Source organism: Pantoea sp. NSTU24, assembly GCF_050157905.1.
Classification (GTDB): Bacteria; Pseudomonadota; Gammaproteobacteria; order Enterobacterales; family Enterobacteriaceae; genus Pantoea.
This window is the reverse complement of sequence record NZ_JBKIWZ010000001.1, coordinates 1,023,342-1,137,296: the sequence shown is the minus strand read 5'-3', so window position 1 is coordinate 1,137,296 and position 113,955 is coordinate 1,023,342. Positions and strand designations below refer to the sequence as shown.

At 56.5% G+C, this 113,955-nt stretch carries 112 protein-coding genes, 3 tRNA genes and 1 other annotated feature (2 of these 116 running past the window's edge); of the genes, 55 read left to right on the top strand and 60 right to left on the bottom strand.

What is annotated here, in order from left to right; translation table 11 throughout:
• The 3 genes from treY to ACLHDD_RS05600 all read left to right on the top strand — a co-directional run.
• On the top strand, positions 1-2,293 hold the 3' portion of the coding sequence (gene treY / locus ACLHDD_RS05610; protein ID WP_427103289.1) for a malto-oligosyltrehalose synthase. The gene continues 236 nt to the left of window position 1, outside the view; only the last 2,293 of its 2,529 coding nucleotides appear in the window; the start codon falls outside the window, past its left edge; its stop codon occupies positions 2,291-2,293.
• Positions 2,294-2,349: 56 nt separating this feature from the next.
• Entirely contained in the window at positions 2,350-4,425 is a 2,076-nt protein-coding gene (gene glgX / locus ACLHDD_RS05605) for a glycogen debranching protein GlgX (RefSeq protein ID WP_427103288.1), read from the top strand.
• A gap of 127 nt (positions 4,426-4,552) precedes the next feature.
• A complete protein-coding gene (locus ACLHDD_RS05600; RefSeq protein ID WP_427103287.1) occupies positions 4,553-5,317 on the top strand; it encodes an SDR family NAD(P)-dependent oxidoreductase in 765 nt (254 codons plus the stop codon).
• A gap of 109 nt (positions 5,318-5,426) precedes the next feature.
• Here ACLHDD_RS05600 and ACLHDD_RS05595 read toward each other — a convergent pair whose 3' ends face one another.
• Positions 5,427-5,702, bottom strand: coding sequence for a hypothetical protein (locus tag ACLHDD_RS05595; protein WP_427103286.1), 276 nt, complete (start codon positions 5,700-5,702; stop codon positions 5,427-5,429).
• A 541-nt stretch (positions 5,703-6,243) separates the two neighbouring features.
• On the opposite strand from ACLHDD_RS05595, the gene ACLHDD_RS05590 reads away from it, so the two are divergent.
• The 5 genes from ACLHDD_RS05590 (at position 6,244) to ACLHDD_RS05570 (ending at position 10,895) form a co-directional block, all read left to right on the top strand.
• Positions 6,244-6,783 (top strand): TetR/AcrR family transcriptional regulator, encoded by a 540-nt coding sequence (locus tag ACLHDD_RS05590; protein ID WP_427103285.1) that lies wholly within the window; start codon positions 6,244-6,246, stop codon positions 6,781-6,783.
• Complete coding sequence (locus ACLHDD_RS05585) at positions 6,780-7,931, top strand: MFS transporter (RefSeq protein WP_427103284.1); 1,152 nt, start codon at positions 6,780-6,782, stop codon at positions 7,929-7,931. The genes ACLHDD_RS05590 and ACLHDD_RS05585 overlap by 4 nt, the downstream gene beginning before the upstream one ends.
• 667 nt (positions 7,932-8,598) lie before the next feature.
• Positions 8,599-9,135: an N-acetyltransferase family protein gene (locus ACLHDD_RS05580; protein ID WP_427103283.1), complete on the top strand. Its 537-nt coding sequence runs from the start codon at positions 8,599-8,601 to the stop codon at positions 9,133-9,135.
• An 87-nt stretch (positions 9,136-9,222) separates the two neighbouring features.
• The gene (locus ACLHDD_RS05575; RefSeq protein ID WP_427103282.1) at positions 9,223-10,434 is read left to right on the top strand and encodes a diguanylate phosphodiesterase; all 1,212 of its coding nucleotides are present in this window, start codon (positions 9,223-9,225) and stop codon (positions 10,432-10,434) included.
• Positions 10,435-10,661: 227 nt separating this feature from the next.
• Positions 10,662-10,895, top strand: a complete 234-nt coding sequence (locus tag ACLHDD_RS05570) for a DUF4060 family protein (protein WP_313651911.1) — start codon at positions 10,662-10,664, stop codon at positions 10,893-10,895.
• Positions 10,896-10,937: 42 nt separating this feature from the next.
• Here ACLHDD_RS05570 and anmK read toward each other — a convergent pair whose 3' ends face one another.
• Complete coding sequence (gene anmK, locus ACLHDD_RS05565; protein ID WP_427103281.1) at positions 10,938-12,059, bottom strand: anhydro-N-acetylmuramic acid kinase; 1,122 nt, start codon at positions 12,057-12,059, stop codon at positions 10,938-10,940.
• 282 nt (positions 12,060-12,341) lie between these two features.
• Between anmK and slyB the strand changes: the two genes are divergently transcribed.
• Entirely contained in the window at positions 12,342-12,809 is a 468-nt protein-coding gene (slyB, locus tag ACLHDD_RS05560) for an outer membrane lipoprotein SlyB (RefSeq protein ID WP_427103280.1), read from the top strand.
• A 40-nt stretch (positions 12,810-12,849) separates the two neighbouring features.
• On the opposite strand, the gene slyA is transcribed toward slyB, so the two are convergent.
• Entirely contained in the window at positions 12,850-13,287 is a 438-nt protein-coding gene (slyA, locus tag ACLHDD_RS05555; protein WP_128086633.1) for a transcriptional regulator SlyA, read from the bottom strand.
• A gap of 149 nt (positions 13,288-13,436) precedes the next feature.
• Between slyA and ACLHDD_RS05550 the strand changes: the two genes are divergently transcribed.
• From ACLHDD_RS05550 to ACLHDD_RS05540, 3 genes are read left to right on the top strand one after another with little or no spacing between them, the layout of a single operon-like run.
• A complete protein-coding gene (locus ACLHDD_RS05550; protein WP_427103279.1) occupies positions 13,437-13,673 on the top strand; it encodes a DUF1656 domain-containing protein in 237 nt (78 codons plus the stop codon).
• A gap of 5 nt (positions 13,674-13,678) precedes the next feature.
• Complete coding sequence (locus ACLHDD_RS05545) at positions 13,679-14,536, top strand: efflux RND transporter periplasmic adaptor subunit (protein ID WP_427103278.1); 858 nt, start codon at positions 13,679-13,681, stop codon at positions 14,534-14,536.
• A complete protein-coding gene (locus ACLHDD_RS05540; protein WP_427103277.1) occupies positions 14,533-16,533 on the top strand; it encodes an FUSC family protein in 2,001 nt (666 codons plus the stop codon). Before ACLHDD_RS05545 ends, ACLHDD_RS05540 begins: the two co-directional genes overlap by 4 nt.
• On the opposite strand, the gene ACLHDD_RS05535 is transcribed toward ACLHDD_RS05540, so the two are convergent.
• The 4 genes from ACLHDD_RS05535 to ACLHDD_RS05520 all read right to left on the bottom strand — a co-directional run bounded on the left by ACLHDD_RS05535 (position 16,534) and on the right by ACLHDD_RS05520 (position 18,947).
• The gene (locus ACLHDD_RS05535; RefSeq protein WP_427103276.1) at positions 16,534-17,001 is read right to left on the bottom strand and encodes a hypothetical protein; all 468 of its coding nucleotides are present in this window, start codon (positions 16,999-17,001) and stop codon (positions 16,534-16,536) included.
• A 131-nt stretch (positions 17,002-17,132) separates the two neighbouring features.
• Positions 17,133-17,651 carry a superoxide dismutase [Cu-Zn] SodC gene (gene sodC / locus ACLHDD_RS05530; protein WP_427103275.1) on the bottom strand — a complete coding sequence of 173 codons (519 nt, stop codon included), beginning with the start codon at positions 17,649-17,651 and terminating at the stop codon, positions 17,133-17,135.
• A gap of 84 nt (positions 17,652-17,735) precedes the next feature.
• The gene (locus tag ACLHDD_RS05525) at positions 17,736-18,632 is read right to left on the bottom strand and encodes an aldo/keto reductase (RefSeq protein ID WP_427103274.1); all 897 of its coding nucleotides are present in this window, start codon (positions 18,630-18,632) and stop codon (positions 17,736-17,738) included.
• 75 nt (positions 18,633-18,707) lie between these two features.
• A complete protein-coding gene (locus tag ACLHDD_RS05520) occupies positions 18,708-18,947 on the bottom strand; it encodes a DUF1289 domain-containing protein (protein ID WP_128086194.1) in 240 nt (79 codons plus the stop codon).
• A 173-nt stretch (positions 18,948-19,120) separates the two neighbouring features.
• Here ACLHDD_RS05520 and ACLHDD_RS05515 point away from each other — a divergent pair, with 173 nt between their 5' ends.
• The 4 genes from ACLHDD_RS05515 to rnt all read left to right on the top strand — a co-directional run bounded on the left by ACLHDD_RS05515 (position 19,121) and on the right by rnt (position 22,183).
• A complete protein-coding gene (locus tag ACLHDD_RS05515; protein WP_427103273.1) occupies positions 19,121-19,717 on the top strand; it encodes a TetR/AcrR family transcriptional regulator in 597 nt (198 codons plus the stop codon).
• Between the two features lie 50 nt (positions 19,718-19,767).
• Entirely contained in the window at positions 19,768-20,865 is a 1,098-nt protein-coding gene (locus tag ACLHDD_RS05510) for an alkene reductase (protein ID WP_427103272.1), read from the top strand.
• A 116-nt stretch (positions 20,866-20,981) separates the two neighbouring features.
• Complete coding sequence (gene gloA, locus ACLHDD_RS05505) at positions 20,982-21,389, top strand: lactoylglutathione lyase (protein WP_427103271.1); 408 nt, start codon at positions 20,982-20,984, stop codon at positions 21,387-21,389.
• Positions 21,390-21,508: 119 nt separating this feature from the next.
• On the top strand, positions 21,509-22,183 hold the full coding sequence (gene rnt / locus ACLHDD_RS05500; RefSeq protein ID WP_427103270.1) for a ribonuclease T: 675 nt from the start codon (positions 21,509-21,511) through the stop codon (positions 22,181-22,183).
• Between the two features lie 42 nt (positions 22,184-22,225).
• On the opposite strand, the gene ACLHDD_RS05495 is transcribed toward rnt, so the two are convergent.
• Positions 22,226-22,561 carry a Grx4 family monothiol glutaredoxin gene (locus ACLHDD_RS05495; RefSeq protein WP_179291196.1) on the bottom strand — a complete coding sequence of 112 codons (336 nt, stop codon included), beginning with the start codon at positions 22,559-22,561 and terminating at the stop codon, positions 22,226-22,228.
• 365 nt (positions 22,562-22,926) lie between these two features.
• Here ACLHDD_RS05495 and ACLHDD_RS05490 point away from each other — a divergent pair, with 365 nt between their 5' ends.
• On the top strand, positions 22,927-23,724 hold the full coding sequence (locus ACLHDD_RS05490; RefSeq protein WP_427103269.1) for a C40 family peptidase: 798 nt from the start codon (positions 22,927-22,929) through the stop codon (positions 23,722-23,724).
• 44 nt (positions 23,725-23,768) lie between these two features.
• Here the strand turns inward: ACLHDD_RS05490 and ACLHDD_RS05485 are convergent, their stop codons facing one another.
• On the bottom strand, positions 23,769-23,858 hold the full coding sequence (locus ACLHDD_RS05485; protein ID WP_427103268.1) for a YnhF family membrane protein: 90 nt from the start codon (positions 23,856-23,858) through the stop codon (positions 23,769-23,771).
• A 281-nt stretch (positions 23,859-24,139) separates the two neighbouring features.
• Here ACLHDD_RS05485 and purR point away from each other — a divergent pair, with 281 nt between their 5' ends.
• Entirely contained in the window at positions 24,140-25,165 is a 1,026-nt protein-coding gene (gene purR / locus ACLHDD_RS05480) for an HTH-type transcriptional repressor PurR (RefSeq protein WP_427103267.1), read from the top strand.
• Here purR and punR read toward each other — a convergent pair.
• Entirely contained in the window at positions 25,162-26,067 is a 906-nt protein-coding gene (punR, locus tag ACLHDD_RS05475) for a DNA-binding transcriptional activator PunR (RefSeq protein WP_427103266.1), read from the bottom strand. The two genes, purR and punR, sit on opposite strands and share 4 nt — an antisense overlap.
• A 107-nt stretch (positions 26,068-26,174) precedes the next feature.
• Between punR and punC the strand changes: the two genes are divergently transcribed.
• Together punC and cfa are read left to right on the top strand one after the other, a co-directional pair.
• Entirely contained in the window at positions 26,175-27,377 is a 1,203-nt protein-coding gene (gene punC, locus ACLHDD_RS05470) for a purine nucleoside transporter PunC (RefSeq protein ID WP_427103265.1), read from the top strand.
• Between the two features lie 306 nt (positions 27,378-27,683).
• Entirely contained in the window at positions 27,684-28,832 is a 1,149-nt protein-coding gene (gene cfa / locus ACLHDD_RS05465; RefSeq protein WP_427103264.1) for a cyclopropane fatty acyl phospholipid synthase, read from the top strand.
• A 308-nt stretch (positions 28,833-29,140) separates the two neighbouring features.
• Here cfa and ACLHDD_RS05460 read toward each other — a convergent pair whose 3' ends face one another.
• Entirely contained in the window at positions 29,141-29,803 is a 663-nt protein-coding gene (locus ACLHDD_RS05460; protein WP_427103263.1) for a riboflavin synthase subunit alpha, read from the bottom strand.
• Between the two features lie 203 nt (positions 29,804-30,006).
• On the opposite strand from ACLHDD_RS05460, the gene ACLHDD_RS05455 reads away from it, so the two are divergent.
• The 6 genes from ACLHDD_RS05455 (at position 30,007) to ACLHDD_RS05430 (ending at position 34,076) form a co-directional block, all read left to right on the top strand.
• Complete coding sequence (locus tag ACLHDD_RS05455) at positions 30,007-31,380, top strand: MATE family efflux transporter (RefSeq protein ID WP_427103262.1); 1,374 nt, start codon at positions 30,007-30,009, stop codon at positions 31,378-31,380.
• A 154-nt stretch (positions 31,381-31,534) separates the two neighbouring features.
• A tRNA-Val gene (locus tag ACLHDD_RS05450) sits at positions 31,535-31,611 on the top strand.
• 3 nt (positions 31,612-31,614) lie between these two features.
• Positions 31,615-31,691, top strand: a tRNA-Val gene (locus ACLHDD_RS05445).
• An 11-nt stretch (positions 31,692-31,702) separates the two neighbouring features.
• Positions 31,703-31,779: transfer RNA gene (locus tag ACLHDD_RS05440), tRNA-Val, on the top strand.
• A gap of 344 nt (positions 31,780-32,123) precedes the next feature.
• On the top strand, positions 32,124-33,536 hold the full coding sequence (gene pykF, locus ACLHDD_RS05435) for a pyruvate kinase PykF (RefSeq protein WP_427103261.1): 1,413 nt from the start codon (positions 32,124-32,126) through the stop codon (positions 33,534-33,536).
• A 303-nt stretch (positions 33,537-33,839) separates the two neighbouring features.
• Positions 33,840-34,076: a major outer membrane lipoprotein gene (locus ACLHDD_RS05430; protein WP_003853216.1), complete on the top strand. Its 237-nt coding sequence runs from the start codon at positions 33,840-33,842 to the stop codon at positions 34,074-34,076.
• An 83-nt stretch (positions 34,077-34,159) separates the two neighbouring features.
• Here ACLHDD_RS05430 and ACLHDD_RS05425 read toward each other — a convergent pair whose 3' ends face one another.
• From ACLHDD_RS05425 to sufA, 7 genes are read right to left on the bottom strand one after another with little or no spacing between them, the layout of a single operon-like run.
• Positions 34,160-35,185, bottom strand: a complete 1,026-nt coding sequence (locus tag ACLHDD_RS05425) for a L,D-transpeptidase family protein (protein ID WP_427103260.1) — start codon at positions 35,183-35,185, stop codon at positions 34,160-34,162.
• Between the two features lie 56 nt (positions 35,186-35,241).
• Positions 35,242-35,658: a cysteine desulfuration protein SufE gene (gene sufE, locus ACLHDD_RS05420; RefSeq protein WP_427103259.1), complete on the bottom strand. Its 417-nt coding sequence runs from the start codon at positions 35,656-35,658 to the stop codon at positions 35,242-35,244.
• Between the two features lie 21 nt (positions 35,659-35,679).
• On the bottom strand, positions 35,680-36,903 hold the full coding sequence (sufS, locus tag ACLHDD_RS05415; RefSeq protein ID WP_427105174.1) for a cysteine desulfurase SufS: 1,224 nt from the start codon (positions 36,901-36,903) through the stop codon (positions 35,680-35,682).
• The gene (gene sufD, locus ACLHDD_RS05410; protein ID WP_427103258.1) at positions 36,903-38,183 is read right to left on the bottom strand and encodes a Fe-S cluster assembly protein SufD; all 1,281 of its coding nucleotides are present in this window, start codon (positions 38,181-38,183) and stop codon (positions 36,903-36,905) included. The genes sufS and sufD overlap by 1 nt, the downstream gene beginning before the upstream one ends.
• On the bottom strand, positions 38,158-38,904 hold the full coding sequence (gene sufC / locus ACLHDD_RS05405; RefSeq protein WP_427103257.1) for a Fe-S cluster assembly ATPase SufC: 747 nt from the start codon (positions 38,902-38,904) through the stop codon (positions 38,158-38,160). The genes sufD and sufC overlap by 26 nt, the downstream gene beginning before the upstream one ends.
• Positions 38,905-38,946: 42 nt before the next feature.
• Positions 38,947-40,440: a Fe-S cluster assembly protein SufB gene (gene sufB, locus ACLHDD_RS05400; RefSeq protein ID WP_427103256.1), complete on the bottom strand. Its 1,494-nt coding sequence runs from the start codon at positions 40,438-40,440 to the stop codon at positions 38,947-38,949.
• Positions 40,441-40,447: 7 nt separating this feature from the next.
• Positions 40,448-40,822: a Fe-S cluster assembly scaffold SufA gene (sufA, locus tag ACLHDD_RS05395; protein WP_111139079.1), complete on the bottom strand. Its 375-nt coding sequence runs from the start codon at positions 40,820-40,822 to the stop codon at positions 40,448-40,450.
• 388 nt (positions 40,823-41,210) lie between these two features.
• Here sufA and ACLHDD_RS05390 point away from each other — a divergent pair, with 388 nt between their 5' ends.
• Positions 41,211-41,615 (top strand): hypothetical protein, encoded by a 405-nt coding sequence (locus tag ACLHDD_RS05390; RefSeq protein WP_427105173.1) that lies wholly within the window; start codon positions 41,211-41,213, stop codon positions 41,613-41,615.
• Positions 41,616-41,647: 32 nt separating this feature from the next.
• Here the strand turns inward: ACLHDD_RS05390 and ydiJ are convergent, their stop codons facing one another.
• Complete coding sequence (gene ydiJ, locus ACLHDD_RS05385; RefSeq protein WP_427103255.1) at positions 41,648-44,701, bottom strand: D-2-hydroxyglutarate dehydrogenase YdiJ; 3,054 nt, start codon at positions 44,699-44,701, stop codon at positions 41,648-41,650.
• Between the two features lie 204 nt (positions 44,702-44,905).
• On the opposite strand from ydiJ, the gene ydiK reads away from it, so the two are divergent.
• Positions 44,906-46,024 carry an AI-2E family transporter YdiK gene (gene ydiK / locus ACLHDD_RS05380; RefSeq protein ID WP_427105172.1) on the top strand — a complete coding sequence of 373 codons (1,119 nt, stop codon included), beginning with the start codon at positions 44,906-44,908 and terminating at the stop codon, positions 46,022-46,024.
• A gap of 468 nt (positions 46,025-46,492) precedes the next feature.
• Here the strand turns inward: ydiK and ppsA are convergent, their stop codons facing one another.
• Both ppsA and ACLHDD_RS05370 read right to left on the bottom strand, forming a co-directional pair.
• Positions 46,493-48,874, bottom strand: a complete 2,382-nt coding sequence (gene ppsA, locus ACLHDD_RS05375; protein WP_427103254.1) for a phosphoenolpyruvate synthase — start codon at positions 48,872-48,874, stop codon at positions 46,493-46,495.
• 53 nt (positions 48,875-48,927) lie between these two features.
• Positions 48,928-49,257, bottom strand: a complete 330-nt coding sequence (locus ACLHDD_RS05370) for a hypothetical protein (RefSeq protein ID WP_427103253.1) — start codon at positions 49,255-49,257, stop codon at positions 48,928-48,930.
• A gap of 35 nt (positions 49,258-49,292) precedes the next feature.
• Here ACLHDD_RS05370 and ppsR point away from each other — a divergent pair, with 35 nt between their 5' ends.
• Positions 49,293-50,126 (top strand): posphoenolpyruvate synthetase regulatory kinase/phosphorylase PpsR, encoded by an 834-nt coding sequence (ppsR, locus tag ACLHDD_RS05365; protein WP_427103252.1) that lies wholly within the window; start codon positions 49,293-49,295, stop codon positions 50,124-50,126.
• Positions 50,127-50,278: 152 nt separating this feature from the next.
• Complete coding sequence (locus tag ACLHDD_RS05360; protein WP_427103251.1) at positions 50,279-51,325, top strand: 3-deoxy-7-phosphoheptulonate synthase; 1,047 nt, start codon at positions 50,279-50,281, stop codon at positions 51,323-51,325.
• A 7-nt stretch (positions 51,326-51,332) separates the two neighbouring features.
• Here the strand turns inward: ACLHDD_RS05360 and ACLHDD_RS05355 are convergent, their stop codons facing one another.
• The 15 genes from ACLHDD_RS05355 to ACLHDD_RS05285 form a co-directional block, all read right to left on the bottom strand.
• Positions 51,333-52,784 carry a protein adenylyltransferase SelO gene (locus ACLHDD_RS05355; RefSeq protein ID WP_427103250.1) on the bottom strand — a complete coding sequence of 484 codons (1,452 nt, stop codon included), beginning with the start codon at positions 52,782-52,784 and terminating at the stop codon, positions 51,333-51,335.
• Positions 52,785-52,863: 79 nt separating this feature from the next.
• Complete coding sequence (locus ACLHDD_RS05350) at positions 52,864-53,610, bottom strand: EAL domain-containing protein (protein WP_427103249.1); 747 nt, start codon at positions 53,608-53,610, stop codon at positions 52,864-52,866.
• Positions 53,611-53,904: 294 nt separating this feature from the next.
• Positions 53,905-54,363 (bottom strand): NlpC/P60 family protein, encoded by a 459-nt coding sequence (locus tag ACLHDD_RS05345; RefSeq protein WP_427103248.1) that lies wholly within the window; start codon positions 54,361-54,363, stop codon positions 53,905-53,907.
• A 68-nt stretch (positions 54,364-54,431) separates the two neighbouring features.
• Positions 54,432-55,181, bottom strand: coding sequence for a vitamin B12 ABC transporter ATP-binding protein BtuD (gene btuD / locus ACLHDD_RS05340; protein WP_427103247.1), 750 nt, complete (start codon positions 55,179-55,181; stop codon positions 54,432-54,434).
• Positions 55,182-55,727: a glutathione peroxidase gene (locus tag ACLHDD_RS05335; protein WP_427103246.1), complete on the bottom strand. Its 546-nt coding sequence runs from the start codon at positions 55,725-55,727 to the stop codon at positions 55,182-55,184. It lies immediately after the preceding gene.
• Between the two features lie 50 nt (positions 55,728-55,777).
• Complete coding sequence (gene btuC, locus ACLHDD_RS05330; protein WP_427103245.1) at positions 55,778-56,761, bottom strand: vitamin B12 ABC transporter permease BtuC; 984 nt, start codon at positions 56,759-56,761, stop codon at positions 55,778-55,780.
• 168 nt (positions 56,762-56,929) lie between these two features.
• A complete protein-coding gene (gene ihfA / locus ACLHDD_RS05325) occupies positions 56,930-57,232 on the bottom strand; it encodes an integration host factor subunit alpha (protein ID WP_003853259.1) in 303 nt (100 codons plus the stop codon).
• Between the two features lie 4 nt (positions 57,233-57,236).
• A complete protein-coding gene (gene pheT, locus ACLHDD_RS05320; RefSeq protein WP_427103244.1) occupies positions 57,237-59,624 on the bottom strand; it encodes a phenylalanine--tRNA ligase subunit beta in 2,388 nt (795 codons plus the stop codon).
• Between the two features lie 14 nt (positions 59,625-59,638).
• A complete protein-coding gene (pheS, locus tag ACLHDD_RS05315; protein WP_427103243.1) occupies positions 59,639-60,622 on the bottom strand; it encodes a phenylalanine--tRNA ligase subunit alpha in 984 nt (327 codons plus the stop codon).
• Between the two features lie 71 nt (positions 60,623-60,693).
• Positions 60,694-60,819 (bottom strand) — a sequence feature (Phe leader region).
• On the bottom strand, positions 60,770-60,814 hold the full coding sequence (gene pheM, locus ACLHDD_RS05310) for a pheST operon leader peptide PheM (protein ID WP_106120997.1): 45 nt from the start codon (positions 60,812-60,814) through the stop codon (positions 60,770-60,772). (Overlaps the previous feature by 45 nt.)
• Before the next feature lie 118 nt (positions 60,820-60,937).
• Positions 60,938-61,294 (bottom strand): 50S ribosomal protein L20, encoded by a 357-nt coding sequence (gene rplT, locus ACLHDD_RS05305; protein ID WP_006118956.1) that lies wholly within the window; start codon positions 61,292-61,294, stop codon positions 60,938-60,940.
• A gap of 44 nt (positions 61,295-61,338) precedes the next feature.
• The gene (gene rpmI, locus ACLHDD_RS05300) at positions 61,339-61,536 is read right to left on the bottom strand and encodes a 50S ribosomal protein L35 (protein WP_006118955.1); all 198 of its coding nucleotides are present in this window, start codon (positions 61,534-61,536) and stop codon (positions 61,339-61,341) included.
• 99 nt (positions 61,537-61,635) lie between these two features.
• The gene (gene infC, locus ACLHDD_RS05295) at positions 61,636-62,187 is read right to left on the bottom strand and encodes a translation initiation factor IF-3 (RefSeq protein ID WP_111139091.1); all 552 of its coding nucleotides are present in this window, start codon (positions 62,185-62,187) and stop codon (positions 61,636-61,638) included.
• Positions 62,188-62,190: 3 nt separating this feature from the next.
• The gene (gene thrS / locus ACLHDD_RS05290; protein ID WP_427103242.1) at positions 62,191-64,119 is read right to left on the bottom strand and encodes a threonine--tRNA ligase; all 1,929 of its coding nucleotides are present in this window, start codon (positions 64,117-64,119) and stop codon (positions 62,191-62,193) included.
• Positions 64,120-64,361: 242 nt separating this feature from the next.
• Positions 64,362-65,123 carry a DUF481 domain-containing protein gene (locus ACLHDD_RS05285; RefSeq protein WP_313652002.1) on the bottom strand — a complete coding sequence of 254 codons (762 nt, stop codon included), beginning with the start codon at positions 65,121-65,123 and terminating at the stop codon, positions 64,362-64,364.
• A gap of 351 nt (positions 65,124-65,474) precedes the next feature.
• On the opposite strand from ACLHDD_RS05285, the gene ghoS reads away from it, so the two are divergent.
• Positions 65,475-65,768, top strand: a complete 294-nt coding sequence (gene ghoS / locus ACLHDD_RS05280; protein WP_427103241.1) for a type V toxin-antitoxin system endoribonuclease antitoxin GhoS — start codon at positions 65,475-65,477, stop codon at positions 65,766-65,768.
• A gap of 104 nt (positions 65,769-65,872) precedes the next feature.
• Positions 65,873-66,766: a fructosamine kinase family protein gene (locus tag ACLHDD_RS05275; protein WP_427103240.1), complete on the top strand. Its 894-nt coding sequence runs from the start codon at positions 65,873-65,875 to the stop codon at positions 66,764-66,766.
• Positions 66,767-66,778: 12 nt separating this feature from the next.
• On the opposite strand, the gene ACLHDD_RS05270 is transcribed toward ACLHDD_RS05275, so the two are convergent.
• Positions 66,779-67,315, bottom strand: coding sequence for a YniB family protein (locus ACLHDD_RS05270; protein ID WP_427103239.1), 537 nt, complete (start codon positions 67,313-67,315; stop codon positions 66,779-66,781).
• Between the two features lie 145 nt (positions 67,316-67,460).
• On the opposite strand from ACLHDD_RS05270, the gene hxpB reads away from it, so the two are divergent.
• The 6 genes from hxpB (at position 67,461) to ACLHDD_RS05240 (ending at position 72,780) form a co-directional block, all read left to right on the top strand.
• Entirely contained in the window at positions 67,461-68,129 is a 669-nt protein-coding gene (gene hxpB, locus ACLHDD_RS05265; protein ID WP_427103238.1) for a hexitol phosphatase HxpB, read from the top strand.
• A 171-nt stretch (positions 68,130-68,300) separates the two neighbouring features.
• Positions 68,301-69,137, top strand: a complete 837-nt coding sequence (kduI, locus tag ACLHDD_RS05260) for a 5-dehydro-4-deoxy-D-glucuronate isomerase (RefSeq protein ID WP_427103237.1) — start codon at positions 68,301-68,303, stop codon at positions 69,135-69,137.
• A gap of 17 nt (positions 69,138-69,154) precedes the next feature.
• A complete protein-coding gene (gene kduD / locus ACLHDD_RS05255; protein WP_427103236.1) occupies positions 69,155-69,916 on the top strand; it encodes a 2-dehydro-3-deoxy-D-gluconate 5-dehydrogenase KduD in 762 nt (253 codons plus the stop codon).
• Positions 69,917-70,056: 140 nt separating this feature from the next.
• Positions 70,057-70,647: a metal-dependent hydrolase gene (locus ACLHDD_RS05250; RefSeq protein WP_427103235.1), complete on the top strand. Its 591-nt coding sequence runs from the start codon at positions 70,057-70,059 to the stop codon at positions 70,645-70,647.
• Between the two features lie 151 nt (positions 70,648-70,798).
• Complete coding sequence (locus ACLHDD_RS05245) at positions 70,799-72,190, top strand: L-cystine transporter (RefSeq protein ID WP_427103234.1); 1,392 nt, start codon at positions 70,799-70,801, stop codon at positions 72,188-72,190.
• A gap of 182 nt (positions 72,191-72,372) precedes the next feature.
• Positions 72,373-72,780: a DUF6515 family protein gene (locus tag ACLHDD_RS05240; RefSeq protein WP_427103233.1), complete on the top strand. Its 408-nt coding sequence runs from the start codon at positions 72,373-72,375 to the stop codon at positions 72,778-72,780.
• 61 nt (positions 72,781-72,841) lie between these two features.
• Here ACLHDD_RS05240 and osmE read toward each other — a convergent pair whose 3' ends face one another.
• Positions 72,842-73,177 (bottom strand): osmotically-inducible lipoprotein OsmE, encoded by a 336-nt coding sequence (gene osmE / locus ACLHDD_RS05235; protein WP_427103232.1) that lies wholly within the window; start codon positions 73,175-73,177, stop codon positions 72,842-72,844.
• 283 nt (positions 73,178-73,460) lie between these two features.
• On the opposite strand from osmE, the gene ACLHDD_RS05230 reads away from it, so the two are divergent.
• From ACLHDD_RS05230 to cho, 4 genes are all read left to right on the top strand, one after another.
• Positions 73,461-74,663 (top strand): multidrug effflux MFS transporter, encoded by a 1,203-nt coding sequence (locus tag ACLHDD_RS05230; RefSeq protein ID WP_427103231.1) that lies wholly within the window; start codon positions 73,461-73,463, stop codon positions 74,661-74,663.
• Between the two features lie 117 nt (positions 74,664-74,780).
• Positions 74,781-75,605 (top strand): ammonia-dependent NAD(+) synthetase, encoded by an 825-nt coding sequence (gene nadE / locus ACLHDD_RS05225; protein WP_427103230.1) that lies wholly within the window; start codon positions 74,781-74,783, stop codon positions 75,603-75,605.
• 60 nt (positions 75,606-75,665) lie between these two features.
• Positions 75,666-76,556: an aromatic amino acid DMT transporter YddG gene (gene yddG, locus ACLHDD_RS05220; RefSeq protein WP_427103229.1), complete on the top strand. Its 891-nt coding sequence runs from the start codon at positions 75,666-75,668 to the stop codon at positions 76,554-76,556.
• 67 nt (positions 76,557-76,623) lie between these two features.
• Positions 76,624-77,484 (top strand): excinuclease Cho, encoded by an 861-nt coding sequence (gene cho / locus ACLHDD_RS05215; RefSeq protein WP_427103228.1) that lies wholly within the window; start codon positions 76,624-76,626, stop codon positions 77,482-77,484.
• Between the two features lie 70 nt (positions 77,485-77,554).
• On the opposite strand, the gene spy is transcribed toward cho, so the two are convergent.
• The 6 genes from spy to ACLHDD_RS05185 form a co-directional block, all read right to left on the bottom strand.
• Positions 77,555-78,049 carry an ATP-independent periplasmic protein-refolding chaperone Spy gene (gene spy / locus ACLHDD_RS05210; RefSeq protein WP_427103227.1) on the bottom strand — a complete coding sequence of 165 codons (495 nt, stop codon included), beginning with the start codon at positions 78,047-78,049 and terminating at the stop codon, positions 77,555-77,557.
• Positions 78,050-78,357: 308 nt separating this feature from the next.
• A complete protein-coding gene (gene astE / locus ACLHDD_RS05205; protein WP_427103226.1) occupies positions 78,358-79,353 on the bottom strand; it encodes a succinylglutamate desuccinylase in 996 nt (331 codons plus the stop codon).
• Between the two features lie 50 nt (positions 79,354-79,403).
• Complete coding sequence (gene astB / locus ACLHDD_RS05200; protein ID WP_427103225.1) at positions 79,404-80,732, bottom strand: N-succinylarginine dihydrolase; 1,329 nt, start codon at positions 80,730-80,732, stop codon at positions 79,404-79,406.
• On the bottom strand, positions 80,729-82,195 hold the full coding sequence (astD, locus tag ACLHDD_RS05195; RefSeq protein ID WP_427103224.1) for a succinylglutamate-semialdehyde dehydrogenase: 1,467 nt from the start codon (positions 82,193-82,195) through the stop codon (positions 80,729-80,731). The genes astB and astD overlap by 4 nt, the downstream gene beginning before the upstream one ends.
• Positions 82,192-83,223, bottom strand: a complete 1,032-nt coding sequence (gene astA, locus ACLHDD_RS05190) for an arginine N-succinyltransferase (RefSeq protein WP_427103223.1) — start codon at positions 83,221-83,223, stop codon at positions 82,192-82,194. The genes astD and astA overlap by 4 nt, the downstream gene beginning before the upstream one ends.
• Entirely contained in the window at positions 83,220-84,440 is a 1,221-nt protein-coding gene (locus ACLHDD_RS05185; protein WP_427103222.1) for an aspartate aminotransferase family protein, read from the bottom strand. Before ACLHDD_RS05185 ends, astA begins: the two co-directional genes overlap by 4 nt.
• 922 nt (positions 84,441-85,362) lie before the next feature.
• Here ACLHDD_RS05185 and ACLHDD_RS05180 point away from each other — a divergent pair.
• On the top strand, positions 85,363-86,436 hold the full coding sequence (locus ACLHDD_RS05180; protein ID WP_427103221.1) for a porin: 1,074 nt from the start codon (positions 85,363-85,365) through the stop codon (positions 86,434-86,436).
• Between the two features lie 49 nt (positions 86,437-86,485).
• On the opposite strand, the gene ACLHDD_RS05175 is transcribed toward ACLHDD_RS05180, so the two are convergent.
• Together ACLHDD_RS05175 and ACLHDD_RS05170 are read right to left on the bottom strand one after the other, a co-directional pair.
• Positions 86,486-88,057: a putative bifunctional diguanylate cyclase/phosphodiesterase gene (locus ACLHDD_RS05175; RefSeq protein ID WP_427103220.1), complete on the bottom strand. Its 1,572-nt coding sequence runs from the start codon at positions 88,055-88,057 to the stop codon at positions 86,486-86,488.
• Positions 88,058-88,402: 345 nt separating this feature from the next.
• Positions 88,403-88,564: a hypothetical protein gene (locus ACLHDD_RS05170; protein ID WP_427103219.1), complete on the bottom strand. Its 162-nt coding sequence runs from the start codon at positions 88,562-88,564 to the stop codon at positions 88,403-88,405.
• Positions 88,565-88,723: 159 nt separating this feature from the next.
• Between ACLHDD_RS05170 and ACLHDD_RS05165 the strand changes: the two genes are divergently transcribed.
• A complete protein-coding gene (locus tag ACLHDD_RS05165) occupies positions 88,724-89,206 on the top strand; it encodes a MarR family winged helix-turn-helix transcriptional regulator (RefSeq protein ID WP_427103218.1) in 483 nt (160 codons plus the stop codon).
• A gap of 87 nt (positions 89,207-89,293) precedes the next feature.
• Positions 89,294-89,494 (top strand): hypothetical protein, encoded by a 201-nt coding sequence (locus ACLHDD_RS05160; protein ID WP_427103217.1) that lies wholly within the window; start codon positions 89,294-89,296, stop codon positions 89,492-89,494.
• 140 nt (positions 89,495-89,634) lie between these two features.
• On the opposite strand, the gene ACLHDD_RS05155 is transcribed toward ACLHDD_RS05160, so the two are convergent.
• The 7 genes from ACLHDD_RS05155 to ACLHDD_RS05125 form a co-directional block, all read right to left on the bottom strand.
• Positions 89,635-91,068, bottom strand: coding sequence for a YchO/YchP family invasin (locus ACLHDD_RS05155; protein ID WP_427103216.1), 1,434 nt, complete (start codon positions 91,066-91,068; stop codon positions 89,635-89,637).
• A gap of 173 nt (positions 91,069-91,241) precedes the next feature.
• Positions 91,242-92,039 (bottom strand): SDR family oxidoreductase, encoded by a 798-nt coding sequence (locus ACLHDD_RS05150; protein WP_427103215.1) that lies wholly within the window; start codon positions 92,037-92,039, stop codon positions 91,242-91,244.
• An 11-nt stretch (positions 92,040-92,050) separates the two neighbouring features.
• Positions 92,051-93,118 carry an ABC transporter permease gene (locus ACLHDD_RS05145; protein WP_427103214.1) on the bottom strand — a complete coding sequence of 356 codons (1,068 nt, stop codon included), beginning with the start codon at positions 93,116-93,118 and terminating at the stop codon, positions 92,051-92,053.
• Positions 93,119-93,270: 152 nt separating this feature from the next.
• Positions 93,271-94,803, bottom strand: a complete 1,533-nt coding sequence (locus tag ACLHDD_RS05140; RefSeq protein WP_427103213.1) for a sugar ABC transporter ATP-binding protein — start codon at positions 94,801-94,803, stop codon at positions 93,271-93,273.
• Between the two features lie 10 nt (positions 94,804-94,813).
• Positions 94,814-95,425 carry a DUF2291 family protein gene (locus tag ACLHDD_RS05135; RefSeq protein ID WP_427103212.1) on the bottom strand — a complete coding sequence of 204 codons (612 nt, stop codon included), beginning with the start codon at positions 95,423-95,425 and terminating at the stop codon, positions 94,814-94,816.
• Positions 95,426-95,470: 45 nt separating this feature from the next.
• The gene (locus tag ACLHDD_RS05130; protein ID WP_427103211.1) at positions 95,471-96,406 is read right to left on the bottom strand and encodes a D-ribose ABC transporter substrate-binding protein; all 936 of its coding nucleotides are present in this window, start codon (positions 96,404-96,406) and stop codon (positions 95,471-95,473) included.
• Between the two features lie 55 nt (positions 96,407-96,461).
• Positions 96,462-97,259: a GolD/DthD family dehydrogenase gene (locus ACLHDD_RS05125; RefSeq protein WP_427103210.1), complete on the bottom strand. Its 798-nt coding sequence runs from the start codon at positions 97,257-97,259 to the stop codon at positions 96,462-96,464.
• A 351-nt stretch (positions 97,260-97,610) separates the two neighbouring features.
• Between ACLHDD_RS05125 and ACLHDD_RS05120 the strand changes: the two genes are divergently transcribed.
• The 9 genes from ACLHDD_RS05120 to ACLHDD_RS05080 all read left to right on the top strand — a co-directional run bounded on the left by ACLHDD_RS05120 (position 97,611) and on the right by ACLHDD_RS05080 (position 108,103).
• A complete protein-coding gene (locus ACLHDD_RS05120) occupies positions 97,611-98,423 on the top strand; it encodes a DeoR/GlpR family DNA-binding transcription regulator (protein WP_427103209.1) in 813 nt (270 codons plus the stop codon).
• A 675-nt stretch (positions 98,424-99,098) separates the two neighbouring features.
• Positions 99,099-99,590 carry an SH3 domain-containing protein gene (locus tag ACLHDD_RS05115; RefSeq protein WP_427103208.1) on the top strand — a complete coding sequence of 164 codons (492 nt, stop codon included), beginning with the start codon at positions 99,099-99,101 and terminating at the stop codon, positions 99,588-99,590.
• Between the two features lie 85 nt (positions 99,591-99,675).
• Positions 99,676-100,893 (top strand): type IVB secretion system protein IcmH/DotU, encoded by a 1,218-nt coding sequence (icmH, locus tag ACLHDD_RS05110; RefSeq protein WP_427103207.1) that lies wholly within the window; start codon positions 99,676-99,678, stop codon positions 100,891-100,893.
• Positions 100,894-103,014 carry a type VI secretion system membrane subunit TssM gene (gene tssM, locus ACLHDD_RS05105; RefSeq protein WP_427103206.1) on the top strand — a complete coding sequence of 707 codons (2,121 nt, stop codon included), beginning with the start codon at positions 100,894-100,896 and terminating at the stop codon, positions 103,012-103,014.
• A 7-nt stretch (positions 103,015-103,021) separates the two neighbouring features.
• Positions 103,022-103,720 (top strand): type VI secretion system-associated protein TagF, encoded by a 699-nt coding sequence (tagF, locus tag ACLHDD_RS05100; protein WP_427103205.1) that lies wholly within the window; start codon positions 103,022-103,024, stop codon positions 103,718-103,720.
• Between the two features lie 36 nt (positions 103,721-103,756).
• Positions 103,757-104,893, top strand: a complete 1,137-nt coding sequence (gene tagH / locus ACLHDD_RS05095) for a type VI secretion system-associated FHA domain protein TagH (protein ID WP_427103204.1) — start codon at positions 103,757-103,759, stop codon at positions 104,891-104,893.
• A complete protein-coding gene (locus ACLHDD_RS05090) occupies positions 104,890-105,666 on the top strand; it encodes a PP2C family protein-serine/threonine phosphatase (protein ID WP_427103203.1) in 777 nt (258 codons plus the stop codon). The genes tagH and ACLHDD_RS05090 overlap by 4 nt, the downstream gene beginning before the upstream one ends.
• A gap of 14 nt (positions 105,667-105,680) precedes the next feature.
• On the top strand, positions 105,681-106,634 hold the full coding sequence (locus ACLHDD_RS05085; RefSeq protein ID WP_427103202.1) for a hypothetical protein: 954 nt from the start codon (positions 105,681-105,683) through the stop codon (positions 106,632-106,634).
• Positions 106,635-106,678: 44 nt separating this feature from the next.
• Positions 106,679-108,103, top strand: a complete 1,425-nt coding sequence (locus ACLHDD_RS05080; RefSeq protein WP_427103201.1) for a serine/threonine protein kinase — start codon at positions 106,679-106,681, stop codon at positions 108,101-108,103.
• Positions 108,104-108,157: 54 nt separating this feature from the next.
• Here the strand turns inward: ACLHDD_RS05080 and ACLHDD_RS05075 are convergent, their stop codons facing one another.
• Both ACLHDD_RS05075 and chaB read right to left on the bottom strand, forming a co-directional pair.
• A complete protein-coding gene (locus ACLHDD_RS05075) occupies positions 108,158-108,832 on the bottom strand; it encodes a gamma-glutamylcyclotransferase (RefSeq protein WP_427103200.1) in 675 nt (224 codons plus the stop codon).
• Between the two features lie 223 nt (positions 108,833-109,055).
• Positions 109,056-109,286, bottom strand: coding sequence for a putative cation transport regulator ChaB (chaB, locus tag ACLHDD_RS05070; protein WP_427103199.1), 231 nt, complete (start codon positions 109,284-109,286; stop codon positions 109,056-109,058).
• Positions 109,287-109,659: 373 nt separating this feature from the next.
• Here chaB and chaA point away from each other — a divergent pair, with 373 nt between their 5' ends.
• Complete coding sequence (chaA, locus tag ACLHDD_RS05065) at positions 109,660-110,751, top strand: sodium-potassium/proton antiporter ChaA (protein WP_427103198.1); 1,092 nt, start codon at positions 109,660-109,662, stop codon at positions 110,749-110,751.
• Positions 110,752-110,809: 58 nt separating this feature from the next.
• Here chaA and kdsA read toward each other — a convergent pair whose 3' ends face one another.
• The 5 genes in view from kdsA to prfA are tightly spaced (at most 25 nt apart) and all read right to left on the bottom strand, a layout consistent with a single transcriptional unit that may run on beyond the window.
• Positions 110,810-111,664, bottom strand: a complete 855-nt coding sequence (gene kdsA, locus ACLHDD_RS05060; RefSeq protein ID WP_427103197.1) for a 3-deoxy-8-phosphooctulonate synthase — start codon at positions 111,662-111,664, stop codon at positions 110,810-110,812.
• Positions 111,665-111,689: 25 nt separating this feature from the next.
• On the bottom strand, positions 111,690-112,499 hold the full coding sequence (sirB1, locus tag ACLHDD_RS05055; RefSeq protein ID WP_427103196.1) for an invasion regulator SirB1: 810 nt from the start codon (positions 112,497-112,499) through the stop codon (positions 111,690-111,692).
• Between the two features lies 1 nt (position 112,500).
• Positions 112,501-112,893, bottom strand: coding sequence for a SirB2 family protein (locus ACLHDD_RS05050; RefSeq protein ID WP_427103195.1), 393 nt, complete (start codon positions 112,891-112,893; stop codon positions 112,501-112,503).
• A gap of 23 nt (positions 112,894-112,916) precedes the next feature.
• Positions 112,917-113,750: a peptide chain release factor N(5)-glutamine methyltransferase gene (gene prmC / locus ACLHDD_RS05045; RefSeq protein WP_427103194.1), complete on the bottom strand. Its 834-nt coding sequence runs from the start codon at positions 113,748-113,750 to the stop codon at positions 112,917-112,919.
• Positions 113,750-113,955 carry the final stretch of a peptide chain release factor 1 gene (prfA, locus tag ACLHDD_RS05040; protein ID WP_427103193.1) on the bottom strand. It continues 877 nt past the right edge of the window, so 206 of the gene's 1,083 nt are visible here — the last part of the coding sequence; its start codon lies off the right edge, out of view; it ends in the stop codon at positions 113,750-113,752. Before prfA ends, prmC begins: the two co-directional genes overlap by 1 nt.

The window sequence follows — 113,955 nt, the reverse complement described above, 5'->3', positions numbered from 1 at the left end:
CGCCGGGCTGGGACTGATCCTGGATATTGTGCCTAACCACATGGCCGCCTCGCTGGAAAACCCCTGGTGGCGCGATGTGATCGAGCATGGCGAACAGAGTCGCTACGCGCACTACTTCGATATCGACTGGTCACGCCGCCTGACGCTGCCATTCCTTGGCGACACCTTCGAGGCGGAGCTGGAAAAGGGTAACATCCGCGTGCAGCGCGATCCACAGACAGGAAAACCGGCGCTGGCCTACTTCGACAACTTCTATCCGCTGGCACCGCACACCTGGCAGGATCGTGAGGAAACGGTGCTGGCCCTGCGCGACGCCGCCGATATCGCGGCACTGCATGACCAGCAGCCGTGGCGCCTGATGTCATGGCGGGATGCGCCCAGTGACCTCTCCTACCGCCGCTTTTTTGAAGTGACCGGACTAGTGGGCGTGCGCGTGGAGGATCCCGCGGTTTTCGATGCCGCCCACCAGCTGATCCTCGAACTGGTCCACAGCGGCGCGGTGCAGGGATTGCGTGTGGACCATGTGGATGGCCTGGCCGATCCGCACGGTTATCTGGTGCAGTTACGCCAGGCGGCAGGTCCCGATTGCTATCTTACTGTTGAGAAGATCCTGGGCGACGATGAGCAGTTACCAGACGCATGGCCGGTGTCCGGCACCACGGGCTATGAGTTTATGGCCGCCCTCGCCAACCTGCTGGTCGACAGCGAGCGGCTGAGCGGCCTGCGCAAGGCGTATCAGGCGGTGATCGGTAAAACCGTTGATATGAAAGCGGAGCTGCGCGCGGCCAAGCTGCTGATGGCGAACCGCAATTTTGCCGGTGAGTTTAACCGCCTGCTTCAGCTGGCCCTGAAGATTGCCGACACTGGCGGCACGCCACAGCCGGAAGCGGAACTGAAAAATGCGCTGCGCGAACTGCTGGTGGCGTTCCCGGTCTATCGCACCTACGGCACGCCGGAGGGGCTGACGCCAGCCGACACCGCGCTGCTGGAGCAGGTGGTCAGTCAGGTCAAAGCCAGCGCGCAGGCACCCGACAGTCAGGCGCTCGACTTCCTCACCGCAATTCTGCGGGCGGAAACGGCCGACTCAACCCGCGACAATGCCAGCCAGTTCCGTACCCGCTTCCAGCAGCTGACCGGGCCGCTGATGGCGAAATCAGTGGAAGATACCCTCTTCTTCCGTCAGCACATGGCGCTGGCGCTGAATGAGGTCGGCGCTGAGCCGCTGGCACGCCACTTCTCGCTGGATCAGTTCCATGCCGACATGCAGGCACGACGCGACCATCAGCCCGACGCACTGTCCGGCACTTCCACGCATGACACCAAACGCGGCGAGGATGCCCGTGCGCGCCTCTATACCCTGACGGAAGCGCCGCAGCGCTGGGCCGACTGCGTGAGCCGCTGGCGCGCGATGAACGAGGACAAGGTGGTCCGCCTGAAAGATGGCCCGGCGCCTGAGCCCGCCGTGGAGTGGATGCTGTATGAGGCACTGGCGGGTGTCTGGCCGACCGACCTGCAGCCGCAGGATGCAGAAGGTCTGGCGGCGCTGGAAGCGCGCTTTGTCGTCTATGTGGAGAAAGCGCTGCGTGAAGCCAAACTGCGCACCGACTGGGCAGACAACAACGACGCCTATGAAGAGGCGGTGCTGGGCTATGCACGTCACCTGCTCGCGCCGGCCAACCGCGCCTTCCTGGAGGAGTTCTGTACCTCGCTGCAACCCTTTATGCGTGCCGGGCTGGTTAACAGCCTGACGCAGACGGTGGTGAAACTCACCGCGCCGGGCGTGCCCGATATCTATCAGGGCAGTGAGGCGCTGGACTTCAGCCTCGTCGATCCCGACAACCGTCGCGAGCCCGATTTCGATGCACTGGCGGCGATGCTTGAGACGCCCCGGCACGACGACGGCGAAGCGCACTGGCTGCGCGGTCAGGTTAATCAGCAGGCGATTGCCAGACTGCTGACGCTGCGCCAGGAGCAGCCTGAGCTGTTCCGCCGCGGCGACTATCTGCCGCTCTCCGCAGAGGGCGCGCAGCAGGATAAGGTTCTGGCTTTTGCCCGCACCGGCCAGCAACAGGCGGTGATTGTCGTCGTGTCGCGCCGGGTCTTTGACCTGCTGCCGGACAATCTCGATCAGCCGCCGGCAGAACGCTGGGCAGAAACGCATCTCGCCCTGCCGGCTGCCCTGAGCCAGCGCACCTATCGCGATCGGCTGACCGGCAAAACGCTTGCGGTGACGGCGCAATTACCGCTTTCGGCGCTGGCATCGCAGTGGTGCGCCGTACTGGTGGCGGAGTAAGCCAGCCTGCATTCCTGTATTACGCGTCACTCTGTTAACTGAATAATGAGGCATCAATGTCAAACAGTCAGCGTTTTGAAATTACGGCGGGTTACAGCCATTTGCTGGGGGCCAACTTTGACGGTCAGGGCGTGAACTTCGCCCTGTTCAGTGCCCACGCCGAGCGGGTTGAACTTTGTCTGTACGATCCCAGCGGCAGGACGGAAATTGCCCGTCTGGAACTGCCGGAATATACCCATGAAGTCTGGCACGGCTATGTTCCAGGCCTGAAGCCGGGTGCGCTCTATGGCTACCGTGTTTATGGCCCCTACGATCCGGAAAACGGGCATCGCTTTAACCCTAATAAGCTTCTGCTCGATCCCTACGCCCGCGAACTGGCAGGCGACATTGCGTGGAACGAAGCGCACTTCGCCTACGATCTCTATCATGAGGATAAAGATCTGACATTCGACAGTCGCGACAGCGCACCGTATACACCTAAGTGCCGGGTCATCGATCCGAATGCGTTCGACTGGCAGGACAATAACCGTCCGAGCGTGCCGTGGCCAAAAACGGTGATTTATGAAACCCACGTCAAGGGCTTCACTCAGCTCAACCCTGCGCTGCCCCCTGAACTGCGCGGCACTTTTGACGGCATGGGCCACAAAGCCAGCGTCGACTACATTAAAAGTTTAGGGATCACCTCGGTCGAACTGCTGCCGGTGCACTGGTTCCCGGACGATCAGCATCTGCTGGATAAGGGGCTGAAAAACTTCTGGGGCTATAACACACTGGGTTTCTTTGCGCCTGCGACCCGCTACTTCGGACCGCGTGGCATTCAGGGCTTCCGCGATATGGTACGCGCGTTCCACGATGCCGGGATCGAGGTGATCCTGGATGTGGTCTATAACCACACCGCTGAGGGGAATGAGCTGGGGCCGACGCTGTCATTCAAAGGCATCGATAACTTCTCCTATTACCGCACGATGCCCGATCAGCATCGCTACTACATCAACGACACCGGCACCGGCAACACCGTTAACACGTCGCATCCGCGCGTGCTGCAGATGGTGCTCGATTCGCTGCGCTACTGGTCTGAGTCGATGCATATCGACGGGTTCCGTTTCGACCTCGGCACCATTCTTGGCCGCGAACCGGATGGCTTCGACCCGCGCGGCGGCTTCTTCGATGCCGTGATGCAGGACCCGATCCTGTCACAGAAGAAACTGATTGGCGAACCCTGGGATATCGGGCCGGGTGGCTATCAGGTGGGCAGCTTCCCGCCCGGCTGGGCAGAATGGAATGACCAGTATCGCGATACCGTACGCGACTACTGGAAAGGCAATAACGTCTCAACGGACTTTGCGGCCCGCCTGCTCGGTTCCGGCGATCTCTATGACCAGCATGGCCGCCGCCCCTGGGCCAGCGTTAACTTCATTACCGCGCACGACGGCTTCACCCTTAACGATCTGGTGTCCTACAACGACAAGCACAATGCAGATAACGGTGAAGACAACAACGACGGGCACAACGACAACCGCTCGTATAACTACGGCGCCGAAGGCCCCACCGACGATGAGGCCATCAACGCGGTGCGCGAGCGTCAGAAGCGTAACTTCCTGGCCACGCTGATCTTCTCTCACGGCACACCGATGCTGCTGGCGGGCGATGAGTTTGGCCGCAGCCAGATGGGTAACAACAACGGCTACTGTCAGGACAGCGAAATTTCCTGGGTACACTGGGAGAACCTGCCGGAGTCTGCAGAGGCGCTGCGCGCGTTTACCCGCCAGATTCTGCAGTTACGGGCGGAGCAGCCGTTGCTGCGCCGTGAAAACTGGCGCGACGGCATGGACATTAAATGGTTCAACGCCGGGGGTGGTTTTCAGCAGAGCGAACAGTGGGATGAGGGCTCCACGCTGGGCGTCTATATCGGACGGCCGGATCTGCAGACTGAAGAGGGCATCTGGCATGACGTTCTGATGCTGCTCAATCCGTTTGAAGGCAATGTGCCCTTCCGCATTCCGCAGTTTGGCGAAGGCGGCTGGGTGCTGGAGCTGACCACCAGCGATGTGACAAAACAGGGTCTGGTGATCACTAAAGAGAAGGACTTTGAGCTGGAAGGCCGCAGTTTTGCCCTGTTCAGACGCCCGTAAAGGCTGAACCGGGTTAAAAACCGCGCATCAGGCGCAGCGGATTCTGCGCTGCGCTTGAATTTCTGGCGATCGTTGCCAGGCTTAACCGGTTGTTAATCGTGAAAATTGATGCTGATAAGGAGGCATAATGTCCAGATTTACGCAGAAAGTTGTGGTTGTGACAGGTGCCGGATCCGGCATTGGTGAGGCCAGCGCAAAGCGCTTCGCTGAGGAAGGTGCATCCGTGGTGCTGGTGGGCCGCACCGTACAGAAACTGGAAGCAACGCTGGCTGAGATGACGTCAGGCGACCATCTGGTGGCGGCCTGCGATGTCTCAGACGCTGAGCAGGTTAAGCAACTGTCAGAAAAGGTGCTGGCGAAGTATGGCCGGGTCGATGTGCTGGTCAACAACGCCGGGGTTATTGTTCAGGGCCGCGTGCATGAGGTCGGACTCGACGCCTGGAAAACCCTGATGAAGACTGACCTTGATGGCGTGTTCTACGGCGTGCACTACTTCATGCCAGCCCTGCTGAAAAGCAAAGGTAATGTGGTCAACATCTCCTCAGTATCTGGCCTGGGCGGCGACTGGGGCATGAGCATCTACAATGCGGCGAAAGGTGCGATTACCAATTTCACCCGCGCACTGGCGATGGACTACGGCGCAGATGGCGTACGTGTCAACGCGATCTGCCCAGGCTTTACCTTTACGGATCTGACCGAAGAGGCCAAAAACGACCAGGCACTGCTGGAGCGCTTTTACGATCGCATCCCGCTGCGTCGCGCAGGTGAAGCGGATGATATCGCCCGTGCCATTGTGTTTATTGCCAGTGATGACGCAGGTTATATAACCGGCGTCAATCTTCCGGTCGATGGCGGCCTGACCGCGTCAAATGGCCAGCCTAAACAGGCCTGATTTTCCGGGCAGCGTTCTGACGCTGCCTTTTTTATTCTGAACCGCTCGCCCGCTTATTTCTTTTATTCCCGCTGATTCCGCCGTGTCGCCAGAACTTTATTTCACCCGATTAATGACGGGGTGTATGACGGGTAGGCGTTGCCGCACGCGCGGGTTTAATTGCCGTGCTGGTGCTGGTCGGGCAAATAAAGGTGCTCAGGCAGGCATTGCATAAGATGGCATTCGCGTGATGTATTTTTGCTACCGTCAGCGCCTGCTGTCGGGTGTAAAGCGAACCAATAAACACGCGCTTATCGTTTTTTGACAGATTAACGCAACCTTCTTTGTGTAAAATCCATCCACCCATGGGACGCGGGCACAGATAATAATAGCTGGCTTTGAGCATGGCAGTTCATCCTGATAGTTGCTGTATGTGTCGTAAAAAACGAACCAGAATTGGTAAGAGCTTTTTTTGTAATCTGAAGCATTATTAAACTAACTGAGAATTATCCCTAAAACCACTTTATTAGATACACAGAACCGACTTTGAGAATATGCCCTTTTCAGCCTGCAATATCGCTTCAGACATTCAACGCTCCAGAATTCACCGATTCACTTAACTGCCCCGCTTTCATTTGATCTGCTAATCGATCAATAATCAGACTGATACAATTTTTTTGCAATATAAACAATAACTTAATATAAAAAAGAAGGGGTGGATTTTGAGACACAGCTCACATCTTATTAGCGGGCGTGGCGATAAAAAGCCGCTCCACAGGGGTATTTATGAGTATTGATAAACTGAGGCTAAAAATGGCAACGCGGACTTGTCTGGTACTGCTGAACGCAGCACGAATGGCGGCTTCGTCGGCAGCTTATTAAAACAGACGGGCGTATTTAACCGTGACTGGCTTGAAAAAGTAAAACGATCGGTTTACTTTTAAGGGATGAAAAAGAGAGATGACATCCTGCAGGCCGCCGAGCGGCTCTTCTATAACCATGGCTTCCATGCCACCAGTACCGATCAGCTCTGTCGCGAAGCGGGCGTCTCAACGCGCACGCTTTATCACCACTTCGCCTCCCGCGAATCCCTTACCGCCGCGGTGCTTGACGCCCGCGAGCAGCGATTTATGGCCGACCTGCTGCCTGCGCAACAGCCTGAGGCCATCAACCATCTGTTTGCGGTGCTGGAAACATGGACGGCGACTCATGGCGCGCGAGGCTGCTTCTTTCTCAAGGCCTGGGGCGAATATGCTGAGCGGGACCAGGAACTGGCGTCGCAGACGCTGGCCTTTCGCACGACCATGCGCGCTTACATTACCCAATGCGTGACGCATCGGCGCGGCCAGGCCAGTCAGGCGCTGAGCGATGCTATCTGGATGTTGTTTGAGGGTGCAATTACCACGGCGCTGATTATCGGCCCTGACGCTGCCCGGCAGGCGGCGCAGGTCGCCGGTCAGTTGCTGCAGAGCGGTGCGGCCAGATGAGATCGGCCACCTGCGCCCTGGCCGTCACCGGCTTCAGCCTGATTGCCGTGACGTATGGCATGGCCCGCTTTTCGTGGGGACTGATGCTGCCCGCTGTCGCAGCGGATGTTCCGTTCAGCCCGCAGCAGGCAGGAGTACTGTCCGCCTGCAGTTTTGTGGCGTACTGCCTCACGATCCTTACCGCCGCCGCGCTGGCTGAGCGCTGTGGTACCCGGCTGACGGCACTGCTGGCCGCCCTCTGTGCCGCGTCAGGTTTGCTGCTGCTCGCCTGTGCCTCGTCGCCGCTGCTGCTGGCGACCGGGCTCTTTATTGCGGGGTTAAGTTCCGGCCTGGCTTCGCCCGCGCTGGCCGCGGCGGTGAGTGAGCGGATCCCGGCTGCCGCCCAGCCGCGCATCAACACCCTGATCAATGCCGGAACCAGTGCAGGCATTATCCTGACCGTGGTGATTCTGAGTGTGCTGCCTGGCGGCTGGCGAGGTGCCTGCCTGCTATTCGCCCTGCTGTCGCTGGCCTGTCTGCTGCCGGTGATGCGCGTGCTACCCGTTCATACGTCGGGTCGCGCCGCCAGCGTGCGTCGTGGATACCGGCATCTGTTCCGTCGCGCCATGCTTCGGCTGATGGGGATTGCGCTGGTATCCGGTCTGACCAGCGCGGCCTGGTGGAGCTTTGGCTCTGCGCTGCTGCGCCAGCATGTTGGCGTCGATGCCGAGACCGCCCGGTTACTCTGGCTGGTCGCCGGCGGCGCGGGCATTCTGGGTGCCGCGACCGGTCCGGTCTCGGCCTGTATCGGGCTGAACGGCGTTTACCGGCTGTCACTGTGCGGAATGGCACTGCCGCTGCTGGTGCTGGCCTTCAGCCGGGGGGAATCCACTGGACTACTGATTGCGGTGGCCTGCTGCGGCGCGGGATATGTCACGCTGTCGGGTGTGCTGCTGGTGTGGGGTGCTCGCGCCGTTGCTGACGATCCGGCGACAGGCGTCGGCCTGCTGTTTTTTATGCTGGCAGTGGGTCAGGTGGTGGGATCGCTGCTGTTTGGTCAGCTCTATGCCTCACTGGGTGCCGCCACGGCACTCACGCTGTTTGCGGTCAGCGCCCTGCTGCTGCTGTTTGTTGTCCCTGGCCGGACGCGCGGAGCGTCAGACAACTGATCGGGCGTAAATAAACGCGTTAAGGCTGCATGACGAATCGTTAAAAAATCAGCCCGGCTGGCCACAGCCGATATATCAGTGCGATAATGAAAGCGAAATTATTCTGGCGCGCTATCTGTTCCGATAGAGAAATGAATGGCGTGAATCAGATCGCCCGAATATTTTTAACCCGCGGATTCACCTTCTGCTGGAGGAGATCTTCATCGGGCCCCAGATAATAAGGCACCGCACACTGCCGGCCATCTTTAGTAAATATAATCTGATTATCATGCAGGAATAACGCCGTGAAATGACCCAGCACGACGCCATTTAATTCAAAGCAATGATTTCTGGCCGCACGCAGCCCCTGCTGGCTATTCAGAAAATCAACGAATCGCAACACGCTGCGCCTCCTTATAATATAGTTGCCTTACCCGAACCGCAGAGATAATAGCCGCAACCCTGACCGGGATCATCCGGCGGCCGTTGTTTTCAGAATAGGCTTATTACTGATTGATTCATGCTGTTAATTCCGTCCAGCCGTTTCCCGGCGACCGTCAGCCTTCATCCCGGCTGGCGCGACTGTCATAAAAAGGTCGCGGACTGTCATATTTGTATTGCGTCCTCCGCCCGCCCGCTATAACGTTGCTTTTCAACCCTGTGCAGAGTGTCGGGACCCTATCCAAAAGTGGAAATTTTTGATGCAGAGAGTCGTCACATCACGGCGATTCAGCAGATTTATGCCTGGCATGTTCTGAACGGTACCGGCTCTTTTGAGATCGTTCCGCCAGACGTCACCGAGATCGGTGAACGGATGCGCAGGATAAAGCAGGCGGGCCTGCCCTGGTTCATCGCCGTCAGCAACGACGTGGTGCGCGGCTTCTGTTATCTGGCGCCCTACCGTCCCCGCCACGCCTACCGGCATACACTGGAAGACTCGATCTATATCGACCCCGGCTTTCAGCAACGCGGCGTCGGTTCGTGCCTGCTGAAGCACGCTATCCGCTGGGCTGAGCAGGCTGGATATCGCCAGCTGATCGCTAATGTCGGTGACAGCGAGAATCACGGTTCGATTGCCCTGCACCGGGCTGCGGGTTTTGAGACTACCGGCATCCTGCACGCGGTAGGGTTCAAACAGGAACGCTGGCTGGATACTGTTTTTATGCAGCGGGCGCTGGGATTGGGCAATTCCACGCTGCCGGCTGGACGCGAAATGCCACTTTAACTGGAAAGACGCACCGGACCTCGTTCTCCGCAGGAGAACCTTCTGGTAAGGTGTGTTAACAAAAAATAAAAAATCCCGGAAACCGTTATGTTGTCGACAATCATCTATCGCAGCCACATTACTGAACATGTGAAGCTTGATACTCTGGCTGATCTGGCGCGTAAAGCGAACTATATCAACCGCTCATCAAGCGTCACCGGCATTTTACTGTTCAATGGCACGCATTTCTTCCAGTTGCTGGAAGGCCCGGAGGCAGCGGTCAAAGCGGTTTACAGCCGGATTTGCAAGGATCCGCGCCACCATAATCTGGTCGAATTGCTGCGCGATTACGCACCGTCGCGACGGTTCGGTCACGTCGGCATGGAGTTGTTCGATCTGCGGCAGCATGACAAAGAGCGGGTGCTGGAAGCGGTTCTGGAAAAATGTACCAGTAAGTTTCAGATGACCTATGCCGACCGGGCGCTGCAGTTCCTGCGTACCTTTGTCGAGGCACGGGAAAAAGAGAACTATTTCGAGATCCCCGCCGCCAGCAACTGGAAGTTTATTCGTGATGTGTCAGAACAGCGTGCTGGCGACGCAGCGATGGTGGAGGCTGATGAGATCGCTTTCGCCTTCCAGCCCATCGTGGACCCTTTTGCCTGTGAAATTGTCTCGCTGGAGGCCCTGCTGCGTGGCCCACAGGGACAATCGCCGCTCGACTATTTTGCCGGGCTGTCACGCGATCAGCTCTATCAGATCGATTTGAGGTCGAAAAAGAACGCTTTCGCCCAGGCAAAACAGCTGGGGATTGAAGGAATGACGCTGTCGATCAATCTGCTGCCAATGACCCTGGTCACCGTACCCGATGCCGTAACCTTTTTGCTGAGCGAGATCGCGGCACACGGTCTGGTGCCGGAACAGGTTATGGTGGAGTTCACCGAGAATGAAATCATCTCCCAGCCTGATGCCTTTGAAGCCGCTATCAGGCAGCTGAAGGCCGCCGGTATCAGTCTGGCGCTGGATGATTTCGGTGCCGGTTTTGCCGGGCTGTCGCTGCTGACCCGCATCCAGCCCGATAAGATCAAGATTGACCGCGCCATCATCTCGGATGTGCATAAAAGCGGCCCCAAGCAGGCGATCATTCATGCCATTCTGAAATGCTGCGCCTCACTGGAGATTGGCGTGATCGCCGAAGGCATCGAACAGCCGGAAGAGTGGATGTGGCTGGAAGCAGCCGGTGTGACGCAGTTCCAGGGGTTTCTGTTCTCAAAACCTGAACTCAACGGTATCGGTGCGGTGGCCTGGCCGGAGCTGAACTGACCCCCTGCGATTTGGATGAATTTGTTATTACCCGCCTTGCTGGATCTTCCGGCCGCTGCTAAATAATTAACAGCGCCGGAAGATCATCTTTCTGTCATCTTCCCGCGGCAGAGTCAGTTATTACCCCACCAGTGATTAAATGTTTAGCAGTCAGACGTTCAGTGTTTAGACCAGCGCAACGCGCCATGCGTGCGACGTGACTCCAGGGACAGCATTTGAGGAACTGAATGAAGCAGATTATCCGTGGTGATAAAGAACCCGCCCATATCCTGGCAGCGACCCGTGCGCTCGAAGCGCATTACGCCCGCTACGGGGAAGGAAATAAGTACCATCCCATTATCTACTCCATTGCCTACCGCAGCCGCTTCTATCAGGTTGAGGTGATTACGCGTCGGGAAACCATGGTGGCCACGGTCATCACCGGCGTGCGCAAACTGTCGCATCTCTCCGGTGCCGCCTGACGGATTTTCACCTGCCGGGGGCGGATAGCCCCCTTTCCCCGCCTATCGCCGGTAGAGTGAATTAGCCGGGTAGACTGCCCCAATCACGCTTTTCTCCCGTGCGCCGGTCACGGCGGGCAGATTGCCCGGTAGCCCGGAGAGCGTACGGAACGCCAGCCAGGCGAACGCCAGCGCCTCCATGTCATCACCGCTCACACCGGCGCTGTCGGTAGTGGTTACTTCAGTTCCCGGAAGATGCGCCGCCAGTCGCGCCATAAGGAGCGGATTGCGGCTGCCGCCGCCACACACCAGCAGCCGATCGCAGCCATCATTGAGCAAGACCTGTCGGGTAATGGTGATCGCCGTCAGTTCGACCAGCGTGGCCTGCACATCCTGCGGGGCCAGCCCCGGGAAGTAGCGCAGATGCTGCTCCAGCCAGCCCAGATTGAAGTGTTCACGGCCGGTGCTCTTCGGCGGCGGCAGCGCAAACCAGGGCTCACGCAACAGCGCCTCCAGCAGTGACGGGATCACCGTCCCGCTGCGGGCCCACTGCGCATCCCGGTCGTAGGGCTGCCCTTGATTTCGCCAGATCCAGGCGTCCAGTAACATGTTGCCTGGGCCGGTATCGAAACCGCGCACCGGCTGGCCCGGGATCAGCAGCGAGAGATTAGCGATACCGCCAATATTCAGTACCATCCGGCGTTCCGTGGCATCCATCAACAGTGCCTGATGAAAAGCGGGAACCAGCGGCGCGCCCTGCCCGCCCAGTGCCATGTCGCGACGGCGGAAGTCGCCGACTACCGTGACGCCCGTCGCCGCGACGATCTGATTTGCATCGCCAATCTGCAGCGTGTTGGGGGCCTCGCTCTGAGGTTCATGCCAGACGGTCTGACCGTGGCAGCCAATCGCCGTAATATCGCTGGCCTCCAGCGACTCGCGCTTCATCAGTGTTACCACCGCCTCAGCAAACAGCTGACCGAGGCGGGTATCGAGCTGACCGAGCTGTGACAGCGTCAGCGACTGCCCCTGGCAAATCGCCAGAATGGACTGGCGCAACGCGGGTGGCATCGGATGGCAATAGCTCGCCTGCTGCGCCACCATATTTTCATCGATAGCAGCCAGCACCACATCCACTCCATCCAGGCTGGTACCTGACATTACCCCGATATAGCGTCCTGATTTCATAGCTTTTCCTTTCTTCCGGCGGAAGGTGCAATTCGTCTGCGGTTAGCCTGACAAATAATGACGGCTAATTCTACGACTACTTTATTTTAATCCGACCGTGCTGACCGATAACATGACGCGACATTTTTTCACGTCTGATTGAATTATTGTTGTTCCTGCATAGTCTATGCTTCGTCCAACCGTGTTTTGTTCGGACAGGGATTAATTTGCCAGGTTTGTGTCTTATACTGAAAGCAGGATACAGCGATAAACGTGGCGCCTTCTCGACTAAAGGAGTTTCAAATGATTAAGCGTGTAATTGTGGTCGCTCTGACCGGTATGATGCTGGCAGGTTGTAGCAATACCAGTACGCTGTCGGGTGACACCTACAGTGCCAGTGAAGCCAAGCAGGTGCAGAGCGTTTCATACGGTACGTTAGTTTCTGTTCGTCCGGTGAAGATTCAGGGCGGCAGTGAGAGCAACGTCATTGGTGCCATTGGCGGTGCCGTACTCGGTGGCTTCCTGGGTAACACCATTGGTGGCGGTACCGGTCGCAGCCTGGCGACTGCCGGTGGTGCGGTACTGGGTGGCGTAGCCGGTCAGGGCGTTCAGGGCGCACTCAACAAAACGGATGGCGTCGAGCTGGAAATCCGCAAGGATGATGGCAACACCATTATGGTCGTGCAGAAACAGGATGCATCCCGTTACTCCGTCGGTCAGCGTGTTGTGATGGCGTCTAACGGCAGCCAGGTAACCGTTTCACCTCGCTGAGGTGACTAAATAAAAAACCGACGCCCGGGCGTCGGTTTTTTTATTTCTCTTTATGCTGAAGTTCGAGGATGTTTTTCTCCAGCCGGGCGATCAGCGTCACCATCTGACCGATCTCCTCCTGACTGATTCCGGAGAGGATATCATCGCGCGTTTCATCAATAACGCTTTCAACCTGTTCGATAATCGGTTCCGCCTGCTGCGTCAGCTTAATACGCTTGGCGCGTCGATCGTTGGCGCAGGTTGAACGGGTAATCAACCCTTTCTCCTCAAGCTGATCCAGTGTTCGCACCAGCGACGGCTGTTCAATTCCAATCGCCTTAGCCAGCTGAATCTGAGACTGTTCAGGCGGCAGTTGATGAATATTGTGCAACGTCACCCAGTGAGTCTGAGTCAGCTCAAGCGGCTTCAGCCGCTGATCAATCAACGCGCGCCAGATGCGCACCAGGCGAGATAAATCCGTTCCGAGTGGCGTATCCATTTCATCTCCTTATAATTAGCTTGCTAGCTATCAAGCCAGATTTTACACTATTCTGCGAGTTTACAGGACAAATTACAAATCCCGGACCAGCCCCACTAACGCGACCGCGCGCGGAATCTGCCGTCTGGGTTAACGAAGGATGTTATCACGTGCTCACTCCTGCGCTTTCAGGGGCGAAACCGCTGACCGACCTGGTCGTGGGAGCCTCTCTCTTTTTCCCGCCGATGTTTAAAGCGGTAATGCTCGGCTTCTTTTTCTGGCTGCTGATCCACCCGCTGGTACGCGGCTGGATCTACTCAGGTGATGTCTGGCATCCCACCCTGTTCGACCTCTCTCTGTTTGTGCTGTGCGTTACCGCCGCACTCTGGCTCATCAGTCATGGATAATCGGGATGAAATTTAACGCGTTAAAATATTTCTCTACGCTGATTGTCTTTGGACTGGCGCTGCTGGCGGGTGGCTGGCTGTGGAATTACTACATGCAGTCGCCGTGGACACGCGATGGTAAAGTCCGGGCGGAACTGGTCGATATCACGCCTGAGATTTCAGGCCGGATCACCCGGCTTCAGGTGCGGGACAATCAGTTCGTGCATCGGGGCGATCCTCTGCTGACGCTGGATCCCGTGCCGTGGCAGATCGCCCTCGACAATGCCGCCGCTCAGCGCAGCAAAGCGCAGGCCGACCTGGCAAAGGCGCAGCATGAATTTAACCGCCGTAACGGCCTGCCGCGCAATGTTATTTCCGCTGAGGATCTTGATGCGGCACGACTGAGTGCCGGGGCTGCGGCCGCCAGTGCCAAAGCCGCACAGGCAGAGTGGGAACGGGCGCGCTGGAATCTTCAGCAGACGACACTGACCGCGCCGGTAGATGGCTGGGTCACCAACCTGACGCTGCGACCGGGTAACTATGCCTCAGCGGGAACGCCACTGTTCGCCCTGGTCGACGGTCACTCCTGGTATGTGATGGGCTATTTTGAAGAGACCAAACTGCGTCATATTCAGGCCGGTGCGACCGCGCAGGTCGTGCTCTACAGCAACGGCATGCAGTTACAGGGTCAGGTCGACAGCATTGGCCGGGCCATCTATGACCAGAGTATTGAAACCGATAGCGGGCTGGTTCCCGATATCAAACCCAACGTGCCCTGGGTGAGGCTGGCACAGCGTGTGCCCGTTCGCATTCGCCTCAACCCGTTACCCGCCAGCGCCGACCTGGTCGCGGGTACCAGCTGCACAATTACGATTCAGCCATGAATATGCAGTGGCTGGCGTGGGATCAGCTGCCCTGGATTAAGGCCAGCGGCGGACAGTGGCGCTATGCGTTGCGCAATGCTATCGCCATGTGTCTGGCACTCAGCATCGCCTATGGACTCGATCTCGATGAGCCCTACTGGGCGATGACCTCTGCTGCCGTGATCAGTTTTCCTACGGTCGGCGGTGCGATCAGCAAAAGCCTCGGGCGCATCGTCGGCAGCCTGCTGGGGGCCAGTGCCGCGCTGCTCATCGCCGGGCACACGCTGAATGAGCCCTGGCTGTTTACTTTTGCTATTGCCGGCTGGCTGGCGCTCTGCACCGGCATCGCCAGTCACTTCCAGAATAACGTCGCCTATGCCTTTTCACTGGCGGGCTATACCGCGGCGATTATTGCGTTCAGCAGCGTCAATATCACAGATATCACCTCGCTCTGGACGATCGCCCAGGCTCGCGTCTGTGAGGTCATCTCGGGCATTTTATGCGCCGGACTGATGATGATGGTACTGCCAAGTACCTCAGATGGAGAGACGCTGATTACGTCACTGAAGCAGATGCACGACCGCCTGCTGGAACATGCTGTGCTGCTGCTGCTGCCCTCGGCCAGCGACACTATTCGCGTTGCGCATGAGAATGTGATTAGCCAGATTCTGACCATGAACCTGCTGCGGATCCAGGCGTTCTGGAGTCACTATCGCTTTCGCCGCCAGAATAACGTGCTGAACTATGTGCTGCATCAGCAGCTGCGGCTCACCAGCGTGCTGTCGAGTCTGCGCCGCATGTTGCTGAACTGGCCGGATGCGCCAGAGACACTTTTCGCGGCACTGCAGCAGCTGCTGGCGGAGCTGGCGAAACCCGCGTGTGACAAGTACCGGCTGGCGCAGATCCTGCGCAGCGTGACGCCTGCGGCGGATGGCGACTACCGGCAGCGTGCCTTTTGCCAGCGACTGCGCTATTTCTGCTGGATGTATCTTAACGTGCAGCGCTGGATTCGCCTGCTGGATCGGGCTGATGCAGATACCCGCTTTCAGCCGCCGCCCGTTCCGGCGCTGGCCCGGGACAGTGACAGCGCCGAAGCGGGCTGGAGCGCCCTGCGCACCTTCTGCGTCATCGTCCTCGGCTGTGCTTTCTGGATCAACACCCAATGGTCGTCCGGTGCCGCCGCGCTCACCCTGACCGCCATCGCCTGCGTGCTCTACGCCTCCTCGCCCTCACCTGGGGGTAGCGTCACCCTGCTGCTGAAAACGCTGCTCTGGTTGTTTATCTTCAGTTTTGTGATGAAGTTTGGCCTGATGGTACAAATCAGTCAGCTGTGGCCTTTTCTGCTGCTGCTCTTTCCGCTGCTGGTGACGCTGCAGCTTTTCAAACTGCAGCAGAAACAGCGGGCCGGGATGTGGGGACAGTTTATCGTCTTTATGGGCTCGTTTATCGCGGTGACCAATCCCCCGGACTGGGATTATCAGGCGTTTTTTAACGACAACATCGCTAAAATTTGTGGTGTGCTGCTGGCCTGGCTGGCATTTCAGATTTTACGGCCCAGCTCCGACGCACGGCGCAGCCGTCGCCATATCCGCGCGCTGCGGCTGGCGTTTCTCGATCAGCTGCGTCAGCGTCCCCGGCTCAGCGAGAGCCGCTTCGAATCGCAGATTTATCATCGAATCAGTCAGCTCAGCCACAGCCGGGATGAGCAGGCGCGTGTCTGGCTGCTGCGCTGGGGCGTGGTACTGCTTAACTGTTCGCACATTGTCTGGCAGCTGCGGAAGTGGCGTGCCGAATCGGCGACGCTGCTGGCGTTTCGCGAGGAGAGTCTGCGCCATCTGCAGCAGATTATGAGCAGCCGGGGGGTGCAGCACAGCTCGCTGGATCGGACGCTGGCAGAACTGGAGGCAACCCTGGCCGCGTTGCTGGCGCTGGAAAGCCATGAGGCCAGCGAACTGGCGGGTATCATCTGGCGTTTACGCTGTTCGCTGGCCCAGCTGAAGCAGGCGGTGCCTGCCTGATCACTGACAATATTGCTGCTGCTGGCGGTTGAAGTCCTCCTGCAGCTGTTGCAATGTTTTGTGGCCTTCAAAGCGGGTTTTGTCCATGCCCGTCATCGGCTCGATCACCAGCGCTTTCTCATCCGGTGAAAAGATAAACCGGCGCGTCAGTTCGCTGCCGGTGAAACTCTGGCCCTGGATTCCGCCACAGACCATCGTCATGGTGTGACGATAGATGGTGGTGTCGGTAAAATTGGTTTCAGTGGCGCTGCGAAAGACCTGATCGCACCCCTGCTTCTCCAGCTTTCGCACCATGTTGCGGCTCAGCCATTCGCGCCCTTTGGCAATCTTTTCGCAGGTAATACGCATCGGACTGGTGTCGATAGTGCGCTGAAGCTCACGACCGGTTTCGGTCACCAGTTGCGTATCATTGGGTTTATCGCATCCGACCAGCAGCAGACACAGCAGTAATGCGCCCTTCACTTTCATTTTTCCTGCTCCTTCCCCGTCACGCTTTCGTACCTGAATCAATATCATAGGGGGGAAATGCCGGGGATGGTACAACAATTACTAAACAGGCGGATGAAATGCGGGCGGCGGGTGTCGGCCGCCCGATAACGTCAGATAACGCCGCAGGCATAGCGCGCCCCGCCGCCGCCCTGCGGTTTGGGATGGTCGGCGTGATTATCCCCACCGGCATGCACCATCAACGCCTTGTCCTTAATCTCCTGCAAAGATTTCAGCCGCGGTGCCAGCACCGGATAAGTGGCCTTGCCCGCGTCATCCACATAGATTGCAGGTAAATCGCCCAGGTGACCTTCGCCATAAGGCCCCAGATGTTTACCGCTGTTAGCCGGATCAAGATGACCGCCCGCCGCACCAGCGGCAACGACCTTGCCCTCAGCATCGCCCGGCTCACAGCTCCCTTTTGCGTGAACATGGAAGCCATGAATGCCTGGCTTAAGCCCCTGCAGTTCGGGCGTGAACTGCAGGCCATACTGCGTCTCGTCGATCCTGACGGTGCCCAGCGACTGACCGACGCCTTCGGCGGTAACCTGATGGATGGTAACCTCCTTGCTGGCAGCCTGAGCTGAGCCGCAGGCGATCAATGCATATAGCGCAACTGCTTTCAGTTTCATGGTGACTCCATTTGCAGACCAGGGTGTGCGATAAGTCTGGTTGCTGTTACGCTGGTTTGCCGGAAATTGACGCAGTTTTACGCTTCAGGGCACATCAAACCCCAGGGCGGCTTTACGAATGCGGAACCATTGCTGACGCGTCAGCGTCAGGTCAAGCGCTCCGGCGACCTCACTTACCCGTGCCGCTTTGCCTGAACCGATAATCGGCAGCGGTCGCGAAGGCAGCATCAGTATCCAGGCGTAGACCACCTGATCCAGGCTGGTTGCACCGGTTTCCTGTCGGATCGCGTCCAGTTCATCACGCAGAGGCTGGAAATGAGGATCGGTAAACAGGCGGCCTCCGCCCAGGCAGGACCAGGCCATCGGCCGGATACGCAGTTGCTGACATTGATCCAGCGATCCGTCCAGCAGGACGCTTTGCTGCACGGGAGAGATCTCCAGTTGATTAGTGACCAGCGAGAACGGCAGGCGGGATTGCAGCAGTGAGAACTGGGCAGGCGTAAAGTTAGAAACGCCAAAGTGCAGCACCTTGCCGCTCTGATGCAGCGCCATGAAAGCATCTGCAACCTCGTCCGCTGCCATCAGTGGATCGGGTCGATGGATCAATAACAGGTCGAGACGATCGGTGTGGAAATGGCGCAGCGAATTTTCCGCGCTCTGCAGGATGTGCGCTTTATCGGTGATGTAGTGGCCAATCTGATTTTCGGGCCGGGCGCGAGTGGCAATACCACATTTGGTCACAATCTGCAGCCGATCGCGCAGGCCGGGGGCCAGCTTGAGCGCCTCACCAAATGCGGCTTCGCACTGGTAATCCCCATAGATGTCCGCATGATCGACGGTGGTGATCCCCAGGTTCAGATGATGCTCAATAAACGCGACCCGCTCCTGAGGCGACATGCCCCACTCCATCAGGCGCCAGTACCCCATAACCAGCGGTGAAAAGACGGGACCCTGTAAGGCGATGGCCTGCGGTTCTGACATGACGTTCTTCCTGTTGCGCATTAGCTGAAATTAGCGTGTCAGAGAGTATAACGGAAAGCAGAATGCAGACAGCTATCAGAACAACTCTGGCTGCTGGGGTTCGTGCGGCTCCTCACCTTTCTGCGGCCGTTGCATGCGCAGACGGCGCTGCTGGCACAGGCGAATGACTTCACGCTTTTGCGCATCGCTGAAGCGCAGCCAGTTAAACCGCTCGTCGCGGCTGCGTAAACATCCCAGACAGTAGCCGCGTGCATCCGTCTGGCAGATACCGCGACAGGGGCTGGGAACCGGGAAAAACTCAAGCTGTTCGGCCACCACGCCTCCCGTTTCAAAGAATACAGCGTTAATTAAAAGCGTAGCCTGGTTGATCAGGAAGTCCGCCCCGCACGGCCAGAATTATCCCGTTCCTGGCCAGTTATGTGAACACTCTGTGCGAAATGGACCCTGTCGCGTTGCATCAGACCGACCGGTCTACTAATCTCTTTGCCATGAATAAAAGTCTACAGCGTAATGAAACCCGCGAACACCTGCTGCAGACAGGTGAGCAGCTCTGTCTGCAGCGCGGCTTTACCGGCATGGGGCTGAGTGAGCTGCTGACCCAGGCGGCGGTGCCGAAAGGCTCCTTCTACTACTATTTCCGCTCTAAAGAGGCGTTTGGCGTGGCGCTACTGGAACGCTACTTTGCGCGTTACCTGCAGGATGTGGAGCTTCAGCTTAATCAGACTCATGGCACGCCAGCGGAGCGTCTGCTTAATCATTTCCGTGCCGCTGTTGAGCTGTTTGTTCAGCAGGGGCATATCGTGGGCTGCCTGGGCGTCAAAGTTTCAGCTGAAGTATGCGACCTCTCTGAGCCGATGCGCGTGGCCCTGCAGCAGGGAGCAGCCAAAATCACGGCCCTCTACGCGCGGACGCTGCTCGCCGCAGTGGAGCAGGAGTCACTTGAGCTTCCACAGCCTCCGGCGCAGATGGCAGAGCTGTTGTCGCTGCTGTGGCTTGGCGCCAGCCTGCAGAGCAAAATTTCCCGCGAGGCGCAGCCACTGCGCCTCGCATTGAGTACCATCGAACAGTGGCTCAAACGCCACTGATTTTTAAAAAACGTGTTTGTAGACGACTGGTCTACTAATCAGGAGCTATTATGGCGAGTACCCAGCTGTTTCGTCCGCTGAAAGTTGGCGCAATTACCGTCCCGAACCGCGTCTTTATGGCACCGCTGACCCGTCTGCGCAGCATTGAGCCAGGCGATATCCCGACGCCGATGATGGCGGAATATTACCACCAGCGTGCCAGCGCCGGCCTGATCATCACCGAAGCGACCCAGATCTCCTTCCAGGCGAAAGGCTATGCCGGTGCGCCAGGCCTGCACACCCAGCAGCAGATTGCAGCGTGGAAAGACATCAACAACGGCGTGCATCAGGCGGGCGGCCACACTGCCGTACAGTTATGGCATACCGGTCGGATTTCGCATAACAGCGTGCAGCCGGAAGGCAAAGCGCCTGTTGCGCCTTCAGCCCTGCCTGCAGGAACCCGCACCTCTCTGCGTGCGGAAGATGGCAGCGTTTATCGCGAAGAAACCTCTGTACCACGCGAACTGACCGTGCCCGAGATTCAGCAGATCGTGGCTGATTTTGGTCAGGCTGCGGCTAACGCGCGTGAAGCGGATTTTGACCTGCTTGAGCTGCACTCGGCGCACGGTTATCTGATCCATCAGTTCCTGGCTCCTGACTCCAATCGGCGTACCGATGAGTATGGCGGCAGTATCGAAAAACGTGGCCGCTTTGCGCTGGAAGTCGTTGACGCGGTCATCGCCAACTGGTCAGCCGATCGCATCGGTATTCGCGTATCACCTATTGGCAGTTTCCAGAATCTGGACAACGGCCCGGACGAAGAAGAGGCGGCGCTGTGGTACATCGGCGAGCTGGCGAAACGCAACATCGCCTATCTGCACCTCTCAGAGCCAGACTGGGCGGGCGGCAAACCTTACACCGACGCTTTCCGTCAGAAAGTGCGCGATCTTTTCCCGGGAGCTATCATCGGGGCCGGTGCCTATACCGTAGAGAAAGCGGATGATTTGATTGGTCGCGGTCTGATTGATGCGGTCGCCTTTGGTCGTGACTACATCGCAAACCCGGATCTGGTTGAACGTCTTCAACAGGATGCGCCACTCAACCCGCAGCGCCCGGAGAGCTTCTACGGCGGCGGCGCGGAAGGGTATATCGATTACCCGACGCTGTAATCGGGTCCGGCTGTCGTCCGGGACGATGACGGCAGCCATTATTCACAGGCGATTTTGATCGCTATACTTAGCGCTGGGTCATCCGGCGATGGCGTTTTTATTTCAAAGAGGATGTTATGCGTTTACTTCATACCATGCTGCGCGTTGGCGATCTGCAACGTTCAATCGATTTCTACACCCGTGTGCTGGGCATGCGCGTGCTGCGTCAGAGCGAAAACACCGAATATAAATACACCCTGGCCTTTGTGGGCTACACCGATGAAAGTGAAGGGGCGGTCATTGAGCTGACCTACAACTGGGGCGTCGACAGCTATGACCTGGGCAACGCCTATGGCCATATCGCGCTGGGCGTGGATGACGCAGCAGCGGCCTGCGAACGCATCCGTAATGACGGTGGTAAAGTCACGCGTGAAGCCGGCCCGGTTAAAGGTGGCTCGACCATTATTGCCTTTGTTGAAGATCCCGATGGATACAAAATCGAGCTGATCGAAAACAAAGATGCCGGTAAAGGCCTTGGCAACTAAATGGCTTCTCAGCCTGCCCGCCCGGGCGGGCTGAATCCCCTTCTCTGCGCTCTATCTGCTGCACCCGGCCCTGTTTTTTGCCATAATGCGCGCTGCCCTTTTTCTGCAGCGAGATCCTGATGTCTGAATCGAATTCCCCTAATGCACTCAATCAACGTTTCCGTGGCTTCTACCCGGTGGTGATCGACGTTGAGACCGCAGGTTTCAATGCGCAGACCGATGCGTTACTGGAAATTGCCGCTATTACGCTGAAAATGGATGAAGAGGGCTGGATTGGGATTGATCAGACGCTGCATTTCAACGTCGAACCCTTTGCCGGATCGCTGCTGCATCCGGAAGCACTCGCCTTTACCGGCATCGACCCCAGCAATCCCCTGCGGGGCGCGGTCAGCGAGTATGAAGCGCTGCACGCTATCTTCAAAATGGTACGTAAAGGGATTAAGGACAGCGGCTGTAACCGCGCTATCATGGTGGCGCACAACGCCACGTTCGACCTTAACTTTATGTCCGCCGCAGCGGAACGTGCCAGCCTGAAACGTAATCCGTTCCATCCGTTTGCCACCTTTGACACCGCCGCCCTGAGCGGACTGGTGCTGGGACAGACCGTACTGGCGAAAGCCTGTATAGCCGCGGGAATGGAGTTTGACAGTTCACAGGCGCATTCCGCGCTTTATGATACTCAGCAGACGGCAACCCTGTTCTGTGAGCTGGTTAACCGCTGGAAACGTCTGGGCGGCTGGCCGCTCCCCTTTGCCGGAGACGCTGCCGACGCAGACGCCGGGGAAACGGCGTAATCGTGCACAATGAAAAAGGCCGACGTGATGTCGGCCTTTTTTTTATTCTGCTTCTTTAAATTTTTCTGCGGTCTCTTTGATCAGTGACTGCAGTTCACCACGCTGCAACATCTCAACGATGATGTCGCATCCGCCGACCAGCTCGCCATCAACCCACAGCTGCGGGAACGTAGGCCAGTTGGCGTATTTCGGCAGCTCGGCACGAATGTCCGGGTTCTGCAGAATATCCACGTAAGCAAAACGCTCACCACAGGCTGACAGCGCCTGCACCGCCTGTGCAGAGAAACCGCAGCTTGGCAGTTTCGGGGAACCTTTCATGTACAGCAGGATCGGGTTTTCTGCGATCTGGCGCTGAATTTTTTCTACAGTACTCATAATTGCCTTCCTTAATTCGCGACTTCGTGTTTGTTTATTGTAGCGACTTCGCAGCTGGACTGAAAACGAGATTTTGCCTGCTGCCCGCCTGAATAGCCATCATGGTTAAGTTATGTCGCAATGCGTCACATTTCCTGATGATTAACAGTGGATAACAGATTAATAATTCGTAATAGTTTTGCTGATATAAGACGCTGAAAATGTTCATTTTCGACGCAATTTCGATGGTTACAAAGATTAATAATAAAAGGCCTTACAGTTTTTAAAAGAACTGGACTAGAATGGCCTGGGCGCTGATCTTTGATCAGATTAATCTCAACTTTGTCACGGTGCGTAGTGGCCATGACAACTTAACTGACTAACGGACTATGCGTTTAATCATTACGCTTTTCATGCTGGCCTTTGCGCAACTGTTTTTCAACACTGCCGCTGCGTCGCCTCACGCACCGGTGAACGTCAGTACGCATAAAGCAGAGAAAAAGAGTGCGCGCGACGATGAACGTCGCAAGCGTCGCACGGTCAAAACGGTCACAAAAAAACCGCGCGTGACGCCGGTTCAGAAACTCAAAACAAAGAAACAGAAAAAAGCTGAACTCACCGCGACACAGACACCTGCTAAAAAGACCTCGCTTAAAACTGCCCGTATCAGCAAGAATCATGAAAAGAAACGTTATGGTCATCAGCGTACGCTGAAAACTGCCGACGCGGACGCCCGCGAAACCGGCACGATTAAAATGAGTAAGTCTCACCGTCAGCGTTACCAGAAAGCGCGTGAAACGGCGATGACAAAGCTGATGGGCCAGCTGGGTAAACCCTATCAGTGGGGCGGAACATCACCGCACACGGGTTTCGACTGCAGTGGCCTGGTCTGGTACGCCTACAAAGATCTGGTGAAGTTTAAGATCCCACGCACCGCGAACGAGATGTACCACCTGCGTGATGCCGCGCCGATCAAGCGTGAATCACTGGAGAAAGGGGACCTGGTCTTCTTCCGCATTAATGGCCGCGGCACCGCCGATCATGTCGGTGTTTACCTGGGCGACGGCAAGTTTATTCAGTCGCCACGTACCGGCAAAGATATTCAGATTAGCGCCTTAGGGGAAGATTACTGGCAGCGTCACTACATCGGTGCCCGCCGGGTTATGACGCCGAAAACTATCCGCTGAACCGCAACACAGCCAAAAAAAGCCGGGAAAGTCCCGGCTTTTTTTTAGTGCAGAATGGCGGTAAAACTAAAGGCCACAATCATCAGCAGACAGCCAACGGTGGTCATTAACGCCAGTTTGAGATCGGAACTCATTGCTCACCTCTTAACCTTACTGTTTTCAGGGTTACTCCATTTTCCCACAGGATACGGTAAAAATCTCGTTTTATCCGCCCAGCCTTGTTAGAATCCCGCTTTCGTTGCGCAACGCGCGCAACGCTGATTCCGTTTGCGCATCTTTTCAGGCGTGTTTACCTCCGCCAGCGGCTGTTCAGCCGCCATAAACGCGGCATTTTTGCGAAAAATTCCCTGAGCATACGCAAACGTTTAACATTAAGCTTATCATAGCGTTAGATAAGCACTGGAGTCCGATTCTCATGGCAACAATAAAAGATGTGGCAAAACGCGCTGGCGTCTCCACAACCACCGTTTCGCACGTCATTAACAAAACCCGCTTTGTCGCTGAAGAGACGCGTGATGCGGTCTGGCAGGCGATTAAAGAACTGCACTACTCGCCGAGCGCCGTGGCACGCAGCCTGAAAGTGAACCACACCCGCACGCTGGGGCTTCTGGCTACCTCCAGCGAAGCGCCCTACTTCGCTGAAATTATCGAAGCCGTTGAGAATCACTGCTTTGATAAAGGCTACACGCTGATCCTGGGTAATGCGCATAACGATCTGCAAAAGCAGCGCGCCTATCTCAGTATGATGGCGCAGAAGCGCGTAGACGGCCTGTTGGTGATGTGCTCCGAATACCCGGACGACCTGCTGCAGATGCTGGAAGAGAACCGTAATATCCCGATGGTGGTGATGGACTGGGGCGAATCCCGCGCTGATTTCACCGACACAGTGCTGGACAATGCCTTCCAGGGCGGTTATCTGGCTGGCCGCTATCTGATTGAACGCGGACACCGTGATATCGGGGCTATCCCCGGCCAGATGGAGCGTAATACCGGTGGCGGCCGCCATGCCGGTTTCCTGAAAGCGCTGGAAGAAGCAGGTATTCAGCCACGGGACGAATGGATTGTTCAGGGTGACTTTGAGCCGGAATCAGGCTATCAGGCAATGCAGCAGATCCTGTCGCAGAAACAGCGTCCTACAGCGGTGTTCTGTGGCGGCGACATCATGGCGATGGGCGCGATTTGTGCTGCCGATGAGATGGGGCTGCGCGTTCCTCAGGATATTTCGGTGATCGGATATGACAATGTGCGCAACGCGCGCTATTTCGCACCAGCCCTGACCACCGTTCATCAGCCAAAAGCCCAGTTGGGTGAAAAAGCGCTGGATATGCTGCTGGACCGTATCACCAGCAAACGCGAAGTGTCGCAAACCATTGAGGTTCACCCGACGCTGATCGAACGTCGTTCCGTCGCCGACGGCCCGTTCCGCGACTACCGACGTTAATCTTCGCTTAACCACTCCTGATTAAGCGTCTGTGCATCACCCAGATAGCTGAGCAACCAGCCTGTCGCGGGTGATGCACGATCTTCTGCCCAGCTGACGCAGCAGGGACTGTCCGGAAAGGGAACCGGCAGCGTCAGCTCGGCCAGATCGCCGCTGTCGAGCAGTGGCCTGGCCAGATGACCGGGCACCATCGCCACACACAATCCAGCCTGCACACACTCCAGCCCGGTCTGCCACTCCGGCACGACCAGCCTGCGCTGATTATCCAGCGTCCACGTCATGCGGCGCGGCAACGCCCGCGAGGTGTCTTCCAGTACCAGTGACGGCCAGCTGCGCAGTGTGTCATCATCGATCTGGCTTGCCTGCGTCAGAGGATGATCGGGCGCGACTACGCAGCGCCAGTTCAGTGTGCCCATATCGCGGAAGGCAAAACGTCCGCCTACCGGTATGGCCTGAGTGGCGCCAATCGCGATCTCCACCCGCCCATCAGCCAGTGCATCCCAGACACCATTAAACACTTCATAGCTGATGCTCAGCTCCATGTCCGGAAAGTGGCGATAGAAATCTTTGACCAGCTGACGGGTACGCTGAGGCTTGGCGATACGGTCAACGGCAATACTCAGCTGGCCGCGCCAGCCATTCGCCAGCTGCTGACACTGTCTGCGGGTAGCGAGCATTTTTTTGATGACGCTGCGCCCTTCGCGCACAAAATGTTCCCCAGCCGGAGTCAGTACCACTTCCCGATGCTGACGTTCAAACAGCGGGACTGCCAGCCACTGCTCGAGCTGGCGCACGGTGTAGCTGATGGCAGAGGGCACCCGATGCAACTCCTGGGCTGCCGCGCTGAAACTGCCTCCGCGGGCTACCGCGTCAACCACCTCTAATGCATATTCGGACCACATAATCAGCCTTCAAAAATTTTAACAGCAATCGGCAAATATTAGCGTTTCACAGCAGCGAGCGCACCTTTTACACTCTGCCGCGTTTATCCTGCAACCCTGAGAATCAGATGTTATCGAACAAAGGATTTATGCCCTATCTTGCCCTGCTGAGTATGCTGGGCTTTCTGGCTACGGATATGTACCTGCCCGCATTCGGTGCGATGCAGCAGACTTTTAACACCTCACCCGGACTGATCAGCGCCAGTATGAGTCTCTTTCTGGCGGGCTTCGCCTGTGGTCAGCTTTTCTGGGGTCCGCTCTCGGACAGGATTGGCCGCAAGCCAGTTCTGCTGGCCGGCCTCGCGCTGTTTGCCGTTGGCTGCGCCGGCATGCTGTGGGTCAGCGATATCTCTCTGATGCTGGTACTGCGTTTCGTTCAGGCGATTGGTGTCTGTGCCGCTGCCGTGAGCTGGCAGGCGCTGGTGATAGATCGCTATCCTGCCGCCCGCGCCAGCAAAGTGTTTGCCACCATCATGCCGCTGGTCGCCCTTTCCCCGGCCCTGGCGCCGTTGCTGGGTGCCTGGCTGATCGGTCACTTCCACTGGCGGTCCATTTTTCTGGTACTGACGCTGATTGCGGTCGCGCTGATCCTGGTGACCTTACGTCTGCCCACCGCACGTAAGGCTGCGGAAGAGAAAAAATCCCAGCCCGGCTTCTTTACGCTGCTTAAATCAGGCCTCTACCGCGGCAATGTGCTGATCTACTCCGCCTGCTCTGCCAGCTTTTTCGCGTGGCTGACCGGTTCCCCCTTTATCCTGGCGGATCTGGGCCTTTCGCCCGCCGATATCGGCCTGAGCTATGTGCCGCAAACGCTCGCTTTTCTGATGGGTGGTTTTGGCTGTCGTGCCTTGCTCAACCGCTTTAATGGCGCACAGCTCCTGCCTGTGCTGCTGGGAATTTACAGCCTGAGCATTCTGGCCCTGTTCGCCGTAGCGCTTGCAGGCAACAGCACCCTGGCTGGGCTGATGGTGCCCTTCTGCGGCATGGCGCTGGCAAACGGCGCAATCTACCCGATTGTAGTCGCCAGTGCGCTGATGCCGTTCCCGCACGCCACCGGTAAAGCGGCCGCGCTGCAGAATACGCTGCAGCTGGGACTCTGCTTCATCGCCAGCCTGGCCGTGTCGGCGGGCTTAACCCAGCCCCTGTTTACCACTACACTGATCATGACGATAACGATCCTGCTCGCGCTGATCGGTTACGTTATGCAGCGCGCCGCAAGCGCACAAACGGTTGTTGCCTCCTCGCAGTCTGCCTGCCAGGATAATCCGTAACACACTGACTTTTAGTTAGCACCCTAACAATAAGTCATTGAACATTGACCCGCGTGAGAATACACTCATGCGGGTCAACTAATCTTTAGCAATTCAAAAACATAATAACGTAGTAACTTGATTGGCAGCCTGTTGCCGGGACGGTATCTGCACGCGTTATTCTTACCTTCCGCCCTGACACAGGCCATTCCAGTCCTCTGTACCACACAGTTAACCGGTGTGCGGAGTCATCCGTTACGTTTTTCAACGCCTGACAAATTGGCTACTCTTTGTTCAGGCTCAGACTGGACAGGTGGTGGAAAAGCTATGAGTTCATCTTATGCAGAAGCAGTAAGCCCTGAAGAGAATCCCTGGTTTCACATCGTTCATGAACTGCTGGAAAAAGCGGATATCGAAATTAACGGTTCACGTCCCTGGGATATTCAGGTCACTCATCCTGGCTTCTTTAAACGAGTCCTGCAGGAGGGATCGCTCGGGCTCGGTGAGAGCTACATGGATGGCTGGTGGACATGTGATCGGCTGGATATGTTCTTCCATCGCGTGCTTAAGCACAGACTTGATCAGCAGCTTCCGCATCACTTCAAAGACACGCTGCGTATCGCCGCCGCGCGATTAACGAATCTGCAATCGAGAAAACGGGCCTGGATTGTCGGCAAAGAGCATTACGACCTGGGTAACGACCTTTTTTCACGGATGCTCGATCCCGCCATGCAATACTCCTGCGGCTACTGGAAAGAGGCCACGACGCTGGCGGCCGCTCAGGAAGCCAAACTGGATATGATCTGCCGTAAGCTGGCGCTGAAGCCGGGGATGTCGCTGCTGGATATCGGCTGTGGCTGGGGCGGGCTGGCGGAATTTGCCGCGCGTCATTATGGTGTCAGCGTGCATGGCGTGACGATCTCTGCCGAACAACAGAAGCTGGCGCAGCAGCGCTGCAGCGGCTTAGATGTCACTATTCTGTTGCAGGATTATCGCGATCTCAACGAGCAGTTTGATCGCATCGTATCGGTGGGGATGTTCGAGCATGTCGGCCCGAAAAACTACGCCACTTACTTTGATGTCGTCGATCGCAATCTGAAGCCAGACGGGCTTTTTCTTTTACACACGATTGGCGCGATCAGGACGGATATGCGTGTTGATCCCTGGATCGATAAATATATTTTCCCCAATGGCTGCCTGCCTTCGGTGCGTCACATCGCAGATGCCAGCGAACCCCATTTTATTCTGGAGGACTGGCACAACTTCGGGGCCGATTACGACAGAACCCTGATGGCGTGGCATGAGCGTTTTTTACAGGCCTGGCCGGAACTGGCTGACAGCTACGGCGAACGCTTTAAACGGATGTTCACCTACTATCTTAACGCCTGCGCCGGGGCCTTCCGCGCGCGCGATATCCAGCTGTGGCAAATCGTTTTCAGTCGGGGCGTTGAGGGCGGATTGCGGGTAGCACGATAGCGTCCGGCTGGCATGGCGCGGCTGCCGGGTCTTGCCACAGCGCACAGGCGTAACGCGCAGGAAACAGGTTCAGAAAAGAAGGTGCCCCACCGTCCGGAAAACAGACCTGCCGGGCCAGGCTAACGCCATGCGTCAGCCTGGAAAAGGGGCACCTCCGGGAGGGATGCACCAGGATGCGGACCAGGCTGAGCCTGTCATCGCGTGGCTTAAGTCTCTTCCGGACCTGCCCCCTGCTCTCTGCAACGTTACGGCGTCACGGCAAACAGGACCCGATTTTGTTATCACAACTTCAGGCGCGTTCGCGCCTTTTACTCATTTTCTGCGGCAGGCTGGCCGGTCAGCACTTTCATCGCCGCTTCAGCATCGCGCTGGGCGAGGACACGCTCAACGGTATCGACTATCGCCTGAGTGTGCGGATCGATCTCAATGTTAACCCGCTGACCAAAGGTTTTCGTGCCCAGCGTGGTGCGTTCAAGCGTTTCCGGAATCAGATAAACACAGAATTTCGTTTTCGTGACGTCGCCGACTGTCAGGCTGATGCCATCAATACCGACAAAGCCCTTATGCAGGATATATTTCATCTGCAGCGGGTCCTGGATTTTAAACCAGACTTCACGGTTATGTTCCGACTGGATAATCTTGCAGATTTCCGCAGTGGTCATGATATGACCTGACATCAGGTGGCCACCAATCTCATCGCCGAACTTCGCGGCACGCTCAATGTTGACCACGTCGCCCTGACGCAGATCGCCAAGATTAGTGACGCGCAAGGTCTCTTTAATCAGATCGAAACTGACAAGGTCACCCTTGATGGCCGTTACGGTCAGGCAGCAGCCGTTATGCGCAACAGATGCCCCCAGCGCCAGCCCTGGCAGAAGTTCTCCCGGCAGGCGGACAGTATGGGTTCGAAACAGCTCTTTTTCTTCAATGGACACGATTTCAGCAGTGCCCTGCACAATACCGGTAAACATAGTCTTTGCCTCTGCGAAGTTTGGGCTATTCTATCACAGCTCAGGTTCGCTGTTGGATTTCAGCCCGCACGCCCCCGCCCTTGAAGCGATAAAACGCATCGTGTGACAAAGATTGGCGAATGCGGTTGCGCCAGTTACACTTACTCGCGCAATTTTCCGGGCGTCTCTGCCCTTTTAATTTCATTAACTCGTCAGGTGTTAACGTGCAGAAGTATTTAACAGAAGCGCGTCAATTGCTGGCCCTTGCGATTCCTGTCATCCTGGCTCAGGTGGCTCAGACCGCAATGGGATTTGTGGATACCATTATGGCCGGCGCAGTCAGCGCCACGGATATGGCCGCCGTCGCTGTCGGCACCTCTGTCTGGCTCCCGGCCATCCTGTTTGGTCATGGTCTTCTGCTTGCATTGACGCCCACCGTTGCGCAACTCAACGGCTCAGGCCGCCGCGAACGCATCGCTGAACAGATCCGCCAGGGATACTGGCTCGCCTTTTTTGTCTCCGTACTGATTATGGTACTGCTGTGGCATGCCGGTTATCTGATCCGCGCAATGCATGACATCGATCCGCAACTGGCGCTGAAGGCCGAAGGCTACCTGCATGCCCTGCTGTTTGGCGCACCGGGTTACCTTTTCTTTCAGGTTTTGCGTAACCAGTGTGAAGGGCTGTCGAAGACCAAACCCGGCATGGTGCTGGGCTTCCTGGGACTGATGTTTAATATCCCGCTGAACTATATCTTTATCTATGGCCATTTCGGCATGCCCGCGCTGGGCGGCGTCGGCTGCGGTGTCGCGACGGCGTCGGTCTACTGGGTGATGTTTATCTGCATGCGCTTCTGGATGCGGCGGATGGGCAGCATGCGCGACATCCAAATGGCGAGCCGCTGGTCGCCGCCGTCGCGGGTGATCCTGGGTCGCCTGTTCGCGCTGGGCTTGCCGGTGGCCCTGGCGCTGTTTTTCGAAGTCACGCTGTTTGCAGTTGTTGCCCTGCTGGTTTCGCCGCTGGGTATTGTTAACGTGGCGGGCCACCAGATTGCGCTGAACTTCAGTTCGCTGATGTTTGTCATGCCGCTCTCGCTGGGTGTCGCAACCACCATCCGCGTCGGCTATCGTCTGGGCCAGGGCTCCACCGAGCAGGCACGGGTGGCCGCCTGGACTGCGCAGGGCGTGGGAATCAGCATGGCGGCGCTGACGGCGCTCTTTACCGTGACGTTCCGTCACCAGATTGCCCTGCTCTACAATGATAATCCGGAAGTGGTGACGCTGGCCGCGCAGCTGATGCTGCTGGCCGCAATCTATCAGTTCTCCGATTCAATACAGGTTATCGGCAGCGGCATCCTGCGTGGTTATAAAGATACGCGGTCTATCTTCTTTATCACCTTTATCGCCTACTGGCTGCTGGGACTGCCCGCAGGCTATCTGCTGGCGCTGACTGACTGGCTGGTGCCGCGAATGGGACCGGCAGGTTTCTGGTGCGGCTTTATTATTGGTCTGACTTCTGCGGCAATAATGATGCTCTGGCGCATCAGGCGGTTACAGCAATCCCCTGCCGACGTTATTCTGGCGCGCGCCGCACGCTAATCGTCTTTATGCGGGCCATTTATGGTCCGCAATGACCAAAAAAACGACGGTTAGCACAGTTGCTGCGCAGTCGTGGCGAAAATACGATTTTCCCCTTGCCAGCCTTACACGCTGCCGTTAATATTCGTCCCCGCTGTCGCCCTGACAGCATGTTGCGCTCTTAGCTCAGTTGGTTAGAGCACCACCTTGACATGGTGGGGGTCGATGGTTCGAGTCCATTAGAGCGCACCAAGTGCGTCCGTAGCTCAGTTGGTTAGAGCACCACCTTGACATGGTGGGGGTCGGTGGTTCGAGTCCACTCGGACGCACCAATATTCAGTATGCGCTCTTAGCTCAGTTGGTTAGAGCACCACCTTGACATGGTGGGGGTCGATGGTTCGAGTCCATTAGAGCGCACCACTTTCAGATATTCCTCAGTTTGCGCAACTTGCCTGTTTTTGATCTGCATCGTTTCCCTTTACTGCTTTTTGATTGGTTTTCGTATACTTAGCGACTATACTGTGCCGCGTTGCTTACTTGAAAGGTTTCAGCGATCACGTGCTTACTGCGATAACTCAAATGATTTGCGCAACAACAGCGTGGTGGTTACCAACCGTAACCGCACAACTTCCCTGCACGCCTGGCCTTCGTCACCTATTCTTACTCAGTACTACCCATTTCAGTCTCAATCAGAATTTTCACTTCGATGCACTGCCATCGGATTCCGCCCTTATTCATCCATCACAACTTACAGATAATCCGTCATGAAAAAGACTAAAATCGTTTGTACAATCGGCCCGAAAACCGAATCCGAAGAGATGCTGACTCAACTGCTTGACGCTGGCATGAACGTTATGCGTCTCAACTTCTCTCACGGTGACTATGCTGAGCATGGTCAGCGCATTGCAAATATGCGTGCTGTAATGCAAAAGACCGGTCATCAGGCCGCGATTCTGCTGGATACTAAAGGTCCTGAAATCCGCACCATGAAGCTGGAAGGCGGCAACGATGCGTCGCTGAAAGCGGGTCAGACATTTACCTTTACCACCGACCAGAGCGTCATTGGTAACAGCGAGCGCGTCGCCGTCACCTACCCGGGCTTCACAGCTGACCTGAAAATCGGTAACACCGTACTGGTCGACGATGGCCTGATCGGGATGGAAGTGACAGAAGTCACCGAAAACACCGTGGTCTGCAAAGTCCTGAACAATGGCGACCTGGGCGAAAACAAAGGTGTCAACCTGCCAGGCGTTTCTATCCAGCTGCCTGCGCTGGCGGAAAAAGATAAGCGTGACCTGATTTTTGGCTGCGAACAGGGTGTGGATTTTGTTGCCGCCTCCTTCATCCGTAAACGTTCAGACGTACTGGAAATCCGCGAACATCTGAAACAGCATGGCGGCGAGCATATCCAGATCATCTCTAAAATTGAAAACCAGGAAGGCCTGAACAACTTCGACGAAATTCTCGAAGCTTCGGACGGCATCATGGTTGCGCGTGGCGACCTGGGTGTGGAAATCCCGGTAGAAGAAGTGATTTTCGCGCAGAAGATGATGATCAAAAAGTGTAATAAAGCCCGCAAAGTGGTCATCACCGCGACCCAGATGCTGGACTCAATGATTAAAAACCCGCGCCCTACCCGTGCAGAAGCCGGTGACGTGGCCAACGCCATCCTCGACGGCACCGATGCCGTTATGCTGTCAGGTGAGAGCGCCAAGGGCCGTTATCCGCTGGAGGCGGTTACCATCATGGCGACCATCTGTGAGCGTACCGATCGTGTGATGAAGTCCCGCATCGACAGCGAGAACGATACCCGCAAGCTGCGTATTACCGAAGCCGTCTGCCGTGGTGCAGTAGAAACGGCGGAAAAACTGGAAGCGCCACTGATTGTAGTGGCAACGGAAGGCGGTAAGTCTGCAAAAGCCGTACGTAAATATTTCCCGAACGCCACCATCCTGGCACTGACCACTAACCAGACCACGGCACGTCAGCTGATCCTGAGCAAAGGCATTGAGACGCGTCTGGTGACTGAAATCGCCTCTACTGATGATTTCTATCGTCTGGGCAAAGAAGCGGCTCTGGAAAGCGGTTACGGTCAGAAAGGCGATGTCGTGGTACTGGTCTCAGGTGCATTAGTACCAAGCGGAACTACCAACACCGCCTCTGTTCACGTCCTGTAAATCCGGCATTAGCTTTTATTTAGAGGCGCCTTTAACGGGCGCTTTTTTTATTTTCTCTTAAACCAGATACCGGAAAATTCCAATAGAAAATAACTATTCAAATACTCTTAATATTAAGGTTAATCCGATTAAATCTCTCTGTTTTCGCTAAATTTTTTTATCATATTCTGGGATCCGCTGCTTCTTTGAGCGAACGATCAAATTTAAGCATGTTCTCATCAAAAATTTATTCTCAACTTAAAAAGCTTTGTGTAATACTTGTAACGCTACATGGAGATTAACTCAATCTAGAGGGTATAAATAATGAATCGTACTAAACTGGTACTGGGCGCGGTAGTTCTGGCTTCAACTATGCTGGCTGGTTGCTCAAGCAACGCTAAAATCGATCAGCTGTCTTCAGACGTTCAGACTCTGAACGCAAAAGTTGACCAGCTGAGCAACGACGTGAACGCAGTGCGTTCAGACGTTCAGGCTGCTAAAGACGACGCAGCTCGCGCTAACCAGCGTCTGGACAACCAGGCTCACTCTTACCGTAAGTAAGAGTTCTGGTTTAAAAATGGCGCCTTTATGGCGCCATTTTTTTTGCCCTGCATTATGCGCCCTTTCGGGTACGCTCAGGGTCATCAGGGCTGAACGGTTTTCCCTTCTGTCTGTGCACCCGGCGTCTCCGCCTCTTCAGCGCTTCTCTGCAGGCCCACAGGCGGCACAGTATCACTCTCTATCGGCTCACCGCTGCTGACCAGCACCGGCATTCCTGAGCGGCGTGCCAGACTGGCTTTAATCAGCGCACTGTCACTCTTCCCGCTTTTCAGGAACTGCTTCATATCACTGCTGAGAGCAAGTGGCATCGTCTGTGGATCATCGTTGTCACTGCGTGAGAGGGGCTGATGCACCTCCACATAGCGTTTGCCATCCGGCTCAATCGCATACTTCACTGGCTGATTGATGATCTGCACCCGTGTTCCTTTCGGCACGGCATTAAACAGCGCCTCAATATCCTCTGAACGCAGGCGAATACAGCCTGAGCTGACGCGCATCCCGATACCAAACTTCGCATTAGTACCGTGAATCAGATACTGTCCGGTGCCCCGGGCCAGACGCATGGCAAACTGCCCCATCGGATTATCCGGACCGGCCGGGACGACGCCAGGCAGCGTAATGCCCTCTTTCGCGTAGCGCTTACGGATATTAGGGGTGGGTGTCCAGGTGGGGTTGGGGATTTTCTGGCTGATGTGGGTCACCATCACAGGTGTGGCCGCGCCCAGCTGACCAATCCCGATAGGATAGACGATGACCTTGTCTTCACCTTTGGGATAATAGTAGAGCCGCAGTTCGGCCAGATTGACCACAATGCCTTCACGCGGCGTATCCGGCAGAATCATCTGCAGCGGCACCGTCAGTTGCGAGCCCGCTTTGGGCAGCCAGGGATCGGTGCCCGGATTGGCTTCCAGCATTCCCAGCAGGCCGACCTGGTAACGTGCGGCAATCGCTTCAAGGGGCTGTTTGTCATCAGGAACCTGAGTCAGGACGTTTTCGCCAATCAGGCGACTGTCAGGCGGCGGCAGCGGATATTCCGTGGCGAAGACGGGTGCAGAGAGCCCAGAAAAGGTCAGCAGCAATGCACCGGCTAAACGTAAAGCAGGTTTCATGCAATTTTCTCGTCAGATAAAAAAACAGACGCCGGATGGCGTCTGTGAAGTGTAACTTAGCTGAGGTTCTGAGCGGTATGGCGAATAGACCGAATCATCGCCTCCAGCCCCTGCGACCGGGTGGGCGTCAGGTGCTGCATCAGCGCCAGCTCGCCAAACCAGTGACGGACATCCAGCGCCAGAATGTCGGCAGGTGGCAGGTTTTGATAGAGGCTGAAAACGATAGCAATCAGTCCCTTAACGATAGCGGCGTCGCTGTCACCTTCGAAAGCAATGGAACCATCCGCCTGCGGCGTCATACGGATCCACACCTGACTCTGACAGCCCGAAATCGCGTTCTCCGGCTGGTGTAAGGTTTCAGACGATTCCGGAAGCTTAGCGCCCAGTTCAATGATGTAGAGATACTTCTCTTCCCAGTTGGCGCAGCGATTGAAGTTGCGAACCAGTTTCTCTTTGTCAGGCAAATTCGCCATCAGTTACTCCGTTAAAACTGTTCAGCCGCCCAGCAGACGATGAATGCGCGTCAGACCGGCAGCCAGACGATCCACTTCTTCTTCACTGTTATAGAAAGTGAAGGAAGCCCGGCACATGGCTGGCACGTTGTAATGCTGCATCAGCGGCATCGCACAGTGATGTCCGGTGCGGATGGCAATGCCGTACTGATCCAGGAAACTGCCAACGTCATAGGCGTGATGTTTGCCAAGGTTAAAAGCGATTACGCCTGCGCGTGACTGCGGACCGTAGATCTGAATATCCGGAACCGTGCCCAGCTTATCCAGCGCGTAGTTCATCAGCGCCGTTTCGCGCTGATGGATCGTATCCAGCCCCAGCGCCTGCACATAGGCCATTGCCGCGCCAAAGCCAATGATGCCACCCGTGTTGGGCGTGCCCGCTTCAAAACGCCATGGTGCACTGTTCCAGCTGGTGCCTGTGGGCAGTACGACGCGATCGATCATCGATCCGCCCCCTTCCCACGGTGGCATTTCATCCAGCAACGCTTTGCGGCCGTAGAGAATCCCCACCCCGTTGGGACCATAGAGCTTGTGGCTGGAGAAGACGTAAAAGTCGCAGCCAATATCCTGCACATCCACCCGGTCATGCATGACCGCCTGAGCGCCGTCCACCAGCGTGATCACGCCAGCGGCTTTTGCCTGCGCGACGATCGCTTTTACCGGGTTAACGGTGCCAAGCACGTTAGAGACATGCGTTACGGCCAGTAACCGCGTGCGACTGTCAATCAGCCCCGCCAGCTGCTCCAGCGCCAGCTCACCGTTATCGTTCAGCGGCAGAACACGCACCTCGACGCCATTGCGCGCCGCCAGCATCTGCCACGGCACGATATTAGCGTGGTGCTCCATCTCAGTGATGATCAGGTTATCGCCCGCCTGGAGGTTGCTGCTGCCCCAGGTGTTCGCCACCAGATTGATGCCTTCGGTGGTTCCTTTAACGAAAACGATCTCTTCCTGCGACGCAGCATTAATAAAACGGGCAGCCTGATCGCGCACGTTTTCCATGTCGCTGGTCGCCTGCTGGCTCAGCGTATGGATACCACGATGCACGGCCGCGTAGCCGTGCTGATAGAAATGACTCTCGGCGTTTATCACGGCGAGTGGACGCTGTGCGCTGGCCGCACTGTCAAGATAGGCCAGCGGATGACCGTTGACCTCACGCTGCAGGACAGGAAAGTCCGCCCTGATGCGTTCGAGATCGAAGTTCATCATACGTCGCCTCCAGGAAAACGTTGCGCGATACGCTGCAGCACGGCCTGACGGATCACCTCATCTTCCAGGGTTTCGGTCAGCTCCGCGGCAAACGCGTGGATAATCATGGTCTGTGCCGCATCCTGCTCAATCCCGCGTGAACGCAGGTAGAACATCTGCTCGTCGTCAATACGACCGATGGTGGCACCATGGCTGCACTTCACATCATCCGCATAGATTTCCAGCTGCGGTTTGGTGTCGACTTCAGAGAGTTTGCCCAGCAACAGGTTATTGTTGGTCATCTGCCCGTCGGTTTTCAGCGCATGCTGGGCCACTTTAATATGGCCGTTAAACACCGCACGCCCTTTGTCACGCACGATAGTTTTATGCATCTGACGGCTGACACAGTGGCCCTTGTTGTGCTCCAGGTAAGTACGGGTATCCGCCACTTCCTGTTTCACCGGCAGCACCAGGCTGTTAATGGCCAGCGTGCTGTTTTCGCCGTTCAGCTGCGTGCTGCTGTTGTGACGCGACAGACCGGCACCCAGCAGGAAGCTGGTGCTGCTAACCTGACCATCATTGCCAATCACCAGATCGTTGTGCGCAAAGTGATAGCTGGTGCTGCTTTCGAAAGCCAGTTTGGTGTGCGTCAGCTTCGCGTTGTCGCCAACCGCAAAGGTGAAGCGTGCGCCAGTAAAGTGGGCATGCTCACCCAGCGAAACATAATGCTCAATCACTTCAGCTTCTGCGCTCTCTTCGAGCTGCAGATGATGACGATAATGCACCGTGTTCATGCTGTCCGGCTTGCCGCTGGTGATATGCAGCAGGTAGACCGGACGCGCCGCGGATTTACCGCGCGCCAGGCGCAGGGTCGTGACCGCTTCCGCCAGACTTTCTGTCAGATGCAGGAATACCTCAGGCTGAACCGCAGCAGGCAGCGGATGGCGAGCAGCGGCCGCACTGTGCTGAATCTCAAACAGTTCGCTGTCGCGGCTGCTGAAATCAGGCTGGAACTGGCCGTCCACGAACACCAGCCGGATCGCGTCCAGCGGCAGCGCCAGCGCGTCAACCTGCTCTGCGCTCAGCGTCTGAGGCGCATCAGGCAGTACGAACTGCTGAGACAGCAGCGTGTCCAGCGGCGTGTATTTCCAGTTTTCATGCTTGCGGGTCGGCAGACCCACGCGCATCAATTGCTGCCAGTGCTGCTGAGCCTGCAGAGAGCGTTTGTCGCCACGCGACTCAAACAGGTGATGCCACTGCTGCAGCGCAGAATCACTCTTCGTCGGTAAGCCAGCCATAACCTTGCTCCTCCAGCTGTTTCACCAGCGAGAAGTCGCCAGATTTCACGATTTTGCCCTGATACAGAACATGAACGAAGTCTGGCTTGATGTAGTCCAGAATACGCTGGTAGTGGGTCACGATGATAAAGGCACGCTTCTCGTCACGCAGGCTGTTAACGCCGTTAGCAACGATTTTCAGCGCATCGATATCCAGACCGGAATCGGTTTCATCCAGAATGCAGAGATCCGGCTCCAGCGCCGCCATCTGCAGGATGTCGTTACGCTTCTTCTCACCGCCGGAGAAGCCGACGTTAACGGAGCGGGTCAGCAGATCTTCCGGCATCTTCAGCAGCTGAATTTTTTCTTCGATGAAGTCCTGGAAGTCGAAGCGATCCAGCTCATCCTGCTGACGATATTTACGCACCGCGTTGACGGAGGTCTGCAGGAAGAACTGGTTGCTGACGCCCGGGATTTCGACCGGATACTGGAAGGCCATAAAGACCCCCTCACCGGCACGCTCTTCAGGTGCCAGCTCCAGCAGATCTTTGCCTTTGAACATGACGGATCCGCCGGTGATTTCATAATCTTCACGGCCAGCCAGCGTCGCGGACAACGTACTCTTACCCGAACCGTTCGGGCCCATGATGGCATGAACTTCGCCCGGTTTAATTTCGAGATTCAGGCCACGCAGAATGGCTTTATCTTCAACACTGACCTGTAAATCTTTAATGCTTAACATACTTATTCCTTCACATTGCTTCCGGCAAGGCGTGTGACGGCATCAGCCCACACTGTGCTCAAGGCTGATAGCTAACAATTTCTGGGCTTCCACGGCAAATTCCAGTGGCAGTTCCGAGAAGACGTCTTTACAGAAGCCGTTCACGATCATTGAGATCGCATCTTCTTCACTGATACCGCGCTGCAGACAGTAGAACATCTGATCTTCGCCGATACGGGATGTCGTGGCTTCGTGCTCAAGCTGGGCGGTATTGTTGCGGGTCTCCACATACGGGAAAGTATGTGCGCCACAGTCAGGACCGATCAGCATTGAGTCACACTGCGTAAAGTTACGGGCGTTGGTGGCGCTCGGCATGATTTTTACCAGACCACGGTAGGTGTTCTGGCTTTTACCGGCAGAAATTCCTTTGGAGATGATGGTCGAACGGGTGTTTTTCCCGATGTGGATCATCTTGGTGCCGGTATCGGCCTGCTGACGACCGCTGGTCAGCGCCACGGAGTAGAATTCGCCAACCGAATGGTCACCGCGCAGAATACAGCTCGGGTATTTCCAGGTGATGGCGGAGCCGGTTTCAGACTGCGTCCAGGACATCTTGCTGTGGTCACCTTCACACAGCGCACGCTTGGTCACGAAGTTAAGGATACCGCCCTCGCCTTCGCCGCCCGGGAACCAGTTCTGAACGGTAGAATATTTTACTTCCGCATTTTTGTGGATGATCACTTCCACCACGGCAGCATGCAGCTGATAGGAGTCACGCACCGGGGCTGAACAGCCCTCAATGTAGCTGACATAGCTGTCTTCGTCGGCGATCAGGATGGTACGCTCGAACTGACCGGTTTTCGCCGCGTTGATGCGGAAATAGGTCGACAGCTCCATCGGACAACGTACCCCTTTCGGGATGTAGACGAAGGTGCCGTCAGACGCGACCGCCGAGTTCAGCGCCGCGAAGAAGTTATCGTTGGCCGGAACCACAGTGCCAAGATACTGCTTCACCAGCTCCGGGTGCTCCTGAATCGCTTCGCCGAACGAACAGAAGATAATCCCCTGTTCTGCCAGCTTGCCACGGTAAGTAGTGGCCACCGAAACGGAGTCAAAAATCGCGTCGACCGCCACTTCACGCCCTTCACGAACGGGCACGCCCAGCTGGTTAAAGGCGTTTTCCACTTCCTGCGTCAGGTAGTCGCTGGCTGGCGCGCTGCCGGAAGCCTGGGTGACACCTGGCTCGGAGGCGCAGCTGTCATCACAGTTACCGCAGGAGGGCGCGGAATAGTAACTGTAATCCTGGTAATCGAGTTTTTCGTAGTGCGCTTTCAGCCAGTGTGGCTCTTCCATTTCCAGCCAGGCATGAAAGGCCTTAAGACGAAAATCCAGCATCCACTCTGGCTCGTTACGCTTGGCCGAGATCGCCCGCACCACATCTTCGTTGATGCCATTGGCAAATTCTTCGGTTTGCAGTTGGGTAAAGAAGCCCTCTTTGTAGTTGAGCTTACCTTCCCAGATTTGTACATCGTCAGATGCTTCGCTGTGTCGTGACATATTTCACTTACTCGACGCCAAAGCTCTCACCGCACCCGCAGGCGTGCTGAGCTTTAGGGTTATTGAATTTAAAAATCTGATTCAGGCCTTCGCGAACGTAGTCCAGCTCGGTGCCATCAACAAACGGCATCGCCTGAAGCGGCACAAACAGTGTTGCGCCGTGGAATGAGAACTGCAGATCGTCTTCGACGGGTTCTTTCACTAAATCCATCACGTAGCCGAAACCGGCACAGCCGGATTGTTTTACGCTCAGCCGCAGACCCTTGACATCAGGGTCCTGAGCGGCCAGATTAAGAATTTGTTGCGCTGCGGTTTCAGTCAGCGTCAGCCCTTTCCAGACGAAGTCGTCAGGGGAGAAAGAGTCTGTGTTAACAGATGCCATGTTGATACCTCTTGAGTCAGGACCTTTTCAGGCTATCCCACTATGGTAGTGATCTGACCAATCACTTCAACCTCTTGTTTTGCAGGGATAATCATCTTGTGCTGTTTTATTTGCCTGAATATTAAGCATAGCTGCTTCAGCCCACCCTGTGGCAGGAGAATCAGCCTCAATAAGTCAGTGCTAACCTATTAATAAACCACTCTTTTTAAAATAAGCACTTTTACTAAAAATCCTTATTGATAGGTTACGCCTTTCTGCGATGTAAATAGATTGTTATTCCCGATTATACCGACAGGCAGGGTAAATCGATAAATTTTTCTGACCACCCGTTGCAATCCGCCCCTGAATTAATATGATAATTATTATCATTCACATTCAGGGTGAAGCCATGATGCGTTCCGTCTCTGCCTGGCTGCAACATCAAATCGATGAATATCACTTCTCACTGCGGGATATCTCCGTCGACTTTTATATGGCGCAGGCAAAGCTTGAACGGGCCGACTGCACGATCCATCAGCTACGTCAGTTTAACGATGCCTGTCAGGATATGGCAGAAATCTGCCAGTTGAACGGTGACGATCAGAGCTACCTGCACACGCTCGGTAAATTGCACTATCGTCTGGTTCAGGAGATAGGGAATCCGGATCGCGATCGCCTGTTTCGCCTTCAGGCCTGGCAACTGGCGCGCCTCTCCCTGACCCGCCTCTGCCATCAGCTGGCTCTCGTCGGAGAGTGGAACAAAGCCACCGAACTGCAAAGTGATTTTGTCCGTCACGCAGGTGGAATATTCTAATCCAGCGACTACGTGACGTCGCGCACAATTTTTTACATCAGTGCTAACAGGGCCTGAAGTGGATGGCGCATGCCGTTGCCTTCCACGCGGCTGACCTGGCTGCGGCAGGAGTAGCCGGTGGCCAGACAGCGCTGGCGCGGCAGCCGCTGAAGCTGTGGATGCCAGGAGAGCGCATAGATGCCCAGCGAGTTTTCAAGGTTTTTCGTCTCGTGACCATACGTGCCTGCCATGCCGCAGCAGCCCACATTGATGTTCTCCAGCTTCGCGCCAAAACGGGCAAAGATCCCCTGCCACTGTGCGGGCGTCGATGGCAGCGCAGTGACTTCGGTGCAGTGGGCAAACAGATACCAGGGCTCGCCGCTGGTGGTCTGTATCTCTCGATCGCCCAGTGCGTGCTGCAGCCATTCATGCACCAGCAGCACCGTAAAATCACCGCGCGCGTCGCCCAGCGTCTGGCGATACTCGTCGCGATAGCAGAGCACCGTGGCCGGATCCACGCCGACCATCGGCAGCGCCAGTTTAGCTACCCGATTGAGGAAATCAGCCGTGCGGGTCGCCGTACGGGCAAACCGTTGCAGGAAGCCTTTCACATGCTGCGCTTTACCATTCGGTGAGAACGGCAGCAGAACCGGACGGAAGCCGAGCTTTTCGATCAGGCGGATAAAATCGTTCACCAGCTGCGCCTCATAAAAACTGGTGAAGGGATCCTGCACGACCAGCACATAACCAGCGCGTTCACTGGCTGGCATCGCCTCCAGCTGTTCCAGCGTCATGTTCATAGCGGGATGACCGCTCAGCTGCTGCTTCAGATCAGGCACGGAGAGCAGCGGCAGATCGACCATGCCAATATGCGTTTTACTCAACTCTTTGACCCACGGCTGGCGCAGGAAGAAGTTAAATACTTTCGGTGCCTTCGCCATTAACGGCGCGTAGCTTTCCACGGCTGCAACCAGGTGGTCGCTGGCGGGTCGCAGATAGCGGGTGTGATAGAGCTGTAAGAAGCGCGAGCGGAAAGCCGGCACATCTATCTTAATCGGGCACTGGGTTGAACAGGCTTTACAGGCCAGACAGCCCGACATTGCCTCTTTCACCTCATGGGAGAAATCATACTCCCCTTTGCTGGCGTGCCAGCTGTTGCGGGTCCGGGCGATGAGCGCGCGCAGGGAGAGACGGCTTTCCGGTAACTGCTTCTCCAGCAGGAGCGGATCGACGCCCTGCCCGGCCAGCAGCCTCAGCCACTCCCGCGTCAGCGTTGCCCGGCCTTTAGGCGAATGAATGCGGTTGCGGGTAATTTTCATGGAGGGGCACATCGGACTGCGGGCATCGAAATTAAAGCATAAGCCATTGCCGTTACACTCCATCGCGCGACGCCACGCATCCCGCACCGTTAACGGAATCTGCCGGTCATAGGTTCCGCGCGTCACGGCATCGACCTGCATCATCTCGTCGTGGCTCTCAATTGGCGTACAGATTTTACCGGGATTGAGGCGATTAAACGGATCGAAGGCGGCTTTAATACGTCGCAGTTCGTTGAACAGGGTTTCACCAAAGAAGGCCGGGCTGTACTGGGCGCGAAACCCTTTGCCATGCTCGCCCCAGAGCAGACCGCCGTAACGGGCCGTCAGCGCCACCACTTCGTCGGAGATCTGCTTCATCATCATCTCCTGCTGCGGATCGCACATATCCAGCGCCGGGCGCACATGCAGCACCCCGGCATCGACATGGCCGAACATACCGTAGCTCAGGCCGTGGCTGTCGAGCAGTGCGCGAAACTCTACGATGTAGTCCGCCAGTTTCTCCGGCGGCACGGCGGTATCCTCGACAAACGGAATCGGCTTTGCCCGGCCCCTGGCATTGCCGAGCAGCCCTACCGCTTTTTTCCGCATGTTATAGATACGCTCAATGCCCGCCAGGTCATTACAGAGCTGATAGCCAATTACGCCACCCTCCTGCTGCGCCATCAGCGTTTCAAGACGGGTACACAACGCGTCGATTTGTTGTTCGATCAGCGCAGCGTTATCACCGGCAAACTCCACGATGTTAAGTCCCAGCATCTCTTTGTCGGGCACGTCTGCGATCAGTTCGCGTACCGAATGCCAGACAATATCTTCACGCGCCAGGTTTAAAACTTTTGAGTCGACCGTTTCGACCGACAGCGCCTGTGCTTCCACCATAAAAGGTGCATTGCGTAGCGCGGAGTCAAAGGAGTCATACTTGATATTGACCAGCCGTCGCACCTTCGGCAAGGGGGTGATATCCAGTCGCGCTTCCGTCACAAACGCCAGCGTACCCTCGGCGCCACATAACAGGCGGGTCAGGTCAAAGGTCTGCATATCGTCACTGAAGACGTGGCGAAGGTCATAGCCAGTCAGGAACCGGTTAAGCTTTGGAAACTTCTCCAGAATCAGCGCACGCTGTTCGCGGCAGCGCGTCAGAACCTGCTGGTAGATCCGCCCTTCCGGTGTGGCCGTCTGCGCCAGGGTTTCCGCCAGCGCCGTCGCCATCGGTCGGGTATCGAGAATGTCGCCGCCCAGCAGCACGGCGCGCAGGCCCAGCACATGATCTGAGGTTTTGCCGTAGACCAGCGACCCCTGACCCGACGCGTCGGTATTGATCATGCCGCCCAGCGTTGCACGGTTACTGGTCGATAACTCCGGCGAAAAGAAAAAACCGAATGGCTTAAGCCAGGCATTCAGCTGGTCCTTGATCACCCCCGCCTCAACCCGCACCCATCCTTCATCTGTATTGATTTCCAGGATGCGGTTCATGTAACGGGACATATCCACCACAATGCCCTGGTTCAGCGACTGACCGTTGGTGCCTGTGCCGCCGCCGCGCGGGGTAAACACCAGGCTGGCAAAACGGGCTTCACCAGCCACACGGGCCAGCAGCGCCACATCCGCTGTAGAGCGCGGGAACAGGGCCGCATCGGGCAGCAGCTGATAAATACTGTTATCGGTGGAGAGTGAGAGACGATCGGCATAGCTGGTTGCCATGTCGCCGGTGAAACCCTGCTCTTTTAGCGACTCAAGGAACGTCAGCACCAGTTGAACGAGGCCCGGTGCCTGCGAAATCTGTGGGATCATGATTGTCTGACCGAAGGTGTTGTAAACGTTTGCGTTTATGCGTTAGCGATTTCCCGTTTTATCATATTTTTTCTGCGCCTGCCGTTTTTTCAGAAAAGCCAAAAAGCTTTTCCGCGACGCTGTTTAATCCCCGGCAAATAGCTCATGATGAAAACAGGCATCTGAATGTCTGAAAATGAAGGATTAAAACGAGGTTATGAGTCAATGATGAAAAGCCAGTACCGGGATATGGATCTACCGCAAATACTCTTCACCCTGATGTTCATTCTGCTGTTAATCGTCGCCTGCTTATGGGTCGTTCAGCCCTTTATTCTGGGCTTCGCCTGGGCCAGCATGGTGGTTATTGCTACCTGGCCGCTGATGCTGAAATTTCAGCGACTGCTGTGGGGCCGCCGCTCTCTGGCGGTCATTGTGATGACGCTGCTGTTACTGCTGCTGTTTATCATTCCTATCGCCTTGCTGGTCAGCAGCCTGATTGATAACAGCGCGCCGGTCATCGCCTGGGTGACGCAGGGACATACGATGCCTCAGCTACTGTGGCTCAACGATGTGCCGATGGTCGGTGAAAAAATCTACGCCAGTTATGACAGGCTGGTGGCGAGCGGTGGCGCTGGCGTCATGGCCAAGATTCAGCCCTATATCGGGCGCACAACCGGCTTTTTTGTCGCGCAGGCCGGTCATTTCGGACGCTTTATGATTCATCTGGGCGTGATGCTGCTGTTTAGCGTGTTGCTCTACTGGCGTGGCGAACAGGCGGCTCAGGGCATCCGCCACTTTGCTTTCCGCATGGCGGGACGACGCGGTGATGCCGCCGTGTTGCTGGCGGCACAGTCCATTCGCGCCGTGGCGCTGGGCGTGGTGGTAACGGCGCTGGTGCAGGGCGTGCTGGGCGGTATCGGTCTGGCACTTTCCGGCATTCCTTACGCCACGCTGCTGACCGTACTGATGATTCTGTGCTGCCTGGTGCAGATTGGACCGCTGCTGGTGCTGGTTCCGGCCATCATCTATCTCTACTGGAGCGGGGACACCACCTGGGGAACCGTACTGCTGGTCTGGAGTTGCGTGGTCGGTACGCTGGATAACGTCCTGCGCCCGATGCTGATCCGCATGGGTGCCGACCTGCCGATGATCCTCATCCTCTCTGGTGTAATTGGGGGACTCTTTGCTTTCGGCATGATTGGTCTGTTTATCGGGCCCGTGGTACTGGCCGTTTCCTATCGTCTGGTGTCCGTCTGGGTACATGAGGCACCTGCGCCAGAGGACGACCCGCAGGTGGTGGCGGAAGCACTGGCCGATCATGAGGGAAGCCCGCCCACCGTGTGATCCACAGTGTTCATCCGCAATAATGTCCCCACCCGTTATATTGATTAGTGCGGTTAATGATGATTGACCGCACTGCATCCCGCCTGCCAGATAAAAGATGACTTTCATTAGCTTTTTTTAAGAAAAAAGCCATTTCTGAGCTAAAAACCCCCTTTTCGGGTCAAAAAAGATTATTTTCTGAACTGTTTCTTACGCCAAATGGCGCAGTAAAGGTGAGAAAATATTATGGGCTTTAAACTAATAAGAGGATTCTTAAAGACTCAGGCCAGCAGTGTGAATAACATGCTTACTATGTTCTGAATCAAACGATTGATTTGCAGACCACCTTATTCCCCCTGAGTAGAGTAAAGAATTGCTGTGTGTAGTCTTTGCCCATCCCCTGTGATGGGCTTTTTTTGTCTGAACCTGACCGGACAGACATAAAAAAGGCCCGCAGTGCGGGCCTCTCTGACGACGATGTTACCGGCGTCAGGTTCGATTCATCTGCGCCAGGCTCACCCAGGTTTCCACCACGGTGTCCGGGTTCAGTGACAGGCTGTCAATTCCCTCCTGCATCAGCCACGCGGCAAAGTCCTGATGGTCCGACGGGCCCTGGCCACAGATACCCACATATTTTCCCTGCTGCTTCGCCGCCCGAATCGCCATGGACAGCAGCGCTTTCACCGCCTCGTTGCGCTCGTCAAACAGTGCGGAGACCACGCCAGAGTCACGGTCCAGCCCCAGCGTCAGCTGCGTCATGTCGTTCGAGCCGATAGAGAAGCCATCAAAATGCTGCAGGAACTGTTCAGCCAGCAGCGCATTTGAGGGGATTTCGCACATCATGATGATTTTTAATCCGTTCTCACCGCGCTTCAGCCCCTGACGCGCCAGCTCTTCCACCACGGCCTGCGCCTGGTCGACGGTACGGACAAACGGCACCATGATCTCAACGTTAGTCAGGCCCATCTCGTTACGAACGCGTTTTACCGCCTCACACTCCAGCGCAAAGCAGTCGCGGAAGCTATCCGCCACATAACGTCCCGCGCCGCGGAATCCCAGCATCGGGTTCTCTTCTTCCGGCTCGTAACGTTCGCCACCGACCAGGTTGGCATATTCATTCGTTTTAAAGTCGGAAAGTCGGACAATTACGCGTTTCGGCGCAAATGCCGCGCCAAGCGTGGCAATTCCCTCAGTCAGCCGCGCGATGTAAAACTCCACCGGATCATCAAATCCTTTCATCATTTTGCGGATTTGCTGCTGCAGTTCCGGTGTCTGCTGATTGAACTCCAGCAGGGCTTTCGGGTGAACGCCAATCATACGATTGATGATAAATTCCAGCCGCGCCAGTCCCACGCCTTCATTAGGCAGACAGGCAAAATCAAAGGCGCGGTCGGGGTTGCCGACATTCATCATGATCTTCAGCGGCAGCTCAGGCAGCGAATCGACCTGCGAACTGGTGACGTCGAAGTCGAGCAGCTGATCGTAGACATAGCCGGTATCCCCCTCGGCGCAGGAGACGGTAACCTGATGGCCCTCTTTTAGCCGGTCGGTGGCGTCGCCGCAGCCTACCACCGCCGGAATGCCCAGCTCACGCGCGATGATCGCTGCATGGCAGGTGCGTCCGCCACGGTTGGTCACGATCGCTGAGGCCTTTTTCATGATGGGCTCCCAGTCCGGGTCGGTCATGTCGGTAACCAGCACATCCCCTTTCTCAATCCGGTTCATTTCGCTGATGTCATGGATCACCTTCACCACACCAGCCCCGATACGGTGACCAATGGCCCGGCCTTCTGCAACCACGCTGCCCTGTCCCTGCAGCGTATAACGCTCCATGACCTGCCCATTGGAGCGAACGGTTTCAGGTCGTGCCTGAACAATAAACAGCTTGCCCGTGTGGCCATCCTTGGCCCACTCGATATCCATTGGCCGCTGATAGTGCTGCTCAATCAGGACCGCCTGCTTTGCCAGCGCCTGGACTTCTTCATCACTCAGGCAGAAGCGGTCGCGTTCGGCCTCCGGTACATCTTCAATCTGCACCTGCTCACCGTGCGCCCGGGAGTCGGCATAGACCATGCGGACCTTTTTCGAACCCATATTACGCCGCACAATCGATGGCCGGCTGGCAGCCAGCGTCGGCTTATGTACGTAGAATTCGTCCGGATTCACTGCGCCCTGCACCACCATTTCGCCCAGCCCCAGCGCCGCAGTAATAAAGACCACCTGATCGAAGCCGGACTCCGTATCAATCGTGAACATGACGCCAGACGCAGCCAGATCCGATCGCACCATGCGCTGAATACCGGCCGAGAGCGCCACGCCACGATGGTCATAACCCTGATGCACCCGATAAGAGATGGCACGATCGTTAAACAGTGAGGCGAAAACATGCTTAACCGCGACCATCACGGCGTCGATGCCCTGCACATTCAGAAAGGTCTCCTGCTGTCCGGCAAAGGAGGCATCGGGCATATCTTCTGCGGTTGCCGAGGAGCGGACAGCAAAAGAGGCGTCAGCGTCGTCTGCCGAAAGCTGCTGATAGGCGTCCAGAATGGCGGACTCCAGCGCCGGAAGAAAGGGCGTTTCAACGACCCACTGACGAATCTGCCGGCCCGCTTTAGCCAGCGCATCCACATCATCAATATCCGTCTCATCCAGCAGCGCATAGATGCGCTGGTTCAGCCCACTCTGATCGAGGAACAGGTTAAACGCGTACGATGTGGTCGCAAAACCATTGGGCACGGAAACCCCCAGCGACGACAGGTTAGTAATCATTTCACCCAGAGAAGCGTTTTTGCCTCCCACCCGGTCAACATCATGCATGCCAAGCTGGTTATACCAGAGCACAAGTGGCTGTTCGCCTGTAGTGGACATTGATCTTATCCTTTATCAGTTATTGATGAAGTGAGACAGGGAGTAATCGGTTTTCAGCCTGGCATATTGCCCCCGCGATAACGATCTGTTGAATCGTTAAAGCAGAATTTCAGCTGCAGTTTCAGAATTCTAAGCGTTTTAATTTGCCGTTGCGCAACATCGCCGGTTTTTTCTAATGCACTGAAAATTAAGGATATCGTGTTTTCATGGTTCCCTTCACCCTCTGTTTTGTTGCGCAACAAAGGCGTGGGTCTTTCCAGCTGATAAAAGACAAAACCGGCGGCGGGCGGGTGAGACCTCCTCGGCGGCAAAGAGATCATTAGTCCGGAAATTCCGATTAGCCTTACAGAAATAAACATCCGGGATGATTTATTTCCTGGCATGGCTCATGCTGATGGCTCATTCGTATTCAGAGCAGATGATTATGACAACTGACAGAAGCGTTTTTTATATCTCTGATGGCACCGCCATAACGGCGGAAGTATTGGGCCACGCCGTGCTGTCGCAGTTTCCGGTTAACATCACCAGCCTGACGCTGCCGTTTGTTGAGAATGTCCAGCGGGCGCTGGCGGTAAAAGCGCAGATTAATGCGCTTTATCAGCAGAGCGGTGTCCGCCCGCTGGTGTTTTTCTCCATCGTGACACCGGAAGTGCGCGACATCATTGTTCAGAGTGAAGGCTTTTGTCAGGACATTGTGCAGGCGCTGGTCGCCCCGCTGCAGCAGGAGCTGGGCTTATCCCCCGCGCCGGTGGCACACCGTACCCACGGGCTGGATGCCAGTAATCTGGGGAAATATGATGCCCGTATTGCGGCAATTGACTATGCCCTGGCCCACGATGATGGCATCTCGCTGCGCGGCCTGGAGGATGCACAGGTAATTTTGCTGGGCGTTTCACGCTGCGGCAAAACCCCCACCAGCCTCTATCTGGCGATGCAGTTCGGTATCCGCGCCGCCAACTACCCTTTTATTGCCGACGATATGGATAACCTGAAGCTGCCGCCTGCGCTGCGCGCCCATCAGAACAAACTTTTCGGACTGACTATCGATCCGGAACGGCTGGCGGCGATACGTCAGGAGCGAGCGGAAAATACCCGTTACGCCTCAATGCGCCAGTGCCGGCTGGAAGTGGGTGAAGTCGAAGCGCTGTTCCGCACCCATCAGATCCGCTACCTCAACAGCACCAACTACTCGGTGGAGGAGATTGCCACCAAAATTCTCGATATCATGGGTCTGACCCGCCGCATGTATTAACGGTCTAAAGAAGCAGGCCCGGTAATGTGGCGTGGCCGCAGGTTTTGATTTGATTATGCATTCCCGGGTTGAATTCGCAGGCTGATGGTTTATTGTGACTCTCATCACTTCCCGGTATTTCACCGCTGCGAAGAACTGTTTCTGAGACACTCATGAATAAAACCGATGAATTGCGTACCGCACGCATTGATAGCCTGATTACGCCTGCCAGCCTGGCAGACGCGCACCCCGTCTCCGCCGCCATTGCTGACAATGTTACGGCGGCCCGCGGCCGTATTGCACGCATTCTGACCGGTGAAGATCCCCGCTTGCTGGTGGTCATTGGCCCCTGCTCGCTGCACGATCCGAAAGCGGCACTGGAATACGCTGAGCGCCTGAACGTCCTGCGTGACCGCTATGCGGATCGGCTGGAGATTGTGATGCGCGCTTACTTTGAGAAGCCACGCACCGTGGTCGGCTGGAAAGGTCTGATTTCCGATCCGGACCTGGATGGCAGTTATGATGTGAACCGGGGCATCGGCATTGCCCGCAAGCTATTGATAGACATCAACGCGCTGGGCCTGCCCACCGCCACCGAATTCCTGGATATGGTGATCGGCCAGTTTATTGCGGATCTGATTAGCTGGGGCGCCATTGGCGCACGCACCACGGAAAGCCAGATCCACCGTGAAATGGCATCGGCGCTCTCCTGCCCGGTCGGTTTTAAAAATGGCACCGATGGCAATGTTCGCATTGCCGTGGATGCCATTCGCGCCGCGCGCGCCAGCCACATGTTTCTTTCGCCCGATAAGCGGGGTCAGATGACGATCTATCAGACCAGCGGTAATCCCCATGGTCACGTTATCCTGCGCGGCGGCAAACAGCCCAACTATCACGCCAGCGACGTGGCGGCGGCGGTGGAGAGCCTGTCGGCCTTTAACCTGCCACCACAGCTGGTGATCGACTTCAGCCACGGCAACTGCCTGAAACAGCATCGTCGCCAGATGGATGTCGCGGCCGATGTCGCAGAGCAGATCAGATCAGGCTCGCGCGCCGTAGCGGGCGTAATGATTGAAAGCTTCCTGCAGGAGGGTAATCAGCAAGTGGTCAGCGGCCAGCCGCTGGTGTATGGCCAGTCGATCACCGATCCCTGCCTCGGCTGGCAGGAGAGCGAAAGCGTGCTCGCGCTGCTGGCCGGGGCGGTTTCTCATCGTCTCTGACGCATTATCAGCTGGAGCAGCTCACCTCTAAGGTTTTGCCCCATTCGGGCGGCCGCTGACGATACTCAGTGGCCGCCAGATCGCTGAAGGGGTCCTGCAGCGCCTGGTGCAGCCGTGCCAGTGCCCCCTGCTCACCCCGCTCGGCCTCTTCAATCGCCTGCTGTGCCAGATAATTGCGCAGAATCACCGCCGGGTTCGCGGCTTTCATCACGGCCTGCCGTTCCGCATCGCTGATCTGCTCGTCCAGCAGACGGCGGCGATATCCCTCATACCAGCGGTCAAACGCCTCACGATCGATAAACTCATCCCGCAGCGGTGAGCGGCTTTCTGCCTGCTGCGTCTCGCTCAGTAGCCTGAACGTCAGCGTGTAATCGCTGTGCTCCCGGGTCATCAACGCCAGCAGATCGGTCAGAATCTGATTGTCATTGCTCTGTGGCGTCAGTAAGCCGAGCTTCGCCCGCATCCGTTCGCCCCAGACCCGCATCAGCTCCGGTTCATAGGCGCTCAGTGCCGCCCGCAGCTGCTCGGTAGTCAGCAGACCCGACAACGCATGCGCGAGACGGTTGAGATTCCACAGGCCGATCATCGGCTGATTTTCAAAACTGTAGCGGCCCTGATAGTCGCTGTGGTTGCAGATAAAGTCGGGCTGATAGTCATCCAGAAAACCAAAGGGACCATAGTCGATGGTCAGGCCGAGGATAGACATATTATCGGTGTTCATCACCCCATGCGCGAAACCGACGCTCTGCCATAGCGCAATCAGCCGCGCCGTGCGCAGCACAATGTCGGTAAACCACTGCTGATAGCGATCGGCTTCCTCTGTCAGATGCGGCCAGTGGTGGCGAATAGCATAGTCAGCCAGCTGCTGCACTTTCTCCTGCTGCTGACCGTAAAAGACGTGTTCGAAATGGCCGAACCGCAGATGGCTCGGCGAGATGCGCATCAGCATCGCCCCGCGTTCGGGGGCTTCGCGGTAGACCGGCTCGTCACCAATGGACAGCGTGAGCGCGCGGGTGGTCGGAATGCCCAGGTGATGCAGCGCTTCCGACGCCAGAAACTCGCGTACGCTGGAGCGGATGACCGCCCGGCCGTCGCCCATGCGGGAGTAAGGCGTCAGGCCCGCGCCTTTGAGATGCCAGTCCAGTTTGCTGCCATCTTCGAGACGCTGCTCGCCCAGCAGGATGCCGCGCCCGTCGCCCAGCTGCCCTGCCCAGACGCCAAACTGATGGCCGCTGTAAACCTGCGCCAGCGGCTGCATGCCCGGCAGCAGAGCCGCGCCATGCCAGACGTCGTGGCCCTGGCCGCCGAACAGTGTGCTGTCCAGGCCCATCTCAGCCGCAAGCGGCGCATTGTGATAAAGCAGGCGTCCACCTGCCAGCGGCGTGGGGTTAAGTGCGGTGTAATTCCCGGCAAGCTCACGGAACCAGGTGTTATCAAAGGTGACCTTGCGTGAGGACATTGTTTCTCCCATGCGATGCTCAGCGTTACTCAGGTTAGTCCCTTAGTGTAACGCCGATAGCCGGGATTAACAGGATCTGTCAGCCAGGATGTCGGGAAGAAGGCTGCTGATTGCTGGCGCAGAGCAGCGAACGCAGCGCATCCGATTTGACGACCGGAAAGAGTGCGCCCTGGAAAACGGCGCCATTCAGCTGGCTGACTTTATCCAGCAGTACCTCGTCGTCAACGCCACAAATAATCAGCTGATCGCAGTGCGCACGGAAATTATCGATAATGCTCTGAATAAACGGCACAAAGGAGGCACGTTTGGCCAGCGAATGAATAAAGTCCTTATCCAGGCTGATGCAGCTGAATAAATTATCATAGACCGCATTTGACGGACTTTTGCCAGCACCGAAATGAGAAAGTGCTAAATTAAACTCAGTCTGCAGGCTCGCCAGCAATGCATTATTTTTTCCGAATCTGAGTTGCGGAAACGCTTCAGTAATATTCAGCAGAATGAATGGCAGCTGTTTTAATTTGCGCATCACCAGCTCGCTGGCCAGCAGCGTCCGGGCCAGGTTTTCATCAATGCGTATTAATGCGGAAACCGAATGTGCTTCGAATAATCCACGATACTGTTCCAGCATGCCGATCTGACTTTGTAGCAGGCGCAGCTGTTGCGACTCATCGAGCTGCGGCAGCAGCAGCTCCTGCGGAAGAGTAATAGGTGCACTCTCATGCACAAACTGCGTAACCAGCTCGACAGCGGTTAACCGTCCGTCAACATCACAGACAGGATAGAACCAGATTTCCGACTGATAGTCGGCCGAGAGATGAATTTTCATTTTAATGCCAGAATATGCGGCGATGGAGATATCGTATAGTAATGGTCAGTTGCAGGCAATAGTGCCAAATCCTTGAAGAGACGAACTTCTTTAGCCTTCCATTGCCGTTTGACGGCCTGCTGTAACGCTTAAGCCAAATATTGATGATAAAAGTCTACTTATTAATGGAATTAACGCCGCGTCTGTTATGCCTAATAAAACCCAGACGCAATAACTGTCATTTAAAATAAAACTTTTAACGCCTGTTTTAACTCTATTTAAAATTGGACTTAAGTCTGATTCAGCAGTGCGGGTTTATATGCGTCGCGCCTGCCAGAACACTTTTCGCCAGTAAACATTGTCCAGCGAGGATCGAATCACACCCTGACTGGTTGACGCGTGGATAAACGCATTATCGCTGTCATAGATACCGACATGCAGGCCATTCTCACCGCGACCGGTTTTAAAGAATACCAGATCGCCAGGCAGCAGCTCATCTTTACTGATGCGGGTACCAATATCACTTTGCGCAGATGTCGTGCGCGGCAGTTGCAGCGCAAACTTATCGCGGAATGTCAGATAGACAAATCCGGAGCAGTCGATTCCCCTGCGGCTCATGCCGCCATAACGGTATGGAGTACCGTGCCAGTTACCGAGCTGATCGTTCAGTTCTGCAATCACGGTGATGGAATCGGAAAGACGGCCATTCACTGGCGGAGCGTGATGACTGCATCCCGTCAGCAGCAATACTATAATCAGCAAACCCAGGCGCATCGCCAAATGTCCTTATCAGTAATTGCAACCGGCTTAATGTAGCGGTAAAGGCGGCGGTGTAGCAAGTGTCAGGGCAGGACGGTCAGCAACGTTCGCCCTTCCAGTTTAAGTTGACGAAAGGCGATCTGATAGAGCGGTGTCAGGCGCTGGGGCGTCAGAACGGCTGCCGGTTCGCCCTGTGCAATCAGCCGCCCGCGATCCATCAGCCAGACCCGGTTGGCCCGCTGCAGGCTGTGGTTGAGATCGTGGCTGCTGGCTACCACGCTGATGCCCGCCGCGCACAGTTCCGCGATCAGATCGTCGACCGTTTTCTGCTGGCCGATATCCAGCGCGGTCATCGGCTCATCAAGTATCAACAACCGGCCCTGCGGATTGATGCGGGGATCTATCTGCAGGCAGACTGCCGCCAGCCTGACGCGCTGCCATTCACCGCCGGAGAGCCGCGTCAGGGAACGGGAAAGTTTATCCTCAAGCTGAAGCCGTTGCAGGAGCGTGCCGAGCCGGGCGTCGGCCTGCGGGCCGGTCTGCTTGAGATGCAGACGCAGATAGTGCCAGACCGGCATCGGACTCAGTGGAACCTGCTGCTGGGGCAGCCAGCCACGAACCCTGGCCAGCGCCGCGCCCAGCCACTCCGCCAGCGGCCGATCCTCCAGCATGACCGACCCGGCGGCGGGTTGCAGGCCCGCGATTACGCTCAGCAGTGTGCTCTTGCCTGCACCGTTCGGGCCTGCGACGTGCAGCAGCTGGCCCGCGGCGATTTCACCGCTCAGTGACTCCAGCCGTCCGGGCACGGCGGCCTGGTGCAGGCGCAGCAGCATTTACTTCGCCAGAGCCTGCTTAATGGTTTCCAGAATGATCGGATCTTCCGGCGTCATGTCCGGTGCAAAGCGCTGAATGACGCTGCCGTCCCGGCCAATCAGGAACTTCTCGAAGTTCCACAGAATGTCGCCCGGCGCTTTTGGCGCGCGCCCTTTGCTCTCCATCCGCTCGTAAAAGCCGCTGCCTTCCGGACGCACCGCCTCTGGTCGTGCGGCAATCAGCTGAGCAAAGAGCGGATGACGCGCCGGACCGTTGACCTCGGTTTTGGCAAACAGCGGGAAGGTCACCCCATAAGTGGTGCTGCAGAACGTTTTGATCTCCTCACTGCTGCCAGGCTCCTGCCCGAGAAACTGATTGCAGGGAAAGCCGAGCACGCTGAAGCCCTGATCCTGCCAGGCCTTCTGCAGGTTCTCCAGCTCGTCATACTGCGGCGTCAGGCCACATTTCGACGCCACGTTGACGACCAGCAGCACCTTGCCCTGCCACTGTGCCAGCGTGGTTTTTTCCCCATCAATCGTAACCAGTTCAGTCTGATAAATGTTCATAGGTTTTCCTGTTAAGAATGCAGTTGCAGATATCGGGTCGCCAGCCGGAGCTAGCGTGAAGATTTCACCAGTAAAAAAATAAACAGCGGCGCACCCAGCGTGGCGGTTACCACGCCTATCGGCAGCTCCGCCGAGGTCAGCGCCAGCCGTGCCACAATATCGGCGGCCAGCAGCACACCCGCACCCGCCAGTGCGGACGCGGGTAGCAGGTAGCGGTGATCGCTGAGGCCACAAAGACGCAGCAGATGTGGGATTACCAGCCCGACAAAGCCAATGGCCCCCGCTGTCGCTACGCTGATCCCGGTCAGCCAACCCATCGCCAGCACCAGCAGGTTACGCCAGCCGAAAAGAGAGAGCCCAAGCTGGCGAGCAGAAATCTCCCCCAGCGCCAGCAGGTTAAGGATCTGCCCGGTTGCACTCAATGCCAGCATCACCGGCAGCAGCGCCAGCATCATCCAGCCGTAGCGCCAGTCGACCCCGCTGAAGCCCCCCATCATCCAGTACATCAGCTGACGCAGATCGAGACTGGTGCTGAAGTAAACCGCCCAGGTCATGATGGCGCTGCAGATAATCCCGAGCGCCACGCCGGTCAGTAACAGCCGCGTCGTCGAGAGCTGACGATGCGCGAAATGCAGCAGGATCAGCGTAATAACCAGCGCCCCGGCAATTGCGGCGAGCGCAAGGCTCCACAGTGACCCACTGCCCAGCAGCACGCCAAGCACCAGACCGATGCCGGCACCGTTCGAGACGCCAAGCAGGCCGGGCTCTGCCAGCGGATTAGTAAACAGTGCCTGCATCACGACGCCACACACGGCCAGCGAGGCTCCGACCAGTATGACCGCCAGGCTGCGGGGCAGCCGCAGCTGCCAGACAAAAAGTCGGCTGCTTTCCGTGAGCCAGTGCGAGGGCGCAATCCAGCTGTCTCCGGCGCAGAGGCTGAGGCAGAGAAGTACAGAGAGCGTCAGAGCTAACGCCATCAGCCATTTCTGGCCGCGTCGATCGGCCTGACGCGCAAGCTGGTCGAGCAGTGACATAGGCGGTATACGCTGAGAAAACAGAGATTTGATTGTAGAGGGATTGCAGAAAAAAGAAAGGTCGGTGCATCGGGATGTGTTGGGACAGAGGGGATAATGGCCCCGCACGACAATGACGTATAGTGATGAAAAAAGGCCGCTTGCGCGGCCTTTTTGAAACGCTGAAATTCAGTCAGTCTCTTTGGGTGTAGCGTTTTCTACGCGGCTTTTCAGCTTCTGCCCTGGGCGGAACGTTACTACGCGACGCGCAGTAATCGGAATATCTTCACCCGTTTTTGGGTTTCTGCCAGGACGCTGGTTCTTGTCACGCAGGTCAAAATTACCAAACCCAGACAGTTTAACCTGTTCTCCGTTTTCCAAAGCGCGACGTACCTCTTCGAAAAACAGCTCTACCAACTCTTTAGCGTCGCGTTTGCTCAGCCCGAGTTTCTCAAACAGGTACTCTGACATCTCAGCTTTTGTAAGCGCCATAGGTTCAATCCCTCAAGGTTGCCTGGAATCGCTCTTTTAATGCCGCAACGCATTTGCCAACGGTCGCGGCAATCTCCTCTTCTTCGAGTGTCCGGCTGGTATCCTGCAAAATCAGGCTGATTGCGAGGCTCTTGTAGCCCTCAGAAACGCCCTTACCGCGGTACACGTCAAACAAGTTTACGCCAACTACCTGATTTACGCCAACTTTCTTACACTCCGCAATGATATCTGCTGCAGGCACGTTTTCGGCCACAACAACCGCGATATCACGACGGTTCGCCGGGAAGCGAGAGATCTCGCGCGCGTCAGGCAGGACGCGGTCTGCGACCTTATTCCAAAGCAGTTCAAAGACTAAGGTGCGTCCGTTAAGATCAAGCTTACGTTCCAGCTCAGGATGGACTACGCCGATAAATCCGATTTTTTCATCCTGCAGATAAATTGCCGCGCTCTGTCCCGGATGCAGAGCCGGATTTACTTCAGCACGGAAGCTGATTTCATCCAGTTTGCCGGTTAAATCGAGCAGTGACTCTAAATCACCTTTCAAATCATAGAAGTCAACGGTCTGACGCGCCAGATCCCAGTGCTCTTCAACCCGGTTGCCGCTAATGACGCCAGCCAGCATAAGATCCTGACGAATGCCTAAATCAGCCTGTGTATCCGGCACAAAGCGCAGGCCGCTTTCAAAGAGACGCACGCGACTTTGCTGGCGGTTCTGGTTATAGACCACCGCGCTGAGCAGACCGGTCCAGAGCGAGAGGCGCATCGTCGACATGTCGCTGGAGATGGGGCTTGGCAGCAGCAGCGCCTCTTCACCCGGATGCAGCAGCTGCTGAATTTTGGGATCCACGAAGCTGTAGGTAATCGCTTCCTGGTAGCCTTTATCCACCAGCAGGTTTTTAGCGCGTTTTAGCGACAGGTTCGCTTCGCGATGACGAGTCATCACCAGCCCTGCCTGAACCGGGACATCCGGAATGTTGTTGTAGCCGTAAATGCGGGCCACTTCTTCGACCAGATCTTCCTCAATTGCCATGTCGAAACGCCAGCTCGGTGCCACGGCCTGCCACTTGCCGTCGCCCACGGTGACGTCGCAGCCGAGTCGCGTCAGAATATCGGTAACCTGATCGTCCGCGATGACATGGCCAATCAGACGATCCAGCTTTTCGCGGCGCAGCGTGATGGTCGCCGGCACCGGCAGCGCGTCCTGATGCGTCTGATCGATGATCGGCCCCGCTTCCCCTCCACAGATCGACAGCAGCAGTGCGGTAGCACGCTCAATCGCAGTGTGCTGCAGCGCCGGATCAACGCCACGCTCATAGCGGTGTGACGCATCGGTATGCAGACCGTGACGGCGGGCGCGGCCGGTGATGGAGAGCGGATCGAAGTAAGCGCACTCAAACAGGATGTTGCGGGTTTCACCATTCACACCGGAATGTTCGCCGCCGAAGATACCGGCCATCGCCAGCGCCTGCTGATGATCGGCAATCACCAGCGTATCTGCCTGCAGGCTGGCTTCAGTGCCATCCAGCAGCGTCAGCTTCTCGCCTTCTTTCGCCATACGCACCACGATGCCGCCGTTGATGCGGTCGAGGTCGAAAGCGTGCATCGGCTGGCCCAGTTCAAGCAGAACATAGTTGGTGATATCGACGACTGGATCGATAGAGCGAATGCCACAGCGACGCAGCTTCTCTTTCATCCAGAGTGGCGTCGCCGCCGCAACGTTGATGCCTTTGACGACCCGGCCCAGATAGCGCGGACAGGCGTCTTTCGCCTCAACCTCAATCGGGAAGGTGTCGTTCAGGGTAGCTGCAACCGGCTGCATTTCCGGCACATTCAGCGGTAAACCGTTGAGAACTGCCACATCACGGGCAATCCCGATCAGACCCAGGCAGTCAGCGCGGTTAGGCGTGACGCTGATTTCGATGGTATTGTCATCCAGCTGCAGGTACTCACGGATGTCGGTGCCAATCGGCGCATCGGCCGGCAGTTCGATGATGCCGTTGTGGTCGTCGGAAATTCCCAGCTCGGAGAACGAGCAGAGCATTCCTTCTGAAGGTTCGCCACGTAGCTTTGCTGCTTTGATTTTGAAATCGCCTGGCAGCACTGCACCCACGGTGGCAACGGCCACTTTCAGTCCCTGGCGGCAGTTAGGCGCGCCACAGACGATGTCCAGCAGGCGGTCGCCACCGGTGTTGATTTTGGTAACACGCAGCTTATCGGCGTTAGGGTGCTGACCGCACTCTACAACTTCACCGACCACGACGCCATGAAACGCACCGGCCACGGCATCCACACCGTCAACTTCCAGACCGGCCATGGTGATTTGTTCAGACAGCGCGGCGCTGTCCAGGGCTGGATTTACCCATTCGCGTAACCAGAGTTCACTGAATTTCATTGGATAACCTGCCCTTACTTAAATTGTTTGAGGAAACGTAAATCATTTTCGAAGAAAGCGCGCAGATCGGTCACGCCATAGCGCAACATGGTCAGACGCTCCATCCCCATCCCGAAGGCAAAGCCAGAGTAAACTTCCGGGTCAATACCCACATTGCGCAGCACATTAGGATGGACCATGCCGCAACCCAGCACTTCCAGCCACTTGCCGTTTTTACCCATCACGTCCACCTCAGCAGAGGGTTCAGTGAACGGAAAATAAGAAGGACGGAAACGAATCTGCAGGTCCTCTTCAAAGAAGTTGTTAAGGAAATCGTGCAGCGTGCCTTTGAGGTTGGTAAAGCTGATATTTTTATCAACAATCAGCCCTTCCATCTGGTGGAACATTGGCGTGTGGGTCTGATCGTAATCGTTACGGTAAACACGGCCCGGCGCAATAATGCGAATCGGCGGCTGTTGAGCCTGCATGGTACGAATCTGGACACCTGAAGTCTGGGTACGCAGCAGACGGGTAGCATCGAACCAGAAGGTGTCATGATCGGCTCGCGCCGGATGGTGAGCAGGAATGTTCAGCGCATCAAAGTTATGGTAATCATCTTCGATCTCTGGCCCGGTCATAACGGCAAAACCTAACTCGCCAAAGAAAGTCTCAATGCGGTCCATAGTACGGGTTACCGGATGCAGGCCACCATTTTCAATACGACGCCCTGGCAGGGAAACATCGAACGTTTCCTGCGCCAGACGAGCATTGAGCACAGCGGATTCAAGCGCCTCTTTGCGTGCATTCAGGCGGTCGGTCACCTGCTGTTTGGCTTCATTGATGACCGCACCCGCTGCAGGGCGCTCTTCTGCTGGCAGCTCGCGTAATGTGGTCATCTGCAGTGTCAGATGGCCTTTCTTACCCAGATATTCGACGCGCACCGCGTCAAGGGCGGCGATATCTGTCGCCCCGTCGATGGCCGCCGTGGCGCTGGCCACCAGTTCTGCGAGTTGAGACATAATTTCCTCTTTTTCCAGTCAGGCTGGTCAGTTCTCGTTGGGACCTGCCGGTCCAATATGCTAGCGCCAGAAACAAAAAAGCCTCCACGAGGGAGGCTTTCAGCGCGATTTTTCGTTTCTTCTCTTATGCGCAAAAGCCCCCGGATGTCAGGCGCTAAAGTAAAAAAAGAAACGGAAAATAGCAGCATTCATGCTTGCGGTTACCTTGTCATGCTTATACCGGGCTACTATTGAAATGCGCAGCGCCGAAAATGTCAATCTTTTGCGTAGGTTACAGGCAATAAAAAAGGGAGCAAGCTCCCTTTTCTATCTGACTTACGCCAGAGCTGATTTCGCTTTTTCGACCAGTGCAGTAAATGCCACTTTGTCGAATACAGCGATGTCGGCCAGGATCTTACGGTCGATCTCAATGGCTGCTTTTTTCAGGCCATTGATGAAACGGCTGTAAGACATGCCGTTCTGACGTGCCGCTGCGTTGATACGCGCGATCCACAGCTGACGGAACTGACGCTTACGCTGACGACGGTCACGGTAAGCATACTGACCAGCTTTGATAACAGCCTGGAAAGCAACACGGTAAACACGTGAACGTGCACCGTAGTAGCCTTTAGCTTGTTTTAAGATTTTTTTGTGACGTGCGCGAGCAACTACACCACGTTTTACACGAGCCATTTAGCTCTCCTGTTTAATATTCTGAATTAATGAAAAAAATTTACTTATGCGTACGGCAGGCAGGCAACAACCAGACCCAGATCGCCTTTTGACACCATGCCTTTCGGGCGCAGGTGACGTTTACGCTTAGTAGATTTCTTCGTCAGAATATGACGCAGGTTCGCGTGTTTACGCTTGAAGCCGCCAGAAGCGGTCTTCTTGAAGCGCTTAGCCGCGCCACGTACAGTTTTAATCTTTGGCATTTTAAAAATATCCACTTCGCATTGTTGATAACATGACCCAGACAGGCGAACGCATCACCGCACAGCGCGGACGCTGCACGGTAAACGTCACTTGAAAGCCTACTGTTTCTTCTTAGGAGCGAGCACCATGATCATCTGGCGGCCTTCGATCTTCGAAGGGAAGGATTCGACAATGGCCAAATCCAGATCTTCACACAGGTCTTTACGGACGCGGTTAAGCACTTCCATACCGATCTGCTGGTGCGCCATCTCACGACCGCGGAAGCGGAGCGTGATCTTGGCTTTATCGCCATCTTCCAGAAAGCGAATCAGGTTGCGTAGTTTGACCTGATAGTCGCCATCATCGGTTCCAGGACGGAATTTAATTTCCTTAACCTGAATAACTTTTTGCTTTTTCTTCTGTTCCTTAGAAGATTTGCTTTTTTCATAGAGGAACTTGCCGTAATCCATGATGCGGCAAACCGGCGGTTCGGCATTCGGACTGATCTCTACGAGATCGGCACCCGATTCCTCGGCTTTTTCCAATGCTTCGCGTAATGTGACAATGCCAATCGGCTCGCCATCCATGCCCGTTAAGCGCACTTCTGTTGCGCGGATTTCACTGTTAATTTTGTTCGGACGCGTCGGTAGTACTCGTTTTCCGCCTTTAATACTTTATTCCTCCAATTGGTGAAGATTGCGGCTGCGAATCTCTTGTTGCAGCTTCTCAACAAACAGATCAACATCCAGCGACCCCAGGTCTTTACCACGGCGGGTGCGAACGGCAACTTTGCCAGCTTCCACCTCTTTATCACCACAGACCAGCATATAAGGGACGCGACGTAATGTGTGCTCGCGGATTTTAAAGCCTATCTTCTCATTTCTCAAGTCTGCCTTCACACGAATGCCAGCATTCTGCAATTTACGTGTCAAAGACTCAACATATTCTGCCTGTCCGTCGGTAATATTCATCACCACGACCTGCAATGGTGCCAGCCAGGTTGGGAAGAAACCAGCAAACTCTTCGGTCAGAATCCCAATGAAGCGCTCCATTGAACCCAGAATCGCACGGTGAATCATCACTGGCGTCTGACGATCGTTGTTTTCACCCACATAGGTTGCTTCAAGGCGTTTTGGCAGGGAGAAGTCTAGCTGAACTGTGCCGCACTGCCAGGCGCGATCGAGACAATCGTACAACGTGAACTCAATTTTAGGGCCGTAGAATGCGCCCTCACCCGGCTGATACTCAAACTCAATGTTGTTTTCGTTCAGGGCCGCGGCCAGGTCTTCCTCGGCACGATCCCACATCTCGTCAGTGCCGATACGCTTCTCCGGACGGGTGGACAGTTTCACCACGATCTTTTCGAAGCCGAAGGTGCTGTACATGTCATAGACCATGCGGATACAGCTGTTTACTTCGTCACGTACCTGCTCTTCTGTACAGAAGACGTGCGCATCATCCTGCGTGAAGCCACGAACGCGCATCAGACCGTGCAGGGCACCCGATGGCTCGTTACGATGACAGCTACCGAACTCCGCCATACGCAGCGGCAGATCGCGGTACGATTTCAGACCCTGATTAAAGATCTGAACGTGCCCCGGGCAGTTCATCGGTTTGATGCAATATTCACGGTTCTCAGAAGAGGTAGTGAACATGGCCTCTTTGTAGTTTTCCCAGTGGCCGGTTTTTTCCCACAGGACGCGGTCCATCATAAACGGACCTTTTACTTCCTGATACTGGTACTCTTTCAGCTTACTGCGGACAAACACTTCCAGTTCGCGGAAGATGGTCCAGCCGTCGTTGTGCCAGAAGACCATGCCCGGCGCTTCTTCCTGCATGTGGTAGAGGTCGAGCTGCTTACCAATCTTACGATGGTCACGCTTCGCCGCTTCTTCCAGACGCTGCAGATAGGCTGCCAGCTGCTTTTTGTCTGCCCATGCGGTGCCGTAGATACGCTGCAGCATTTTATTACTGCTGTCACCACGCCAGTAAGCGCCGGAGATTTTCTGCAGTTTGAAATGGTGACAGAACCGCATGTTCGGCACGTGCGGACCGCGGCACATGTCGACATATTCTTCGTGATGATAGAGGCCAGGCTTATCGTCATGGCTGATGTTTTCATCAAGAATGGTGGTTTTATAGATTTCGCCGCGCGCTGCAAAGACGTCACGCGCTTCCTGCCAGCTGACTTTTTTCTTCACCACATCGTAGTTGGTCTCAGCCAGCTGATGCATGCGTTTTTCCAGCAGGTCGATATCTTCCTGAGTCAGCGTGCGGTCGATGTCGACATCATAATAGAAGCCGTTGTCAATGACCGGGCCAATCGCCATTTTGGTATCGGGCCACAGCTGTTTGATCGCATGCCCTAACAGGTGCGCACAGGAGTGACGGATGATTTCCAGACCCGCTTCATCTTTAGCGGTAATAATCGCGACAGCGGCGTCTTCGGTGATGGGATCGACAGCGTCAACCAGTTCTCCGTTAACCCGACCCGCGATACAGGCTTTAGCCAGACCCGGACCGATGTCCAGCGCAATGTCCATCACACTGACAGGGCGGTCAAACACGCGCTGGCTGCCATCAGGAAGCGTAATTACAGGCATTTCATATCCTTATTTGCAGTGGTAAGCCACACGAAAGCCTACATGCAATGTTATGAGAGTAGTAACCTGGCGTGATATCAGACCCACATTGTCGGAATGTCGCCAGGCTCAAAGTGCACGCAGATGATAGCAGTTTTCCCCGGCGAGAAAAACCATCCCCCTTTTGCTAAGCCATGGAGCAAACAAAAAAAAACGGCCTGACGCAATGTCAGGCCGCAGGGAACCTTGCCGCAAAAATGCGCTTACATCGCGTACGAGAGCATGATTGAGGTTTTGGTATCGGTACGATCTGGCGCAGACTCCGCCGGATGGTTGTTCCAGGTCACGTTGTACGCCAGCTTCAGCGCGAAGTGGCTATTAATGGCAACCTGCAGACCGGTTTCGGAGTTCACTGTCGTATCTTCGCCAAAGCTGCTCAGAACAGAGACACCCTGAATAAATTTGGTGGTGTCAGTCAGCTGCCACTGGTAGCTGACAGCGCCGTAGCCCAGCGCTTTCGTCTGATGACCACCCGCATGGTAATCATCATAACGCACACCCGGACCGAATTCCGCACGCAGCGAATGCACCGGACCGTTCAGGATCTGACGACCGTAACCGGCGGTCAGGACGTCGCGTGAGTCATAACCGTTGAAACGGTCGCTCAGCCAGCTCGCCTGACCAAACAGATAGTCATAGGCGCTGACGTTGTAACGTGAACGACCACCGATGTTGTAAGTTTCAGAAGAGCGCTCATCGTTAGAGGAGGTGTTGGCTGCGTTACCCCACAAGCTGTACGCCATCGACGACTGATACCAGGTCATGTTGGTCTGAGCCGTCAGGGAAGAACTGGTGGTGTTACCGGTTTGCGCCAGGTAACCCGCTGAAGCAGAACCTTCAAACGGTTTTTTTGCCGTGGAGGGGTCATCCATTGAGGTGAAGACGGCGTTATCGGCCAGTGCCTGGTGACAAAAAGCTCCAGCAGAGAGCAAAAGAACAGCAGACAGCTTGTTATAGGCTTTCATTAAATATGATCCGAGCGACGGTTTAAAAAACGAAGAGTCTGAAGCGTTTTGCCAGTCATTCAATGCAATTTACGGTAAGTTTTGTAAAAAATTATTAACTTACAAAAAACACCCATAATCACCCTGGCAACCCGTGTTAATTGGGACTCATCTGATTAACGTCGCGCATTATAGTGCCGTCCGACTGAAAAGATAGCCGTTACGGCAGAAGATTTTTCAGCCTGCTGTACAGTCTACTGACAGACCTTTACGCTGAGCATCGCGTCATAAGTAGCCCCCTTACGTACACTATTCGCCTGTTTTTTCACCATGGTCTACGCTCAGTTCAGTTTCCTTTCCTGGAGGTGCCTGATGAGTAACAGTGACCTGACCCGCTATATCGTAACCTTTCATTATCAGGAGACGGGATTAAGTGACATCCTGGAGCTGACCAGTGCAATGACTGCCGCGGGTTTCAGCACCACGCTGATAGATGATGACGGCCATCCTCACGAACTGGGCACCAACAGTTATGGCATTGTCACGACGCTGGCGGAAGAGGATCTGCGACAGCAGGTCGTGGCGGCCGGTGAAAGCGTGTTGGGTCAGAAACCTGAGGTGACCGTAATGACTCTTGAGGCCTATCTGCACAACACCCCGCAGTAGCATTTTGCGACCTGGGCGCAGAATTAAGGGGTGCAATCGCGCCGGTTTTGGTGAATATTTAAGCATACCATCGGACTTACGCAGCGAATAAAGAGGACAACCCTATGTGGTCAGCCATTAGTCGTCTGTTAAGCGAGCAGTTAGGCAACGCCGAAATCACGCAACGTCATGCCCTTGCGGGCGGTGATATCCATCCCACCTGGCGCATCCGCTACGGTGACTACGATGTCTTCGTCAAAAGTAACAGTCGTGAGATGCTCTCACTCTTTATGTGGGAAGCCGATCAGCTGGCGTTGCTGGCGCGCACCGGCACAGTACGGGTGCCGCAGGTCTATGGCGTAGGGCATCACCGCGAAGAGAGCTTTTTGCTGCTGGAGTATATCAGGCCGCAGCCACTGGATGAACAGAGTGCCTGGCAGTTGGGTCAGCAGCTGGCGCACCTTCATCAGTGGAGCGAGCAGACCCAGTTTGGCCTCGATTTTGACAATAACATTACGACAACGCCACAGCCTAACAGCTGGCTGCGACGCTGGTCAGTCTTCTTTGCCGAACAGCGTATTGGCTGGCAGCTGCAGCTGGCGGCGGAAAAAGGGCTCCACTATGGTGACATGGAACGGATCGTCGCTGCGGTCCAGCGGGTGCTGGCGTCCCATCATCCGCAACCGTCGCTACTGCATGGCGATCTCTGGCCCGCCAACTGCGCTAACAGCGCCAGCGGGCCCTGGCTGTTTGATCCCGCCTGCTACTGGGGCGACCGTGAGTGCGATCTGGCCATGCTGAGCTGGTTTCCCGACCTGCCCCGCCAGATCTACGAAGGCTATCAGGCAGTGTGGCCGTTGCCGGATGGGTTTTCACAGCGTCTGCCGGTCTACCAGCTCTACTACCTGCTGAATCGGGCCAACGTTTTTGGTGGGCACTGGCCTGACGACGCGCAGTTCGCCATTGACCAGCTGCTGGAAGAAGAGTCCTACAGCACCCGTCAGGCCAGACCGGCCTGACGGCAATTACGCTCAGATAAAGCCCAGCAGCGACAGCACAAAATAACCGGCTATCGCAATCACAACAGGCAGAACGTACAGCGGGAAGATCTGCAGGAAAATGGTGTGGCGGGGAACGCGCACCTTCTCTTCCAGTTGCTGACGGCTGCGTCCTTCACTGCCTTTGGCCTGCTCCAGAATCATCTGGTCTTCAATGCCCTCTTTCACATGACGCGCCTGACGTCCCATCCGCGCACCGGAGGACTCAAGTGCCAGCCCGACGAAAATCAGGATGTAGATCAGCCAGAAGCCCGGATTCATCTGACCATTAAATTCGGGAACCGGCGAATTATGCCAGAAGACGTTCAGGAACGGCGTATTGAAATGAAGCATATCCACAATCACATGAACAAAATCGAGCATCACTGCGTCAATTCCTGGCTGCTTCTCACTATGCTTAAACATAAAGCTCAGAACTGAAATAATGGTCGACAGCAGCGCCACTAAAAATAGCAGCCAGCCCGCCACACGCTTGAGGATGGCAATGCGGCCAGCCTGTTGATAGGTCATATTTTCTCCTTTGCCCGGAATCCGGTTTGCCGTAAGTCTACCTGCCAATGGCGAAATTTCCCAAATAAAGCGTGGCCGATCGGGCAGACAGCAAGCCTGCAGAGAATCATGGTAGAGTAAAGCCAACTTTATGAGGAGACTTCTGATGCCCTGGCACCGACCTGTCCACGCCGCCCTGTTTGATATGGATGGCTTACTGATCGACTCTGAACCGCTATGGGATCAGGCCGAACTGGATATTTTTTCAACGCTGGACGTCGACCTGACACGTCGCAGCGAAATGCCCGACACGCTGGGTCTGCGCATCGACCAGACGGTGCGCATGTGGTACGAAACGCTGCCGTGGCAGGGTCCCTCGCAGGAGGAAGTGACAAACCGTATTATTTCGCGCGCCATGACGCTGGTGGAGCAGACCCGGCCGCTGCTGCCGGGCGTGGAAACGGCCCTGCAGCTCTGTCGCGCACAGGGACTGAAAATTGGCCTGGCCTCTGCTTCGCCGCTCAGGATGCTGGAACAGGTGCTGGAGATGTTTAACCTGCGCCACTATTTCGACGTGCTCTCTTCAGCAGAAGCCCTGCCCTACAGCAAGCCGCATCCGCAGGTCTATCTCAACGCCGCCGACAGCCTGGCGATCGATCCCCTCAACTGCGTGACGCTGGAAGATTCGTTTAACGGCATGATCGCCACCAAAGCTGCGCGTATGCGGTCAATCGTGGTGCCCGCCGCTGACCATCGTGACGATCCCCGCTGGGCGCTGGCCGATGTGCGGCTGACAAGTCTTACCGAGCTTACCTTGCAGCATCTGCAGGGATAATTATCTGCCCGCCTGTGCGGGCTATTTTTACCTGCTTTCTCCGCTTAATTGATCCACACCACAAAAAGTGAAACATCGTTTCATTTTATTTGAATTACCCATTCACTCTTCCTAAGATGCACTTATCACCCGTCCGGGGCATGCACACCCTGACCTGCAGAGAGGAGTGAGATGGAAATTCGTCAAGGCATTCACAGCGATCATGCTAAACAGCTCGACACCGAGGCGCTGCGGCGTGCGTTCCTGATTGAAAAAATATTCACGGCTGATGATTACACCCTGACCTATAGCCATATCGACCGCATCATTATTGGCGGCGTAATGCCGGTACACCGGCCGGTCACAATAGGCAATGAAATGGGAAAACAGCTCGGCGTCAGCTATTTTCTTGAGCGCCGTGAGCTGGGTGTGATTAACATCGGCGGAACCGGTCAGGCAGAGATTGACGGTAAAACCTGGACGATCGGTCACGAAGAGGCACTCTATATCGGCAAAGGCGCACGCCAGCTGCAGTTCCGCAGCCTGGATCCGGCACGGCCCGCCCGCTTCTATTTCAACAGCGCGCCCGCGCACTGCACTTTCCCGGACAGAAAAATCACGCTGTCTGAGGCAGCCAGCACTACGCTGGGAGCTGATGCCACCGCCAATCGCCGCACCATCCACAGGTTTATCGTGCCGGAGGTCCTGCCCACCTGCCAGCTCACCATGGGCCTGACCCGACTGGAGGAAGGCAGCCTGTGGAACACCATGCCCTGCCACACCCATGAACGCCGCATGGAAGTCTATTTCTACTTCGACCTGCCTGATGAGAGCGCGGTCTTCCACATGATGGGAGAACCGCAGCAAACCCGTCATCTGCTGGTGCATAACGAACAGGCGGTGATCTCACCCAGCTGGTCTGTTCATGCCGGGGTCGGCACGCAGAGTTACGCCTTTATCTGGGGCATGGTGGGCGAGAATCAGGTCTTTGATGATATGGACCCCGTCAACGTCAGCGCATTGCGCTGAGCAGAGGAGAATCACCTGTGATACTGAACAGTTTTGATTTAACCGGCAAAGTGGCCATCGTGACCGGTTGCAACACCGGTCTGGGCCAGGGGATGGCTCGCGGACTGGCGCAGGCGGGCTGCGACATTGTGGGCGTCAACCGTTCCGCGGCGGATGAAACGCAGCGTCAGGTTGAAGCGCTGGGCCGCCGTTTCTGGCCGATATCGGCCGACCTGGTGCGCAGCGAGGTGGCCACGATGGTCGTGCAACAGGCTGTCGCCGCTGCAGGCAGAATCGACATTCTGGTCAATAACGCCGGGATCATCCGCCGCGAAGATGCCCTTAACTTCAGCGTGCAGGACTGGGATGATGTCATGAACATCAACAGCAAGTCGGTGTTTTTCCTGGCGCAGCAGGCAGCGCGCCAGTTTATCGCGCAGGGCGGCGGCGGCAAAATTATCAATATCGCGTCGATGCTGTCGTTTCAGGGCGGCATCCGTGTGCCCTCTTATACCGCCTCGAAAAGTGCAGTGATGGGGCTCACCCGCCTGATGGCAAACGAGTGGGCGAAGCTTGGCATCAATGTCAATGCTATCGCACCAGGCTACATGGCGACCGATAACACTGAACAGCTGCGTAACGACGCGGTGCGCAGTGAAGAGATTCTGGGGCGGATTCCGGCAGGCCGCTGGGGCGCGCCCGAGGACATGATGGGCCCGGTGGTGTTTCTGGCTTCATCCGCGTCAGATTACGTCAACGGCTATACGCTGGCGGTTGATGGTGGCTGGCTGGCGCGTTAATGCATCTCGCGGACGGTATGTTATCGTTGTTCGCGCTGTTAAAAATATTCATGCTTCGTTACAGCGTCACATGTTCTCATTTACTGGACAAATCCCTATACTGGATGCATCGACAGCTTTCTTTGCAACCAGGTTCTATCATGACGGGCGAAGGCCACATCATTTTTGCCATTGCCAGCGCTATTTTCGCCAAGCGTGCTGAGCTGACACCCGTACTGGCGCAGGCCGACTGGTGGCATCTTGTTCCCTCAGCACTGCTGACCTGCCTGCTGCCTGACATTGATCACCCTAAATCTTTGCTGGGGCAGCGGCTGCGCTGGCTTTCTCATCCGATAGCGCGAGCGTTCGGACATCGGGGTTTTACCCATAGTCTGCTGGCGGTGGCCGCCGGGTTGTGGCTTTTTCAGATAAACCTGCCCCGGTCGTCACCGATACCGGCAGACGTGCTGCAGGGACTGACGCTGGGCTATCTCAGCCATATTGTCGCGGACATGCTGACGCCTGCCGGCGTGCCGCTGCTGTGGCCCTGCCGCTGGCGCTTCCGCCTGCCGATTCTGCGTAGTCAGAAAGGGAATCAGCTGGAGCGGGCACTGTGTCTGGGACTGGTAGGTTATGCGCTCTGGTTTCCGGTCGGGATGCCATCTTTTGGTACAAATGGCTGGCCGACTCAGCTGTTTGACACGTTGCAGAATGGCGTCGGTCGGCTACTTCCCACACATCATGCACAATAAAGCAGCATAAAACGCTATTCAGTTATAACCCATTCCATTTGGATATAAGGCACGCTCTCTGCCTGCTGTTACCATTCTTGCTGTCTTAATTCGTGATTAACATTATGCGGCCTTCCTGACCCGAAAGGCCGCATTACTCTGGAGTTTCAGTATGGACCTTCCTCTTACGCTTAATATCGTGGCCTTTGTAGTGCTGCTGGTATTACTCTCCCGCTTCAGCCGTCAGAACTGGAGCCTGTCGAAAAAAGTCCTGACCGGTCTGGTGATCGGCGTGCTGTTCGGCCTGGTGTTACAGCTGATCTACGGCGAAAACAGCGCAGTGGTTAAAGCGTCTATCAGCTGGTTCAACATCGTCGGCAATGGCTATGTTCAGCTGCTGCAGATGGTCGTGATGCCGCTGGTGTTCGTCTCTATTCTCAGTGCGGTGGCGCGTCTGCATAATGCGTCGTCGCTGGGAAAAATCAGCGTTCTGACGATCGGGGTTCTGCTGTTTACCACCGCCATCTCGGCGCTGGTCGGCGTCTTTGTTACCGGACTGTTTGGGCTGAGCGCGGAAGGTCTGGTTCAGGGTGTGCAGGAAACGGCACGTCTCAGTGCGATTCAGAGCAACTATGTCGGTAAGGTCGCCGATCTGACGGTGCCGCAGCTGGTACTCTCCTTTATCCCGAAAAATCCGTTCGCGGATCTGACCGGTGCGAATCCGACCTCGATTATCAGCGTAGTGATTTTTGCCGCCTTCCTAGGTGTGGCTGCTCTGCAGTTGCTGAAAGACGATGAGGTTAAAGGTCAGCGTGTGCTGGTGGCTATCGATACCCTGCAGTCATGGGTCATGAAGCTGGTGCGTTTAGTGATGAAGCTGACCCCTTACGGTGTGCTGGCGCTGATGACCAAAGTGGTCGCCGGTTCTAACCTGCAGGACATCATCAAGCTGGGGAGCTTTGTCGTCGCCTCTTACCTTGGTCTGGCCATTATGTTTGGTGTCCATGCCCTGCTGCTGTCAATCAACGGTATTAACCCGCTGCGCTTCTTCCGCAAAGTGTGGCCGGTGATCACCTTTGCCTTTACCAGCCGCTCCAGCGCCGCCAGTATTCCGCTGAGTGTGGAAACGCAGACCCGCCGTCTTGGCGTGCCAGAATCAATCGCCAGCTTCTCGGCTTCCTTTGGTGCCACTATCGGTCAGAACGGCTGTGCCGGTCTCTATCCGACCATGCTGGCAGTGATGGTGGCACCGACGGTCGGCATCAACCCGTTTGACCCGCTGTGGATTGCCACGCTGGTTGGTATGGTCACGCTAAGCTCAGCGGGCGTGGCGGGCGTCGGTGGAGGAGCAACCTTTGCGGCCCTGATTGTACTGCCTGCAATGGGCCTGCCGGTCACCCTGGTGGCGCTGCTCATTTCCATTGAGCCGCTGATTGATATGGGCCGGACGGCGCTGAACGTCAACGGCTCCATGACTGCAGGTTCCCTGACCAGCCGCTGGTTAGGCCTGACCGACAAGCGTGTGCTGAACAGTGACGATAGCGCAGAGCTGGCGCACCGCTGATTGCTTTACGCCTGGCGCGCCTGCGCCAGGCTCTTCTCCCTTCTCCATAATCCTCCCCGTTAATGGCGACGCCGTTAAGAAAGCGTTAAGCGTGGTAAACAGGCGAAAATTTGCCGCTTTTGTGCTTGTCTTTGCCTGTGAAAAAGCGAATTCTGCCTTCAGTCTTATGAGGAGAACACCCGATGAAAAAAGTTATCGCCTCGCTTCTGACGCTGACGCTGCTGACGCCTGCGCTGGCGCTGGCTCATCCCGGTGACTGGGGCCCGCCGGGCGACTGGGGACGCCATGGCGGACCCGGCCATCATTGGGGCGGGTCCGGTCCCCACTGGGGAGGGCCGGTGCGCTTCTTACCCGACGCCGCGACGGCGGTGCTGATTGGCGGGCTGACCTACTACCTGCTGAACGGCAGCTATTATCAGCGTCATGGCGACGAATATGTGGTGGTCGAGCCACCGGAGGAGTCGCGGGTCAGCAATGAGATGCGGGTGCTCGATTTTAATGGCAAACGCTTTTATGTACAGGCAGGTCACTACTATCAGCGGCAGATCGACGGTGACTATGTTGAGGTGCCGCGCCCGGCAGGATTGTAACGCGGCCCCAACGAAAAACGGCCCGTCATGATGACGGGCCGTTTGCTATTCAGGGGAAGGCTTACTGCTGAGCCTGCGGGTCAGTGTCATACTCCGCACAGCTCTGGAAACCGTAGTTCATCACACGGCCGGTATCGTTGTAGCTTACGAAGTAAGTCTGTGCTTTACCGTCGCGCTGGCCCAGAATATAGGTCTGGCAGGTGCCACGCGCGTGAACCATGGTGATTTCAGTCGATGGCGCACCGGCGATCTGACGAACCTGATCGCGGGTCATGCCCTTTTTAACATCCTTTACCACTGGCTTAGTCACGTAGCTTTCCGCACGATCGTAAGTCGTACAACCAGACAGTGCAGCCAGCGTCAGCGCCGCAGCGATACATCCCATCACTTTATTCATCTTGTTGTTCCTCATTGATTGTCCATGTGGAAACAAGCCTGGAACAGAAATGCTGATATATCAAGTTTATGAAGCACAATTCGTGGCAGCGTGACTGTCAGGATTCCGTAAAGAAAGCTGTGTTACTGTCAGCACGCACGTATACTTCCCGGCCATCGGGGCAGCCACCCGCCACCCTTTTTTGCGCGACGGTACGCCTCTCTTTCAACATGATGCGGCAAGCACCCGCTCCGCTGTTGTGCCCGATTTCTGTTTACGCCATCGCTGACAACGCTGAGGATCAATGACCCCTTTACACGCAAAACGTCTGGCCTATGCCATTACCCTCGGCCTGCTGGCCGCACTGGGCCCGCTCTGTATCGACCTCTATCTGCCGGCACTGCCGCAGCTGGCGCAGGATCTCCACACCGAAACCGCGACCGCGCAGCTGAGTCTGACCGCAGGTCTGCTGGGGCTGGGATTTGGCCAGCTGCTGTTTGGGCCGATGAGCGATAAGGCGGGCCGTCTGCGCCCGCTGACGCTCTCCCTGATTCTGTTGTTTATCGCTTCACTGGGCTGCGCGCTGGCGCAGGATATCCATCAGCTGCTGCTGGCGCGTTTGTTCCAGGGGTTAGCAGGCGCGGGCGGCGCAGTGCTCTCCAGAGCCATTGCCCGTGATATGTACAGCGGCCACGAGCTGACGCGCTTCTTCGCGCTGCTGATGCTGGTGAATGGCCTGACGCCGATCGGTGCACCCGTGCTGGGCGGCGCGCTGATGACGATTTTAGACTGGCGAGGCATTTTTATGGTGCTGGGCGGGATTGCCATCCTGCTGATTCTGCTGGCACGCTGGAAACTGCATGAAACCCTGCCTGAGGCGCGACGCAGTCAGGGATCGATCTTTTCCGCCTACGCAGCACTCGGTCAGGTTGTGACCCATCGTCCCTTTATGGGCTTCTGCCTGACTCAGGGCTTTATGATGTCCGGTATGTTCGCCTATATCGGCGCCTCGCCCTTTGTACTGCAGCAGCTCTATGGCCTCTCGCCGCAGGCGTTCAGCTTCTGCTTTGCGGCCAACGGCTTTGGTCTGGTCATTGCCTCCCAGACCAGTGCACGCCTCTGCCCGCTCTGGGGCGAATACCGGGTGCTGAAAGGCGGACTGACGCTGGCCTTTGTGGCCTCCGGCCTGCTGCTGCTGGCCGCACTGTGTCAGGCGCCGCTGCCGCTGCTACTGGTGGCGCTGTTCTTTTCCATCGCCAGTAACGGGGTGATCGCCACCACTGCTTCCTCGCTGGCAATGCAGAGTCAGGGGCATCGGGCGGGCAGCGCTTCCGCCGTGATTGGCGTGACCATGTTCACGCTGGGGGCGATTACCGTGCCGATCACCGGCATCGGCGGCACCTCGGTAGTGAGCATGTGTGCCACCCTCTTTGGCTGCTTTATGATGGCGATTCTGATGTTCAGCGTGCTGGCAAAAAAACCGCAGCCTTCACCGAAAACTCACTGATTTCGCACTGTTTAGCCGAAATCCGTTACCGCTTTGGCTTGTTGTTTTCGCCAAGGCACGTTAGCTTTACTAACACGTTCGCATCGAGCCGACAGCCACTGACCTGAGGAGAAGTTCATGTCACTGCAGCAGGAAATTATTGAAGCACTGGGTGTGAAACCCACTATCGACGCCAGCCAGGAAGTAAGGGTCAGCGTCGATTTCCTTAAAGCCTATCTGAAACGTCACAGCGGGCTGAAAACGCTGGTGCTGGGGATCAGCGGCGGTCAGGATTCGACGCTGGCGGGCAAGCTGGCGCAGACGGCGATCGCAGAACTGCGTCAGGAGAGCGGAGATAACGACTACACCTTCATTGCAGTGCGTCTGCCCTACGGCGTGCAGGCCGACGAGCAGGATTGCCAGGATGCGCTGGCCTTTATCCAGCCTGACCGTTCGCTGGTGGTCAACATCAAAGAGTCTGTACTGGCCAGCGAGCGCGCCCTGAAAGAGGCGGGCATTACTCTGTCTGATTTCATTCGCGGCAATGAAAAAGCGCGTGAGCGGATGAAAGCGCAATACAGCATCGCAGGCATGACCCGGGGCGTTGTGGTCGGTACCGACCACGCCGCCGAGGCGGTCACTGGCTTCTTTACCAAATATGGCGATGGCGGCACCGATATCAATCCCCTGTTCCGCCTGAATAAACGTCAGGGCAAGCAGCTGCTGAAACATCTGGGCTGCCCGGAACATCTCTACCTGAAGAAACCCACTGCCGACCTGGAAGATGATCGTCCCGGCCTGCAGGATGAGGTGGCGCTGGGTGTCACTTATGAGATGATCGATGACTACCTGGAAGGTAAAAGCATCGACCCGGAAAATGCCCGCATCATCGAGGGCTGGTATCTGAAAACCGAGCACAAACGTCGCCCGCCGATCACGGTATTCGACGACTTCTGGAAGTAATGCCCTGCCTCCTTTGCGCCAGCAGAGGAGGTTTTTTTCACTGACCCTGTTGATTGCTGCATGTCTGCCACCGTTTCGCGCGCGACCCTTGTCGGCCTTATCGCCATTCTGCTCTGGAGTACTACCGTTGGCCTGCTACGCAGCGTCAGCGAATCCTTTGGCGCCACCGGCGGCGCAGCACTGATCTATTCCACAACGGCGCTGCTGCTCTGTCTGACCCGTGGTCTGCCACGCCCCGGCACACTGCCCGCAATCTATCTGTGGCTGGGTGGCGCGCTGTTTGTCGGCTACGAAATCTGTCTGGCACTGGCGATCGGCCTGGCCAGCAATCGCAGCCAGTCGCTGGAGCTGGGGATGATCAACTATCTCTGGCCCTGCCTGACGATCGTGCTGGCCATCCCCTTTAATCAGCAGCGGTTTCGCCCCTGGCTCTGGCCGGGACTGCTGCTGTCGCTGCTGGGGATCGTCTGGGTGATGAAAGGCAGCGGCAGCGGGTCGCCCGCTCTGCTGTGGCAGAATATACTGCGTAATCCTGCCGCCTATAGCCTTGCTTTTATCGCCGCCCTGGCGTGGGCAATCTACAACAACCTTACCCGTCGCGTTGCCCGCGGCTCGAACGGCATCACACTCTTTTTTATTCTGACCGCGCTGGCGCTGTGGCTGACGTTTGCCCTCAGCCCGCAGTCGCAGCCGATGACCTTTGCCCCGATTCCGCTGCTGGAGGTGGGGTTTGTCGGACTCTCTACCGCCGTCGCCTATTCCGCCTGGAATCACGGTATCCAGCAGGGCAACCTGACGCTGCTGGCCACGGCTTCCTACTTTACGCCCGTGCTGTCGGCACTGCTGGGATCGCTATGGCTTGGCCTGACCCCGCCACTGGCCTTCTGGCAGGGTGTTGCCATGATCACCCTGGGATCGCTGATCTGCTGGCTGGCGACGCGCGGACGATAATCAGACCACTGGCGATCATTTCATCAGGCTGATATGCTGTATGGACAACCAGTAAATGGAGTCCATTTTGGTCAGACGTGCTGCTATGCTTTGCCCCGAACCCGATGCGAATGCAATTTATCAATATCCCGAACACCTGCGTGAATGGCTGGAAGGCCTGCCGAATCGCCCCGGCGTCTACACTTTCCACGGAGAAAGCGAGTCGCTGCCGCTCTATATCGGCAAAAGCGTGAATCTGCGTTCACGGGTTATGTCTCATTTCCGCACCCCTGACGAGGCGAAAATGCTGCGTCAGTCACGGCGTGTCAGCTGGATCCCGACCGCGGGCGATCTGGGCGCGCTGCTGCTGGAAGCGCAGATGATTAAAACCCAGCAGCCGCTGTTCAATAAACGATTACGCAAGAACCGGCAGCTCTGCTCGCTGCAGATCACCGACACCAAACCGCAGGTGGTCTACGCGAAGGATCTGGATTTCAGCCAGTCGCCTAATCTGTTCGGACTTTACCGCAGCCGCTTTGCTGCCATTGAACGGCTCAAGCAGCTTGCGGATGAGTATCAGCTTTGTCATGGTCTGCTGGGGCTGGAAGCACTGAGCGCGGGCCGTGGCTGCTTCCGCTCGGCGCTGCGGCGCTGCGCTGGGGCCTGTTGTGGCAAAGAGCCGGTCAGCGACCATCAGGACCGGCTGCTCGAAGCACTGGAAAACGTGCGGGTGTTCTGCTGGCCGTGGCAGGGCGCAGTGGGTCTGGTCGAAGAGGGAAAAGAGATGACTCAGATCCATGTTATCGATCACTGGTTCTATCTCGGCTCGGTCGACAGCATGGAGGAAGCGCGAAAACTGCAGCGACCCAAGGGCGGTTTCGATCACGACGGCTATAAAATTCTCTGCCGTCCGATTCTCTCGGGTGCCTACCCTATTCTGCCGCTATAAAAAAACCGCCGACGCTGCCCACTCACCTTCAGTGGACAGCGCCGGCGGTCTCAGACAGTTAGCTCAGGGCTTATTCAGCGGGTTCGGCTGGCGGTGCCATCTGGCCTTCACGCGGGCCTTTCTCCGTCAGACGCTTTTCAAAGTCAGCGTTGTACTGTTTCTTCTGCTCCGGCGTCAGCACGTTGTAGAGCTTGTTCTGGGTTTCCAGCATCTTCAGCGCATGCTCTTTCGCATCGGCCGACATCTTCTCTGCCTGCGCTTCTGCTTTGCTCTTATCGAAGCTGTCAGCCGCGATAATGCTGTGAGCCGCACGACGCTCATCCAGTGACGGGCGCTTCATCTCTTTACGGCTCTCTTTCAGAATGTCGCGCATCTGAGTCTGCTGCGCTTCGGTCAGGTTCAGCCCTCTGAACATCCGATCCATGCCGTGGTGCATTGGCGGTTTGTGCATCGCTTTTTCACTGCCAGCCGGAGGTGGAGTCAGGTTGTCAGCAGCAGCATGGACGGCGCTGGCTGCACCAAACGCCAGCGAAGAAGCCAGTAAAAGGGAAGTCAGTTTGCGCATAATAGTGTCCTTATATTTCATGATAATGACGACAGCACTCTGTCGCGTCTTCGGAAACAAGCATACGACGCTGAACGTCAACTACTCTGAGCCTGAGTAAAGCCATGAAAGCACAAAAGACAAAAAACCGGCAATCATGAAGAGAATGAGAAGAAAGGCGTGAAGAATTGAAAAAGAGTATGAATTTACAGTGAATTTCGCAGAAATCGTGGAGGAGTGTAAGGGTTCTGACAGGAAAGCGGAAGAGGATATGGCGCTTTCCTGTCGGTTTTTTCATGCTGATCCAACTGATTCAGGGCAATCTGGCCTCAGCGCGGCAGCGCCTGGGTCTGTTCACCCTCCTCAACCAGCATCAGCCCGGCCCGAAGGCCGGCGGCCACGCCAGGATTCGGGAACAGCACATACTCCCGCGCCTGCTGCACGTAATACCGTTTATCGCCATCCTCTGCCAGCAACGTTCCCTGCGGAAAGGCGGTGAAGTTGAGCGTTTCCGGTGACATGTGCAGCGAGAAATGTTCACTTAATCGGGTAATCTGCTGTACAACCCGATAGTGGCGTGGGCTGGCCGACGCGACGGGCATCGGCTCGCCATAGAGTAAAGCTGCCAGCGCCTGCTGTGCTGCGCCGAACTGACTGAGGTCGTTCTCGCCAAACGGCAGTGCCTTGCCCAGCTCCAGCGTGCAACTGGCCGCGCCAAAGTGTTCGCAGCTGAAATGGGTAAAGGTGCCGCCCGGCGCACGGTGAAACACCAGCGCCTCCAGCCCGGCGGCGGCCAGCCAGTCGAGAAAGTCGGACGGCCAGGGCCGTTCGCTGTGCGGCATGACGCCAAACTGCGTATGCCAGGAGCCGCGAATCGCCGTGTGCATATCGAGATGCCAGCGCGTTTCATCACAGGCTCCCTGCTGCCAGAACGTCTCCAGCGTCTGCTCCAGTCGCAGCACGCGCCGCGCCTCGTCGCAGTCATCAACCTGCTGCCAGCGTCCGCCAAACAGCCGGTTAATGTCATAACGCACGTAGCGTTTTCCGATGCGTAGTGCAGAAGGATTGCCCAGAATCACCAGCAGACGCTGCCGCAATGGCTTCTCGCCCCGCAGCAGCGCATTGACCAGCTGATTGACGATCTCGACCGGTGCGGTTTCGTTACCGTGAATACCGGCGGAGAGTACCAGCGCCTGATTTACCGGCTCGGCGGGCTCCAGTATCAGGATGCCATGATATAACCACTGCCAGCGAAGATATGCCGTTTCGCCTCTGCACTGATGCGGCGCCTCGCCGGAAAGCGTCTGCTGTAAAAAATCCTGCATTATTCCTCCTGTTCGCGATGAGCGGGTAGCGGCCACCGCCGCCCCCCTTTTCACTGCTGAAATGCATACACATTTCCTAAGTCTAGCAGCTTCGTCAGCGCATCCAGCGCGTCGCGTCCCTCGCGCAGCAGTTGCGGATCAGCCAGGTCAGCCTGGGTCAGACGATCGCGATAGTAGCGGTCCACCCACTCATTCAGCGTGTTGAAAAGCCGATCGTTCATCAGCACTGCCGGATTCACCGCCTGCCGCTCCTCGGGCGTCAGCACGACACGCAGCCGCAGACAGGCCGGTCCACCGCCGTTGTACATGCTTTCGCGCAGGTCAAACACCTTCAGGGTTTTCAGGGGCGTATCGCCCTCGATCTGTTCACACAGGTAGCGCCAGACGCCTGCATGCTGGCGTGACTCCTCCGGCAGCACCAGCATCATGCTGCCGTCGGGATGGGTCAGGAGCTGACTGTTGAACAGATAAGTTTCCACTGCCTCTTTTACCGACACCCGGTTGTCCGGCACTTCAAGAGCCACAAAACCCGGCACGCGCGCCCGAAGCCGGGCCAGCAGCGCGGACTGATCTACAAAGGCATGCTGGTGACAGAAGAGCATCCGCTGGTTACTGACCGCAATCACGTCATTATGGAAGACGCCCTGATCGATCACCGCCGGATTCTGCTGCGCAAACAGCACGCTGTCGGATGAAAGCTGGTGCAGCCGGGCGACCGCCTCACTGGCCTCACGCGTCTGCCGGGCTGGATAACGCTGCGGTGCCTGACCTTCATGACTGCTGTCGCGCCCGTAAACGAATAGCTGAACGCCGCGCTCACCGTAGTCACCCCCCAGCCGGTTGTGGTTCGCCGCCCCTTCATCACCAAATAGCGCGACCTGCGGCAATGCATCATGCACGCTGAAGTAGCGGTTATCGCGGAAAATGGACCGCAGCAGGCAGGCCGTTTCCGGCGCTTCGATTGCCCGATGAAACTTGTTGTTGAGGTTCGCCACCGTGAGATGAACCCGGCCATCAAGACTGTCGGCTGAGGGAGATACCGTGGCCGCATTGGCAACCCACATCGCGGAGGCCGAACTGGCCGCAGAGAGCAGGCCCGGCGCGGTTTTTCCGGCTGCGGCCAGCACCTGCTCATCACTGCCGCTAAATCCAAGCTGGCGCAGTACCGGAATATTAGGCCGTTCATGCGGCGGGATGACCCCCTGCACAAAGCCCATATCGGCCAGCGCTTTCATCTTCAGCAGCCCCTGCTTCGCGGCCAGACGGGGATTCGACGGCTGAAGCTGATTACGGGTCGAGGCTTCATTACCAAATGACAGCCCGGCATAGTGGTGGGTCAGGCCCACCAGCCCATCAAAGTTGGCTTCGGTGGTCTTCATGCGTTGCCCTCTGCAGAGAAATCCAGCCCCGGCGACAGCGTAGCAGGCAGCATCAGATCCGGTGTTTCCAGCGAGGCCATCGGCCAGGCGCAGTAATCCGCCGCGTACCAGGCGCTGGCGCGATGGTTGCCTGAAGCGCCTACCCCGCCAAATGGCGCGGTACTGGCGGCTCCGGTCAGCGGTTTGTTCCAGTTAACGATCCCGGCACGTGCTTCAAGCAGCAGTCGTTCAAACTGCGCACGCTCAGGCGAGATCAATCCGCATGACAGCCCATAACGGGTCTGGTTTGCCAGTGCGATTGCCTCATCGAAGGTGTCATAGCGCAACACGCCAAGCAGCGGACCAAAGACCTCTTCATCCGGAATGCCCTGCACGCCGGTTAAGTCGATGATGCCTGGCGTCAGAATGGCGCTGTGGCGATCCGGCCAGCGCATCGCCAGCAGCACCTTGCCGCCCGCCGCCACCCGTCGTTGCCACTCCGCCATAATCTTCTCAGCCGCGCCGGTGGAGATGACGCTGCCCATAAACGGCTGCGGCTCAGCGTTCCAGGCGGCCGGTTGCAGCCGACCCGTGACCCCGACCAGCCGCTGCAGGAAGGCGTCGCCCGCCGCACCCCGTTTTACCAGCAGACGGCGCGCACAGGTGCAGCGCTGCCCGGCAGTAATAAAGGCTGACTGCAGCGTAATGTTGACCGCCGCATCCCGGTCGGCCGGATCCTCCACAATCAGAGCGTTGTTACCACCCATCTCCAGTGCCAGTATCTTTTCAGGCTGGCCGGCAAACTGACGATGCAGCTGGTAGCCGGTATGCGCGCTGCCAGTAAACAGCAGGCCGTCGATCTGGTCACAGGTCGCGAGCGCCTGACCGGTTTCACGTCCCCCCTGTAACAGCGCCAGCACGCCGGAAGGCAGGCCCGCAGCCAGCCAGAGTTCGGCGGTTTTTTCGGCCGTCAGCGGCGTGAGTTCGCTGGGTTTAAATACCACGCAGTTACCTGCCAGCAGCGCCGGGACGATATGGCCATTGGGTAAATGGCCGGGGAAGTTATAGGGACCGAACACTGACAGTACGCCGTGCGGACGATGCCGCAGCGAACTTTCGCCTTCATGCTGCTCACCGGTGCGGCTATGGTAGGCCTTTACCGAAAAGCCGATCTTGTTGATCATCGCACCTACTTCCGTCAGGGCTTCCCAGCGCGGCTTGCCAGTTTCTCGGGCAATGGTTTCTGCCATTTCCGTTTTATGGGCTTCAAGCCCGGCCGCAAAGGTTTCGATGATCGCCTGCCGCTCCGCCAGGGGCCGTCTGGCCCACGCCGGAAAAGCGGCACGTGCCGCCTCACAGGCGGCGCTGACCTGGGCGGCCGATGCGGCATGGCCCTGCCACAGCACTTCGCCGCTGACCGGATCCGCTTTTGTCATCAGCTCAGCGTCACCGCTCAGCCACTCTCCCTTAATCAGGTGCGTCATGCTGTTTTCTCCTCTTTGCAGAGCGTGACCACGCGCAGGCTGTCGCCCGGCTGGCAGTGCAGCGCCCGCATCTGTTCATCCGTCAGGGATATGCTGTCGCCGTCGGCCTTAGCCGCGATCAGCGCCACACGGAACTGATGGTAATGCTGATTAGCCACCAGACAGAGCGGCGCATCCTCCGGGTTTTCACCGCGCCCGGCGCGGCGCAGTCGGCTCTTACGCACGGCGCGGATATGATCGATATCGCACTCCAGCGTCGGGCCGCCATCAAAGATATCGACGTAATTGAGGTAACGGAAACCTTCCGCTTCCAGCACCGCCCGGGCAGGCGCGGTCTGCGGATGAACCTGTCCGATGACCGCCTGTGCCTCAGGCGTCAGGTAGTCAATGTAGAGCGGATGCTTCGGCATCAGCTCGGCGATAAAGGCTTTCTGTCCGGTGCCGCTCAGGAAATCGGCCTTACTGAACTCCATCGAGAAGAAGCGACTGCCGACGCTCTCCCAGAACGGTGAATGACCATGCTCATCGCTGACGCCGCGCATCTCGGCCACGACCCGGTCGGTGAAGCGCTCACGGAAGCTGGCCATAAACAGGAAGCGGGACTTTGACAGCAGATAGCCGTTTTTGCCGTCCCGGTAGTCAGGATCGAGAAACAGCGTGCAAAGCTCACTGCTGCCGGTGTGATCGTTACTCAGCGACAGCGTAGGCAGCGCCGCATAAACATTCAGCTCTTTCGAGGCGTGAACCTGGGTGCCCACCCGGAAGTTATACCAGGGGTCCTGCAGTCCGACCGCCACTTCGATGGCGCAGATACCGATGGCGCGGTTATCTTCACTGTCGGCCAGAACAAAGACATAGCCCTGCTCAGCACGCGGCAGCGTACCCTCCCAGGTCTGCAGCGACCGCTCGATACGCGCCTGTAAAGTCGCGCTGTCGGCAGGCAGCGAGGTCAGCCCGCCCCCCGTTTTACCGGCCAGCGCCATCAGCTGGCTCAGGTCATCGCGTTCAACCGGACGGATTACCATCATGATGAGGATCCCCGCACCAGACGCTCACAGGTTTCCGCAAAGCGGGCCATGCCCAGCTTCACTTCCTGCTCACTGATATTCAGCGCCGGAGCAAAGCGCACCACGTTGGCACCCGCGATCAGCACCATCACGCCCATTTCCGCGGCGGCAAGGTTAATCGCTTTTGCTTTACCGGCAAACTCGTCGCTCAGAACGGCGCCAATCAGCAGGCCGAGGCCGCGCACCTCTTTAAACAGGTTCAGACGCTGATTAATTTCGTGCAGTGCCGAGACAATCCACTGATGGCGCTGCGTGACGCCCGCCATCACGTCTGGCTGGTTAATGAGCTCCATCACTTTTCCGGCCACCGCGCCGGCCAGCGGGTTGCCGCCATAAGTCGTGCCGTGGGTGCCGACGCCCATCACGCTCGCCAGATCTTCACGTGTCAACATCGCACCAATCGGGAAGCCGCCGCCCAGCGCTTTGGCGCTAGTGAGCACATCCGGCGTGACGCCATAGTGCATATAGGCATAGAGCGATCCGGTGCGGCCGACACCGCTCTGCACCTCATCAAAAATCAGCACGGCCTGATGCCTGTCGCAGAGTTCGCGCAGGCCGCGCAGGAATGCCGGATCGGCAGGCAGCACGCCGCCTTCACCCTGAATCGGTTCCACGATGACGGCGCAGGTCTGGTCATTGATTAGCTCGGCCGCTGCGGCCAGGTCATTGAACGGCGCATGCCGGATATCAGGCGGCAGTGGCGCAAAATCTTTTGAATAGGCGGGCTGACCGCCCGCTGAGACGGTAAACAGGGTACGGCCATGAAATGCGTTTTTAAACGCAACGATGACACTTTTATGCGGGCCGACACGGTCGTGAGCCACTTTACGCGCCAGCTTCAGCGCCGCTTCGTTCGCTTCTGCGCCGGAGTTGCAGAAGAAAACCCGGTCCGCAAAGGTGGCATCAATCAACTGTTTCGCCAGGCGGAGAATGGGTTCGTTGGTGTAACCATTACCGGTATGCCACAGGCGTGCTGCCTGCTCCTGCAACGCCTGTTGTAGCGCCGGATGCGCATGTCCCAACGCATTAACCGCAATGCCACCGGCAAAATCGATGTAGTCTTTGCCGTTCTGATCCCAGACGGTCGAGCCCTCTGCGCGAACCGGTATAAATGTCGCAGGCGCATAAACCGGCATCATCCATTGATCGAAATCGTGACGTGAAACGTGCAGTGCCATAACCCATTCTCCTGCCTGGCCTTACCGGTCTGGTAAAGCTTTTGTTTTAAAATTGTTAAGGGATGTTGTAATGCTGTCCTACTGTAATTTGCACTTACCGTGCCAGCCAGAGAATTTGTGCATAAAACGGAGGTAGCAACGCAATATCAATGAGTTACGAGTTGTCATTATTCACTTAATTTGCATATATAGTGAATAATTATCTTACCGCAGCGCCATGGGCGGTTTTTAAATAGCGGAATTATGCAAATGCGGGATGAAATATCGCTTTTGTGATCGCTGATAAACTATCTCTCCATAAAAACCCATTCTGCGCCCTGTTCTGGCGCGTTTTGCCTCGTAACGGTGCAGCGGCGATCGCGTCTTATGCGCAGACCGATCTCCGTGACCTGGTGGGATTTAACAGACCGTTTTCATTTATCGCGACAAAGGCTGTTTAATTAAAAGACAATTTACGGCCCTTTTTTATCCAGTCGGATATTATAACGGCAGGATGAACGCAGACTCTTTCCAGCGTGACTATTCTGGCAGGCACTATTATTTTAAAATGATGATAAACATTAATACGCAGGCTAATGATTAGAATAAAAGCCATAAATTTTATATCCTGCCATAAATTAAATTTAATCAGGCTGATGAAGCCAGTGGTTTAAAAACAGACCAACCGGATTAACACTCATTGAGGGAAATAACTTAACCATTTGAATTTAATTCACTATTTATTATTGAACTAAAAAAACCGGTCAGAAGAAAATCTTATTACCCTTGTAGGCTTTCGACTTTATCTCATCATTATCTGTACAATGAATATAGACATCACATTTTGTTACGTATATTTCGCTTTGTAATTTTCCGGTTTTATGGCACTTTCGTTGCGCCCCTTTCAGGGGATAATAATAATGAATCAGAACAGGGTAATAAAATGATGAAGCGCACTTTACTGGCGGCGGTGATGCCGTTACTGCTCGGCCTCGCCTCCGCCCAGGCGGCAGAGATTTATAACAAGGATGGCAATAAGCTGGATCTGGTTGGCAAGATCAACGTCTCCCATCTCTTTTCTGACGATGTGAAAAATGACGGTGATACCTCTTCCTATTCCCGCCTGGGTTTCAAGGGTGAAACTAAAATCAACGATCAGCTGACCGGCTATGGCTTCTGGCAGTATCAGTACAGCCTCCACAACTCTGAAGGCAGCGACGCACAAACAGGCAACCGTACCCGTCTGGGCTATGCGGGCCTGAAGTTTGGCGAAGCGGGTTCACTGGACTACGGGCGTAACTACGGCCTGGTCTATGACGTGCTGAGCTACACCGATATGCTGCCATTCTTCGGCGGCGACTCCGGCTATACCGATGCGTTTCTCTCTGGCCGCTCGACCGGTGTACTGACCTGGCGTAACAGCGACTTCTTTGGTCTGGTGCAGGGTTTAAATCTGGCCGCGCAGTATCAGGGCAAAAACGATCGCAGCAGCAACGTGGATGGTGTCCGTCGCTCCAACGGCGATGGCTTCGCCCTCTCCGCCTCTTACGACTTCGATTTCGGCCTGAGTTTTGCCGGCGCGTTCGCCAGTCTGGATCGCACCACCACGCAGAACAGCGCCGCGCGCGGTGAAGGCGAAAAAGCGCAGCACTGGGCGACGTCGGTAAAATATGATGCGAACCAGGTTTATCTGGCGGCGATGTACGGGGAAACCCTGAACGCCACGCCGATCACCGGCGGCTTCGCGAATAAAGCGCAGAACGTTGAAGCGGTGGCGCAGTATCAGTTCCTGAACGGTTTCCGTCCTTCAGTGGGCTACGTCTCATCGAAAGGCAAAGAGATCGAGAATATCGGCGATGCTGACATCGTTAAATACACTGCGGTCGGAGCAACCTACTACTTCAATAAGAACATGTCGGTGTATGGTGAATACCGCATTAACCTGCTGAAAGAGAATAACCCGCTCGGTCTGGCGACCGACGATATCACCGCGCTGGGCCTGATCTATCAGTTCTGATGCGAAAACAGGGTCCGGTTCTGTTTACCGGGCCTGTCTGATGCAGGCGTTACGCAGCAGGTGGCCTTTCGCTCGTCGACCGGACTAAACTCACGGCCACCGACTCCTGCATCAGCTCTTCCATATTTGCAGAGGCCAGCAGCGTGGTGGCCTGCCCGGCTGGCACCGGGCGGCTGAAGAGGTAACCCTGACCGTAATTACAGCCGCGCTTTCTCAGCCACCTCAGCGTCGCCACATCTTCAATCCCCTCGGCCGTTATCGTTACATTCAGTCCCTGACAGAGCCCCAGCAGCGTCTCAACCACTTTTCGCTGCTCAACCCCGGTCACGATACCCGCGATAAACGACTGGTCAATCTTGATTTTGGTAATGCCCAGCCCCAGCAGAACAGAGAGATTCGAGTAACCCGTACCAAAATCATCCAGTACGACCCCGATGCCATCCTCCTTCAGCAGGCGAATCGCCTGACGGGCATCGTCGGAAATCGCCATGACATTCTGCTCGGTGATTTCCAGCTCGAGCATGACCGGCCCGGCGTGCTGCATGATGCGGGAAAGGCAGGCGGTCAGCGCCGGTCTCAGCAACTGCTCTGGCGTGATATTCAGCGACAGGCAAAGTCCGGCAGGCCATGACCGGGTAGCGCTGACCGCATCCTGCAGCAGCGCCACGGTCAGGCTGTCCATCAGCCCCAGCCGCTCCACCACCGGCAGAAATTCAGTGGGTGAGACCGACTGACCTGATGCGGTGATCCAGCGCGCCAGGATCTCAAAGCCGGTAATGTTGCCGGTGCGCAACGATACCAGCGGTTGCAGAAAGGGAACAATGGCATGACCACTGATAGCGGCCACGACCTCCTGCTCCATCCACTCCCGCTGGCGAAAGCGCTGCTCCATGTCCGGTGAAAATTGCGCCAGATGAGTGCGCTTATCGCGCTTGGCCTCGTACAGCGCCAGATCGGCGGCCCGGACCACATCGGCCTGATCTGTGCAGGCTGAGCTGGCAATACCTGCTGAGAGACGGAGGAAGGTGTGCGGACTGGTCCGAATCGTGCTCGCGCGCTGACAGAGCTTTGCGGCGGCCGCAGATGCCTGTTCAGGCGCGGCATTGGCCGTGACCAGGGCAAACTCATCCCCTCCGATGCGGAACACCTGGCTTTCCATGCCAGCGGATGCGGTCAGCAGATTAGCCAGGGCAATGAGCGTGGTATCCCCCTGAAGGTGACCATTGAGATCGTTAATCGTCTTGAATTCATTAATGTCGAGCAGTGTCAGGGTATAAGGCGTACCACGGGCGTCGAGTGCGGCAAGATGCGCACTGAACGCGCGGCGGTTCATCACCCCTGTCAGGGGATCCGTGCCAGCCAGCCTGAGCGCGTTTTTATTTGCCGTCAGCAGGTTGCGGAGCAGACTGGCGATCAGCAACGCCGGAATAATCATCGCCAGGAGAGCAAAGGTGGAAGAGGTCAGGATAAACCGGACCCGTTCGCTGGTTTCAAAATTCGTGTCGTAGCCCAGACCCAGCAGCCTGCAAAGCCACCCCTCAAGCCCGAACTCCCACAGCGTGGAGAGCAAAATGATGGTCGCAATATTCAGCACTGCGAGCCAGAAAAGTTTCAGGCGCATGTGTTCATTCCCGGTGTCAGAAAGTGTCAGCATTCTGTGTTGATTTTCAGTAAAAATCGGGGGCGCTTTTTTTATAGATTGTCTGCTCAACGGCCGGCGATGATCCCCCCTCACGCATTCTGCTGTCAGAATTCATGCGTTATTACCGTCCTGACGCACAGGACAGCATCACCTGCTGCCTGGCGCGCACGGCGTACTGCATTCATAACGATGAGTGTTCTATCGGCAGCGGCGGCCGGATTAACAGGCCTGTCTGCTAAAATTTGTGCACTGCAACGGCTTTCTGGCACCGGACTCTGCAGAGAACAGCGGTCTCTGCCGTCGGGCAGTGACTATCCTGCACGGTCACCTCCGCAGAACCCGCTGGGTAAAAGGCTGGAAGGTGACGGGAATCGAAGCGGCAATACAGGCTGCGCTGACTGTGCGCAAAGGGTTGCCGCCAGTCAGGTTGACATCAATATAATTTGATTCAATACTGTCCGCTCTTATTGCCGGTTTCAGCGCCACAGGCTCTTCCTTCCGCCGGGTCAGCGCCTGAAGCCTTGTATCTTCTCTCTGCAAAGCGATGCGGTTATCCTTAATCCTGCCCAGGACATGCACACAACTTCACAGCTGAAGATTGTTTGTAATCTGGCCGTTCTGCCCCTGACTCAGTTGAGTAATGATATGAATGAAGCAACAGTGGGGATCGCTGATACGTCCTCCGCCAGTGCGGCACCGGAAACTATCGACCAGTTTCTCTGCTTTGCCCTCTATTCCGCCTCACACGCGATGACAAAGCTCTATCAGTCACGACTGAAGCCGCTGGGTCTGACCTATCCACAGTATCTGGTACTACTGGTGCTATGGGAGAAGGATCACCTGACAGTGTCAGAAATTGGCGCCCGCGTCCGGCTCGATTCCGGCACACTCAGTCAGCTTCTCAGACGGCTTGAGCGCGCCGGTATTCTCTTCCGTCAGCGTGATATCGGAAAGGATGAACGGCGGGTAATTATCTCGCTGACGGAACAGGGCCACCAGCTCGGCGTCGCAGCGGCGGGTGTACCGACAGATATGGTTTCCGTGATGGATACTGCCTGCAGTGAGCTGGGTGAACTGACAGCCCGTGTTGCTGTACTACGCGAAAAGCTGCTTAAGGCGTTGCCATGAAAATGGCTGATGACCGGGTCGGACAGAATCGCCTGAAGCGGCGCTGTTCAGAGGCTGTTCAGCATAACCGTTGCCCTGGAGTTTTTTTTGAGTACCCATAAACCGGTAGATATGGATGATGTTCATGCGGTGGTCGGACACGCGGTCTCCAGTTTGCTGAAGTCAGGTCAGACGGCAGGCATACAGGACATCATCGCCTTTCTGAAAAATAAGGAAGCGCAGTCCGTCAATGGCCAGAGGGAGCTTTACGCCAGAGCCATTCACATCGTGAAAAGCCTGGTCAACTGATTCCCTTCAGGTGGGCAGTCTCCGCGCGTCCGCAAAGCCGCGCGGCGGAATGCTGATCCGGCACGGCTGTTCGCTTTTGTCATTACGCACCTCTCCTTCTGCCCTGCTCACTTTTGTGCGTCTCCGTGCTGAGCCAGCGCCTACAGAGCGGCGCCGGTAGGAGCCATCAGGTCAAAGCGATCGTTCTGCTGAGCATCATCCATCGCCATCGGCGGCTCAACCTTCAGCGTGATCCAGTTAGAGGTCACCCGCTGCTGCTTACTGTCCTCCAGGGTCACCGACAGGCGATATTCGTTGCTGGCGTCCGGAGACGGATCCCACTGCGGCAGAATTACGCTCCAGCCCTGCGGGTCGGCGTTATTGGCTGGTGGCGTCAGGCTCAGCGCCTGCGTATCACCCTGCCAGCTGACAGCTTTGATGGCGTTACTGGCGCGCACCTGCAGCTTCAGCGGCAGGCTCTCGCCGCTGCTTAACTGCCAGGGCGGCGTCGCCAGAAAGACCGATAGCGTTTTGCGCTGGCGGAAAGCGAGTACCGGCGTCGTGTTGCGGGTCACGGTATCGTAGCGGCTGCCGCGCAGCGAGTGCGCTTCGGCGACGTTACCGGCGTCGAGCTGACGGCTCAGCGCCACGCCGAACCGGTAGTTAAGTTTCAGCCCCAGCTGGTCCTGACTTTCACCGGCGCTGCTGGTTTTGTGACTCGCGGAGAGCGTCACCAGCGGCACAGGCGTGTAAGAGAGGCCAAAGGACATGGCGGAAGGGTTGTGATAACGATTACCGCTGTTAAACAGATCGACATTTTCACCCAGATATTGCTGATAGCTGACCGACACGCCCAGCTGGCGATAAAAAGGCAGATAGCTCTGACTGGTGATGTCATAGCCGCGCGACATGCGCTGCTGCTGTGAGCTGCTAAGGTTTTTCCAGCCGGAAAGCGGCTGATAGTAATTAGCGGAGAACCGCATCGAATCGCTCCAGGCTTCCGTGCCTACAGAAGCCCGCTGCAGGCCACTGCTGAAGATCCGATCCACAAACCCGTTGTAGCCCAGCAGCCAGTTCCCGGCTTCCCAGCGTTGGCCCAGACCCGCACTGCCGACCAGCCCGTTACGGGTATCGTGCAGTCCCAGCTGGCTGAAGGTAAGCAGGCTCTCCTGGTCAGCCAGGGCGCTGAAGAGATCACCGCCAGTGCCGGTGAAGTTGCCATCCATATCCACATTCAGATCCAGCTGTGCAGTCCCATAGGGCGAGAGCAGTGACTGTCCTTCGCTCTCGACCCGCTCGGCCACCTCATCGCGCAGGTGATTAAAGGCCCAGACACCCGCCTGCTGGCCAAAAGTAACATTGCTGTCGCTGTTGTTACTTGCCTCTCCGATGCTTTTTGCAACGGCGGCCAGCTTTTTGCTCCACGCTTCATGCTGGTCGTTCACGCTACCCAGCGTTGGCAGCGACGCACTGTAGCGCGCAGGATCATCAAAAGGTGTCTCTGACACCTGCGTTTCAGTCTGTATCGCGCAGACGCTCTGCGTAGCAACCAGCGACAGCGCAATAAAAGCGTAAACCCCTGTTTTCTGTATCATGTCACCCGGCACATTGATCTGTTCGTCGCTGAGATAAAGTCAGAAATAGTGACTATTACCTTAACATATTGTGACGAAGATGCAGGACAGCAGCGGCTATTTGTGCATATACCAGAAAAGTCTGGCAGAAAAAAAGGCCTGCCCGTGGGCAGACCTGCTGTTCATGCGGGGGATCAGGAGAAGATCAACCCGCCATCCACGTTGATTGTCTGCCCGGTAATGTAGCGGGCATCGTCAGAGGCCAGAAATGCAACCAGCCCGGCCACATCCTCCGGCTGACCGGCCCGCTTCAGCGGAATATTATTGACCCATTCCGCCATCAGCTCCCCTTTTCCATAGGTTTTCTCCGCGCTACTGAGGATCTCGCCCCAGACGCGGTCGTTATAGTCCCACATCTCGCTCTCAATGATGCCCGGACAGAAAGCGTTAACCGTGATGTTCCACGGCGCCAGCTCCAGCGCCAGACTCTGGGTAATACCGATCACCCCCATTTTACTGGCGGCGTAGTGCGGTGTGTAAATAAAGCCTTGTCGCCCCTGGCCGGAGGACGTATTGATCAGGCTGCCGCTGCGCTGCTGCACCATATATTTTGCCGCCTCACGACAGCAGAGCCAGACGCCCGTCGTGTTAACCGCCAGGATGCGCTCGAAGTCACTTTTCGGCATCGTGTCAAAGCGGTCGATCGTGATCACGCCAGCATTCTGTATCGACACGTCAATGCGGCCAAAACGTTCAAAAGCCTGCTGATAGAGCTGCCGGACAGCAGCTTCATCCGTGACATCGACCTGCAGAGCCAGTATCTCACTGCCATAGTGCTCCTGAAGCTGGCCGGCGGTGGTGAAGACACGGTCATCGTTCGACACCATCACCAGTTTCGCCCCATCGCGGGCGAAGCGCGCCGCAATACCGGCACCAATTCCCCGGCAGGCACCGGTAATCACGACGGTTTGTTCGTGTTGTTCATGACGCATAATCGCTCCTGTTAACTGTGACGGATATTAGTGAGGGGAGCCGCCTGCTGCTTTTTTTCATGGCGACGCAACAGCACCACTTTGCTTTGCAGACGTTGCTGAAACTGGTCGATCACCACCGCTGTCACGATCACCAGACCTTTGATCACCATCTGCCAGAAGTCGCTGACACCCATCATCACCATGCCATCGGCCAGGAAAACGATAACGAATGCGCCAATGATCGAGCCTGACACCCGTCCGCGTCCGCCCGCCAGAGCCGTGCCGCCCAGAACGGTGGCACCAATGGCGTCCATCTCAAACATGTTGCCGGTCATCGGGTGCGCGGTCTGTAGCTGAGAAGCCACCACCAGCCCGACCAGACCGGCACAGAGGCCGGAAAAGGCGTAAACAAAGATTTTCACCTTGATAATCGGCACGCCCGCCAGCCGTGCGGCGGACTCATTGCCACCGATGGCATAGATATAGCGTCCCAGTGGGGTTTTTCGCGTCAGATAGAGACCCAGCAGCAGGAAGCCGAGCATCAGCCAGATCGGCAGATAAACGCCCAGCACGGTGCCGGCACCCAGCACCGCAAAACCCGTGTTGCCCAGCGCCGGCACCCCGACCAGGTTGGCATAAGTGCCGCCGTCGTTGAACAGCAGGGCCGCACCGCGCGCCACATACATCATGCCCAGCGTGCAGATAAAGGGAGCCACGCCCAGGCGGGTAATCACGGTGCCGTTAATCAGCCCCACCAGCACACCAAAGATCGCGACCACCAGAATCACTTCGGGCACGTTGAGAAACAGCGTATTGCCGTCCCACAGTGGAATGCCGTTGGTCAGCAGCGCCCCCGCGACCATGCCGCAGATGCCGGCGACCGCGCCGACAGAAAGGTCGATGCCGCCGGTCAGGATCACCAGCGTCATTCCAATCGCCAGCAGGCCGGTGATCGCCACATGCTGCGTCATAATCAGCAGGTTTGAGGGGGTCAGAAAGTTCGGCACCATCACGCTGAAAAAGGCGACTACAATCAGCAACGCAATGAAGGTGCGCGCCTTGAGCAGATACATATAGAGCAGATATTGTTGATTCATGACATTCTCCGGCCAGCGTAGCGCCTGGCCCACCAGGCATAAAGGGTGCACACAAACAGTGCAAAACAACCTGCCGTACGCGCAGTACAGGAGGACGATGAGCACGGCTCGCGTTCTGACTGACAAATAAAATAGCCCTGCAGGACAGGCTTTTAATCCTGTGGGGTCGATGCTGCAATCAGCTGTTCCCGCGTCGCCGCAGCGCGTGGCAGGTCAGCCGTAATCCGGCCATCGGCCATGACCAGAATACGGTCCGCCAGCGCCATCACCTCATCCAGTTCGGAGGAGGAAAACATCACTGCCAGTCCCTGCTGAGCCAGATTGCCAATCAGGTGATACACATCGGTTTTCGCGCCGACATCAATGCCGCGCGTAGGCTCATCCAGCAGAACCACCTGTGGCCCGGTCATCAGCGCCTTACCCAGCACCACCTTTTGCTGATTACCGCCGCTCAGCGAGGTCACGGGCAGTTCGGGATCGCTGACCTTGATTGCCAGATGACCAATCATTTCACTGACCCGCTGCTGCTCCCGGCCCGGATGCAGCCGCCCCAGCGCCCGGCGGAATCCGCGCAGACTGAAGTCGGAAAGCGTCATATTGGCGGTGATCGACATCATCTCAATCACCCCTTCGCCCTTGCGGTCTTCGGGCACCAGCGCAAGCCCGCTTTTCAGACGCTGCTGGAAGTTACGTTTTGCCAGATTGCTGCCCGCCAGCCGGACCTGTCCCGACTGACAGGACATCAGCCCAATCAGCCCCTTGAACAGCTCGGTGCGGCCCGCACCCAGCAGGCCATAGATGCCGATGACCTCGCCCTTGCGCAGCGAAAAAGTGACATCGTTGAGTTTGTAACCTCCGTTCTGGTGCAGCGCGGTCAGGCCTTCCACCTCCAGCACCGTTTCACCCTGTGGCGCAGGCTGATAGTCGAACTGCTTTTTCTTGTCGCCCACCATCTGGGCAATGATCCACGGCACACTGGCGTTGCGCACTTCGCGCTCGCTGATAAAGCGGCCATCGCGAAAAATGGTGATGTGATCCCCAATTTCCATCAGCTCTTCCAGCCGGTGTGAGATATAGATAATGGTGACCCCGCGCCGTTTCAGCTGGTCGATAACGCTGAACAGCACTTTGACTTCTGACTGACTCAGCGCGCTGGTGGGCTCATCCATGATCAGCACCCGCGTATCCTTCGACAGCGCCCGGGCGATCTCCACCAGTTGCTGATGACCGATACCCAGCTCGCCCAGTGGCGCATAGGGATCGACATCCAGCTGCAGCCGCTCCAGCAGCGACTTCGCCAGCGCGTACTGATACTTTTCGTTGATTACACCGCGCTGAAAGAATTCGTTGGCGATAAAGATGTTGTCCATAACGTTCATATTGGGGAACAGGTTCAGCTCCTGAAAAATAATGCTGATCCCGTGCTTTTCCGCCTGATGGGTGGAGTTCAGCGACACCACCTTGCCATCCAGCAGGATCTCACCGGACGACGGCGTTTCCACCCCGGCCAGCATCTTCATCATGGTGGATTTACCCGCACCGTTCTCCCCGATCAGGACATTCACTTTGTTGCGGTAGACCCGGTAGTTGACCTGATCCAGCGCCGTGACACCGGGATAGAGACGTGACACATTGCATGTTTCGATGATCACATCATCGGCGTGCTGCGGTTGAGAAGTTTGCATCTGCCGCTCCTTATTGCCGGGTAATCGCGGCCGGGGTGATATCCGGCAGCTGCTGCGGAATGTCCCAGCTGCTGAATACACCCGTGACCTTCACCTTGTCGCCCACTTTTGGCGCGAACTGCTTCATCAGGCCGGAGGCGTGCTGGTTAATGGCCTTGCCATAATCACCAAACAGCACCTGATCGTTGAAGTCCTGATAGTTTGCGCCGCGGTATGCATCCCGTAGCGCGGTGCCACGGATAATCGGCCCGGCCTGAATGGTGACACTGTCACCTGATTCATCCTTCACGGTCATTTTTCCGCTACGCGACGTGGTGTTAAGCGCCGTCACATCGCCCTGTACTGAGACACTGAACACACAGGGGTTCTCCGGCTGGCTGCGATAACCATACTGCTGACAGGCGGTGTCAAAATCTTTGGCAGACTGCAGCGATGACATCAGCGTCGCCAGCGGCCGGGCCTCCGCCTGAATCTGCGGCACCAGTTTCTGCTGCCAGAGCTGGTCAATGTTAGCCATTTTCGGATTAGGGGGATTTTTCAGATCGGCCAGTTCCTGCTGCGACACGATTTTACAGCCGCTCAACAGCATGACCACCAGCGACAGCCAGACTCTTCGGGACATCTTCTTCTCCCTGGCGCCTGCGTGCGCAGGCGCGACAGCGGTTAATTACGACTTATAGTTAAAGTCCTGTACGCCTTTGGCGTTTTCCGGGGTAATCAGAATGCCGCGGAACATCACCCGCTGTTTTTCCGGCTTCACGCCCTTCTGGATGAAGTTATCGAGATCGGTCACCCCTTCGGCGGCAATCGCCTGCGCCTGCAGCATAACTGTGGCTTTCAGCGTGCCCGCTTTCACCGCATCGCGCTCATCGTTGCTGCCATCAATGCCTACCACGATAACGTCATTGCGGCCGGCGGCTTTCAGCGCCGCAATCGCGCCCAGCGCTACCGGGCCATTGCCGCAGATCACCCCTTTCACGTCCGGATGCGCCTGCAGGATGCTGTCCATGATGCGCTTACCGTCAATCAGGGTGCCTTTAGCATCCTGACGCGCTACGCTCTGCATGTCAGGGTACTGATCCAGTACCTGGTGGAACGATTTCGAGCGGGTCACACAGTTGTTGTCCGCAAGGTTACAGGCGAGTTCGGCGTATTTGCCCTTTTCGCCCATCTTCTCCACAAAGACGTTGGCCACATCGGAGCCTGCCTGGAAGTTGTTGTGGGTGATCTGCGCCAGCGCCACATCATCCACCGGGATTTCGCGGTTGATCAGCACCACCGGAATCCCGGCATCTTTCGCTTTCTTAATCGCCGCGACGCTGGCGGTGGAGTCGGCGTTGTCCAGCACGATACCCTGCACTTTCTTACCGATAGCCGCGTCGATCAGTTCACTCTGTTTCTTTACATCTTCACCGTGCGACAGCACCGTGGTTTTGTAGCCCAGCGCCTGGGCCTTAAGATTGGCGCCTTTGGCTTCAGAGGCGTAATAAGGGTTATCGAGGGAGTTAACCAGAATCATAATGGTGCCCTTTTCAGCGGCAAACGCCGCCTGAGACAGCAGACAGGCAGCCACGGCACTACACAGCAGGGTACGGTTTTTCATGATGTTCTCTCTTATCGTTATGGCAGGGTATCGGGTCCCGGGTGTTGAGTCGGCCTTACCAGATGGTAAAGCCACCATCGATCATTAAATCTGCGCCAGTGATCATGTCGCTGCCGTTGCTGGCAAAAAACAGTACGGCGGCGGCGATCTCATCGGTATAGGCAAAGCGACCCAGCGGGATCAGCTTTTTCATCTGCTCCCCCTTCTCACCGCGCCAGGCTTTTTCGCCCATAGGTGTCAGCACAACAGTCGGTGACAGGGTATTGACGTTGATCCGGTGCGGCGCAAACTCTTTGGCCATCACTTTAGTCATGCCCAGCAGGCCCGCCTTGGCAGAGGTGTAAGCGACGTGGTTATCAATCGCGATAGAGGCCGCCTGCGAGGCGATATTGATGATTTTGCCGCCCGCGCCTGCCCGGATCATCAGCCGCGCCGCCGCCTGCGAACAGAGGAACGGGCCGGTGAGATTCACCGCAATCTGCTTCTGCCATTCGGCGAAGTCGGTCTCTACGACCGGCTGCAGCATCACGTAGCCCGCACAGTTCACCAGTATGTCGATCCGGCCATAGTGGGAAATCACCGCCTCGAATGCCGCCTCCACTGACGCGGGATCGGTGACGTCGCAGCAGATAAACTGCACCTGTCCGGCGTCGAATTCCGCCTGCAGGCTGGCGACCTTCTCCGCCTCAAACGGCGGATAGAGCAGTGCGAGACGCGCGCCCTTCTCCAGCAACATCCCATTCGTCGCCATGGCGATGCCGCCCAGCCCGCCGGTCACGACCGCCACTTTGTCGGCCAGATGCATTGCGGTATCCACGCCGTAGCGCAGGTTTACGTCATATTCACCACTCATCCCACTCTCTCCCTCAGATTTTGCTGCCGCCAGTGATTCAATCATTTTCGAACAAAAATATATGCTATCGAAAAGAAACGTTGTGTGGGGCAGATCAAATTTCGACCATCTGCTTTCCTGTCCGGCTTATCTGGTTGAAAAGACGTGATCTGGCTTCCAGTAAGCAAATAAAGTCTGCCGCCTGCAATCAGAAAAGCGTGAGAGATTCAATAGCCTGACTGTTTTTTATTTTCGTTCGAAAATGAAAGCCCTCTTCGGCCATCTCGCATTCGCAAAAACGGCGCGTTAAACTCAGCTCCGTAGAGGTTATTTGCCCGACCCGACAGATGATTGGAAAAGGGAGCATTTCGATTGAAAAGCAAAAGTGAGCAGTTCGCTGATATGCAGCAACGCCGCGAGAAAATCCTGGAGATGATCCGTGAAGATGGCACGGTGACGGTCAAAGCGCTGACGGAAACCTTCGGGCTGACCGAAGCGACGTTACGTACCGACCTGCGTATGCTGCAAAAACAGGGCTTTGTGCAGCGCTACCACGGTGGCGCAACGCTGATGACGGGTAAGCAGAACACCGGCGCAATGCTGCTGGAGCGGCAGACACATCTGGAAGAAAAAGAAGCGATTGGCCGGCTCGCAGCGCAGCATATCGAAAATGGTGATACCGTGATTTTTGATTCCGGCACCACCACCACGGCGATTACGGATGCCATCAGCCATATTCGTCGTCTTTCTGTGGTGACAACCGCGGTTAACATCGCCCTGAAACTGGGCGGCGAGCCGGGGATTAATATCCTGCTGACCGGCGGCACATTTAAATTTCCGACGCTTTCCACCTCCGGTGAAAAAGCCGCCAGCTTTTTTGAAAACGTCCTGGCTGAAAAACTCTTTCTGGCGACGGCCTGCATATCACCACGGCTGGGGCTGAGCTTTCCGAGTGAAACCGACATCAAGGTTAAACTGGCAATGATTAACTCCGCCAGTACGGTTTATGTGGTTGCTGACTCCAGCAAAATCGACAAGGTTTCGATGTTTGCGATGCCGTGCGACTGGAGCAACATCCACTACCTGATTACCGACAGCGGCATCAGCGCCGCGCAGGTCAACGCGTTTGAAGCGCTGGGTGTAAAGGTGCTGGTGGCGCCTCTGCCGCTGAAACGGGCAATGTAAACGGCTATCAGGGCGGAATCGAAAACCGCACGCGCCCGAAGCCGCTGCCGGTAAAACAGCGCACCCTCGCCGAGCGGGCAGTTGAGATCCGTCTGAAGAGTAAAGCGTGAGCGCCAGGAGAGCGGCTCCCTTTGCGATCAGGCGGGCGTTTCCTGCACAACGCACCGCGCTTTTCGCCCGCGCCTCAGCTCCCTGCTGCTGCCGCCGCCATTAAAATGCCGTTAAAGCAAAAGACGCGCCGTCACCCGGAAAACCGTGGGCCAGAACAGACGCGTAAATTCTGATTTTTATGAGATTACTCACTCAAATCGTTAAAATTTTTCGCCACAAAGCCATTAGAAAATCTTAATAGTTTCCAATCGAATCCATTGCGTGCCAGAATGCATAACAATGTTCAGAACAAGTTTGTCCCTGCGATCATTCAGTTCGCTTTAACTATCGCTTTTGCTGGCGCTTTTTTTACACTGAATCCCGCTCTCAGCGCGTCCGCTAACACGCATCGTCAGCAGGCGCAATGGTTTGAATTCTCAAAAGTCTTAGGTAGACTAATCGCGTATCCTGATGTAATCAGACCTTATTTCTTTAACAGAATTTTGGCTCAATGCGGCGCGACACTCAGCGTCTCCTGCATTGGGCCCGGCAATATGCAGCTACTTTGATGAGATCACGAGGAACATGGTGAAAAAGAGTCTTGCGTTAACGCTGCTGGCGGTGCTTACCCTGGCAGGCTGTAAGGCCCCGCCGCCGCCCGTTACAGATGATACGCTGGTGACCAGCGAGATTAACGGCGTCAAACTGGTCCATCGACATGCTGTCGCGGCACCGGCTGAATTCGAACCGGTTAACCAGACCTGGCGGGCGCTCTATGGTGCTTCCGTTATGACCTCGCCTGACTACGGCGGCAAAGTGGTCCGCTACCTCGAAACAGGCAAACCCTTTGAAGTCCTGGGTAACGTCGAACATAACTGGCTGGCGATTGCTGATCAGGCTGATGGCCCGTTAATTGGTTATGTGCCCTTAAAGGCAGGCGTGGAAAGTAGCCGTTACGATGCTACCCTGCAGAGCGATCGTCCCCGTCCGCGCAAAGCGAAACAAGTCTGCGTCGCCGTTGGCGGCGCCAGTAAAGCCTGTCGGACTAACGATACCGCGACCTGGATCTTAGACTGATTATGAAATCCGGCGCATATTGCCCGCAGCACTGTCCCGTTCTGCGGGCACAGGGATTTGTCATTGGCTGGAAGATCACGAATTAATGACTGTGGAATCCCCGGCGCGTGAAGCGCCTCCTTCAGGCAATAAGAATCTGTTGCTGCAGGCTGCCGCGCCACTGCTGAACGCCGTGGTGCAAATCCGGCAGGCAGCGACTCATGATGATCCTGCAGGGCTTCGCCAGTCACTGATTGATGAAATCCGCCAGTTTGAACAACGCTGCAAACAGGCAGGCCTACCCTTCGAGATGATTATCGGTGCACGTTACTGCATCTGTAGCGCCCTGGATGAAGCGGCAGCACAAACCCCCTGGGGCACACGTGGTGTGTGGTCAGGCAACGGTATGCTGGTCACCTTCCATAACGAAAGCTGGGGCGGTGAAAAATTCTTCCAGCTCCTGTCACGCATCTCACAAAGTCCGCAACAGCATCTCTGGCTGCTGGAAGTCGTGCAATACTGTCTGCTGCTGGGCTATGAAGGCCGTTATCGCGGCAGTGAAAATGGCCGCATCCAGTGCGAAGGCATCCGTAAGCGCCTCAAAACCCTGATTGATGAGACGCGTGAGCAGCGCCAGACGCCGCAGCCGCCACTGGTAGAGGTGCACCCACTGGTCAGCACGCTGGCCCGCCCGATGGTGCCGCTCTGGGCTTGTGCGATGCTGGTCGCACTGATCGGCTGCCTGATCTACAGTGGCCTGAACTGGCGCCTCGGCAATGCCGCCGGACCGCTGCTGCGCACGATCTATCAGATGCCGCTTCCGCAGATCACTGCAGGCCGTCGTCCCTCTTCTCCGCAGGCGCTGCTCGATCTGCGCCAGCGCCTGAACGATGTCATTGCCGCCGGACAGCTTGAAGTCAGCGACGGTGCGTTCGGCAGCAAAGTCATTATTCCGGCAGACAAACTCTTTGCCGAACAGGGCACGGTCATCAATCCTGTGGGCCGCGCGCTAATCGCCCGTGTCTCCGCCGCGATGAAAGATGTAAAAGGCACCATTCTGGTTTCGGTCTTTACGGACGATCATCCAGTGGATAACAGCCGCTTTGCCTCCAGCTACGAATTCTCCTTTGCCCGTGCACGCGCCATTACGCAGTTACTCCAGCTGCAGCTGGCTGACGGCCATACGGTGCGATCTGAGGGCCGTGGCGACAGCGATCCGCTTCTGCCCAACGACAGCAGCGAAAACCGTACCCGCAACCGCCGCGTTGAAATCACTTTGTTTGCCGCGCCTGAAACGCTCAGTAATCATCAAGGAGCACAATAAATGCGCGCTTCCCTTCGCCTGCTGCTAACGCATCGCCTGCTGTGGAGCTTTATTGGCGTCACGGCGCTCAGCTGCCTGGTCTGGATGCTCGGGCCCTTCTGGTCATGGGATGAATCACGCCCGCTGGAATCCGTGCTGCCACGCCAGCTCACCGTTAGCGTTCTTTACTTTCTCTGGATCCTGTTCCAGCTGATTCCGTCACTTTATCGTGCCTGGTTTAACAGCCGCCTGCTGACGCAGCTTCAGGTGAACGGCAATGATGATCCGGCAGAACGCCAGATCACGGAAGAACGGCTTAATCATCGCTTCAGCGAAGCGGTGATGCAGCTCAAACGCACGCAGTTTGGTCGTCGCCACAGCGGCAGCCTGCTCTCGCGGGTCAACGCCAGTTATCTCTATCAGCTCCCCTGGTATCTGGTCATGGGCGCGCCGGGTGCCGGCAAGACCACCGCGCTATTTAACGCCGGTCTCGACTTTCCGCTGACCGACACGCTGGGGAAAACCGCCGTGCGTGGCGTCGGCGGGACCCGCAACTGCGACTGGTGGTTTACAGACAGTGCAGTCTTGATCGACACAGCAGGTCGCTATGCGTTACAGGAGAGCCAGCGCGTGCGGGATGCGGCGGAGTGGCACACCTTCATTAACCTGCTTAAACGTTATCGCACCCGCCAGCCGATTAATGGCGTCATCATGACCATCAGCGTGGCCGACCTGCTGAGTGACTCTGCCGAAGCGCGGTTCGCTCAGGCCAGCGCGCTGCGTGAACGTATGGCGGAACTGCATCAGCAGACCGGCATTCATTTCCCGGTGTATGTGATGGTGACCAAAACCGATCTGCTCAAAGGCTTCATGAGCTACTTCGGTACGATCGACAAAGCACGACGTGACGCGATCTGGGGCTTCACCTTCAACCGGGAACCGGCTAAGCCACACAGAGATGACTGGCATAGCCACTTCAATCAACAGTTCAGACGGCTTGAAGAGCAACTGCTGGAACAGCTGGCTGAGCAGATGACACAGGAACGCGACCTCAACGAGCGCGCTGAGTGCTTTCTCTTTCCTCAGGAGTTCGCCTCACTGCGTCCGCTGCTGAATGAATATCTGGATATTGTCTTTTCCGGGCATCAGGATGCCGTCGCCTGGAGCCCGCGTGGTCTCTTCTTTACCAGTGGTACCCAGGAAGGTCTGCCGTTTGATCGGGTCATGGGTGAACTGAGCCGTAAACTGCAGCTGCGTCAGGCAGGTGAACACTCTATCGCCGCCTGGGATAGCGTAAACCGTAACAGTCCAATTCCTGGCAATAAAGGCCAGAGCTTCTTTATTCGTGACCTGCTGAGCGATCTGATTTTCAAAGAGAGTGGCCTGGCGGGCAGCAACCGTCGCTGGGAATACCGTAACCAGCTTTTCCACTGGATAGGTTACGGCGTGCTGGCAGGCGCACTGCTGATTGCCTGCGGCCTCTGGAGCTTCAGCTACTATCAGAATCAGCACTATCTTCAGCAGATCGCCGCGCGGATACCGGCTATCCGTACACAAAGTCAGCAGGTGATTCATCAGCCCGCCGATAATATTTTTGATCTGCTACCCTTTCTGAATAATCTGGTAAAGCTGCCGCTGTCGGAGCATTTTTCTCTCGATAATCCGCCGCTTACTATGCGGGCTGGCTTATATCGCGGCAGCCAGGTCAGCGATGCCGCATGGGTGCTTTATCAAAATGCGCTTAAGTCTCTGTTGCTGCCCCGGGTCGCACAGCAGATTACCAATATCCTGCGCAACGATCCGGGCGATGACAACGCCTATAGCCGCAATGCGCTGCGCGCTTATCAGATGCTCTATCAGCCACGAAATTATGATGGCGAATTTTTACGCGCCTGGCTGCTGCAGAATTTACAGCGAAGTCTGCCCGATACGGTCAGCGCCCGCGATTTGCAACAGCTCGACTGGCATCTGAGTCAGCTGCTGGATCAACAGATACAGTCGTCGCCCTACGCGCGGGATAATGCCCTGATGATGCGCAAGCTGGCTGAGAATCTGAACATCGCGGGTCAGTCCGGGGCTATGCTGGCCGTGACGCCAGCGCATCCGGCACCGCAGGCGAACCCACATAGCGGGTCATGGTGAGGTGAATATGGCGGCTTACACGGCTCCCGGCTGGTATGGCAAGCTGCCGTCGACCGGTGACTTTCTGCATCGCCGGCTGAGCGAACAACAGACTGGCCCATGGAACCACTGGTTCCAGCAGGGATTATTACACTGGCATCAGCAGGCCTGGTCGTTCAGCGCGAACTTTCTTCACGCGCCGGTGTGGAACTTTGTTCTGCCCCTCACTGCGACCCGGCCACATATCCAGATGGGCTGCTTACTGCCCTCCTGTGACCGTGTCGGGCGCGCCTGGCCGCTGCTGGCGCTGCACAGTTTTTCGCTGGCGCAGTGGCATCCTGCCCAGCTCTCCATCTCCGGGGAGTGGTTTCAGGATCTGGGTGCAACGCTGTTGCAGGCGGTTCAGACACCGCTGAACGGTGAGCAGCTGGAACAGCATATTCAGGCCCTGCCGCCGCTGATGGTGCCCACGAGAAAGCCGTCGGAAATCATGGATGTGATTGGTTTTCAGGATCTGCCCTGTACGCTGAGCTGGCGTGAAGTCGCTGAACGTTTTGATCCACAGCAGCATATCAGCTACTGGTGGAGTAACCGCAGTGATGGTTTTACCCATGCGACTCACAAGCACAGCGGCAACCTCACGGCGCAACTGTTTTCGTTACTGTTTAACCCGGCTGCAGGTTCACAGCCGGGGCGTAATGGCCTCTATCCTCCGATGTTCGAGTGAGGCCGGATGCGTTTGCCGTCTAATCTGGGATAACTCATGCAATTTACCATTGTGCAATGCACTACGGATGTTCCGGTCAGAAGCGTCGCGTTTCAGCCACCTGGCGGCACCATTGGCCGCAGTCAGGACAACGATCTGGTACTGCCAGATGAGACACGCGCGATTTCGCGACTGCAGGCCCTGGTTCATCTGTCGCATGACGGCGAGTGCCGCCTGACCAATCAGGGCAGCGTCACGCCGGTAGAACATAACGGCCTGACGCTGGGACGCGGCATGCAGGTGCTGCTGAAGCATGGCGATGCGCTGCGGATCGGCGACTATACCCTGGAGGTGCGTGATCCTGCCTGCCAGAGTAGCCAGAGCGATCCCCTGGCGCTGTTTGCCAGCGACAGTGCCGAGCCTGCTAATCCGCTGGGCATTCATGACCATCCCGACGTGGAGGCTGCCCTGCTGGTCAGCGGAACGACAGCTTCACGGCATGAGCGCCATACCGATGCGCGGCTGGCGATTGATCCGCAGGCCAGTGAGCCGCGCCGGGCACTGACGGCGCAGCCGGTCGATCAGGACAGGCTCGTCGCTGCGTTGCTGGAGGGAATGGGGCTAAGCAACGGTCACGCTACGCCAGTTGATGAAGAGCAGATGCGCATTACGGGCCGGATGTTAAGCCTCTTTTCGCAGGGTACTGTGGCGCTGCTCTCATCACGATCTATCCTCAAACGCGGCGTCAAAGCGGACATGACGATGATCCTTAACGAGGCCAACAACCCGTTCAAGATCCTGCCTTCCGGCAAAACCGTACTGATGCAGATGTATCAGAGTCAGATGCCTGGCTTCATGCCGCCGGAACAGGCCGTGCGCGATGCGCTGGTGGATTTGCAGGCTCACCAGCTGGGCATGATTGCCGGCATCCGCGCAATTATTGCGGCGATGCTGCAGTCCTTTAATCCACAGCGGCTGGAGGAGCAGGCGCGTGCCGATGGCGTGTTGTCAAAACTGCCCTTCTCTACGGTGAAAAAAGCGGCGCTGTGGGACTACTTTATCCGGAACTATCAGCGAACGGCGGGCGAGATCGAAGATGATTTCCATACGCTGTTTGGTGAAGCTTTTCTTCATGCCTATGACATGGAGGTCAATCAGTATAAGGATTCTCAGACGCGGGTAGATGAAGCATGAAGATCGTTTTTGCCAGCCGCTGTCAGCAGGGCCTGCGTGATGAGAATCAGGATCGCACTGGCGCAGAGCTCGATGATCGTAAAGCCTGTTTCGTAGTCTGTGATGGCGTAGCCGGTCTGCCCGGTGGCGAGGTGGCGGCGCAGTTAGTACGTGACACCCTGCTAAGCCAGCTACAGGTATATGACAACTTAACGCCGGAACGCACCCGCCAGGCGGTTGAACATTGCCGCGCCGTGCTCCACGAGGCACAGGGTAAAAATCCGAAATATTCCCGTATGAGCACCACACTGGCGGCCCTGTTTATCGACCGCGAAAAACAGCGGGCATGGTGGGCGCATGCTGGTGATAGCCGGGTTTATCACTTCCGGCGTGGCGTGCTGCATGGGGTCACACGCGACCACAGCCTGGCGCAGCAGCTGAAAGAAGCAGGCTATGAAAATACCGGCATTAACAGTAATTTACTTTATAATGCGCTCGGCGCTGAGCCGCCTCGCTTAGTGAGCTTCTCGCAGGAGATTGCCTTAGAGGATGGCGATGCTTTTCTGGTCTGCACCGACGGTTTCTGGCTGAACCTGAACAGCGGTGAAATGGAACAGGCGCTGCGCATGGTCAACGCCTGTGAAGAGTGGCTGGCCCTGATGGAACAGGCGGTAAGCCGCAATGTTAAGAAAGACAATCTCAGCGCCCTGGCGGTCTGGATTGGTGAGCCGGAAGAGGCAACGCTGCTCTATTCACTGGCTGATTCGGCGCGCTTTCTGCCGCCTCGATTTTGATTCCAAGGATCCTTATGAAACTGTGGTTGCCCGGCATCATGACTCTGCTGATTGCCTTTCACGCCCAGGCTGAAAATTATCGTGTTGTTTACTCTCCCAGCCTGGCGCTGGAGGTCTATATCGACAACGTGGTGAGCAAAGCGCCTGATGACTGGTGTAAAGAGACGCTGCCGTTACGCATCGTCTCCGGCAAAAACAAGGATTCGGCGGTACTGACCACCTTTTTACCCCGCGTCGGCACCCTGCTGGCGAATCAGTGCGGCTTACTGGATGAGCTGCCCTGGCAGATGACCAACAAAGAGGGCGGCGTACTGGCCAGCGGCAGCGCCAGTAAACTGCAGAACTGGCGGCCTATCGTGATGGCCGACGCCACAGCCAGCGCCAGCGAAACTAACGCCGCACCGCTCGATTTGTCCCGACCCGCTGACAGCACGCCGCTGCAGCATTTTGATCTCCCCAGTGGCTGCCATTTCCGCACCGCCTGGAGTGAAAATGCCCGGACCCTGTTTATCCCGGACGTCAGTAAACAGCAGTGCTCACCGGATGGCTGGGCAGAGGGCAAAAGCGAGCTGATGCTGGCCACGCCGGAGCAGACGACGCAGGTGGCCGTCACCTTCTATCAGGGCTACCCTATTGCCAACCTGACCATCCCGGACAGCAAGCTGGAGGTCATTGCCGCGAACAACCAGCGCATGATCGTCACGCGCGCCGATGCAGCGGATAGCTGGCTGGTGCTGCCCTTTGATGCCCGTCAGCATGTATGGCGCTTCAGTGGTGCCCTGTTGATCAAAATGGATAAGAATGCTGCGCAGCAGGATGCTGACGCTGTGAAATCGCGAGTCGATACGTTGCGCAGTCAGTGGGCGCCCTATTTCATGCCACAGCAAAAAGTGAATGTGTTACTTATCGACACCCTGCATGCGGATCTGGCCGATCCCGCTATCGGTGCCTGGCGTAACATTAATTAATTACCGCGCAGCCTGGCGAGCAGGCCGTGTACAGAGAGTTCACTATGTCGGCAAATGATAATCCGAAAACCGTTCCGAATGCCCTGCCTGACGGATACCGCTTCAATGAGTTTGAGATCAAAGAAGTGATCGGCGGCGGCGGCTTTGGCATCGTCTATCGTGCCTGGGATCACCAGCTTGAACGCACGATTGCCATCAAAGAGTATATGCCGGTTTCGCTGGCGGTCCGTGCCGCCGATTTAACGCTGGAATTGCGCGGTGAGCGTTTCCAGAAGCTGTTCAATGCCGGGCTGAACAGTTTTATTCAGGAGGCCCGGCTGCTGGCCCGTTTCAATCATCCCGGATTGCTGCATGTGCTGCGCTTCTGGGAGCAGAATGGCACTGCGTATATGGGCACGCTCTATTACAGTGGCATGACGCTGAAAGAGTGGCAGCTTACCAGCCCGGCGACGATCTCTGAGGCCTGGATTCGTCGCCTGCTGCCGCCCCTGCTGGGTGCTATCAGCACCATCCATCAGGCAGGTTATCTGCATCGCGATATCTCACTCGATAATATTCAGATTCAGGAAAATCAGCTGCCGGTGCTGCTCGATTTTGGCTCAGCGCGTAAGGAAATTGGCAACCTCTCCGACGAAACGGAAATCATGCTCAAACCCGGCTTTGCGCCGATTGAGCAGTACAGCGAAGAGGGTGAAGTCGAACAGGGGCCATGGACTGATATCTACGCGCTGGGCGCGGTGCTGCATAGTCTGATTACCGGCAATCCGCCACCAGTCAGCGTGGTACGCTGCATCGAAGATAATTATCAGCCTTTGACAGAATGTCAGCCAGAAGGCTACTCACTGCCCCTGCTGCATGCCATTGACTGTGCGCTGGCGATGAAACCCGGCGACCGCCCGCAATCCATTGATGCTTTTGCCGCGCTTACCGACCTGCCCGTCAGTGATGTCGAGGCGGTAGTCAACAGTTTCCCGAAGCCGGGAGAGCCGTCTGCATTGCCGGTTGAGGAGCCCATAGAAGTGACAGCTCCGGTGGTGATGGCGATAAATCCGGCCTCCGCATCGGCCGAGCCTGTGACGCCGCGCGCGGTGCGGCGGCTGTCACCGGGATTACTGGCCCTGGCCGCCATCGCATTACTGGCGGTGGGGATCACCGTCTGGCTGACGAATCGCCCCGACGCCGCGCCAGAGCAGGTAAACACCCGTGCGGCCGCGCCGCAGGCAACGACCGTAGCGCCTGAGGCGACTGTGCCGGCGGCGCTGGCCACTGTCTATCTTAAACTTGCGAGCGGCGAGAGCGTGACGCTGAACGGGCAGCCGGTCGAGGTGAAATCCGGCAGCAGCGGCTTTGCGGCGCTGAACCTGGCCGCAGGACAGTATAAGATCGCTGTCAGCAATGGGAGTCAGACGCATAGCCAGTCCCTGACGATCGATAAGCCTGGCACCTGGCTGATTAACCCGGGTAACTGACCGGCGGATCAAAAAAGGGCGCGATTCTGTCGCGCCCTTCTGTTCTGATCCTGCTCAGGCCTGCTTTGGCCAGGCTTGCTGCAGCATCCGCACCTGCTGCGCCAGCCGGCTCAGATTCTCCTCCTGCATACCGCGCCGGCTCAGCTCCTCTTCCAGCGCAAACAGATACTGCGCATTCGTACCCAGCGGGCCACTGGCCGCCGCGATCAGGGGCGCTATTGCCTCCGGGCAGGAGTCCGATTCATAGAGCGGATGGCGCGGGTCCATAATAAAGGTCAGTGCCGTCACGCTGCGTCCATCCTCCAGTTGCAGCTCACACCATGTCGGCAGATAACAGCCGGTTATCATTTCGCGCTTCCACAGCAGCATCAGCTCTTCCTGCAACCGTGTTTCAGGCAGCCGGAACGCCAGGCCCGACGTACGTCCGCCCTGCTTCAGCGCCAGCATCCGGCCAGGATGCGCGGCGGTGCCGCGCCCGGCAATCAGCCGCAGGCAGAACGCGCGGTGCCAGCCCTCCAGCGAGCCGGAGGCGACTTCATCCGCCTCAAAAACCGGATTCCACATCAGCGAGCCGTAGCCAAAGATCCACACCGGGCTGCGATCGGGACGACAGGCCAGCGTGGCTGCCAGCGAGGCCGCACGCTGCTCACAACTCCATAGCAGCGTTTCTTCGATATCCCCGAACGACGTTTTACAATCCGCTTTTAATAGAAATTCCCGGGTAAGCAATGCGACCTCCTCAACGTCAACGGCGTCCTGCGAAAAGCTCCTGTAACATGATGGCCAAAACGGCACTGCGTTTCGTTCATGAATCGACAGTAATCTATTTCCGCGCGGCGTTTCAAGCGTGATTCCGGTCGCAGGTTAAAAAAAACCAGATAAACCTGATAGCGCAGACGAATAAAAGGGCCAGATATACCTGGCCCTTTCAGGTTTAGCGGCTAGCGGTCGATTACTTTTTACGGTGCCACTTATCATCGTCCCCTTTTTCATACTCTTTTTTTACAGCCGACCAGGCTACCTTGTGTGCGACCTCCTCCCGGGAATCATCGCCGCGACGATCTTCCGCGTCTTTATACTGCTCCCAGGCACTGTTAAAGGCCTGCTGATAGATCTCCTGAGCGTGCGCGGGCAGAACGTGTCTGACGTTGTCAGGCAGGTCGGTGCGGGTTGAATAAGGCATAACAGCTCCTGTGTAGTGGATTCCTGTTAAGCCTGGCGCAGACCTGGAAGATTACAAACTGTAATTTATCGACATTTAAGATGAAAACCTGCCTTTAACCCAGACAACTCATCATTAAAAATAGGTTTTCCGGTATAAAACCGGCAGATACATGAATAAGTAAAAATGCTTTTTTGCTGATTCTGCGCATAATATTTCACATAACCTCAGGATAACCCTGCTTCGCGTTATTATGCTGTTTAAGTAAAAAGCAGTAAATTTCTCCCGTTCAGGCCGGTGAAAAGATAAACTGCGCATGGCCCCGAAAACTGATTATATTTTTAACAGCAGCATCCGCTGTGTCCGGAAAATCATTAACCAAAGAGGATGGTGAATGCCTTCACATGAAAAAACACGTCACAAGGAGTTCTCGCTGATATTCCCCCTTATCACGCTGGGAATCCTCTATTTCTTTGGTGCCAATACGTCACTCCCTGTCGTGGTTGGCATTAACGCCGTGGCGCTGATCGCCATTCTGAGCAGTGCGTTCAGTGTGGTGCGTCACGCAGACGTTCTGGCTCACCGGCTTGGCGAACCCTACGGCTCCCTGATCCTGAGCCTTTCGGTGGTGATTCTGGAAGTCAGCCTGATCTCGGCGCTGATGGCAACCGGCGATGCCGCGCCCGGACTGATGCGCGATACGCTTTATTCGATCGTGATGATTGTCACCGGCGGACTGGTAGGCTTTGCATTACTGCTGGGCGGCAATAAATTTGCGACCCAGTACGTCAACCTTGCAGGCGTAAAGCAGTATCTGATTGCGATCTTTCCGCTGGCCATTCTGGTACTGGTGTTTCCCAATGCGCTGCCAGGCGGCAACTTCTCCACAACTCAGGCGCTGCTGATTGCCGCTATTTCTGCAGCAATGTATGGCGTTTTCCTGTTGATCCAGACAAAAACCCATCAGAGCCTGTTTGTCTATGAGCATGAAGATGAGAGCGATGATGGCGACCCGCATCATGGCAAGCCTTCCGCCCATAGCAGCGTCTGGCACACCGTCTGGCTGATCGTTCACCTGATTGCGGTCATTACCGTGACCAAAATGAATGCCAACACGCTGGAAAACCTGCTGACAGAAATGAATGCCCCGGCGCAGTTTACCGGCTTCCTGGTCGCCCTGCTGATCCTCTCACCAGAGGGGCTGGGCGCGATCAAAGCCGTGCTGATGAATCAGGTGCAACGTGCGATGAACCTGTTTTTCGGGTCGGTACTGGCGACTATCTCGTTAACCGTCCCCGCAGTGACCATTATTGCCACCCTGACCGGTCAGGAGCTCATCTTTGGACTGGAGCCGCCGCAGATGGTGATTATGATGGCCTCGCTAATCCTCTGCCAGATTTCCTTCTCCACGGGACGCACGAATGTGCTGAACGGTGCCGCGCATCTGGCACTCTTTATTGGTTATCTGATGACTATCATGCTGTAAAATCCCAGATAAGAGACAAAAAAAGAGCGATTACTCGCTCTTTTTTTTACCGCAACATTTATTTGCTGGTATCGAGTTCTGCGAAGCTTTTGACCAGATCGTCAATTGCTTTCATCTGCACCAGGAATGGCTCCAGCTTATCCAGCGGCAGCGCGGATGGACCGTCGCACAGCGCATGGTCCGGGTCCGGATGCGCTTCGATAAACAGACCGGCGATGCCGACTGCCATACCGGCACGCGCCAGCTCACCCACCTGCGCGCGACGACCACCGGATGCCGCACCAAAGGGATCACGGGTCTGCAGCGCATGGGTCACGTCAAAAATCACCGGGCTGTTTTTGGTGACTTTCTTCATCACGTTGAAGCCGAGCATATCGACGACCAGATTGTCATAACCGAAGTTGCTGCCGCGGTCGCACAGAATCACTTTCTCGTTGCCGCCTTCAGCGAACTTGTCCACGATATTACCCATCTGGCCCGGGCTGACAAACTGCGGCTTCTTGACGTTGATGACCGCACCGGTTTTTGCCATCGCTTCCACCAGATCGGTCTGACGCGCCAGGAAGGCCGGCAGCTGGATCACATCCACCACCTCAGAAACCGGCTGCGCCTGTGCAGCTTCGTGTACGTCGGTGATAATTTTTACGCCGAAGGTCTGCTTCAGCTCCTGGAAAATCTTCATTCCCTCTTCCAGGCCCGGGCCACGGTAAGAGTGAATCGAGGAGCGGTTCGCCTTGTCAAAAGAGGCTTTGAAAACGTAAGGAATACCGAGTTTACTGGTGACGTTGACGTAATGTTCGCAGATGCGCATCGCCAGGTCGCGTGACTCCAGCACGTTCATTCCGCCAAACAGCACAAACGGCAGATCGTTTGCTACGTTGATCTCGCCAATACTCACGACTTTCTGTGTCATGCCCTTTCCTTTTCTGAGGGTCCGCTTAGTGCAGCGTGACCTGTTTTTGTTCGATTGCGTGAATCTGAACTTTGATCATCTCGCTGACCGGGTCTTCAGGACACTGCTCAACGAAGTAGTTTAAATCATTCAGGGCGATATGCTCGCACTCCAGCTGCGCATAGATCAAACCGCGATCGCGGATTTCGTAAGGATCGTCCGGATCGATGCGCAACAGCACCTGACTGACATTCAGCGCCAGCTCCATTTTCTTCTCTTCCATCAGCGCCGCTTTCAGCGTGTCGAGCATTTTACGCATCACGGTGACGGTTTTGGCTTCGTCGAGGTCGTCATCGTAGAGGCGCGCTGTCGGGCTGATGTTACCTTTGAGCCACACCTCCAGCGTATGACGATCGAGCGTTTCACCATTAAACGGATTGATCATCCACTTATCGCCATCGATCCAGTCGGCGCGCAGAATCAGCTGCGTCGGGAAGATCACCGGCATCAGGGGAAGTTCCAGTTCGGCAGCAATGTGCAGCAGGATAACACCGAGTGACACTGCAGTGCCCTGACGGGTCTTCAGTACATTGTCGATCCAGAGCGCATCAGAGAGATTGTAGACACCGCTGGCGCCGCCAAATCCCCACTGACGGTAAAACAGATCCAGCAACGTTTCGAGCTGCAGGTCAGCATCCTGTACAGGGCTGATATAGTCACGGGCTTCGGCGACTAATGCCGCAAGTTGTGCTTCCACCGACAGCGCCGGGAAATCGGCCCGGATGGCAAGCGTCGCGCCAATGACCGCTTCGCATAGCGGTGTCTGGCTGAAATCTAATTGTTCGGTCGAGGTCATGCTATCCCCATAACGGCATTTTGGTCAGCGCCAGCGTAATGATGGCCACCAGAGCGATTAACGCGATCAGAAAAGCGATCCATCGGGTGCGATCAGTGCGTGGACGGCGACTTAATGCCACAAATCCTAAGGCGATGTAGATGATAACCGCTAAAAGCTTCTCCGTCAGCCAGCTTCCTTGCGGTGTGAAGGGATAGAAGTGGGCCATCATCATCAGCGAGATGCCGGTCACCAGCAACAGCGTGTCATTGGCATGTGGCAGAATGCGCACCCAGCGGCGGGTCAGCATCGCCGACCCCTGCCTGAGCCAGTAAAAGCGCAACAGGAACAGCGTTACGGTAATCCACACCGTTGCCAGATGCAGATTTTTAATCAGAGGATAAAAAGCAGCCATCAGGAATCCTTTTCAGCATGCATTTACAGAGGGAACTGCCCTAAGGTTACGCGCGGATTACCGCCATAATCCTGAAGCGTTTCAACGGCGCGATAGCCGATCTGTCGCATCAGCGCAGCCACTACCTCGCCCTGCTGCCAGCCATGCTCCAGCAGCAGCCAGCCGCCCGGCAGCAGCCATGCAGGCGCCTGTTCGACAAGCGTGCGCAGATCGGCCAGTCCCGCCTCTTCCGCCACCAGCGCGCTGCGCGGTTCAAACCGCACATCGCCCTGCGCCAGATGCACATCGCTGGCGTCAATATAGGGGGGGTTACTGACAATGAGGGTAAACCGCTGCGGCGACAGTGCCTGAAACCAGTGGCTGAGCAGAAAGGTGGTGTTGCTCAGACTGAGATGCTGCGCATTGCTCCCAGCCAGCTCTACCGCGGCGGAGATCCGGTCAACGCCGGTAATCTGACAGTCGGGCCGCTCACTGGCCAGCGCCAGGGCAATCGCCCCGGTCCCGGTGCCCATATCCAGAATCGTCGCCGGGGTCGCGGGCAGGCGCAGCAGCGCCTGTTCCACCAGTAGCTCAGTATCGGGACGCGGAATCAGCGTAGCGTCATTGACCCGCAGGGGCAGCGACCAGAACTCGCGCTCACCGACCAGATGTGCCACCGGTTCACCCCGTGCACGGCGCGCCAGCAGGCGCTCCAGCTGCGCGAGCTGATCGGCGCTGAGCACCGTTTCATCAAAGGCTATTAGCCAGCTGCGGGATTTACCGGTTACGAAACTTAACAGGATCTCAGCGTCACGCTTTGGGCTGTCACCGCCGCAGAGCGTAGCGACAGCCTGTTTCAGCCAGTGACGAATATCCATCAGTCCTGACCAGCCAGCGCCGCCAGCTGATCCGCCTGGTACTCCTGCACGATCGGCTCAATGAGGCTGTCGATCCTGCCTTCTATCACCTCATCCAGACGGTAGATGGTCAGATTGATGCGGTGATCGGTGACGCGGCCCTGCGGGAAGTTATAGGTTCGGATACGGTCGGAACGATCGCCGCTGCCTAACAGGTTACGGCGGG

Coding starts and splice junctions, on each gene's coding strand:
- glgX (WP_427103288.1), top strand. CDS start 2,350: ATGTCAAACAGTCAGCGTTTTGAAATTACGGCGGGTTACAGCCATTTG.
- ACLHDD_RS05600 (WP_427103287.1), top strand. CDS start 4,553: ATGTCCAGATTTACGCAGAAAGTTGTGGTTGTGACAGGTGCCGGATCC.
- ACLHDD_RS05595 (WP_427103286.1), bottom strand. CDS start 5,702: ATGCTCAAAGCCAGCTATTATTATCTGTGCCCGCGTCCCATGGGTGGA.
- ACLHDD_RS05590 (WP_427103285.1), top strand. CDS start 6,244: ATGAAAAAGAGAGATGACATCCTGCAGGCCGCCGAGCGGCTCTTCTAT.
- ACLHDD_RS05585 (WP_427103284.1), top strand. CDS start 6,780: ATGAGATCGGCCACCTGCGCCCTGGCCGTCACCGGCTTCAGCCTGATT.
- ACLHDD_RS05575 (WP_427103282.1), top strand. CDS start 9,223: ATGTTGTCGACAATCATCTATCGCAGCCACATTACTGAACATGTGAAG.
- ACLHDD_RS05570 (WP_313651911.1), top strand. CDS start 10,662: ATGAAGCAGATTATCCGTGGTGATAAAGAACCCGCCCATATCCTGGCA.
- anmK (WP_427103281.1), bottom strand. CDS start 12,059: ATGAAATCAGGACGCTATATCGGGGTAATGTCAGGTACCAGCCTGGAT.
- slyB (WP_427103280.1), top strand. CDS start 12,342: ATGATTAAGCGTGTAATTGTGGTCGCTCTGACCGGTATGATGCTGGCA.
- slyA (WP_128086633.1), bottom strand. CDS start 13,287: ATGGATACGCCACTCGGAACGGATTTATCTCGCCTGGTGCGCATCTGG.
- ACLHDD_RS05545 (WP_427103278.1), top strand. CDS start 13,679: ATGAAATTTAACGCGTTAAAATATTTCTCTACGCTGATTGTCTTTGGA.
- ACLHDD_RS05540 (WP_427103277.1), top strand. CDS start 14,533: ATGAATATGCAGTGGCTGGCGTGGGATCAGCTGCCCTGGATTAAGGCC.
- ACLHDD_RS05535 (WP_427103276.1), bottom strand. CDS start 17,001: ATGAAAGTGAAGGGCGCATTACTGCTGTGTCTGCTGCTGGTCGGATGC.
- sodC (WP_427103275.1), bottom strand. CDS start 17,651: ATGAAACTGAAAGCAGTTGCGCTATATGCATTGATCGCCTGCGGCTCA.
- ACLHDD_RS05525 (WP_427103274.1), bottom strand. CDS start 18,632: ATGTCAGAACCGCAGGCCATCGCCTTACAGGGTCCCGTCTTTTCACCG.
- ACLHDD_RS05515 (WP_427103273.1), top strand. CDS start 19,121: ATGAATAAAAGTCTACAGCGTAATGAAACCCGCGAACACCTGCTGCAG.
- ACLHDD_RS05510 (WP_427103272.1), top strand. CDS start 19,768: ATGGCGAGTACCCAGCTGTTTCGTCCGCTGAAAGTTGGCGCAATTACC.
- gloA (WP_427103271.1), top strand. CDS start 20,982: ATGCGTTTACTTCATACCATGCTGCGCGTTGGCGATCTGCAACGTTCA.
- rnt (WP_427103270.1), top strand. CDS start 21,509: ATGTCTGAATCGAATTCCCCTAATGCACTCAATCAACGTTTCCGTGGC.
- ACLHDD_RS05490 (WP_427103269.1), top strand. CDS start 22,927: ATGCGTTTAATCATTACGCTTTTCATGCTGGCCTTTGCGCAACTGTTT.
- ACLHDD_RS05485 (WP_427103268.1), bottom strand. CDS start 23,858: ATGAGTTCCGATCTCAAACTGGCGTTAATGACCACCGTTGGCTGTCTG.
- purR (WP_427103267.1), top strand. CDS start 24,140: ATGGCAACAATAAAAGATGTGGCAAAACGCGCTGGCGTCTCCACAACC.
- punR (WP_427103266.1), bottom strand. CDS start 26,067: ATGTGGTCCGAATATGCATTAGAGGTGGTTGACGCGGTAGCCCGCGGA.
- punC (WP_427103265.1), top strand. CDS start 26,175: ATGTTATCGAACAAAGGATTTATGCCCTATCTTGCCCTGCTGAGTATG.
- cfa (WP_427103264.1), top strand. CDS start 27,684: ATGAGTTCATCTTATGCAGAAGCAGTAAGCCCTGAAGAGAATCCCTGG.
- ACLHDD_RS05460 (WP_427103263.1), bottom strand. CDS start 29,803: ATGTTTACCGGTATTGTGCAGGGCACTGCTGAAATCGTGTCCATTGAA.
- pykF (WP_427103261.1), top strand. CDS start 32,124: ATGAAAAAGACTAAAATCGTTTGTACAATCGGCCCGAAAACCGAATCC.
- ACLHDD_RS05430 (WP_003853216.1), top strand. CDS start 33,840: ATGAATCGTACTAAACTGGTACTGGGCGCGGTAGTTCTGGCTTCAACT.
- ACLHDD_RS05425 (WP_427103260.1), bottom strand. CDS start 35,185: ATGAAACCTGCTTTACGTTTAGCCGGTGCATTGCTGCTGACCTTTTCT.
- sufE (WP_427103259.1), bottom strand. CDS start 35,658: ATGGCGAATTTGCCTGACAAAGAGAAACTGGTTCGCAACTTCAATCGC.
- sufS (WP_427105174.1), bottom strand. CDS start 36,903: ATGAACTTCGATCTCGAACGCATCAGGGCGGACTTTCCTGTCCTGCAG.
- sufD (WP_427103258.1), bottom strand. CDS start 38,183: ATGGCTGGCTTACCGACGAAGAGTGATTCTGCGCTGCAGCAGTGGCAT.
- sufC (WP_427103257.1), bottom strand. CDS start 38,904: ATGTTAAGCATTAAAGATTTACAGGTCAGTGTTGAAGATAAAGCCATT.
- sufB (WP_427103256.1), bottom strand. CDS start 40,440: ATGTCACGACACAGCGAAGCATCTGACGATGTACAAATCTGGGAAGGT.
- sufA (WP_111139079.1), bottom strand. CDS start 40,822: ATGGCATCTGTTAACACAGACTCTTTCTCCCCTGACGACTTCGTCTGG.
- ACLHDD_RS05390 (WP_427105173.1), top strand. CDS start 41,211: ATGATGCGTTCCGTCTCTGCCTGGCTGCAACATCAAATCGATGAATAT.
- ydiJ (WP_427103255.1), bottom strand. CDS start 44,701: ATGATCCCACAGATTTCGCAGGCACCGGGCCTCGTTCAACTGGTGCTG.
- ydiK (WP_427105172.1), top strand. CDS start 44,906: ATGATGAAAAGCCAGTACCGGGATATGGATCTACCGCAAATACTCTTC.
- ppsA (WP_427103254.1), bottom strand. CDS start 48,874: ATGTCCACTACAGGCGAACAGCCACTTGTGCTCTGGTATAACCAGCTT.
- ACLHDD_RS05370 (WP_427103253.1), bottom strand. CDS start 49,257: ATGCCAGGAAATAAATCATCCCGGATGTTTATTTCTGTAAGGCTAATC.
- ppsR (WP_427103252.1), top strand. CDS start 49,293: ATGATTATGACAACTGACAGAAGCGTTTTTTATATCTCTGATGGCACC.
- ACLHDD_RS05360 (WP_427103251.1), top strand. CDS start 50,279: ATGAATAAAACCGATGAATTGCGTACCGCACGCATTGATAGCCTGATT.
- ACLHDD_RS05355 (WP_427103250.1), bottom strand. CDS start 52,784: ATGTCCTCACGCAAGGTCACCTTTGATAACACCTGGTTCCGTGAGCTT.
- ACLHDD_RS05350 (WP_427103249.1), bottom strand. CDS start 53,610: ATGAAAATTCATCTCTCGGCCGACTATCAGTCGGAAATCTGGTTCTAT.
- ACLHDD_RS05345 (WP_427103248.1), bottom strand. CDS start 54,363: ATGCGCCTGGGTTTGCTGATTATAGTATTGCTGCTGACGGGATGCAGT.
- btuD (WP_427103247.1), bottom strand. CDS start 55,181: ATGCTGCTGCGCCTGCACCAGGCCGCCGTGCCCGGACGGCTGGAGTCA.
- ACLHDD_RS05335 (WP_427103246.1), bottom strand. CDS start 55,727: ATGAACATTTATCAGACTGAACTGGTTACGATTGATGGGGAAAAAACC.
- btuC (WP_427103245.1), bottom strand. CDS start 56,761: ATGTCACTGCTCGACCAGCTTGCGCGTCAGGCCGATCGACGCGGCCAG.
- ihfA (WP_003853259.1), bottom strand. CDS start 57,232: ATGGCGCTTACAAAAGCTGAGATGTCAGAGTACCTGTTTGAGAAACTC.
- pheT (WP_427103244.1), bottom strand. CDS start 59,624: ATGAAATTCAGTGAACTCTGGTTACGCGAATGGGTAAATCCAGCCCTG.
- pheS (WP_427103243.1), bottom strand. CDS start 60,622: ATGTCTCAACTCGCAGAACTGGTGGCCAGCGCCACGGCGGCCATCGAC.
- rplT (WP_006118956.1), bottom strand. CDS start 61,294: ATGGCTCGTGTAAAACGTGGTGTAGTTGCTCGCGCACGTCACAAAAAA.
- rpmI (WP_006118955.1), bottom strand. CDS start 61,536: ATGCCAAAGATTAAAACTGTACGTGGCGCGGCTAAGCGCTTCAAGAAG.
- thrS (WP_427103242.1), bottom strand. CDS start 64,119: ATGCCTGTAATTACGCTTCCTGATGGCAGCCAGCGCGTGTTTGACCGC.
- ACLHDD_RS05285 (WP_313652002.1), bottom strand. CDS start 65,123: ATGAAAGCCTATAACAAGCTGTCTGCTGTTCTTTTGCTCTCTGCTGGA.
- ghoS (WP_427103241.1), top strand. CDS start 65,475: ATGAGTAACAGTGACCTGACCCGCTATATCGTAACCTTTCATTATCAG.
- ACLHDD_RS05275 (WP_427103240.1), top strand. CDS start 65,873: ATGTGGTCAGCCATTAGTCGTCTGTTAAGCGAGCAGTTAGGCAACGCC.
- ACLHDD_RS05270 (WP_427103239.1), bottom strand. CDS start 67,315: ATGACCTATCAACAGGCTGGCCGCATTGCCATCCTCAAGCGTGTGGCG.
- hxpB (WP_427103238.1), top strand. CDS start 67,461: ATGCCCTGGCACCGACCTGTCCACGCCGCCCTGTTTGATATGGATGGC.
- kduI (WP_427103237.1), top strand. CDS start 68,301: ATGGAAATTCGTCAAGGCATTCACAGCGATCATGCTAAACAGCTCGAC.
- ACLHDD_RS05250 (WP_427103235.1), top strand. CDS start 70,057: ATGACGGGCGAAGGCCACATCATTTTTGCCATTGCCAGCGCTATTTTC.
- ACLHDD_RS05245 (WP_427103234.1), top strand. CDS start 70,799: ATGGACCTTCCTCTTACGCTTAATATCGTGGCCTTTGTAGTGCTGCTG.
- ACLHDD_RS05240 (WP_427103233.1), top strand. CDS start 72,373: ATGAAAAAAGTTATCGCCTCGCTTCTGACGCTGACGCTGCTGACGCCT.
- osmE (WP_427103232.1), bottom strand. CDS start 73,177: ATGAATAAAGTGATGGGATGTATCGCTGCGGCGCTGACGCTGGCTGCA.
- ACLHDD_RS05230 (WP_427103231.1), top strand. CDS start 73,461: ATGACCCCTTTACACGCAAAACGTCTGGCCTATGCCATTACCCTCGGC.
- nadE (WP_427103230.1), top strand. CDS start 74,781: ATGTCACTGCAGCAGGAAATTATTGAAGCACTGGGTGTGAAACCCACT.
- yddG (WP_427103229.1), top strand. CDS start 75,666: ATGTCTGCCACCGTTTCGCGCGCGACCCTTGTCGGCCTTATCGCCATT.
- spy (WP_427103227.1), bottom strand. CDS start 78,049: ATGCGCAAACTGACTTCCCTTTTACTGGCTTCTTCGCTGGCGTTTGGT.
- astE (WP_427103226.1), bottom strand. CDS start 79,353: ATGCAGGATTTTTTACAGCAGACGCTTTCCGGCGAGGCGCCGCATCAG.
- astB (WP_427103225.1), bottom strand. CDS start 80,732: ATGAAGACCACCGAAGCCAACTTTGATGGGCTGGTGGGCCTGACCCAC.
- astD (WP_427103224.1), bottom strand. CDS start 82,195: ATGACGCACCTGATTAAGGGAGAGTGGCTGAGCGGTGACGCTGAGCTG.
- astA (WP_427103223.1), bottom strand. CDS start 83,223: ATGATGGTAATCCGTCCGGTTGAACGCGATGACCTGAGCCAGCTGATG.
- ACLHDD_RS05185 (WP_427103222.1), bottom strand. CDS start 84,440: ATGGCACTGCACGTTTCACGTCACGATTTCGATCAATGGATGATGCCG.
- ACLHDD_RS05180 (WP_427103221.1), top strand. CDS start 85,363: ATGATGAAGCGCACTTTACTGGCGGCGGTGATGCCGTTACTGCTCGGC.
- ACLHDD_RS05175 (WP_427103220.1), bottom strand. CDS start 88,057: ATGCGCCTGAAACTTTTCTGGCTCGCAGTGCTGAATATTGCGACCATC.
- ACLHDD_RS05165 (WP_427103218.1), top strand. CDS start 88,724: ATGAATGAAGCAACAGTGGGGATCGCTGATACGTCCTCCGCCAGTGCG.
- ACLHDD_RS05155 (WP_427103216.1), bottom strand. CDS start 91,068: ATGATACAGAAAACAGGGGTTTACGCTTTTATTGCGCTGTCGCTGGTT.
- ACLHDD_RS05150 (WP_427103215.1), bottom strand. CDS start 92,039: ATGCGTCATGAACAACACGAACAAACCGTCGTGATTACCGGTGCCTGC.
- ACLHDD_RS05145 (WP_427103214.1), bottom strand. CDS start 93,118: ATGAATCAACAATATCTGCTCTATATGTATCTGCTCAAGGCGCGCACC.
- ACLHDD_RS05140 (WP_427103213.1), bottom strand. CDS start 94,803: ATGCAAACTTCTCAACCGCAGCACGCCGATGATGTGATCATCGAAACA.
- ACLHDD_RS05135 (WP_427103212.1), bottom strand. CDS start 95,425: ATGTCCCGAAGAGTCTGGCTGTCGCTGGTGGTCATGCTGTTGAGCGGC.
- ACLHDD_RS05130 (WP_427103211.1), bottom strand. CDS start 96,406: ATGAAAAACCGTACCCTGCTGTGTAGTGCCGTGGCTGCCTGTCTGCTG.
- ACLHDD_RS05125 (WP_427103210.1), bottom strand. CDS start 97,259: ATGAGTGGTGAATATGACGTAAACCTGCGCTACGGCGTGGATACCGCA.
- ACLHDD_RS05115 (WP_427103208.1), top strand. CDS start 99,099: ATGGTGAAAAAGAGTCTTGCGTTAACGCTGCTGGCGGTGCTTACCCTG.
- icmH (WP_427103207.1), top strand. CDS start 99,676: ATGACTGTGGAATCCCCGGCGCGTGAAGCGCCTCCTTCAGGCAATAAG.
- tssM (WP_427103206.1), top strand. CDS start 100,894: ATGCGCGCTTCCCTTCGCCTGCTGCTAACGCATCGCCTGCTGTGGAGC.
- tagF (WP_427103205.1), top strand. CDS start 103,022: ATGGCGGCTTACACGGCTCCCGGCTGGTATGGCAAGCTGCCGTCGACC.
- tagH (WP_427103204.1), top strand. CDS start 103,757: ATGCAATTTACCATTGTGCAATGCACTACGGATGTTCCGGTCAGAAGC.
- ACLHDD_RS05090 (WP_427103203.1), top strand. CDS start 104,890: ATGAAGATCGTTTTTGCCAGCCGCTGTCAGCAGGGCCTGCGTGATGAG.
- ACLHDD_RS05085 (WP_427103202.1), top strand. CDS start 105,681: ATGAAACTGTGGTTGCCCGGCATCATGACTCTGCTGATTGCCTTTCAC.
- ACLHDD_RS05080 (WP_427103201.1), top strand. CDS start 106,679: ATGTCGGCAAATGATAATCCGAAAACCGTTCCGAATGCCCTGCCTGAC.
- chaB (WP_427103199.1), bottom strand. CDS start 109,286: ATGCCTTATTCAACCCGCACCGACCTGCCTGACAACGTCAGACACGTT.
- chaA (WP_427103198.1), top strand. CDS start 109,660: ATGCCTTCACATGAAAAAACACGTCACAAGGAGTTCTCGCTGATATTC.
- kdsA (WP_427103197.1), bottom strand. CDS start 111,664: ATGACACAGAAAGTCGTGAGTATTGGCGAGATCAACGTAGCAAACGAT.
- sirB1 (WP_427103196.1), bottom strand. CDS start 112,499: ATGACCTCGACCGAACAATTAGATTTCAGCCAGACACCGCTATGCGAA.
- ACLHDD_RS05050 (WP_427103195.1), bottom strand. CDS start 112,893: ATGGCTGCTTTTTATCCTCTGATTAAAAATCTGCATCTGGCAACGGTG.
- prmC (WP_427103194.1), bottom strand. CDS start 113,750: ATGGATATTCGTCACTGGCTGAAACAGGCTGTCGCTACGCTCTGCGGC.